The organism is Rossellomorea sp. GAMAL-10_SWC (genome assembly GCF_049568075.1).
Classification (GTDB): Bacteria; Bacillota; Bacilli; order Bacillales; family Bacillaceae_G; genus Gottfriedia.
In genome coordinates, this window is record NZ_CP144911.1 from 4,266,711 (window position 1) to 4,382,053 (window position 115,343).

Genomic DNA, 115,343 nt, shown 5'->3' on the forward strand with positions numbered 1-115,343 from the left:
CCTCCAAATCTCTACGCATTTCACCGCTACACTTGGAATTCCACTTTCCTCTTCTGCACTCAAGTTTCCCAGTTTCCAATGACCCTCCCCGGTTGAGCCGGGGGCTTTCACATCAGACTTAAGAAACCGCCTGCGCGCGCTTTACGCCCAATAATTCCGGACAACGCTTGCCACCTACGTATTACCGCGGCTGCTGGCACGTAGTTAGCCGTGGCTTTCTGGTTAGGTACCGTCAAGGTGCCAGCTTATTCAACTAGCACTTATTCTTCCCTAACAACAGAGCTTTACGACCCGAAGGCCTTCATCGCTCACGCGGCGTTGCTCCGTCAGACTTTCGTCCATTGCGGAAGATTCCCTACTGCTGCCTCCCGTAGGAGTCTGGGCCGTGTCTCAGTCCCAGTGTGGCCGATCACCCTCTCAGGTCGGCTACGCATCGTCGCCTTGGTGAGCCGTTACCTCACCAACTAGCTAATGCGCCGCGGGCCCATCTATAAGTGATAGCCAAAGCCATCTTTCAATAAAGGAACAGGAGTTCCTTTATGTCATCCGGTATTAGCTCCGGTTTCCCGAAGTTATCCCAGTCTTACAGGTAGGTTGCCCACGTGTTACTCACCCGTCCGCCGCTAACTAACGGGAGCAAGCTCCCATTAGTCCGCTCGACTTGCATGTATTAGGCACGCCGCCAGCGTTCGTCCTGAGCCAGGATCAAACTCTCCATAAAAGTTAAGTTTAAATCTTGTATTGCTCAAAAAACTAATAATTGACGTTTACTTCATGTTTTGTTTAGTTTTCAAAGTTCACCTTGTCGCTCTGAGGCGACTTAAACATCTTAACATTTTCTGTTGAATGTTGTCAATGTTTTTTTAAAAGTTTTTTTCGTTGTCATTTCGTATTAATGTGACAACGTTTAATAATATAACACCTATAAAAACAAAATACAATACCTAATTTTAAATTCTTTTTATTCAGATAGTTTCTACCAGATTCCAATAAATAAATGATGTCCTTATTCTATTAAAAAGATACATCCAATCATAAATAAAACTGGCTAAAAGTATTCTTTTAGCCAGTTCGTTAAATCTTATTTATGTCTCATTAATGGGAACAATAGAACGTCACGGATTGAAGGAGAATTAGTTAACAACATAACTAATCGATCAATACCTATTCCAAGACCACCAGTTGGTGGCATACCATGCTCTAATGCTTCGATGTAATCATCATCCATCATATGTGCTTCGTCATTACCAAGCTCACGTTCTTTAAGCTGTGCTTCAAAACGCTCTTTTTGGTCAATTGGATCATTTAACTCTGTAAATGCGTTAGCATGTTCACGTGCCACAATAAATAACTCAAAACGATCAGTAAAACGAGGATCGTCAGCATTCTTTTTCGCAAGCGGTGAAATTTCTACAGGGTGACCATAAATAAATGTAGGTTGAATTAATGTTTCTTCAACTTTTTGTTCAAAGAATTCGTTAATAATATGACCAACAGACATATTCTCATTAACTTCAACATTATGTTCTTTAGCAAATTGTCTTGCTTGCTCAACTGACATCTCTGGCCAGAAATCTACTCCACAAGCTTCTTTAATCGCATCTACCATATGAAGTCTAGTCCATTTTGGCTCTAGGTTGACTGTGTACTCACCGTAAGGAATAGTAGTAGTACCTAAAACTTCTTTAGCGATATGAGCAATTAGGTTCTCAGTAAGTTCCATAATGTCTGCATAATCAGCATAAGCTTCATATAATTCAATCATCGTAAACTCTGGGTTATGACGAGTAGAAATACCTTCATTACGGAATACACGACCAATTTCATAAACTTTTTCAAGTCCACCTACAATTAGTCGTTTTAAGTGTAACTCAATTGCAATACGCATATATAATTCCATATCAAGCGCGTTATGATGAGTGATAAACGGTCTTGCAGAAGCTCCACCTGCAATAGCATGTAGCATAGGAGTTTCAACTTCTAAATAACCTTGGCTATCTAAATAACGTCTCATAGATTGGATAATTTTACTGCGAGCAATAAATGTTTGTCGGCTATCCATATTCATTAGATCTAAATATCTTTGACGGTAACGTTGTTCAACATCTTGTAAACCATGGAATTTATCAGGAAGTGGTAATAACGCTTTTGAAAGGAATGTGTATTCTTTAACTTTAATAGATAATTCCCCTACATTCGTTTTAAATACCACACCAGTAACACCTACAATGTCACCTAAATCAGTAATATCAAAGATTTCATATTGTTCTTCGCCTACAGCATCTTTACGAACATAGATTTGAACTTGTCCATTTAAATCTTGAACATGTGCAAATCCGGCTTTACCTTTACCACGTTTAGTCATTACTCGACCTGCTAATGAAACAATAATCGCTTTTTCTTCTAATTCTTCCTTAGAAAACTGGTCAAATTGTGCTAATAAATCATTTGAAGAATGTGTGCGCACAAACTTTTTACCGAATGGATCGATACCTTTTCCTTCAAGTGTTTTTAATTTCTCCCTACGTATAAGGGCTTGATCATTTAATTCTTCGTGACTCATTTTCTCAACTCCACGTAATTATTCAATAAATATTTAAATACAATATGATTTTAATAGAAAAACTGCCAGTATTTCGATCTGGCAGTTTTGTTTACTATAACTTATTATATTTTGTCAAGCGAAACCTGTCAAACTTACAAAGCTTGAGTAGCTTTCATTTTTTCTTCCACTTCATTAACGTATGTTGTTAATACTTCAACCATTTGGGTACGAGTACTAACCTCGTTAATTTGGTTTCGAACTAATGCAGTGCCTTTCAAACCTTTTAAATACCATGCTGCATGTTTTCTCATTTCCATTACAGCTACATGTTCATTTTTCAAATCAATTAATCGGTCTAAATGCAATAAACAGACATCAATTTTTTCACGTGCTTCTGGTTCAGGCATTAATACACCAGATTCCAAGTATTTAACTGTACGATAAATCATCCATGGATTTCCTAATGCAGCACGACCAATCATTACACCATCACAGCCTGTTTCATCTAACATACGCTTAGCATCTTGAGGAGTCTCCACATCACCATTACCGATTACAGGAATCGAAACCTGATTTTTAACTTCTTTAATCCAGCTCCAATCAGATTTCCCCTCATACATTTGATAACGAGTTCGTCCATGAACCGCAACTGCTTTTCCACCCGCTGCTTGAACTGCTTTTGCATTATCTACAACATAAATATGATCGTCATCCCATCCAAGACGCATTTTAACTGTAACTGGTTTACTTACATTCTGTGCTACAGCATATACCATTTCGTGAATTTTGTTTGGGTCTAAAAGCCATTTAGCTCCTGCGTCTACTTTTGTAATCTTAGGAACAGGACATCCCATATTAATATCAATAATATCTGCATTCGTATTTTCGTCAACGTACTTAGCAGCTTCAACTAATGTTGATTTTTCACCACCAAAAATTTGTAAGCTTAATGGCTTTTCACGTTCATCCATATAAAGCATATCTAATGTTCTTTTATTATTGTGAAGAATTGCTTTATCACTTACCATTTCTGCGCAAACTAAACCTGCACCAAATTCTTTTACGGTTAAACGGAAAGCTGAGTTACAAACTCCGGCCATCGGTGCTAATACGACGGGATTTTTCATCTCGATGTCACCAATTTTCAGCACATCCCATCCTCCTTCTATTACAATAAAACTCTATATTGATAATTCCTCTACACTTACTTTTAATTGTTTTGCACAATCATGCAAAAACTGTTCAGTCGGCATACGATTCCCTCGCTCAACTTCACCTAACACAGAAACAGAAACTCCAAGGTTTTTTGCAAAGCCTTCTTGGGTAAAACCTTTTAATTTTCTAAAAGCCCTAATCCGTCTACCCCACTTTTCAGCTTCCATAATCGAACTCCTTTATCCTCTAAAAATTTAGTTTCAACCTTAATTGATTGGTTAATTTCTTTTAAGGGGATTAATACAAAGCTTCTTTCAAACATTCTCGGGTGAGGTATTCTTAGGTGCTCAACTTCTATATCTTCGTGATTATAGAGTAAAATGTCAAGGTCTATCGTTCTTGGACCCCAACGCAATTCCCTTTTTCTGCCAAGACCTTTTTCGATTCCTTGCGTAACATCAAGTAATTGAAGTGGTGTCAAATTGGTAGAAATTTTAATAACGAGATTTAAAAATGGATCTTGGTCTGTGTATCCAACTGGGTCTGTTTCATAGATAGAAGAGATTTGTTCTACTTGAATGTCGGGATGATTCACTAATTCCCTAATAGCCTTTGTAAGAAAACCTTCTCGGTCGCCTATATTTGTTCCTAAACTTAAATATGATTCATTTTTCATATGCGACCTCTTGTTATTTCAACTGCTACAAAATCATAATGTCCTGGTATTGGTGGATCTGGTTTTATGACTTTTACAGTACATTGTTGAATTAAATCATATGTATTTAATATTTGTTTGGCAATTTCTTCAGCAACTGATTCAACTAAATCATAAGACTGACCTTGAACTACTTCTTCGCAGGTTTTAAATAAGTCTGCGTAACTTACTGAATACGCCAAATCATCTGTTTCTCCTGCTTTTTTTGTATCTAATTCGACAATTAAATCCACATTAAATCGTTGCCCTAATGTTTTCTCCTCTTTAAATACACCATGGTATCCATAAAACCTCATACCTGTTACATAAATTTTATCCATTTTTTACTCCAATCTTTAACATAGCGTCCATCATTTTAGCCATACGGGAAATCGCTAATACATCATGTACTCGTACAATTTCGCAGCCTTTCGTAATACCTAAACAGACAGTAGCCCCTGTACCTTCCATTCGCTCATGTACTTCAGTACCAAGAACCTCCCCTATAAACCTTTTTCTAGAAGTACCAAGTAACACAGGATAATCTAGCGCTTTGATTTGCTCCATTTGGTTTAAAACTTCTAAATTCTGCTCAGCTGATTTCGCAAAACCAACACCTGGATCCAAAATAATCATTTCATCCTTTACGCCTGCGCGTTTTGCTATACTAATACTTTCAACTAAATCACAGACAAGATCACTCATTAAACTATAATAGTTTTCATCTGTTCGATTGTGCATTAAACAAATTGGAACATTGTACGCAGCAGCCACTTCAGCAATTTTAGGGTCTTTCTTAGCCCCCCAAACATCATTAATGATTGTTGCGCCAGCTTCAACGGCTTGTTTTGCCACTTCAGATTTATAAGTATCAATGGAAATTGGGACATCAATTTCTTTAGATAATGCTTTAATAATCGGAACAACTCTTCTTAACTCTTCGTCTTCGTCAACTATGGCAGCTCCAGGTCTTGTCGACTCCCCACCTACATCTATGATTTTTGCTCCATCAGCAATTAACTTCTTTGCATGTTGTATCGCTAATTCAATCTCGTTGTATCGACCACCATCAGAAAACGAGTCCGGGGTTACATTTAAAATCCCCATTACAATAGTTTCATTCTGAATTGGTAATGAGTAATTTCCACAAATCAAGGGTTTTGTTGCTCTTCTCACGCTTGTTCACTTCTTTCCATTTCATTCATGCTTAATAAGGATTTTCGGTGCAGTCTATAGTCCTTTTGCAAATCCTTTATTATGCTACTTTCACTAACATTAAAGAGCCGCTCGCCAATTACTGTAACGGGAATAATTTCTTGGATTGAGTTTGAAATAAATATTTCATCCGCTTTTAACAGCTCTTGCTCCGTGTAGAAGCCCTCTTCAACTGTAATCCCTTTTAATTTAGCCCAATAAATCACGAACTGTCTCGTTATCCCATTCAAAATTCCCGTATCAACGTGTGGTGTATATAATCGATCTTGGTTAATAAAGAAGAGATTTGAAACGATACCTTCTGAAAGAAACCCATCTTTGTTTAAAAAGATTCCTTCTATATTTGGTGAGTTACCAATCTCTTTTTTCCCGATAATGTTATTTAAATAATGATGAGACTTTAATCGCTCTTTTCCTTCAGGAGAGTTTCGAGGGGTATTTAGTATTACCCCTTCTTTCTCTAAGATATTACTTTCATGCATAGGTTTAATAAAAATGATGGTATTTGGATTCGAATATTTACCAGTGTATAAACCTATTTCACCTTCACCTGCTGAAACATTCAAACGTATATACGCATCTTGTAGTCCATTTAATTCAATTAACCTATTTAATATCGTTTGTATTTCCTCATCTAGCAAATTCCACTCGATATTCAGGTTCAATAACGACTTTCTTAAACGCTTTAAATGATCAAATAATAAAAATGGATGCCCATTATAGATCCGAAATGTTTCAAATACTCCTAAGCCATATAAAAAGCCATGATCAAATGGAGATATTTTCACTTCATGATCGTTCAAGTATTCTCCATTAAAATATAGTTTCATACTGTACTCCTAGACGGTTTATATGCTTGTAAAAAGTTTCCAAGCATTTCTTTACCGAATTGTGACATAATCGATTCCGGGTGAAATTGTACTCCTTCAATCGGTAATGTCTTATGTTTTAAAGCCATGATTTCTCCCTCATTCGTCCAAGCTGTTATTTCAAGCTCCTCAGGGAACGTTTCTTTTTTTACAATTAAAGAGTGATATCGTGTGACATCAATTGGTGATGGTAAATCATTAAATAATCCTAAACCTCCATGTGTAATTGCCGATGTTTTTCCGTGCATTAAGCGTTCTGCACGTACTACGTCTCCTCCAAACACTTGAGCGATTGATTGGTGACCTAAGCATACGCCTAAAATTGGGATTTTCCCAGCAAAGTGTTCAATTGCTTTTAAACTGATTCCAGCTTCGTTCGGTGTACAAGGTCCTGGTGAAATCATCAAATAAGACGGGGCTAATGCTTCGATTTCTTCTAAAGTAATTTCATCATTTCGTTTTACAATTAATTCTTCACCTAATTCGCCTAAATATTGAACTAGATTATAGGTAAATGAATCATAATTATCAATCATTAATATCATTTTACATTCCCACCCAACTTTGCTTTTTCTTCGCTTACTTTCTTAGCTGTCCATAAAGCTTGAGCTTTCTTAAGACTTTCTAAATATTCATGTTTTGGATTAGAATCAATAACAATGCCAGCACCAGCTTGTACATATGCTTGCTGACCTTTTGTAATCATTGTTCGAATCGTAATATTTAACTCCATATCTCCTGTGAAGCTAATCCATCCAACAGAACCTGTATAAATGCCACGCTTGGTTGGTTCTAGTTCTTCAATAATTTCCATCGTACGGATTTTTGGAGCTCCTGTTATTGTTCCCCCGGGAAATACTGCTTTTAATAAATCAAATGAATCTTTATCCTTTTGTAGCTCACCTCTAACATTTGAAACAAGGTGCATTACATGCGAATACTTTTCGATTACTAATAGCTCGTCTACTTCAACAGTTCCATATTCACATACTCTTCCTAAATCATTGCGCTCTAGATCAACTAGCATAATATGCTCAGCTTGTTCTTTTTCATTTGAACGTAGTTCTTCCATCAGTTGTTGTTCTTCTTCAACTGTTTTACCACGAGACCTTGTACCTGCTATTGGTCTTGTCCAAACTTCTTGATCACGCTTTGCTACTAATAGCTCTGGTGAGCAACTAACAATTTGAAACTCGTCAAAATCTAAATAGGACATATATGGTGAAGGATTTATTTCTCTAAGCTGCTCATATATATACAGTGGATCTGTTACAAGCGTCTCAGATTGTAGCACGGATAAATTCACCTGGAATACATCCCCCGCACTGATATATTCTTTAACGTTTCCAACAGCATCCGTAAATTTTTGTTCAGACATATAAATTGTTTTTTCAACCTCTTCGGTAGAAATTCTTCTAGATAAATCAATTTGCTCTATTTCACTAATGAAGAATTCTTCTAAAGAGTCAATTCGTTCTTGTGCCTTAACAGCATTATTCATTTCATCTATAACAATAAAATATAATTGATTTTCTTGATGGTCAAAAACAACCACTTCATGGAAGATTAATAAATAAACATCTGGAATATTGTAAACATCCTCTGCCATTGTTGGTAGGTCTTCGATATAATGGTTACAGTCATATGTGAAATAACCGATTGCCCCGCCTTGAAATGGTGGTAGGTCATCTCTTTTTTCCACTGTGTATTTAGATAGGTATTCCTTTGCTAAATCAATTGGATTTCCTTCATACTCCACTTTTTCAGAGCACTCTTCAATCCCTACTTCGACCGTTAATTTATTATCCTTTCCATATAACTTCGCAACGGGATTAGATGCCATAATTGAATATCGTCCGTCACGACCACTCTCAAGAAGTACGGCATTCTTTTTCTCTTTTGCCGTTTCTACAAAGTATTTAAAGAAAGGTGTAGTATAATTGATAACTTTTGAAAAGATTTCATAATTCATGTGAATATCCCCCTCTGATAGCGCTTCTTTTTTCATTTTACACAAAAAGTAGGAAGTATACATCAAAGCATTTTATGGAAAAACAAAAAAACCCTTTGCAGCTAGCAAAGGGTTTTTAAATTTATCATTTAATCCACCAAAAAAATTACTCAAATTGGAATAATGCTGTACTTAAATAACGCTCTCCATTACTTGGAATGATCGCAAGTACTTTTTTACCTTTTCCAAGTTTTTTTGCAACTTGTAATGCAGCACTGATTGCAGCACCAGAAGAGATACCTACAAGTATACCTTCTTCTTTTGCTACTTTTCTAGCTGTCTCCATTGCATCGTCATTTTTGATTTTAACGATTTCATCATAAATATCCGTGTTCAATGTTTCAGGTATAAAACCTGCTCCAATACCTTGAATTTTATGTGGACCTGGTTTACCACCTGATAAAACTGGAGAGTCTTCAGGTTCAACAGCGACAATATTAATCCCAGGGTAAGCTTCTTTTAAAACAGCTCCTACACCAGAGATTGTTCCTCCAGTACCTACTCCTGAAATAAATGCATCAAGTTGGTCTCCCATTTGCTCAACAATTTCAGGACCAGTTGTTAAACGGTGGACTTCAGGATTTGCAATATTATTAAACTGTTGTGGAACGAAATATCCATTTTCTTTTGCTAATTCATCAGCTTTACGAATTGCTCCTCCCATTCCTTCAGGGCCTGGAGTTAGAACTAGTTCTGCGCCATATGCACGTAATAAGTTTCGTCTCTCAATACTCATTGTTTCTGGCATTACTAGAATTGATTTATAGCCTTTAGCAGCTGCTACCATTGCTAATCCGATACCAGTATTTCCACTAGTTGGTTCAATAATTGTATCACCTGGTTTTATTAAACCTTTTTTCTCAGAATCCTCAATCATCGCAAGAGCAATACGATCTTTAACACTGCTACCAGGATTCATAAACTCTAGTTTTAAATATATTTCCGCGCTGTCCTCGTCTACTAATCTGTTAAGTTTTACAATTGGAGTTCTACCGATTAATTCGTAAACTGAATTTGCAACTTTCATTTCATCCACTCCTAATTCCTAGTATATTGACCTGTTTAATATACATTATGTAAAAAACAAAAGAATCTGTCAATTACTTTCTCCTATACATAACTTGTATGAAATTCATAATAAATTATGAAAAGAAAGCTCGACAAATTCCTTTAATTTTCACCTACAATTTGTTAATTAATTCTTTTAATTGTTCACCAGAATAATGATAAGGTTGATTACAGAAATGACATGTTACCTCTGCTTCTCCATCCTCTTCTAAAATTAATTCTAATTCTTGTTTACCAATACTTAAAAGAGCACCCTCAATTCGCTCTCTTGAGCATTGACATTGGAATTTTACATCCATCGTTTCTAAAACTTTAACTTCTTCTTTTCCTAACACTTCATATAAAATTTCTTCTGGAGTCAGGCCTTCTTCAATTAGTTTAGATACTGGTTTAATCGTTTTTAAACGATTTTCAATTTTCGTGATACATTCTTCACTAGCGCCAGGTAAGATTTGAATAATAAATCCTCCACTTGCTAAAATCGAATGATCTGGGTTTACTAATACGCCGACACCTACAGATGAAGGTGTTTGTTCAGATACAGCAAAATAGTAAGTAAAGTCTTCACCAAGTTCACCTGATACAATAGGTACTGAGCCTGTGAAAGGTTCTCTCATACCAATATCTTTAACAACTGAGATTGTACCTACAGTACCCACCGCTTTTGCTACATCAATTTTTCCATGTTTGTTAAGTTCAGTTTGTACATGTGGATTTTGAACATATCCTCGGACTTCACCTTTTGCATTACTATCGACTAAAATATGGCCAATTGGACCATTACCTTCAACCTTTAAAGTTAACTTCTCATCGCCTTTTAACATAGCACCCATCATCGTAGCAGCTGTTAGTGTACGACCTAATGCAGCAGAAGCATTTGACCAAGTGTCATGACGTTCTTGAGCTTCTTTTACAATATTTGTTGATCTAACGCTATATGCACGGACTTCACCGTTAAAAGCTAATGCTTTTACTAAATAATCTTTCATGTTGTACCCCTTTTTATGAATTTCGTTTATAAATTAAATGTAGACCTTTTAATGTTAAATATGGATCCATGACATCAATGATATCCGATTCCTTAGATATTAATGATGCAAGTCCGCCTGTTGCTATAACAGTAGGTTCTACCTTTGCTTGATCTTTCATTCGTTTTACAATGCCTTCAACCTGACCTACATAACCATATAGGATTCCAACCTGCATTGCTTCTACAGTTGTACGACCGACAATATTAGAAGGTCTTGAAAGCTCTATACGAGGCAGTTTTGAAGCCTTTGTATAGAGTGCTTCTGTTGAAATATTGATCCCTGGTGCAATTGCTCCACCGATGTAATTTTTATTTTCATCTATATAACAATATGTAGTAGCTGTTCCGAAATCTACAATAATCAGCGGACTTCCGTATTGTGCAATTCCAGCAACCGCATTAACAATTCGGTCTGCGCCAACTTCTTTCGGATTATCATATTTTATGTTTAAACCTGTTTTTATACCAGGACCAACGATTAGTGGCTTTTGTTTAAAGTATTTTGTTGCCATTCTTTCCAGTGAGAACATAATCGGTGGGACTACTGATGAAATAATAACTGCATGAAACTCATCAAAACCAATACCTGCATATTCAAGTAATGAACCAATGACCATACCGTACTCATCTTCCGTTTTATAACGATTCGTCTCAATTCTCCAATGATGTATTAACTCATCTTCTTGGTAAACACCTAAAACAGTATTTGTATTTCCTACATCGATTACAAATAACATATAATCCACCGTCTCTCCATTTCAAAAATAAAACTTTTATTTTATATTTTTTGTCTCAAGTACAATTTTTAATCACTATAAAAATAATGATAACACAAGTTGATAGTAGTTTAAAAATAGATGCTTTCTGCTGTGGACACGGGTCGTATTGGTTTATTAAAACGCTTCAATGAGCCTAATTTCCCCATGGTCTTGGCTTACTTGACTTTTCTCCAATAAACAAAAGAAAGAGTGTCTAGAAAGACACTCTTAATTTTTTATTCAGTGATTTTAGGCTCAGTTGGTTCATCATTCTTTTTAGAAATGTTAACTTTAATCTCATCATTTGAAGATGGAGATGTAGGAAGTGTACCTTGTTCCCAAAGACTCTTAATTCCTTTTGCATCTAAAGTTTCCACTTCTAATAATGTGTTAGCAAGCAAGTCTAATTTATCGCGATGCGTCTTAATAATATCAGTTGCCTTTGCATAACATTCTTTAATGATTGTTTGAATCTCAACGTCGATTTCATAAGCAATTTTATCACTATAATTTTGTTCATTATTAAAGTCTCTACCAAGGAATACATTTCCTCCTTGAGATTGACCAAACTGTAATGGACCTAGTTTATCGCTCATACCGAATTCAGTAACCATACGACGAGCAATACCTGTTGCACGTTGGAAGTCATTATGAGCTCCTGTACTTACTTCACCAAATACCACTTCTTCAGCAACACGTCCACCAAGTAGACCTGTAATTTTATCAAGCAATTCTGGTTTTGTCATAAAGTAACGATCTTCTTTTGGAAGCATTACAGCATAACCACCAGCTTGACCACGAGGTACAATTGTTACTTTATGAACCATTTCAGCCTCATCTAACACTTGGCCAATAACCGTATGTCCTGCTTCATGGAATGCAACAATTTTACGCTCTTTTTCAGATATAACTTTATTTTTCTTAGCAGGTCCCGCAATTACACGGTCAGTTGCTTCGTCAATATCAAGCATATCGATTTTCTTTTTATCACGACGAGCAGCAACTAATGCCGCTTCGTTTAATAAATTCTCTAAATCTGCACCAGAGAATCCAGGAGTTCTTTGAGCAATAGCTTTTAAGTCTACATCTGGAGCCAATGGTTTATTTCTTGAATGTACTTTTAATACCGCTTCACGTCCTATTACATCTGGACGATCTACCGTAATCTGTCTGTCAAATCGACCTGGACGTAATAACGCTGGGTCTAAAACATCTGCACGGTTTGTTGCAGCGATGATAATAATACCTTCGTTAGCACCGAAACCATCCATTTCAACAAGTAACTGGTTTAATGTTTGTTCACGCTCATCGTGACCTCCACCTAATCCCGCACCACGTTGACGACCTACAGCATCGATCTCATCAATAAATATGATACAAGGAGCGTTTTTCTTCGCATTTTCAAATAAATCACGAACACGAGAAGCACCGACCCCTACAAACATTTCAACGAAATCAGAACCACTGATTGAGAAGAATGGAACTCCAGCTTCTCCTGCAACAGCTCTTGCTAATAATGTTTTACCTGTTCCAGGAGGTCCTACTAATAGTACCCCTTTAGGAATTCTTGCACCTAATTCAGAAAATTTACGAGGATCTTTCAAGAACTCTACTACCTCAACAAGCTCTTGCTTCTCTTCATCTGCACCTGCAACATCTTTAAATCGTACTTTCTTTTTCTCGTCATTATAAAGACGAGCTTTGCTCTTCCCAAAGTTCATAACACGGCTTCCGCCACCTTGTGCATTATTCATTAGGAAGAAGAAAAGAATGAAAATAATTACAAATGGAATGAGTGAAGTGAAGATTTGCACCCATGCACTTGTTGTTTCAGCTGGATTCCAATTAGCCTTTATTTTATAGTCAGCAACTGCTTTGTTAACTATTTTTGTCGTTTCGTCACTAATTGGTACTTGAGTTTGGAAAGATTCGCCTTTTTTTACATCTGTAAAATGACCTCTTACTATGTACACTCCATTTTTAGGTTGGATAGATGTTAAACTGCTAACATCTCCTTTTTGTAACTTAGTATAAAATGTATCGTAACTTACTTTCTTAACTTGAGATTCTGGCCCATTGAAATATGTAACAACACCAATCACAACTAAGAAGATTAATATGTAAAAGACTGTATTACGGAAAATTCGATTCAATTCCAAACCTCCTCTCTTTCAATTTAATTACTTTATATAGTAGCATAGTTATACCATGTAAACAAACGAATAAAACTTGACTTATTTCGTGTAAACTTCAGGCTTTAAAACGCCAACATACGGCAGATTTCGATAACGTTCAATATAATCTAAACCATACCCTACTACGAAAGCATCTGGTACTTCGAAACCAACTAAATCAGCCTCGATATTTGCTTTACGTCCGCTTGGCTTATCTAATAAAGTAACAATTTTAACTGTATTAGCTTTGCGGTGTTTAAATAGTTCAACTAAATAATTTAAAGTTAGACCACTATCAATAATATCTTCTAGAATGATTACATCTCTTCCTTCAACAGAAGTATTTAAATCTTTTACAATTTTTACTTCACCAGAAGAAACTGTACTATGTCCATAACTAGAAACATCCATAAAATCAATTTCGATATATGTATCAATATGCTTGATAAGGTCAGACATGAACGGAAGAGCTCCTTTTAAAACACCCACTACTAGTGGAAAGCGGTCTTTGTACTCTTCTGTTAGTACTGCACCTAATTCTACTACTTTTTGTTGAATTGCCTCTTCACTTACTAATACTTGTTGAATGTCTTGTTTCATTTTTTCCTCCTAGAAACTCTTAGAAACCACCTGTATTGCAACGAGTGACTCATCTGTCGAAAAATTTCTTTCAAATGCAGATTTCTTTACGAAAGGTACCCATAATATATTATTTTGACTATCCGTAATTATTGGCCATTCATCACGTAATGATTGTTTCATTTTTTCATCAATAAATATATCTTTTAACTTTTTTGACCCATTCATACCCTTTAATGACATTCGATCACCATTCTTTCGATTCCGAACAATGAGTGGAAAAGAAACATCCTTGACAGAACAAATAAACATGTCATTTTTTTGTTCAAAACATTGATTGTTTAATTCAACTTTAATTGAAAAACCATTTGGTAGTTCGTACTCACCAGGCTCATTAATAGAAATAGTATAATCCTTCACATTCATTTGTATGAATGTAAAGATGCATTCATTATATGAGCGTGTGACAAAAAGTCCTCCAGGTAAATGCTGCTCCCACGTGGATTTTTCATTTCGTAATAAAGTCAGAATTGAATTAAGATGCCCTTGTGTCAAGCCTTTAGGGATAGATAGGTAGACATAATCTAATATTAGTTGAATACATCTTCTTTGTAAAGATATAGGCACATTTAAAAACTGTTTAACGTCAATAGTGACTGCTTGCTTTTCTTTATTTTTTATAACTGTATTCATTGCGTCTTCAGTTAATTCCATTAAATATAGATCATCTTCCAATTGCTGTCTACTAAACTGCTGGAATCTTTTATGTGCAGTTGGATTTTCTTCAAAAATAAAAGGTAGAATATGATGTCTAAATCGATTTCTTGTGTAAACATCTTTATCATTACTTGGATCTTTTCGAGGGATAATACTTTGTTCGTGACAATATGTAGTTAATGCTTGTTTTCTTAAATCTAAAAAAGGACGAATAATTTCGCCTGTACTAAAAGATCTCTTTTCCCTAATGCCAGCGTAACCGACCTGCGAGCTACCTCTTACTAAGCGCATTAAAATCGTTTCAACTTGGTCTTCCCCATGATGACCTAACGCTAAATAATTCGCTTCATATTTATTCATCACTTCGTCAAAAAAACGATATCGACATTCCCTTGCCGCCAATTGACTACTTAAACCCGTTTCCTCGATATACTGATTCACATTTATGCTCTTACCTTCATATTGTACGTTATTTTGGAGGCACCAGTTCTTAACATATTCTAAATCATCTAAAGATTCTTGTCCTCTAAACATATGATCTACATGTGCGATAATAATCGAGAACTCATATTCTTCCCTAAGTGATAAAAAAGAATGAGCTAACGCCATTGAGTCTGGACCTCCAGAAACACCGATCACAATTACACTATTTCTGATAATATTGTTTTGTTTTATAAATTCCTTTAATTGATTAATTACCATTTACCTATACTCCTAAATGAAAGTAAAATTCATATCTATATGTTACCATTCACACCCTTGGAGTACTATAATTTACATCTGATAATAAAAATATAATGCATAAGCCAAGCCCATTAGCAGGAGAATGGTTGACGTTTCGAACCAGTGAATTCTTTTTTTCTTTTGCTTCACTTGAACATTGTTCCCTGCTCTTGTCTGTGTTGATTGGTTAGGTTTTTGATTCTGATTAGTTGAATTTGTAGGTTGATTTGTAGACTGGCTATTTTTTTTTGATTGTGTTGATTGATTAGCAGTCTGATTTTGCTTTTTAGATTGCCTTGTTTGATTCATCGTTTGTGCTGTAGTAGCTTGATCCTTTTTACTCTTCTTCTTTTTTGTAGCATTTATCTTTTGTTCATACATTAATAGAGCTTGTTTCATAGCACTTGCATTAACATACTCCCCTTTTAATCCCTTCATTAGAAATTCTTTATATGGATTAAGGGTTTGTGTTTGCTTTATTACTTGTTCAATCTGATCTATTCCCAACCCGTTTTTTAAAAACTGCTTTTTACAATGCAAGTGGATAAAAATCATCGTAACAGCAAATAAGTCATAGGAAACTTCTGCTTTTCTAGAACCTAAGCCCCAGTAACCACGATCAAAGAACTCCGTAAACTCTTTAACTGCACGTCCAATTTGAGTAACTCCTCCAAAATCAATCCACTGGATTTTATTTGGTTCTTTCGTAACTAGTAGATTATCTGTTTTTAAATCTCCAAAAATAAAGCCTTTATGGTGCAATTTATCTAACAATGACAAAACTTGTATGATAAAAATACTACTCCATTCCATTCCATTTCTTTCAATAAATTTTGGTAAACTTACACCATTAACGTATTCCATAACATAGTAATAGCAGCATTCGTTTGTTCCTGGATTTATATAGTCATCTACATCGATAAAAGAAGGCCCAAGGATTGAATCCTGGACCTGTGTGATTTTTTTTAAAACATTTACTTCGTTCGTGATATTTGTAGAATCTTTACTCAACTTAATAGCAACATCTCCAGTTTTTCCAGAAGCTAGATAAACTGTTCCATTTGCTCCATTTCCAAGTAAACTCTTAATTTCGTATTTGTTTTTATTCCACTTTCCAGTAATAAGCGTCCCAGGCGCTAAATTAATCTGCCCATTCAATTGATTGTTCATCATCACCATTATTACCTCTATCGTAGTTTTGTTCGTTAAAATAGTTTAAAGCCTCACGTAGAGCAGGTCCGGTTGGCGTCATACCGCCCATCGTCAACTTAGGAAAAATTGTGTTTAGTTTTTCTAACTTAGGTGTCCAATCTAGTAATTTATCTACATCATCATGTTTCCCGGGAAATATAAATAACGAGTAGGCATTTTCTCCTGTTCTTGAGTTTAAACTAATTTGCAAATCAAATAATGATTCCTTAACAGTGTCTAGTTTGTCTTTCATACTAGCACTCGTATCTACTAAAATAATAACTTCTAAACCTACAGTTTCACCGATATCCTCTACAACCTCATATACCTCTTCTCGCTTTGAAGGAGGAAGTGATTCAATCGAATTGCTATCGCCTAAAATTTGCTTTAATTCTTTATTAACAAATCCTTGAATTGTTTGTGTCATCGCTTTTCTAGTAACCATTTGAACAGTTTGAGAAAGTTGCTTTGTGTAAACGACTTGACTAATCCCTCCACCAGCTTTAGCAATTTCCTCGATTTCCTTTAAACCGTCACCACTTTGTACATTTTCATCTAAAATTCCAATTACATTTACTGTAATACCGTATTCTTGTGCCAGGCTTGAAACAGCTAACGGATCTTCACCATGGTTTGAATAACCATCAGTTATTAATAGAATTTGTTTTAACTTTCCCTTATACATACAAAATCCCCTCCGCGTAAAAGTTGTTACCATTTTGTCCAATTACGGGAGGGGATAAACCTTTATTTATTTTATTTTACTAAGCCATCGCACTATATGATGAGATAGATGACCACTCTGGCAAGTTTCGTTTAACAACGGCAACCACAACTGTCATATCATCATTAATATCACCTGTATTCGAACGAATAACTTCCTCTAGTAACAATTCTGCTACTGATTGCGGATCATCCGTTTCAAATTCACTTATTTTACGTTTCATCCACATTTCGTAATTTTCAACATGTTTAGGACCTTCAAAAATACCATCACTCATCATAATTAATAAGTCTCCAGCCTTTAGCTGCTCACTTACGACCTCTACATCAAATTCATCAATGATCCCAATTGGTAAATTACTACCTTCAATTTTGATAACTTGTTTGCCTCGTTTCACAAAGCTTGGCGATGAACCAATTTTTAAAAATTTTGCTGAAGCATCGTGTAAATCGACCATCGCTAAATCTAGTGTAGCAAAGACCTCTTCAGTAGTACGTAATGATAGAATCGAATTAATCGATTTAATAGCGACAGTTTCTTCAATACCAGAATTTAATATTTTTTGAAGTAGTTTTAGTGTTTCATTACTTTCAATATGAGCTCGCTCACCATTTCCCATGCCATCACTAATCGCAATAGCGTGCTTTCCTGCTCCAACATCCATTATTTTAAATGCATCACCCGAAATAAAGCCTCCACCTTTAGCTGCAGTCGCAACCCCGGTTTCAATAACAAATGCCTTATCTGATCCAAATGTGACTAAGTAATTACCTCCATTTGGTATTGTTGCTGACTCTTCTTTTAATACAACAATCGTCTCTTTTAAAATATCTGATAGAATTGGCGCAATTAATTTTTGGCATTCACCGTACTCGTTTTCAAACGGAATTAATATATCTATATCAATATTACCTTGCTCTAAGTTATAAATTTCTACTTGGCTAACGTCAATTCCAAAGTTTAATAAAGCTTGTAGGATTTGGTCTTCCTGTAATTGATGGTTTTCTTTTTCTCGTTGAATCTCTTTTGCAAAATCGACCATTACTTTTGAAACCCCACGCAATTGCTCTGCCACTAATCTTCTACTTTCTTGAACTTGTTTTTTAAGTCTTTGATTTGCACGGAAGTAGAAAACCTCTTGCTTCATTAAATCTGCCATTTTTGAAGAACGTTGGCAATACTTCTCCCACTCTCTCATAAATTGGCCATTCTTAATGAGCTGATCCTTTTCAACTAAATGCATCATATTTTCCATGTATTGATATGTTCGGTCACCATTGTTTGACCAGCAATGGTCCTTTTTCATACAACTATTACAGCACTTATTTGAAATACTACAAATAAACAGTTCTTCATCAGTTAGTTCGTCCTCAATATGTGCAAACTGGCTAGGCTGTGAAAAACTTGCAGATAATGCTTCAAACACGTTTGAAAATTGAGTAATCCGATTGGCCGTCAAATCTCTTATTTTACGCAAGTATTGTTGTTGATCTGTAGAATGTTCTTCTGTTCCTGGTACTAGTTTAGCTAATTGTTTAAGTAGGAAAGATGGTGTTATTAAGAATAAGACAATCGCTATTACTGATTCAATGATTGAAAAAATAATATCTGATTGTTTCTCAGCATAAAAGCTAATGAGGCATGTCCCAATTAATAGACCAGCTGCCGCACCTAATCTTTTCCCCTCTTTAAGGAGTCCACCAAGTAATCCAGAGAAAGCTAATAAGCTCATCTGATATAGACTCGAAACACTCGCTAAACTTAATATAAGGCCCGTTACAACCCCTACTGTACAACCGACCGTTCCTCCAGCTACGAAGGCAAATAGTAAGACAATATATCTAGTTACAATATGCTGAATAGATAAATCTTGAATATACCAATCAGTTGTCCCCGTCACAACTGAAGCTAAAAGAATAACTAAACAGACGATTTCTTCAACACCTAAAAGCTGTTTTCTTTTAGGAATAGCAAGTAGAGGTACACTTTGGAAAAAGATCATCGTTAAAATAAAACTTAATCCCGCTTCAACTGATGCCATCAAAACATCATACATCAAAACTTCTTGTTGAAAAGCATAAGTAATTAATAGATGACTAATAAATACTGATAAAAAAACTTGAAAAGGTACTAAACCTATATAATGTCGTTTAACTCTAGCGAAGAAAATATTAAGGATAAAAAATAGGATAATTGTGGCAAATGCATAACTAACCGTTTCAATTGACACAGTTAATGAACCGATCATAAGAGCAACAAAAGCTATTCCTGTACGCTCACGTTTCATCATATAAACTGAGGCAAAAAACGGTAATACAAACGGGAGAATATGTGATAGTATCAACGCTCGTCCTAATAAAAATCCCGTTAAAAAGATTAGTAACCCAAAGTCAAAGAATGCTCTCTCTAATTTGGATTTAATTGATTTAGAAGATTGCCGAAATACTGATTGAAATCCATTAGTAGGGACCAAGCTTGCTGAAGAATTAGAAGACCCTCTTTGCAGTTTCGTCATATTTCCACCTCATCCGAATTGGTTTATTGAACATATTTTAACTTGTCCAATTGAAGGAATATGTCAAAATGACAAAGGCAAATAAAAGTTTTCTTCGACGGAAAAAGCTTTTACGTACAACTGTTTTACAAAATATGAGGAAAGCTTGCAGCATAATTTCTCTAATAGGGTAAAAGAAACGCAATTATTAAATTTTATGTCAATCGAAATTCAGAATAAAGAGAGAAAGTATGGAATGAAGAATGGGATTAAGAGACGGAGACGCATGTTCCTGAAAAAGAAAAAAACGCCTAGCCTCTCTTATAGAGACCAAACGTTTTTGTTGTTGTATGACCCGTACGGGATTCGAACCCGTGTTACCGCCGTGAAAGGGCGGTGTCTTAACCACTTGACCAACGGGCCGTTAAAGGGAATGGTAGCGGCGGAGGGAGTCGAACCCACGACCTCACGGGTATGAACCGTACGCTCTAGCCAGCTGAGCTACACCGCCATTATCTTTAAACGACAAGATTTATATTATCATGGTACTAATTAACCGTCAACAGTTTTTTTAAATCTTATTTTATTATTTTTTTCATACAAAAACGCACCCATTAAAGAGTGCGTGTTCTATATACCTATTTATGTCCTGACAAGGTAGGAAATTAGCCTCGACGAGCTCCACGGCCACCACGTTTAGATTCTGTGTTGCGTTTTAATGAAGCTAGACGGTCTTCACTGTCTTTTAAAAATTTACTCATTTTTTGATCAAATGTTTCTTTAACCGGACGTTGATCCGAACGGTTTTGATTTTTGCCACGGTTACCACCACCGCCGCCTCCATATGAAGGTCTGCTTTGACGAGGTCTTTGCTCACGCTCTCCCTCTTTAACTGGTGGACGTTCTTTCGCTTTTTTGATTGAAAGACCGATTTTACCGTCTTTTTCAACATTGATTACTTTTACTTCTACTTCATCGCCAACTTTTAAATGTTCGTTAATATCTTTAACATAGTTGTCAGCTACTTCACTAATGTGAACAAGCCCAGTTACTCCTTCTGGTAACTCTACAAAAGCACCAAAATTTGTAATCCCTGTAACTTTCCCACTAACTTTGCTGCCTACCTCAATTGACATAAAAAAAATGCTCCTCCTTAAAAATGTTTAACTGGATTTACTATATTATATAAAATTATAAAAACAAGTGTCAATGAAACGATAATTACTTGATATTAGGAAAAATTATTTCTCCCTTTTTAGAAAAAAATAAGTTTTTTCTAGCTAACTCAATAATATATTGATCATCGTTCAATTGTTCAATCATGCGCTTTGAATCCTCTACCGTACTCTTTGTTTTCTTTAAGTCAACCTTTGCTAGTTTTAATTGCTTTACTTTAGATGAATACACATGTTGTTGAGTTACATAATGAGATTGTAATAAAAAGAATAGGGGGACAGTTAATAAGCAGAATAATGAAATTCGCACTAAAAACTTTTTAAAACTCCTTTTCCTAGGCTTAACACCATGTTCCTCAACTAAAGTAATATTTTGTTTATCTTCAACTTGTCTAGTTAAATCCAATTTTCTCGCATGTTCCACCTATTTCTTCCTCCTATCTAAAAGGTCCTTTACTTTTTTAATAGTAGTAAGGAAGATATTCTTGAATTTTCCGAAAACTCCTTTAAATTGGATTAAATAGTTTTTGACTCGTTTTGGCACAAAAAACCAACATACTCTGCCGAAAAACAAAAGAATTGATAGTACAACGTTGTAAACTAAACGGATTAGTCGAATAAGGAGTCCATAAATAAACAAAAGAATGACGATTATTACCTGAATAATCCACTTTAAAGGTTTTACAATAAATATTACGATTAACTTTACTATAATGCGATAAATGCTAATAACCAGCTGAATAACAAGTTCTAATATTTTTTTATAAATAGTTCGAAAAAGACTTTGATATGCCGCATAACCACATAGTAAGGCTAGCAGTAAATAAAACCTAAGTGCACCTTCATTAACTAAGTATAATACATAAAAAACTAGTAGTGCTTGAAAAATCCAAAATAAAATATCAGTTGCAAATACAATCAATCGATTACGAGTACCTCGATATAAAAAACGATGGTATGTATCTAGTGCCATACCAAGATAAGCACCCATACCGACCATCGCTATCATTGAGTAGAACTGAACGTTTAAGCTCATTTAAATAGCTTGCTAAAGATTCCTTTAGCTTTCCCCGAGTTGTATTCGTCAATATAACAAAGTTCATTAATCTTTCCCTTGATTGCTACATGACCTTTTTCTACATCGAGGTTTTTCATTTGTAAATTATGACCTTTAATATGCAAAAAGCCTAAAGCTGTTTCTAATAGGAACTCTTCACTATCAAAGCTCTCAACCTGTTTTACTCCAGTAATCTCAAGATATCTTCTACTTTTTAACGATAAATCCTGCTCGATTATTTGGCTTGTATTTTTCGCATTTAACTCATACGGATTATTCATACTAATCCCTCCATTTACATAAACTGTACCGCTTGTAAATCGATTCCTAATACAGTGTTATTTGTACAAGTATATGAAGGGACAACTTTTTTAGAACAAGCTATCTGACAGTTTTTCCTCGCTAATGATTGTATACATTGCATCTGCTTCTTCTTTTCGAACGGTCTCTTTAAGTAAATTAATTTTTGCTGTAACAATTTTTTGTCCGAATCGAATTTTTAATTCGTCATTTACTTTGACTTCTGTAGACGCTTTTGCTACTGTTCCATTGATCGTTATTCTTCCTTGATCAGCTACTTCTTTCGCAAGTGTACGACGCTTAATAATTCTCGATACTTTTAAAAATTTATCAAGTCTCATAATTTATTCTCCTCAATTCTCATTCAATTAGACATTATTCATATTTTTTAGCTTCATTCCATATCTCATCCATTTCTTCAAGAGATACATCAGAAAATGTCTTATTTATTTCACGAAGTCTTGATTCAATATATTGAAAACGTTTTGTAAATTTCATATTTGTTTTTAAAATCGCTTCTTCAGGATTTACATCAATAAAACGTGCTAAATTAACAATACTAAATAACAGATCACCAAGTTCCGCTTCAACTTTAGACTGATCATTCAATTTGATGGCATCGAGAACTTCAGCTAACTCTTCGTTAACCTTATCTACCACTGGCGGTAGATCCTTCCAATCAAACCCAACTTTCGCGGCCTTACTTTGAAGTTTCTCTGCTTTTAATATTCCTGAAAGTTCCTTTGGTATGCCTGAAAGAATAGATTCAATGACATGTCCTTTTTCAGCTTGTTTTAATTCTTGCCAATTTTTTAATACGTCTTCCTCATCATTCACATGAACTGTTGAAAATACATGCGGGTGACGATAGATAAGTTTGCTTACTAATCCTTGAATTACATCTTGGATTGAGAAGTAACCTTCATCTTCTCCAATTTGGGCATGTAACATGACTTGAAGTAATACATCTCCAAGTTCTTCAATAATATGATCGTCATCTTCTTCATCGATTGCTTCAAGTAGCTCATAAGCCTCTTCTAATAAGTACTTCTTTAATGACTCATGGGTTTGCTTTTGATCCCACGGACATCCATTAGGGCCTCTTAAAGTAGCAATGACAGAACGAAGTGTTTCAAATTGATGATATAGATCCTCTTCGTTTATAACTGGAGGTACATAAACACTTGTCAAATTATTAATTGATGTATCACGATCCAACTCATACAGTGGTACTCTTCTTATTTGCTCATCTGAACTACCTGCTGCCGTAACGATTACAACTTCATAATCATCAGGAAGCTGCTCCATTAGCTTTAATTTCGCATGTGAGGCAGTCATTTGATCGTAAACCTGGCAGATGATCAAATGCTGTCTAAACGTAATCGACTCCGCCTCTAAATCCGTTGCATCAACAAACTGGAAGCCTTCGATTGGATCAATTTTCAAACTTGTAAACATTGCATCTAAGAAGCTTTGTCCACCTTTGATATCTAGCTGGATATTTCCTTTATCTGCAAGCTCTATTAATAGCTGAACAGTTTTTTCCGCTACAAGAGGATGGCCTGGTACAGCATATGTAATTGCACCTGCTTCAGAAGCTTTCACCAGTAGTTGAACAATTTCTTGATATACCTCTTCAAAACGATCATGTTTTTCATAAATTTCATCGAATGATTGGAACGTTAATCCTTCTGTTTCTAATTCACTTATAACAGGGTGGTCTTTTGTACGTAAATAAAGATTGTCAGTTTTTTGTAACTCTTTATAGATACCAAATGGAAGCTGATTAAGGTCACCTGCTCCTAAACCTAAAACTGTAATCTTGTTCATTTTGATCCTCCTGTTCTTTTAAGAAAGCCATTTCTGTAATTTTTCACTTTTAACGATTGAACTTAGCTCTTCTACTGTAAATAACTTAATTTTTATTAATACAATCGCGAATACGATTGCACCTACAACCGCTGAAGATAGTGCCTCAACTAACATTCTTAAACGAAGTGGGTTAATAAACATCGCATATTTTTCAAAAACATATTCATAACCATATACACAACCATACATAACGGCTACAGATACTAATAATTTCACAATAAACTTAAAGTCAAAAAATGCTACTTTTGACAATTTATATATATAAGCTAAGTTCAAAATCGTAACAATAATTAAAGCAGATACCGTTGAATAAGCTGCTCCTTTAGATCCGATTTGCTCCATTAAAATAACATTTCCAATAAATTTAACACAACCTCCAGCAATAACATTTAAAGCTGGAATTAAACTTTTACCTAATCCTTGTGCAATTGAAGATGTCGTAATCGATACCCCAGCAAAGAAGATCGATATACATAAAACAGTTAGGACATCAGTTCCTAGATCATTTCGATAAAGCATGATATTGGTCGGATGGATAATTGAAATTAAACCAATTGTTGCAGCTGCTCCTACTACAATACTTACTCTAATGGCACCTGAGATTCGATTATTAATAGAATGATGTTCTTTTCGAACTAATTCACTTGATAAGTACGGAATTAGGGCCAGTGAAAACGATGAAGCAATGACAGAACCTAATTGAATTAGCGGAAATCCACGATCATAAATACCCTTTACTAGCTTAGCGCCTTCAACATGATATCCATATTGTACTAATAACGGATAAAAAGAGAGTGAATCGATAAACTGAATGAATACAAGTACTAAACTACTTAAGCTTAGTAGGATACCTTGATATAAAATTGTTTTTAATTCTAAACGATAGGTTTTAAGTAAACCAAATGATGGTATGGTCAAACCAGATCCACGAAAAGAAACCCAATAAAAGAAGTACAGTATCGCTGCTATACTACCAAGTATTGAACCTGAAACAGCCCCTGCACCTACAATATAAAGATTGTCGGTCGTTTGCATTAAATAAAGTGAAAGCACTAAAATCGTAATAACTCGAATTAATTGCTCAATCACCTGACTGACTGAAGTAGGCCCCATATCCCCTAAACCTTGATAATATCCTCGAAATGCTGAAGTGATTGGGACAAATAAAAAGCCAACACTAACAACACGAATTAACATCGCTAGATGATCATCACGCATAAACTTCGCTATACTATTACTTCCTATGTATAAAGTAAAGAAACACAATATACCAATGACTAACAACATCATAAATGTTGCATAAACTAAATCTTTAGCCCCTTTGTCATCTTTTTTCGCCAATCTTTCAGCAACATATGATGATAAAACTAAAGGAAAGCCATATGTAGAAAAAGCTAGAGCAATTGCGTAGACAGGATATACCTGTTGGTAAATATAGTAACCTAAATCGCCGGCAATATTTTGATAAGGAATTTTATAAAACGCACTTAGTACTTTCGATAATAATGATGCTATTGTTATGAACAAAGCCCCTTGTAGGGCTGCTTTTTGCTTAGCTTTTTGCAAAAGGATAACAACTCCTTTGTTAGACGGTTCACCCTTTAATGTATTACATTAATAGGGCTTATGTAAAGAGTTGCCAAAAGAAAAAACCTCTCTTTTCCAATTTTAGCAAGTAATGGGTTTCTTTAAATGTAAATCCGGTAATTTATATTAAAGGGAAAAAACAAAGACCAGTTAAGGTAATATTCCTTTACTGGCCCATGTTTACTTCATATATTATTATTGCTCCATTTGTCTAGCTAAGAAGTTAGTAGCAGTATCGATTGCTTTCTTTTCAACTTCAGATATTGTTTTATCCTTTGAAAAGATAACAACAGCTCCAATTGGATCCCCACTTGCGATGACTGCTCCTACTGCATAGGATTGGTATTTTTCAATTACACTTTCGATAAATGAAGCTTCCCCAGGCTCGCTAACTACTTTTGAGTTACGCTCCGCCATAGTTTTTTCGATAATATCACCAATGTTTTTGTTTAAGTATTCTTTTTTGGAAGCCCCCGCAACTGCTACAACTGAATCTCGGTCACTTATAATGACAGTATGTCCAAGTGTGTCGTAAAGTGCATCAGCGTATTCCTTCGCAAAATCACTTAATTCACTAATTGGTGAATATTTCTTTAAAATGACTTCTCCATCTCGGTCCACAAATATTTCTAATGGATCACCTTCACGAATCCGTAAAGTTCTCCTAATTTCTTTTGGTATTACTACTCGACCTAAATCGTCAATTCGACGAACTATACCTGTTGCTTTCATACTTGTAAAGCGCCTCCTCACTTACTTGCATGTCTACGTTGATGAAAGATATCCGAGTGACAATGAGGTAAGGTCACCCTTAATTAATGATAGTATCCTACACAACGAAAGTTCTATACAAAATAAGTGAGATTTTTTAACACCTTTACTAAAAATATAGTACTGTAAGCACTTTTTGGTAACTTTTAATTACTATATCGTCTAATTAAAGCAACCATTCCCTAAGCATTTACACTCTCTTTTTTTACATTCTTTAATCCATTAATTAAACCTTCTAGCGTAGTAAGCCAGTCAGCTGGATTTTTTCCTTTTACGTCTAGCGTTACTTTTAATTTCGATCCATCCATGCCTAAACCAATGCCTCTACCGAATGAATTACATAATTGGAACAACTTCCCACCATCAATATTAGCACTTGCCTTTTCAGAGAAATAAACACTTACTTCTGATTTAACTTGTTTAATCAGTTCAATCTTCTCGGCAATAGCTAAAAGTTTAATATGAGCAACCTGACATAGGTAACCTACTTCTAACGGGAAATCGCCAAAACGGTCCATTAATTCCTCTTGTAAATCATTTAACTCTTCAAACGTTTCAACACGTCTAAATTGCTTGTACATCTCAATTTTTTGCTTACTATCTTGAATATACGTATCAGGTAAATATGCATCTACTTCAATGTCAATTTCAATTGAAATGATATCTTCTTTCTTAACCCCTCTACGTTGTTCGATTGCATCTTTTAACATTTGAGAATATAAATCGAAACCAACCGAATCAATAAATCCATGTTGTTGAGCTCCAAGTAAATTTCCTGCACCTCGTATTGATAAGTCACGCATAGCGATTTTGAAACCTGAACCTAGTTCTGTAAATTCTTTAATTGCTTGTAGACGCTTCTCGGCAACCTCAGTCAATACTTTATCCTGTTTATATGTGAAGTAAGCATATGCCACTCTATTCGATCGTCCTACGCGCCCTCTTAATTGATAAAGCGTTGATAGACCCATTCGATCTGCATCATATACAATCAATGTATTAACATTTGGAATATCCACACCTGTTTCGATAATCGTCGTACTGACTAATACGTCATATTGGCCATCTAAAAAGGCATACATAACTGACTCTAGTTCCCCTTCATTCATTCGACCATGTGCTACAGCTACTTTTGCATCTGGTACAAGTATCGAAATCTGTTCAGCCATACGTTCAATATCTTCAACTCGATTATATAAGAAATATATTTGTCCATCTCGAGCAAGCTCTCTTTCAATCGCTTCTCTAACTAATGCAGCATTATATTCAACTACATATGTTTGAACTGGAAAACGATTTTCTGGTGGTGTTTCAATTACTGATAAATCTCTTACTCCTAGCATCGACATATGCAAAGTACGAGGAATTGGAGTTGCTGTTAATGTTAAAACATCTATATTTGCTTTTAGTTGTTTTATTTTTTCTTTATGAGATACACCAAATCTTTGCTCTTCATCAATAATTAAAAGTCCTAAATCTTTATATAGAATATCCTTCGATAATAGGCGATGTGTTCCAACTACTATATCGACAGAGCCCTCTTTTAAGCCTTTCATCGTTTCAAGCTGCTGTTTGCGAGAGCGGAAACGATTTAACAACCCGATATTGATTGGATGATCTTGAAACCTTTCTCTTAATGTTTCGAAATGCTGCTGTGCCAAAATTGTAGTAGGAACTAAAATAGCAACTTGCTTACCTTCAACAATTGCTTTAAAAGCCGCTCGAATGGCTACTTCAGTTTTTCCGTATCCTACGTCACCACAAAGCAATCGATCCATTGGACGTTCTCTTTCCATATCCTTTTTAATTTCATGAATTGATCTAAGTTGATCGTCAGTTTCCTGATAAGGAAATGAAGATTCGAATTCTTGTTGTTCGAGGCCATCAGGTGAAAAAGCATAGCCTTTTGATGCTTCGCGTTCTGCATAAAGCTTAATTAAATCATCAGCTATATCCTGAACGGAGCCTTCAACCTTCTTCTTAACCTTTTTCCAATCAGTACCACCAAGTTTATAAATCTTTGGTTCCTTACCTTCAGATCCAACATACTTTTGTACTTGATCAATTTGTTCAATCGGTACGAATAATTTATCGTCGCCATGATATCGAATATGTAAATAATCTTTATGAATACCATTAATCTCTAATGTTTCAATTCCCAAAAACTTACCAATACCATGATTTACATGAACAACATAATCTCCAACTTTTAATTCTGAGTAATTTTTTATTCGTTCTGCATTTGATAATTTTGTATTGATTCTTTTTTTCTTCTTAGCTTTTTTCGTGAATAACTCACGCTCTGTTATTAGAACAAATTTTTCTAAAGGAAGTTCGAATCCAGAACGAAGATCCCCTTTCATGATGTATACTTCACCATTTTTTATTTGCTCTAAAGAAGAGACAATTTTACCTTCAATGTTGTAATCTTCTAATATATTTTCAATTTTATTTGTTCTTTCGTCACTTTCGCCGAGCATAACGATTGTATAGTTATTTTTCTTCCAACGATCTAATTCATTTTTCAACAGATTCATCTGTCCATGAAACTCTTGCATCGATTTACATTGAATCGAAACTACTTGTTCAGGATGCGTATGAGGTACTCTTCTAGGGAAAAGACTCGTATGAATTTGTTGACGCTTTCTCGAATGTAGTAATTCAAAAAAGTCATGTGAAAAACTTACTCCATGTAATGCATTTCCTTCAGCTAGTAAAGACGTATACCACTCTGCTTCATCTTTTTTAAGCTGCTCTACGATTTCATGAACCCTTGAAATTTCATCAACAACAACAACAGTTTCCTTAGGAACGTAATCTAGTAAACTAAATTGTTTTTCATAGATTAGACCAAAGTATTTGTATATTTGATCAATCAATTGCCCTTGCTTTAGTTGTTCAATGTCATAGGTTACCTTTTCAACCAATAACTCTTTTACTTGTTGATCACTTATTTTTGATAGAGTTGTTTTAAATGCTTGTTCAATTCGTTGAACTCCTAATTGCAAATCAGTCTTGGAAATGATCCTTTCCGTCGCTGGACCAATATGGACACTCTCATATTTTGTAATAGATCTTTGAGAATCAGGAGAAAACGAACGGATTGAATCGATTTCTGTATCAAAGAGTTCAATTCGGATAGGATCTTCATACGTAAGCGGATAAATATCAAGAATTCCTCCGCGTACACTAAACTCACCTTTACTTTCAACCATCCCAACACGTTCATAGCCCATTTGAACAAACTTTGAAATCAAATTAGATAAGTCGATTTCTTCACCAATTTCAAAACTGATCTGATAGTTAGACCATAATTCTGGAGATGGCAAATAGCCAATTAATCCCGATACTGGTGTAACTACTACCGACGGTTTTTTTGACATCAAATTGTTTAACGCGATTAGTCTTTGCGATCTAAGCTCTGGACTTGATACTGCAATCTCTGAAGCAATCAATTCATTTGCAGGATATAAAAATACTTTATCTTCCCCAACAACTGATTTTAGGTCTTCCGATACTTTTTGAGCTTGGAGAAGATTATTTGTCACGATTAACTGGGTTTGTCCAGTTTCTTTAAAAACAGCTCCAGCAAGCAACGTTTTCGCAGACCCCGTTAAGTTTGTAACCAATTGTTCTCTTAGTCCATTTTTTAGGCCATTTATTATTTTTTTAATATCTTTATACTGGTTAAATTGTTCAATTAAACCAATCACGAAGTCAATCTCCCCTAACAGTCAATCTAAGTAACAATAATCTTAGTTGAAGTTTATATTTATAGTTTTTTTGAAATTTGCTCCATTTTAAGTGTCATTTGGATAGACACAAACACTTCATCTTAACAGAGTCTAGAAAAAAACAGAAAAACGCCTCAGTTATAAACCAAAGGCAATTTAATTTATGAAATTCTTGTATTCATGGTAATGTGGAAACTCAGATAGAGTCATTTCGCAATCCTCGCACACAATATAAATTACTTGATTAGGAGATTGAATAAAATTTACAAAATCGCTTAATTCTTCATCGAAAGAATGACAATACGAAGATGAAACTTGTAACAACTGTTGTTTTTCAATACTACCCATTTGTTTACTACAATACCGACACTGACAATCTAATAATTCCATTACTTCCTCCATACTACATAAATTCATATATACAGTATGGATTGTACTAACTATACTTATTCAATGTGAAAGCTTAAATTCCTGTTTTTTATTTTTTATTATATTGATTCATTACATCGACGAAAGAATGCTTTAAAAAATATTCACATGCATCTGCGGCTCTTTTTACACCATCAACTACTTCAGCAATTTCTTCTTCAAAAAAGTTTGATAATACATGATTTACAACACTCATTCCATTTGATGGACGATCTACACCAATTCGAATACGTTGGAACTCTTGTGTTCCTAAATGCTGAATTAATGACTTTATACCATTATGACCTCCAGCACTTCCTTTTGTACGAAGACGTAGTTTTCCGGTTGGAATATCCATTTCATCATATAGAACGACAAGATCTTCAATGTCAATATTAAAATAATCCATAAATGGTCTTACACATTCACCTGACAAGTTCATATATGTTAAAGGTTTTAACAAGAAAACTTTTTCCCCGTTCACAATTCCTGAAGTATAAATACCATTAAATTTTTGTTGGGTTAATGAAAAGCCCCATCGGTGAGCTAATTCATCGATCGCAATGAACCCAATATTATGTCGCGTTCTTTCATACTCTCTACCTGGGTTGCCGAGTCCTACAAACAACTTCATTTTAGTATCCTCCATTCTAATTCACTTGGTTATATTACGAAAAGACGTAACCACTTCTGGTTACGTCCTCTTATAAGTTTCAAAGCAAAGATGTAATTTTTATATTAATCAAATAAAGTACTTACTGATTGCTCTTCATATACACGGATAATCGCTTCACCTAATAAGCCAGCAACTGATAATTCAACAAGTTTATCAGTCTTTTTATCTTCAGTAAGACAAATTGAATTTGTTACAACTAATTCTTTAATACAAGAGTTTTCGATACGATCAATTGCCGGTCCAGACAATACAGGGTGTGTACAACATGCATATACTTCTTTTGCACCATGCTCTACTAATGCATTAGCAGCAAGTGTAATTGTACCCGCTGTATCAATAATATCATCAATTAAGATAGCCGTTTTACCATCAATATTACCGATGATGTTCATAACTTCAGCAACATTTGGTTTTGGACGACGTTTATCAATGATAGCAATCGGAGCTTTTAGACGATCTGCCATTTTACGAGCTCTTGTTACTCCACCGTGGTCAGGAGAAACAATTACGATATCTTCAAGCTGTTTTTTTCTAAAGTAATCTGAAAGGATAGGTACACCTAATAAGTGATCAATCGGAATATCAAAGAATCCTTGAATTTGTGGAGCATGTAAATCAAGTGTAATCACTCGAGTTGATCCCGCAGTTTCAAGTAGATTTGCAACTAACTTTGATGTGATTGGCTCACGTGAACGAGCTTTTCGATCTTGACGAGCGTAACCGTAGTAAGGAATTACAATGTTAATTGTTTTTGCTGATGCACGTTTTAAAGCATCAATCATAATTAATAATTCCATAATACTTTCATTTACTGGGAAACTAGTTGATTGAATGATAAATACATCACAACCACGGATACTTTCCTCAATGTTAATTTGCACTTCTCCATCGCTAAAACGAGAAACCGAACATTTACCAAGCTCTACACCAATGTGTTTTGCAATTTCTTCAGCTAATTTAGGATTCGAGTTTAGAGTAAATACTTTTAAATGCTTGTCTGGATAATGATTAGGCATGTTTCGTGTACCCTCCGCTTTTTTTCTTTTCTTTTTATCTATAATTAATTTTTATAGTAACCTTCTTTGTTCACTTGTCTTGCTCTTGCAATTGCTAGTGAATCTTCTGGAACTTCATCAGTAATCGTTGAACCAGCTGCAATGTATGAACCTTTTTTCACAGTTACAGGTGCAATTAAATTTGAATTACAACCAACAAAGACATTGTCTTCGATCGTTGTTTTAAATTTGTTTTTACCGTCATAGTTCACAGTGATTGAGCCACAACCAAGATTAACACCTTGACCAATTTCCGCGTCACCAATATAGCTTAAATGAGATGCTTTACTTCCGTTGCCAAAAGTAACTTTCTTAGTTTCAACAAAATTTCCAATTCGAACTTCATCACCTAATGTTGACGCCGGACGAATGTGAGCAAATGGTCCAACCGTAGTTGAATGACCGATTTTACTTTCATGTACAACTGATTGTTTAATAACTGTATCATTACCAATTTCACTATCGATAATTTCAGTATTTGGGCCAATTGTACTACCCGTCCCAATTATACTATTTCCATAGACCATTGTACCAGGGTAAATAATTGTATCCGAACCAATTTTTGCATCTGCAGAGATATACGTGCTAGCTGAGTCGATAATTGTAACACCGTTCAACATATGCTTTTTGTTTATAGTTTTGCGCATGATTGATTCTGCAATAGATAATGCATATCGATCATTTACGCCTAATGTTTCATCGAAATTTGCTGTTTTATAAGCAGCTACTATTTCGCCTTTTGCTTTTAGTATCTCAATAACATCTGGTAAGTAGTACTCACCTTGAGCGTTATTATTGTTTACTTCATTTAATGCTTCAAATAATGCTTTATTATCAAAGCAATATGTACCTGTATTGATTTCTTGAACTGTTAGCTCTTCTGGACTTGCATCCTTATGCTCAACAATTTTTAATACAGACCCATTTTCGCCCCTAATTATTCTACCATAACCAGTTGAATCCTCAAGGTGAGCTGTTAAAATTGTAGCTTTTGCCTGTAATCTTTCATGCTCATCGAATAAAGATTGAATTGTCTCTGGTGAAATTAATGGTGTGTCACCACAGATTACTAAAGTAGTTCCTTCTTTATCCTTTAACATTGGCGCCGCTTGAATAACAGCATGTGCAGTACCTAATTGCTCAGCTTGTAGAGCATATTCGCTATGATCACCTATTTGTGTTTTAACTAATTCCGCTCCGTGACCTACAACAGTTACAATATTTTGTACACCAACTGACATTACGTGGTCTACAACATGTTGAACCATAGGTTTCCCACAAACAGGGTGAAGTACTTTATATAATTTTGATTTCATTCTAGTACCTTTTCCTGCAGCTAGAACAATCGCATATTTATTTGACATAGTCATCCTCCATCAATCTAAATACCTATACCTGGTAGCTCAAAATGATAATTTTAATATTTTTCCACAAAATAAATCCATTTTATTATACCATAAAAAAAGAACCCATTATACATTAATGGGTTCTTTTTGGTCATATTTTTAAGAAGCACCTGCTTCTTCAAAGTCTTCTTCCAACTCACCTACACGGTGATATTCAGCTAATACAGAATCCTGTATTTTGCTACGAGTTGAAGAGTTAATCGGATGAGCGATATCACGGAACTCTCCATCCGGAGTACGTTTACTTGGCATTGCTACAAATAAACCGTTATTACCATCGATTACTCGAATATCATGAACAACAAATTCATGATCTAATGTAATTGATGCGATAGCTCTCATTCGACCCTCCGTGTTTACGCGGCGTAGTCTTACGTCTGTCACTTCCATCTTGTTCACCACCTTTATCAACTTAAACCATAATTAGTAAGTTTCAACAATTATCAATAATTTCCTTCTTTTTGGAAAATTTTTTATTTAAATTATTTAATTTTTACAAAAGTTTACTAAAGTAATGTCCTTAACTTATTTATCGGAAGGTTTTAATTGAATTTTAATGAAAATAAAAAAAACTGAAGAAATTTCAGGTTTTTTTATGCTGTTAAAAAACAACCTTGTCAATTAAATTTCAAATTTTCGTAAAAGGAGTCGGGTGTGGTTGATTTCCACTACAGGATGCTAGCTTTCCATGAGGCGAGATTCTTTCGCCTCCTCGGCGGGCCTGTGGGGTCTCAGGCTTCCCGCTTATCCCATAGGAGTCGATCAACATCCGCTCCAATCAACTTTTTCATCTTAAAAAGTAGTCTACAATAGAAAACTAATCAAATAGCCTTTACTTAGAGTAATCCAACAGTTGTTTATTAATCAGTTTATGGGTCAATCAATATCGAACATTTTAATAAACTATCATTGAACTTGTTTTTCTAAAAATAAGCTCTTAAATATTTTTAACTTCTCAAGAATAAACAACAACTACAGTTTGATATTATAAAACAGCTCAAATCATAAAAAAATGAAGAAGTTTGGATTAATAAATACTCAACATAATTCCAACGAAATTCACAACTAGTTAATTTCATTTATTTTTCTATTTTTGAATATTGACTAAGTAATAGTTCCACACAATAAAAAAAACCTGAAAAAAATTTCAGGTTTTTGTCTTATACTAATGCGATACATTCGATCTCTACTAGTACGTCTTTAGGTAGTTTTGCAACTTCGACACAGCTTCTTGCAGGTTTGTGTCCATTGAAAAACTCTTCATAAATTGCATTAAAATCAACAAAAGTTGTTAAATCTTTTAAAAATACCGTTGTTTTAATAACTTTTGATAAATCTGTTCCAGCTTCTTCTAGAACAGCCTTAAGGTTGGCAAACACTTGCTTTGTTTGTTCCTCAATTCCACCTTCTACAATATTTCCTTCTACAGTTAAAGGAATTTGTCCAGAAGTATATAATAATCCATTAGCGATTATTGCTTGAGAATATGGTCCAATTGCTTTTGGTGCATGATCAGTATGAATTAATTGCATTATGTATCTTCCCCTTCTTCATTATATACAATTAGCTTATCTATTTAGTGACTATAAGCTCTCAGTTTTAATAAATGATTCTTCTTGGAAATTGCCTCTTTCAACTCGAATAAGCTGTTCTCTTTCATTTACCTCAGATAACTTTACAAGTGATATATAATCTTCAACTAATCTTTCTTCGATATTTACTGCCTCAACTAATACACCAATTCCTGCAACATTTGCCTGGAATTCTTTAAGCAAATTTTTCATACCAGTAACCGTTCCACCAGCTTTCATGAAATCATCGATAATTAAAACATTTGAACCTGCCTCGATGCTTCTTTTTGCCAATGACATTGTTTGTATACGTTTTGAAGAACCAGATACATAATTAATACTTACAGTTGATCCTTCCGTAACCTTGTTATCTTGACGAACAATTACAACTGGTACATTTAAAAAGTTTGCAACTGCATATGCTAAAGGAATTCCTTTTGTTGCGATTGTCATAACGATATCTATTTTTTGATTACTGAATATTGATGCAAACATACGGCCTACACTATTAACATAGTTAGGATTGCTTAATATATCAGTCATGTATAAGTATCCACCGGGCAACACTCGGTCTGGTTTTTGAAGTAGTTCACATAATTCTTCAATTACTGTATTTACTTCTCGATTACTAATACTAGGAATATACTTTACACCACCAGCTGCTCCTGGCACAGTCAAAAGTGTCCCAATTCCTTGCTGTTCGAACGTCTGCTTTATAATACCTAAATCTTCACTTACTGATGATTTAGCAGACGCATATAAATCAGCAAAAAATGTTAAAGATACTAATTGTTGTGGATGATGCAACAAATAGTGTGTCATACCTACAAGACGAGAGCTTCTTCTAATTTTCATGCAGCACCTCAAATCACGAATATTTTATAAAAATTTTATAATAATATTCGTTTTTAATCAAGTTTTTCCCTTTCACCTAACATCCGAACGGCGTATACTTGATCGCAGAAACCTTTTAATCCATTATAAACACGATTCATCCTAGAATCATGGCGAACTAATCCGAATACTGTAGGACCACTTCCGCTCATTAAAACAGCATCTGCACCAAAACGTTTCATTTGATCCTTAATCATTGCAACCTCAGGGTGTAATTGCAGTGTAACTGTTTCTAATACATTTCCTAATGACAGACAAATATCGTCGTAATTTTTATTCGAAATGGCATTAACCATACGATCTACATCAGGATGTTGAATATTATCTAATTTAAGCTTTTGATAAACAGTTGCTGTTGAAACACCCTGTGTTGGTTTTGCTAGAATAACCCAACAAGGCGGTGGTGTATCGATATGTTCAATTTTTTCGCCACGACCTGTAGCTATAGCTGTTCCTCCGTAAACACAAAATGAAACGTCCGACCCGATTTTAGAACCAATTACCGCTAATTCATCTAACGAACAATTTAAATTCCAAAGCTTATTTAGACCTCTTAGTACTGCCGCAGCATCTGAACTACCTCCGGCTAAACCAGCAGCAACTGGTATATTTTTAGTAATAAAAATATGCGCTCCTAATTTAACTCCGAACATTTCTTTGAGTAGCATCGCAGCTTGATAGGCTAAATTGCGTTGATCATCTGGCACGTAACGATTGTGTGATGTAACGACAATCTTGTCTTCTTGAATAAGCTCTAATTCAATTCGATCTGCTAAATCGATCGTTGTCATGATCATTTTTACATCATGATAACCATCGCCTCTTTTCCCTACTACGTCTAATGAAAGATTTATTTTCGCAGGAGCCTTCACCATTAATTTCACTATTCTCACCTTCTTATGAACACTTACTTTTTTGCTATTGTATCATAATTAACTCATAAGAAAAATGTACCCCAATGAAAGTGAGCTAGAACAGTAAATTTTCTTTGTGAAGATTCACAAAAACCGAAGCATTTAGCTTCGGTTTGATGTGTAGACAAAATCACTTGTCGAAGTGAAGATTGTTTATTGTTGCTTATTAGATAATTGTAACTCAGCTAATTCGATTGCTCTTTTAACCATGTTGCCGGCATCCTTCGCTCGAATGCCTCCCCAGCCTTCTTTTTGAACGACGTCATAGAAACCAAGATCTTTTGCAAGTTCCTCTTTAAAGCTCTGTGACATTATACCTCTTTTTCTTCTACCCAAAAAAAGCAACCCCCTTTTTCCACTTCGACATTGTTAGTATGTGTAAATCTGTTTAATTTCATGAATAATAAAAAGAAAAGAGACAGTAGAAAATTCTACTGCCCATTCGCCATCAGTCCACTTGTATGGTCATCACAGAAAAATAATTCAACTGTTTCTGTTAAAATATCTGCATAACTAAAAGATAAGCGTTCAAATGCGTTCTCTTCTTGATCTAATTGTACTACGAATATGGATGGATATGTTTCTGCTAATACACCGGAACGTTCCACAGTCTTTCTACGTCCGCTGTTTGCTTTCAATGTAAGTCGTTGTCCAACATGACTATCTAAAGTATCCTTTATTTCAGATAATTTTTTTGCCATTTCATACCACCTCACTATGACAAGTATACCATCTTATGTAAACTAAGTCAAAAAAGATAAAATTATACCAATGATACTGGTTACCTGTCAATATTTTTTTAAAAACACCCGATTATTATTTGTGAAAATCAGAAAATTTATGTATGAAAATAAAAAAAAGATTTTCTACATACGAGTTTTCTCGTTAATGTAGAAAATCTTTTCCTTACTCCTCTTCCATCGATTGGAAAGGTAGCCCTGTTCTTAAAATTCCTTTTGTTTCTACTCCGCCTAGTCCCTTTTCACCTGTAATTGTATTACGAACCACTTCATAAACATTTACTCGATCCATAAATGATGTGAAGCTTATCTTTCCAACGACATAAACAGGATCTAATGCATGTATGTTTACCCTAGTTGGTGAGCTTGCAAAGTTTGCTCCTGCACGTATAATCGCTTCAAAGTGAGATTGACATGCCCCAGCAAAAATTACAAGATGGTCTAAAGATGGAACCTTTTTTCGCGCTTCTTTTACAGCATCGACAAAATATCTTGAATGTCTGTAAGCTTCTATATCAGTAACGACCCCTTTTGCCTTTGTGTATGCATCATGACCAGTTATAACTAGTATATCGGGACGATAATGATCTAAGTAATAACCAATTTTTGTTGGTAATTCTGTTTCCTTACAATAGATTCCCTCAACGGGAACACCCATCTTATTATACATTTCAAGACATTTTTTTAAATATATTGGATCTCCATCGATGTGAAGAACCCGACCTGGTATTTGAAAAAGATTTACATCTGCTCTATATCCATTTGTTGCTTGAAATCTTCTTTTTTCTTTTTGCTCCAAGGCTTCTCTTTTAAATAGTTTGTAGTTTTCCTCAATTTGAACAGATGATCTTTTACCTTTTTCTCGATACTCTGATTCAATGATTACTCGCAGGTCAGATAAAGGCGCATCAGCAATTAAACGAAAATCGTCACCATATAGAACAGCAATGACTTCATCCCCGATTTGTTTTACCTCCACTACTCGAAAAACTAGGTCATATTTATAAGATGCTCTTTCTACTATATCCCCTACATTAATATTCACATGCCTTCCCCTCCAAAATTGCTTAAGTACACTACGAGTTCGCTCTCTTTTTTTAGATTATGTATGGACAAAAAAAAGGGTGAAAAGAAGGTTTATTGAACTTTTGTAGGGCATCAGGACTAAAATAAAGGAGCAAATAAAAAAGATGATTACAAACTAGTTGGTAAATTAGCTTACAATCATCTTTTTTTTATTTTACTTGTTTATATAGACTATTACTTAATGTTGCAAATTCTTGAATTGATAAAGTTTCTCCTCTTCTTGTACCTTCAATACCTGCCTCTAGAAGACAAGCTTCAAGTATTGCTTTATCCTTTTTTAGATGTGAAAAGTTATTTAATAAATTATTATTTAATGTTTTTCGTCTTTGAGCAAAGCTCGCTCTAACAACTTCAAAAAAGAATGATTCATCAATTACCTCAGCTGCTGGTGCTTCACGTTTTACTAGCTTTATAACAGCAGAATCAACGTTTGGCTGTGGCATGAAGACTGTTCTAGGTACAGTCATAACAGTTGAAGCATGTGTATAAAACTGTATAGCTATTGATAGTGAACCATAATCCTTTGTTCCCGGCTTAGCAGCTATACGGTCAGCTACTTCTTTTTGCAACATACAAACAATCCCTCTGATTGGTAATCCTTCTGTTAATAGCTTCATGATAATTGGTGTCGTTACATAATAAGGCAAGTTTGCGACTACCATTATATCTAACTCATTTGGTAAATACTCATTAATCGCTTTTTCAACATCTGCCTTTAGTACGTCTTCATTAACGATTTGTATATTGTCATATGGTGAAAGTGTATCTTCTAAGATTGGGATTAGTCTATTATCAATTTCAAAAGCTAATACTTTCTTAGCACGCTTAGCAATTTGCTCAGTTAATGCCCCAATTCCCGGGCCAATTTCAATTGCACAACTTTCTTCAGTTAAATCTGCATAACTTACAATGTTTTCTAGTATATTTGTATCAATTAAGAAATTTTGACCATAGCTTTTTTTAAAGAAGAAATCGTACTTGGCTAATATTTCTTTTGTTCGACTAGGTGTCGCGATATCCTTCATTATTTTTCCTCCATTAAAACTTTTTTTACTGCTTGCCCAAATTCATCTTTTGAGATTTGAAACATTTGCAGTCTTTTCTCTAGTTGCTTACCGTTTGTATAACCTATATTAAGAATTTTACCAAGCTTATCTCGTCTTTCACTTGAAGAGGGATGTCCAATTAATCCGGCATCTATTAAATCTTCTTTTGTAATTTCAGATTCAACTTCGATAAATTCCTGCTTAACATGAATTAAAGCATTTCGAATAGATTCTCTAGTAGCATGCTCGATTCCTAATCCTTTTTTACCTGAACGAACAGCTTCTTCCTTTGGTAAAAATGCATGCTTACATCCTGGTACATGCTCCTTAATAATCGAGCGTATACGTTGACCAGGAAAATCAGGATCTGTAAATACGATAACTCCTCGAGTCTCCTGAGCATGCTTTATTAATTTTAAAGTATCCTTATTTATAGCAGAACCACTTGTTTCAATTGTATCTGCATCCACAGCTCTTTTAATTGCCGCCGTATCATCTTTACCTTCAACAACAATGATTTCTTTAATTTTCATTTGTTCCTCCAACCAATACAAGTATATGTAATCATACCATAAGGATAATAAAACTTCATACTCTCTTAAAAGTAGTATAAAAAAAAGCAGAAGGACTTATCCTTCTACTTTCATTCAATCAACGATCTATATTAAAAATATTAGCTAATAATACGAATTTTTACAGTACGACGACCAAAATCAAAACAATCGTCTTTTGTAGGCATTAAAATATCGATTCTTCTACCTTTAATTGCTCCACCAGTATCACCAGCAATAGCAACACCATATCCTTCAACCCAAACCTTAGATCCTAAAGGAATCACTTTTGGATCAACTGCAATCAGTTTTGTGTTAGGATTTTTACGAACATTAATACCTAAAGCTGTTACACCAGACATCCCAGCATCGTAAGGAGAATATGCAGTTGCTTCAACATACATTTCTTTTACCTTACTACTTGATTTTGGCGCACTAGATTTTACTAATGCACTTGATGTTGGTACAGACTTTGTTCCAACTGCAACTACTCGATCAACTGGTTCTTTTAAAATAGTTTCATCAACTAGCGTTTTAGAAACTACCTTACCATTTTCTTTAATCAGTTCAAAGTTACGTTTAACAAGTCCTTTTACACCTTCTGAAATGACCGAAGATTCATCCTTATACATAGAAGAATCTTTTTGCTCTTTTTCTTTAAAATCTACAGGCTCTTCCACCACATCGTTGACTTTTTCGACACGGATAACTCGAACTGTATCATTTTGTTTGATCATTTCGCCGGCACCTGGTTCAACTCGGTCAAATTCATTTAGTGTAATGTTCTGCTTTTCTAAAAAGTCAGCGACAGTAGTCGAAGTTGCAAATACTTTTTTAGAAACTCCTCCGTCATTTAATACCATAGGGAATGCTTTATCGTAAGATACCTTACCATTTTCCTCTAACGGTGTTGACAGTGCAGGCATTATAACATCATCAGGATTGATCTTAATATTTTGTTCCTTTAATAATTCCTTTACCGTTTGAGCAGTTGTCTTAATGACTTTTTCTTGCCCATCGATCGTAAGTTTAACAGGTTTTGCTAAATGAACTGTAATATCCATATCGTCTGATATTTTCGTTTTGGCTGACGGATATATTTCATCTGCATTCGTAATATTAATATTTTGTTCTTTTAATAATTCAGCCACAGTATTTGCATGTGTTTGAATAACCTGTTCCTTCCCGTCTACCTCAAGAGTTACTTGTTCTTTAAGTCCCTCATATGCTCCTGTACCTACTGATCCAGTGAAAACTAAAGCTCCTGCAAGTTGTACTGCTAGTTTTTTACTACTCCCAAGTCTAGAAAGTAACCTATTCGCGTCTATCACGATTTTACTCCTCCTTTTCGCCTGAGAAAAAAGATTGACTAGCTCCAAACCTATTAACTAGTGCTTCTACTCTACTGAATGTATGTTTACTAGATTTAGAAGTAGAAGAGTTTTCTTTCGACAAATTCTTCAACTCTTCATACGTGAACTGTGACGAATATTATGTATTCGTACTAGTTCATGAGATCATTTGTTAATCTGAAAGATATTACACGCATTTTCGAAAGTTCGTTTTTGAACTTCTTCAACTGATATGTTTTTTAAACGTGCAATTTCATCAGCAACAAGTGATACATAGCTAGGTTCGTTTCTTTTTCCTCTATACGGATGTGGTGTTAAGTATGGACAATCCGTTTCGATTAATAGATTTTCTAACGGAATCTCTGTCGCAACTTCTTTTGGTTTTTTTGCATTCTTAAATGTAACTGGTCCTCCTAATGAAATATAGAAGTTCATTTTAATACATTCTTTTGCAGTTTCCACACTTCCGCCGAAGCAGTGCATGATGCCACCTACTTCTGATGCATTTTCTTCTTTTAAAATGGTTACAATGTCTTCTGTTGCGTCTCGATTATGAATGACAATCGGTAGTCCGCATTCTTTTGCTAATTGAATTTGTTTGCGAAATACTTCTTTTTGGATTTCTTTTGGAGATTTATCCCAGTAGTAATCTAATCCAGTTTCACCAATCGCTACTACTTTAGGATGTTTTGATAATTCCTTAATCCATTCAAAATCTTCTTCAGTTGCGTCAATTGCATCAACTGGATGCCAGCCAATAGCTGCATAAAGAAAATCATACTTCTCAATTAATTCCATAGCTTTCGTAATTGTTGGTCGATCAAAGCCAACAACCACTTGATGAACAACTCCTGCTTCCAGTGCTCTACTAATTACTTCTTCAAGGTCTTCTTTGTATTGATCTGCATTTAAATGTACATGTGTATCAAAAAGCATTTTTACTTCCCCTTTGCTCATCTGAGATTTAGTCTAGCATACCGTAAAATTTCTTACCTAACGCACAGTTAACAATTCCGTTACAAAAAGAAACAGTCAAAATTAAGCAATTTCTAATAAATTTTTAAAGATGTTTTAAATTAATTCCATGTTATATCAAGACTTTCTTACTTTTTGAAACAAAATTCTGATAATTTTTTTAGTTTACTATTGTAATCAACCTGTAATATTTTCTTCATATAGTGACATTTTTTAACAATAACTTGTTAACACCTGCCATAAATCAATAAAATATTATCATATTTGTGATTCTTATGATATTTTTACAATTTTCTGCACAATACAACAATTATTTCAGTAAAACAAAACAAAAAAGAAAAGTATTTCATGTTAGTTTTTACACGAAATACTTTTCCTAGTAACATTATTTAATAATAGTACCGTTTGGTAATGATTGATCAATTGTTGCAAGTGATAGCTTACCTTCAATACTTCCTGCAAGGATCATCCCTTCGGATAGTTCCCCTCTTAGCTTTACAGGTTTTAAATTCGTTACGCAGATCACTTTTCTACCAATTAAGTCTTCTGGTTTATAGTATTCCGCTATACCTGATACAACTTGTCTTGATTCATTTCCTAAATCTAATTGAAGTTTTAGAAGTTTTTTTGCTCCTTTTACTGCACCAGCTTCTTTTACTTGAGCAACCTTTAGTTGAACTTTAAAAAACTCATCAATTGTAATTTCAGGAACAGTTTCTTCCACTTTCTCTTCTACCACTGGCTTTACAGTACCTTGCATTTGTTCTTTAATATATGCAACTTCAACCTCTGTCTCTAAACGTGGGAAAATTGGTTCACCCTTTTGTACTCTCGTATCCTCCTGAATTGCTCCAAACTCATTCAGGCTGTCCCATGAAAGAATCTTTTCATCAACTAGTCCTAACTGAGTGAAAATTTTCGATGGAGTCTGAGTTAAGAAAGGTTTTAATAAAATCCCAACTTGACGTAAAGACTCAGCTAAATGTGCCATTACTGAAGCTAGTTCATTTACACGGCTTTCGTCTTTAGCAAGTACCCACGGCTGTGTCTCATCAATATATTTGTTTGTACGACTAACGAACTGCCAAATATTTGTTAATGCAACTGAAAACTCCATATTTTCCATTGCTGCTTCCACAGTTTCCTTCGTGTTCTTTGCCACTTGTTGAAGGTTTTCATCAAAAGCTGTTACTGTTCCATTAACTGCAGGAATATTACCATCAAAATATTTTTGGATCATTGCAATTGTTCGATTTAATAAATTACCTAAATCATTTGCTAAATCAAAATTAATACGGTCAACGAATCCTTCTGGTGTAAAAATACCATCTGATCCAAAAGGAACTTCACGTAATAAATAATATCTTAGAGCATCTAAGCCATATCGGTCGATTAATACTACTGGATCTACAACATTTCCTTTTGATTTACTCATCTTGCCGTCTTTCATTAATAACCATCCGTGAGCAAAGACCTTTTTAGGTAATGGTAAGTCTAATGCCATTAACATAATCGGCCAATAAATCGTATGGAAACGTACAATTTCTTTACCAACTAAATGAACATTCGCTGGCCAATACTTTTTATAGTTTTCTTCATTATCTGAACCATATCCTAAAGCTGTAATATAGTTAGATAAAGCGTCAATCCAAACATAAATTACGTGTTTAGCATTACCAGGTACTTTTACACCCCAGTCGAATGAAGTACGTGAGACAGCTAAATCCTCTAAACCTGGTTTAATGAAATTGTTAATCATTTCATTTTTTCTTGATTCAGGTTGAATAAATTCTGGGTTTTCTTCATAATACTTCAGTAATCGGTCAGCATATTTACTCATTTTAAAGAAATATGACTCTTCTTTAACTAGCTCTACTGGATGACCGCTGTCTGGACTCTTACCACCAATAATTTTTCCTTCTTCATTATATAGTGGATCAACAATTTGTGTTTCAGTATAATATGTTTCATCCGGTACAGAATACCAGCCCTCATACTCGTCCAAATAAATATCACCTTGATCAAGTAATTGCTTGAAAATCTTCTCAACAATTTCTTTATGTCTGCTTTCCGTCGTACGGATAAAGTCATCATAGGAAATATCTAATTTTGTCCATAGGTCCTTAATTCCAACAACGATATCGTCTAAGTATGCTTGCGGTGAGACATTTAATTCCTCAGCTTTTCGTTGAATTTTTTGACCATGTTCATCAGTACCCGTTAAATAAAAAACATCAAAACCTTGAAGTCTTTTATATCTAGCCATTGCATCCCCAGCAACAGTCGTATAAGCATGACCTATATGTAATTTTCCGCTCGGATAATATATTGGGGTTGTAATATAAAAAGTTTTATTACTCATTGACCAAAAATCCTCCTTCAAAAATTTCTAAATATTGACACTAAATTATTCGCATGATTTTGCATTTCATTATAAAATGAAAAATGAGTTATCTGCATATCCCCATCTACTATTACAACTTCATACTTATTTTATAAGTTAAATTTTACACAATAGTAACATCTATTTCTATTATTTCTCATAAATATACATACATTTTCTCTTTAATTAACCCATTTTGGCATAGAAGCATTATGTAGCTCTGTCTTTTGGACTACATAGTACATTTATTTTCATAAAAACTTTATATAGGAGGATTAATTATGAAATCTACAGGAATTGTCCGTAAGGTAGACGAGCTTGGCCGTGTAGTCATTCCAATTGAACTTAGAAGAACACTAAATATCACTGAAAGAGACACACTTGAAATATTTGTTCAGGATGATCGAATTATCCTAAAAAAGTATGAACCAAATATGACTTGTATGATGACGGGAGAAATTTCTCAAAATAATCTTGAGGTTGCTGATGGCAAAATTGTTTTAAGTAAAAAAGGCGCAGAACTTCTAAAATTCGAGATTGAACAATTTATAGCTGATAATAATTAAATTGAAGAGGCTGCCTATTTTAATTGCATTCTCTAAAGGCTAGTAAAAATGAGTAGAGAATTACAAATAAATAAGACAGCCTAACTTCATTTTTAAACCTTATTAAATTTCGTGATATTCTGCGTAGACGTCCCTTTTATTTAATGAACGATCCTTCGCTACAAGTTTTATTGCATCTTTACTTTTTTCATTTTTTTCAATTATGTACCAATCAACATGTTGGTTAATGGTTAGTTCCTGCCACCAACACTCCTCATTGTTTTTCACATCTTCTTCAGATGCCCCTTCTAAAACAACTACAAACTCTCCACGTACTTCTTCATTCGTTGCCCAGTCTATTGCATCACTAACTGTCCCACGTAAAAACTCTTCGAACTTCTTTGTTAATTCTCTACAAAGTACAATTTTTCTGTCACCTAATACTTCAAGAATAACGTGTAACGTTTCTTTTAAACGGTGTGGAGACTCGTATAAAATGACTGTACTACGTTGCCCCTTTAATGGTTCCAATTGCTTCTTCTTATCTTTCTTTTGACGTGACAAGAATCCTATGTATAAAAACGAATCAGTAGGTAGTCCAGATGATATTAAAGATGTTAAAGCAGCATTTGCACCAGGTAAAGGAATGACTGAAATACCTTCTGCTAAACAAAGTTTTACAAGCTCATAACCTGGATCATTTATACATGGCATTCCTGCATCACTTACTAATCCAACTTTTAATCCTCGTTTCAAGTCTTCTACAAGCTTTAACCCTGCTTTTTCTTTATTATGTTCATGATAACTCACTAATGGCGTTGGTATTTCGAAGTGATTACAAAGCTTTTTCGTGTTACGAGTATCCTCCGCTGCAATATAATCCACTTCTTTTAGAATTCGTACCGCTCTAAACGTCATATCTTCTAAGTTACCAATAGGGGTTGGTATTAAATAAAGACAGCCTAATTCTTCATTTAAGAAGCTCTTTTGACTTTTAATCATTACTCGTACCTCCTCTCATATATCGTTCTTTGTTTTCTCTTGATAATTGCTTAAAAGCGTATTCCGCTTGCATCGCTTCTCTTTTAGTTGGGTACTCCTCAAAAAATATACAATTTACAGGTGTCCTACCCCTTGTATACTTTGCACCCTTTCCATCATTGTGCTGTTTTACTCTACGCTCAATATTTGTTGTATACCCTGCATAGAAAGTTGTATCTGAACATTCTAGCACGTATAAATAGTGTTTATGATCTTCCATATAGAATTTCCTTTAACTCATCCGTATACTCGTTATTTTCCTCATATACGTAAATCGGAGGCAAAATTTTAAGGTCAGCCTTACCACCTTTAATACCTTCAATTAGAAGTGTATTAGCTTCCTTTCCCATTTTCGGATAGACAAACTGAATTCTTTTCGGCTCAATACCATGTTTACGCATTGTTGTAACAATATCCAACATACGTCCTGGACGATGAACCATCCCTAATTTTCCACCATGCTTCAAAAGTTGTTTACTTGCATTGATTACTTCTTCTAAATTCGTTTTAATCTCATGTCTCGCTATTGCATAATGCTCATTCATATTCTGTTCAGAAGTCGGAATATCTTGAAAATATGGTGGATTACATGTAACAACATCTACAAATTCTCTACCTATTTTATCTGGTGCATTTTTTAAATCGTCATGAATCATTGATATTTTTTCATCTAACTTGTTATATTCAATGCTTCTTTTAGCCATATCATACAGTCGCTCTTGTATTTCAACACCTATTATATTTGCTTTAGATCTTCGGTGTAACATCAATGGAATAACTCCATTTCCAGAGCATAAATCAACAATTGTACCTTTTTGGATCGGGACATATGTAAAATTCGATAAAAGAACTGCATCTAATGAAAATGAAAAAACAGATGGACTTTGAATAATCCTCATATCATCGGTTAATAAGTAGTCTAAGCGTTCGTCACCTTTAAGCATAATTAGTTCCTTTCAAATTCATACCAATATTAACTTTTAGCATTGCCTAATTGGATAACAATTAACTAGCAATGCATAAAAAGAAGCTATTCCATTTGGAAACAGCGCACTTTCCCTTTTTAAACAGCTTATTTCATAACTGTTTTCTAAAAAGGTAATCGCTCGCTTCTTCCGGAATAGCCTACCATTACTTTTTATCAAAGAAGGATAAACAAAACAGACAGTCCTCACCATGACGTACGCTTCCATAATGTAGATTACAAATATGGAAACCTTCTTGGTACAATCTTGCTAAATTATCATAGCCTTCCCCAAGATCCTTATCCTTTTGTACCTTTTTCTTCTTTGAGTCTTTTATTTGTTCTTTTTCTTCTATACGTTTATTTAGACCTAATCTTTCTCGTAAGTGATCATTCTCAATTTTCGTATAGTGATTTTCTTCTAGTAGCTCAGCAATATATTGTTTTAAATCACTAAGCTGTGTTGATAAATCTTGAATTTGTTCTTCCATATTGGAAAGAGATAAGAATATATTCTTCTTGTCCAATCTTACCACCTCTTAATCTGTGGTTTGTATTGACACGACTCCCTCGTGAATTAAATCATCTAGGGTATACTCCACAACGCGTTCTTTTTTAATCAATTCTACCTGAATAACTCGTTCTAAGATGTTCAATCCTACTACTCTTCCAGGGCCTTCTGCTGTCTTGATGATATCCTCTAAGTCTGGAAGTTGTTCTTTTGCAGCCTCATACTCGTCATTTTCATATTTTAAGCAGCACATTAATCGGCCACAAAGTCCTGAAATCTTCGCCGGGTTAAGAGAAAGGTTTTGATCTTTAGCCATTTTAATGGATACTGGTTCAAAATCACCTAAGAATGTTGAACAACACAACATTCTACCGCAAGGCCCAATCCCACCGAGCATTTTAGCTTCATCACGTACTCCTATTTGTCTTAATTCAATGCGAGTACGGAATACTGCAGCTAAATCCTTTACTAATTCCCTAAAGTCTATTCTACCATCTGCTGTAAAATAAAAGATGACTTTATTTCGGTCAAATGTATATTCGACATCAACTAATTTCATATCTAGTTCATGTTGCATAACTTTACTAGAACAAACTTCATAAGCTTCTTTAGCTGATTGTTTATTCTCTTCAACAATCAAACGATCATGCTCATCAGCTAATCGCATAACTTTTTTTAACGGAAGGACTACGTCATTTTCTCCGACCTTTTTATTTGGCACAACTACTTTTCCAAATTCAATCCCTCTCACCGTCTCAACGATGACAAAAGTATCTTTAGGGATTGCTAATCCATTTGGGTCGAAATAATAGATTTTACCAGCTTTTTTAAAACGTACTCCGACTACTTCGTACACAATCTACAATCCCTCCTGTAGCTCTATAATCATTTGCTCTAAAACCATTAACATATTTGCGTTAGATGTTAATCGCTTTTTAGCAAAAAGGATGATTTCTAAACAAGTGGTTATTTTCTCTAATGAAATACGATTTAATGCTTGTCTCATTAATGGTTCTTCATTTTTAAAAACAACATTTTGATCTTGCTCAGCATATATATATAGCATATCTTTAAAGGCTAATACAAGCATATCAAGCATCATTTGTAACTGTTCCTTCGTATCAAAATGACGAGAAACATTTTGTTGTATGACTAGAAGACTATCTTTTTTTGTCGTTAATAATGCTTCATATAATTCTATCACTAAATCTCTAGCTTGTGCAAACCATTCTTCTTCAGCAATTTGAAGTGCGATTGCCTCACTATTTGTTAATCTTGCTAATAACGGTACTAAGTTTGATTGAAGCTCTATATTAACTAAATGTTCTTCAAAATATTTTGTTGGTAATGGATTGAAATGGATAGATTGACAGCGAGATTGTATCGTTGGCAAAATTTGTTGTACTTGTTCAGTTAATAAGAATGCAGTTGTAATTGAGACCGGCTCTTCCAAAAATTTCAATAAAGAATTAGCCGCATTTGTCGTCATTCGATCAGCATGGTCTATTATATAAATTTTCCGATTTGATTCAACAGCTGTTTTAGAGAATTCTTCTTGTAATTGTTGAATTTGATGTTTCTTTATTGAGGCTTCTTCGGGCTCAATTACATAAACATTTGGGTGATTACCAGAATCGACACGCTTACAATTACGACAAGTTCCACAAGGTGTAGCGCCACTTACATTCTCACATAGTAATACTTTTGTGTAGTATAATGCAAGTTCGCGTTTACCAGTTCCTCTTGGGCCTTCAAATAAGTAAGCATGAGCTACCCTGTTCTTAATTACTGCATTTTTTAACATTTTTGTGGCAACTGGCTGACGCTCGCTTAGTTTCTCCCAAGATGTTTTCATGTTTACACCTACTTATATCTATAAATTAATCAATGATATTTTTAAATTGTAACGTTTTTTAAAATCGTTTTACCAATTACTTAAGCCTAACTTTTGGTCTAAATTCACTATTGATGCAAGTAATTCCCAGTTAAGTTCCGAAAGTATTCTTCTTATTTTATTATACCAGTTCCGTCACGTTATTGTTCATGTAATCAATTTTTGTAAATAATTAAATTTCTTCTATTTTTTCTAAAATGACATTCAAGGTATCAATAAATACTTGATCGACCTGATTTGATGCATCAATTCGTTTAAAGCGCCAAGGCTCTCTCTTCATGATTTCAGCATATCCACTTTGAACTTTTAAATGAAAATCTAGTTCTTCTAAATCCAGTCGATTGATTTCTCTCTCATCTGCTTGGTGAACTCTATTTAGCCCAACTTTAGGGTCTAATTCAAAGTAAATTGTTAAATCCGGCATTAAACCATCGATTGCAAATTGATTGATATTATAAATTTCATCTATTCCGATTCCTCTACCGACACCTTGATATGCAAGCGAGCTATCTACAAATCGATCACACAACACGATTTTTCCTTCTGCCAATGCAGGGATTACCTTCTCTGCTAAATGCTGTCTCCTTGCTGCAGCATAAAGTAGTGCCTCCGTACGCTTGTCCATTTCAATATTCTCTGTGTCTAATATAATATTTCTTATATTTTCAGCGATCCGTATACCACCTGGTTCACGAGTGGATATAAAATTTACACTTCTTTTACGAAGTTCTTCCGATATCATATTTATAATTGTTGTTTTCCCTGCACCCTCTGGTCCTTCAAATGTAATAAATAAAGATTTCAAGTGTGTTTCCTCCTAAACCAATACTTCAATTTGTAAATTTTTATCTTCAATCAAATTTTGAATCGTCATTCCATATTGATATACATCATGAATATAATCAACATGCTTAGTAGTAACTAGTTCACCTTTTAGTAAAATTGGGATTCCTGGTGGATAAGGAACAATATTTTCTGCAGAGATTTCTCCTACCGAATCTGCCAAATCTTTTACCAACTTCCTTTTTTTCTTTAAGTCAGCGTAACTATGTAAAACTGTACTCGTAAAATTAGGTATATTAAGCTTAGGTTGTTTATTTTTAATATAACCCATCGATTCAGTTGCTTTTTTTATTCGATTAATAAGGTCATTAAAATTCATTCTTTCATCTAGCGGAAGGATGAACAGAACATGTCCCCAATCTGATAGTTCAGAATAGATTCCCTCATTTTCAAATATTTCCTGTAGTTGCTTACCGGTCTGTCCTTTTTTACTTTTTACGATTACTTTTAGTAAATCTTGTGTATAGTCTATACGACTTGATGTAACAATTTGGATACTAGATAAATCATTAACTTCTTTAATAAATTCGGCAATTTTCTTTTGAAGTATTTTCACCTTATCATGAGAAAATGTTTCGACAAAACTCCTTGCGTAATCTAAGGAAGCCATGATTGGATAAGAAGGACTGCTACTTTGTAGCATTCTCAGCATTTCTCTTACTTTATCTTTGCAAGCAAGTTTTGATTTTATATGTAAATAGGAACCCATTGTCATTGCAGGCAAAGTTTTATGCGCTGATTGTATGACAATATCGGCACCCATAGAGAGTGCATCATTTGGAAAAGGATCCCCAATTATAAAATGTGTTCCATGTGCCTCATCCACAATCGTTGGGATTTCCATACTATGAGCCAACTCGATTATATTTTTTAAATTTTGAGACATTCCATAGTAATTAGGATTGGTTAAAATGATTGCTTTTGCTTTTGGATAATTTTTTATTACATTCATCGATTGCTCACTGTTTACCCCAAGTGGCTGTCCTAACTCTTCATCAATATCTAATGGCAAGAATATAGGCTTCGCTCCAGCAAGTAAAAGACCATGAAAAATTGACTTATGACAATTGCGTTGTACTAATACTTCGTCATTTTCGCCACATAACGCTAAAATTGCAGCTAGGTTACCCACAGTTGATCCATTTACTAAAAAGAAACTTTCTTCTGCATTGTATGCTTTCGCTAACATTTTTTGAGCCTCACTGATTACTTCTGAAGGGTAATGTAAATCATCTAAGCCATTTAATTCCGTCACATCATAATTTAATATATTTGGTAATCCTAATTCATTTATAAAAGAGTGCTTTCCATTTTTATGACCTGGAACATGTAGAGATATTGTTTCTTTATTTACAAACTGTTTCAGTGCATTTAGTAATGGTATTTTATTCATCAATAACGCTTCCTTTAATTTATGCAATTTATTTATATGTATTGTTATATTAGTATATTTTTTATTGGGTTTTAATTTAAACATTCCAAACTTACTTTTCGACACTTTAATACAACTACCTAATTCGAAAACCAATATTTTATAGACAATATAAAAACCGATTATACTTACAAGTTCTCTCCATTACTTAAAGGCCTAGTCACATAAGGGGTGACCAAACAGTAATAAATTATGGCAGAGGTACCTGTTTATAGAATCGGTCCTTCACTTTATATCTTATTTTAACTTACAAAAACTTATTAGACTACTACTATTAGTCTATTACGCTCGTGCTAATCTCTAATTCGCAATTTCTTCTTTCACTGTACTAATACATCTTAACTTCTCTACAAAGGAATTGTATAGAGGTGCGTCTGTTTCAGTTTTTACGATTTTCTTTTCACACTCTTCACAAACGAATGCTTCAATAATATGAATGCCATGTTCCTTTTTCTCTTCACAAACTATACATTTTGATAAACCATTCACCTTTATTCCTCCTCTAAGTGTTTTTCTGAGTGCAATTTACGATTGATTAAACAATTTTATTTATTATATAGTTTTGCAAATTAAAAATTTTTTATACAATTTAGGGCCTATTTTTTTGTAATATATGAAAATAGTTCTAATTTTGTGCTCTATATTTTAAATATTTTTTTCTAACATGATACTACTTTCCTGTTTTGATCCTATTTTTGTTCCTTTTAACTACTATAAAAGGACTACAATTCGTTTGTAGTCTTAGTCTCGTCACCAAATGCTTGTTTTCTTCGTTACTTCGCCTGCCTTCCTGTGCGGTGCTCATTACCATATAAGGTAAACTCCGTGCCACGAAAGAACTGCTAATTAAGCCAAGGACCTTTAAGTGAAGTATCTGTGAAATTAGCTTTGATTAAATATCTTGGTCAAGTTTTACATAATTTTACTTTGATTTATTAACTATTTTTATATTTATTTTCGTAAATACAAAAAAACATCAGCCTAATAGCTGATGTTTTTTTGTTACCAGGCGACGTTCTACTCTCACAGGGGGAAACCCCCAACTACCATCGACGCTGAAGAGCTTAACTGCCGTGTTCGGTATGGGAACGGGTGTGACCTCTTCGCAATAATCACCTGATTTATAGAGTTGTACTTCGTACCCTCAAAACTAGATAATGTCATTATCAAACTTGTTAGTTAAGTCCTCGACCGATTAGTATCAGTCAGCTCCACGTGTCACCACGCTTCCACCTCTGACCTATCAACCTGATCGTCTCTCAGGGGTCTTACTAGCTTAACGCTATGGGAAATCTCATCTTGAGGGGGGCTTCATGCTTAGATGCTTTCAGCACTTATCCCTTCCACACATAGCTACCCAGCCATGCTCTTGGCAGAACAACTGGTACACCAGCGGTGTGTCCATCCCGGTCCTCTCGTACTAAGGACAGCTCCTCTCAAATTTCCTGCGCCCACGACGGATAGGGACCGAACTGTCTCACGACGTTCTGAACCCAGCTCGCGTACCGCTTTAATGGGCGAACAGCCCAACCCTTGGGACCGACTACAGCCCCAGGATGCGATGAGCCGACATCGAGGTGCCAAACCTCCCCGTCGATGTGGACTCTTGGGGGAGATAAGCCTGTTATCCCCGGGGTAGCTTTTATCCGTTGAGCGATGGCCCTTCCATGCGGAACCACCGGATCACTAAGCCCGACTTTCGTCCCTGCTCGACTTGTAGGTCTCGCAGTCAAGCTCCCTTATGCCTTTACACTCTTCGAATGATTTCCAACCATTCTGAGGGAACCTTTGGGCGCCTCCGTTACTCTTTAGGAGGCGACCGCCCCAGTCAAACTGCCCACCTGACACTGTCTCCGAGCCGGATCACGGCTCTAGGTTAGAATTTCAATACAGCCAGGGTAGTATCCCACCGACGCCTCCACCGAAGCTAGCGCTCCGGCTTCTCAGGCTCCTACCTATCCTGTACAAGCTGTACCAAAATTCAATATCAAGCTGCAGTAAAGCTCCACGGGGTCTTTCCGTCCTGTCGCGGGTAACCTGCATCTTCACAGGTACTATAATTTCACCGAGTCTATGGTTGAGACAGTGCCCAAATCGTTACGCCTTTCGTGCGGGTCGGAACTTACCCGACAAGGAATTTCGCTACCTTAGGACCGTTATAGTTACGGCCGCCGTTTACTGGGGCTTCAATTCAGAGCTTCTCCCGTAAGGGATAACCCCTCCTCTTAACCTTCCAGCACCGGGCAGGCGTCAGCCCCTATACTTCGCCTTGCGGCTTCGCAGAGACCTGTGTTTTTGCTAAACAGTCGCTTGGGCCTTTTCACTGCGGCTCTCCCGGGCATACACCCAAAAGAGCACCCCTTCTCCCGAAGTTACGGGGTCATTTTGCCGAGTTCCTTAACCATAGTTCTCTCGCTCACCTTAGGATTCTCTCCTCGCCTACCTGTGTCGGTTTGCGGTACAGGCACCTATTTCCTCGCTAGAAGCTTTTCTTGGCAGCGTAGAATCAGGAACTTCGGTACTATATTTCCCTCGCCATCACAACTCAGCCTTATGATGTGCGGATTTGCCTACACATCAGCCTAATTGCTTGGACGCGCATATCCAGCAGCGCGCTTACCCTATCTTTCTGCGTCCCTCCATTGCTCAAACGGAAATGAGGTGGTACAGGAATATCAACCTGTTGTCCATCGCCTACGCCTGTCGGCCTCGGCTTAGGTCCTGACTAACCCTGGGAGGACGAGCCTTCCCCAGGAAACCTTAGGCATACGGTGGACGGGATTCTCACCCGTCTTTCGCTACTCATACCGGCATTCTCACTTCTAAGCGCTCCACCAGTCCTTACGATCTAGCTTCAACGCCCTTAGAACGCTCCCCTACCACTGATACCATACGGTATCAATCCGCAGCTTCGGTGATACGTTTAGCCCCGTTACATTTTCGGCGCAGAGTCACTCGACCAGTGAGCTATTACGCACTCTTTAAATGGTGGCTGCTTCTAAGCCAACATCCTGGTTGTCTAAGCAACTCCACATCCTTTTCCACTTAACGTATACTTTGGGACCTTAGCTGGCGGTCTGGGCTGTTTCCCTCTTGACCACGGATCTTATCACTCGTAGTCTGACTCCTATGGATAAGTCATTGGCATTCGGAGTTTGACTGAATTCGGTAACCCGTTGGGGGCCCCTAGTCCAATCAGTGCTCTACCTCCAAGACTCTAACACATAAGGCTAGCCCTAAAGCTATTTCGGGGAGAACCAGCTATCTCCGAGTTCGATTGGAATTTCTCCGCTACCCACACCTCATCCCCGCACTTTTCAACGTGCGTGGGTTCGGACCTCCATTCAGTGTTACCTGAACTTCATCCTGGACATGGGTAGATCACTCGGTTTCGGGTCTACGACCACGTACTATATCGCCCTATTCAGACTCGCTTTCGCTGCGGCTCCGTCTCTTCAACTTAACCTTGCACGGGATCGTAACTCGCCGGTTCATTCTACAAAAGGCACGCCATCACTCGTTAACGAGCTCTGACTATTTGTAAGCACACGGTTTCAGGTTCTCTTTCACTCCCCTTCCGGGGTGCTTTTCACCTTTCCCTCACGGTACTGGTTCACTATCGGTCACTAGGTAGTATTTAGCCTTGGGAGATGGTCCTCCCAGATTCCGACGGAATTTCACGTGTTCCGCCGTACTCAGGATCCACTCAAGAGGGAACGAGGTTTCAACTACAGGGTTTTTACCTTCTTTGACGGACCTTTCCAGGTCGCTTCATTTACCCCGTTCCTTTGTAACTCCGTATAGAGTGTCCTACAACCCCAAGAGGCAAGCCTCTTGGTTTGGGCTATCTTCCGTTTCGCTCGCCGCTACTCAGGAAATCGCTATTGCTTTCTATTCCTCCAGGTACTTAGATGTTTCAGTTCCCTGGGTCTGTCCTCAGTACCCTATGTATTCAGGTAAAGATACTACTCCATTACGAGTAGTGGGTTTCCCCATTCGGAAATCTCCGGATCAAAGCTTACTTACAGCTCCCCGAAGCATATCGGTGTTAGTCCCGTCCTTCATCGACTCCTAGTGCCAAGGCATCCACCGTGCGCCCTTTCTAACTTAACTAATTTTAAAACTAATTGAATTAAACTTACGCAGTTTAATGAATGACATTATCTAGTTTTCAAGGTACAAAATAAAAATGGTGGAGCCTAGCGGGATCGAACCGCTGACCTCCTGCGTGCAAGGCAGGCGCTCTCCCAGCTGAGCTAAGGCCCCAAACATAAAAAAAGAAAGATATGGTGGGCCTAAATGGACTCGAACCATCGACCTCACGCTTATCAGGCGTGCGCTCTAACCAGCTGAGCTATAGGCCCATATCTAAAAATGAAGGATAATCCTTCAAAACTAAACAAAACGATGAAGAAACATTTCATACATGAACCATCGGTTCATGATGTCTCCATAGAAAGGAGGTGATCCAGCCGCACCTTCCGATACGGCTACCTTGTTACGACTTCACCCCAATCATCTGTCCCACCTTAGGCGGCTGGCCCCTAAAAGGTTACCCCACCGACTTCGGGTGTTACAAACTCTCGTGGTGTGACGGGCGGTGTGTACAAGGCCCGGGAACGTATTCACCGCGGCATGCTGATCCGCGATTACTAGTGATTCCGGCTTCATGTAGGCGAGTTGCAGCCTACAATCCGAACTGAGAATAGTTTTATGGGATTAGCTCCACCTCGCGGTCTTGCAACCCTTTGTACTATCCATTGTAGCACGTGTGTAGCCCAGGTCATAAGGGGCATGATGATTTGACGTCATCCCCACCTTCCTCCGGTTTGTCACCGGCAGTCACCTTAGAGTGCCCAACTAAATGCTGGCAACTAAGATCAAGGGTTGCGCTCGTTGCGGGACTTAACCCAACATCTCACGACACGAGCTGACGACAACCATGCACCACCTGTCACTCTGTCCCCGAAGGGAAAGCCCTATCTCTAGGGTTGTCAGAGGATGTCAAGACCTGGTAAGGTTCTTCGCGTTGCTTCGAATTAAACCACATGCTCCACCACTTGTGCGGGCCCCCGTCAATTCCTTTGAGTTTCAGTCTTGCGACCGTACTCCCCAGGCGGAGTGCTTAATGCGTTAACTTCAGCACTAAAGGGCGGAAACCCTCTAACACTTAGCACTCATCGTTTACAGCGTGGACTACCAGGGTATCTAATCCTGTTTGCTCCCCACGCTTTCGCGCCTCAGCGTCAGTTACAGACCAGAAAGTCGCCTTCGCCACTGGTGTTCCTCCAAATCTCTACGCATTTCACCGCTACACTTGGAATTCCACTTTCCTCTTCTGCACTCAAGTTTCCCAGTTTCCAATGACCCTCCCCGGTTGAGCCGGGGGCTTTCACATCAGACTTAAGAAACCGCCTGCGCGCGCTTTACGCCCAATAATTCCGGACAACGCTTGCCACCTACGTATTACCGCGGCTGCTGGCACGTAGTTAGCCGTGGCTTTCTGGTTAGGTACCGTCAAGGTGCCAGCTTATTCAACTAGCACTTATTCTTCCCTAACAACAGAGCTTTACGACCCGAAGGCCTTCATCGCTCACGCGGCGTTGCTCCGTCAGACTTTCGTCCATTGCGGAAGATTCCCTACTGCTGCCTCCCGTAGGAGTCTGGGCCGTGTCTCAGTCCCAGTGTGGCCGATCACCCTCTCAGGTCGGCTACGCATCGTCGCCTTGGTGAGCCGTTACCTCACCAACTAGCTAATGCGCCGCGGGCCCATCTGTAAGTGATAGCCGAAGCCATCTTTCAATAAAGGAACAGGAGTTCCTTTATGTCATCCGGTATTAGCTCCGGTTTCCCGAAGTTATCCCAGTCTTACAGGTAGGTTGCCCACGTGTTACTCACCCGTCCGCCGCTAACTAACGGGAGCAAGCTCCCATTAGTCCGCTCGACTTGCATGTATTAGGCACGCCGCCAGCGTTCGTCCTGAGCCAGGATCAAACTCTCCATAAAAGTTAAGTTTAAATCTTGTATTGCTCAAAAAACTAATAATTGACGTTTACTTCATGTTTTGTTTAGTTTTCAAAGATCATCTTTTTTTCAACAACTTAATCAGTTTATCACCTTCGACAAAATCTGTCAACAGTTGTTTTTTTCTTTTTTTTGTTATCGCCATCAGCGACGTATATAAATATAACATCCCCTCAATAAATGGTCAACAGTTTTTTTAAAACTTTTTTTATATATTTTTTTAAACGATATAAATACCAATTACACTTAACGCTACAATACCTGGAACACCTAATACACTTAAGAATGCACAAGTAACAGTATTAATTGGAATATGAAAATTATTTGAAGCTAAAGCATAGTTTAATATAAATACAATCATGACACATACAATGCCTCTTAGTACGTATTTGCTAATTAGTTTCAAAGCTTTAACTGGCAGACCTACTAATAATAGAAATAAGATTACAAACAATACAACTGAAATCATAATAATACTATTCACCACAAAAAAACTCCCCTCATATAACTTGTACACCTTTTACTAAGATTGTATGAGAAAAGGAACTAATCAATGACAAAAAAACAATAATAAAAAAGAGCCTATTGCCTAAACAATAAACTCTTTTATCTATTTCATTTTTGTTATTAAAACATTTCTAGCCTTTGCTTCTTTTAATAAGAAGAAATATTTAGCCTGATAAAGCTTAACATGGATTAATAGATCATCTGGTGGATCTACACTTCTTTCCATTAATTCGACCTGACTTAAGTAAATATCTTTGTAGTCATGTAGTCTATCAACTAGCTTTTCATCAAATTCTTTACGAATCTTTCCTTTTTTTCGAAAAAAACCCATGGTCTCTCTCCATTAATCAGTTTCTAAAGTTCTCTTCTACCTTCCAGTGCTTTCGAGAGTGTAACCTCATCTGCATATTCTAAGTCTCCGCCTACTGGTAGACCATGTGCGATTCGAGTAATTTTTATACCCGTAGATTTTAATAGCCTAGAAATATACATAGCAGTTGCTTCACCCTCGATATTCGGGTTGGTAGCTAAAATAATTTCTTGAACTACATCATCTTTTAGTCTGCTCAATAATTCCATAATTTTAATGTCTTCAGGTCCAACTCCCTCCATAGGAGAAATTGCACCATGAAGTACATGATATAAACCTTGATATTCTCTCATTTTTTCCATAGCAATAACATCTTTCGTATCTTGCACTACGCATATCGTAGATCTGTCTCTATGTTGATCACTACAAATATAACAAGGGTCTTGGTCAGTTATATGGCCACATTCTGAACAGTAAAGTAGTTTTCTTTTTGCATCTATCATTGATTTTGCAAAGTCTAACACGTCGTCTTGCTTCATATCTAACATGAAAAACGCCAGTCGGACGGCCGTCTTGGGACCAACCCCTGGCAATTTCATAAAACTATCTATTAATTTGGATATCGGCTCAGGGTAATGCATTGTCTTACCCTTAAAATAATCCTGGAATATTCATTCCTTTAGTAAACTGCCCCATTGTTTTAGCTGTTTCTTCTTCAATTTGTTTAATAGCATCATTAGTTGCAGTTAAAACTAGATCTTGTAGCATTTCAATATCTTCTGGATCTACTACATCCTCCTTAATTGTAACTTCAACAATTTGTTTTAAACCATTAGCTTTAACAGTTACCATTCCACCGCCAGCTGTACCAACAAATGTACGCTCGTTTAATTCATTTTGTGCTTGTTCCATTTGCTTTTGCATTTTTTGCATTTGTTTCATCATATTATTCATATTGCCCATTCCGCCACGCATCATTTTCATTTCCTCCAATATAGTTATTCTTTAATAATGACTAAATCTTCACCAACAAGATTGATTGCCTCTTGTACAATTGGTGAAACTTCTGTTGAAGTCTCTTTTTGTTTCGTTGTATTTAAAAATGAATCCCTAGTCGATCTCCAATCTTCTTCGGGAATTGCTAACATACTCATTTCTGCACCTAATAAATTCGATAATGTTTGATTAATCGTTGTTAAGTGCTCTTGTTCACCATTATTATTGATTAAATCACATATTGTCTCTGATTTAAAAGCAACAATACATTGTTCAGAAGAAGCTGCCACAACTTCACCATATGATACTAATGTAGCAGTAGAAACCTTATTTAGTTGCCTTAATTGATCTTGAAGTGATGTCCAAACTGCTAAAACTTTATTCTTTTCTGGTTTAGAAGCAGCTCTTAATACACCTTGGATTAAACTACTTGGTATTTTCGAACGAGATGTAGTCGATTTCGGTTTTGGACTAGTAGAGGAATCATTCGTTCCACTTACTGTAATACCATTTTCCTTTAAAAATTTCACTTCTTTTTCAAGAGCGTTAATTTTATTAATTAACGGTGTCAGCTCGTCCTGTTTTTTACCTATATCGCTCACGGAAGCTTTTTGACAAAGTTGTACAATTGCTACCTCAAGTAATACTCTTGGATGATTAGTCCATTTCATTTCTTGCTGACTTTTACTTAATGAAGCGATAATCTGATAAACTAACTCATCATTGTATGCATCGCAAAGCTCTTTAAATCGATCACTAATTGTTGCTCTCTCAAGTAATTCAATCGTACTTGGTGAGTGCCTATATAATAGAAGATCTCGATAATAAACTGTTAAATCTTCTATAAAACGAACTGGATCTTTACCTTGATTTAATAGTTCTTCAATATTAGTCAAACAAACTGACACATTACCATCTATTATTGCTGAAACAACAGATATTAAACGTTCTTGAGCCACTGTGCCTGTTACCGCTAAAACATCATCTAATGAAATAGATTCATCGCTATATGAGATAGCTTGATCCAGAATGCTTAGTGCATCCCTCATTCCACCTTCAGCTGCACGAGATAACATCATCAAAGCTTCTGGTTCAATTGCTGTTTGCTGATGATTCAGAACAACTGTCAATCGATCTGAAATCGTTTGGGCACTTATCTTATGAAAGTCAAAACGTTGACATCTTGATAGAATCGTCAATGGTATTTTATGTGGTTCAGTAGTAGCTAATATAAAGATAACGTGACTTGGAGGCTCTTCTAATGTTTTTAATAATGCATTAAAAGCCCCTATTGATAACATATGGACCTCATCTATTATGTACACTTTAAATTTGCCTACAGAAGGAGCATATTTAACTTTTTCTCGAATATCACGTATTTCATCTACACCATTGTTTGATGCAGCATCAATCTCAATTACATCTGAAATTGATCCATCAGTAATTCCTTTACAAATGGCACACTCATTACAAGGTTCATTAGTAGGTGCATGTTCACAATTTAAAGCTTTTGCAAAGATTTTTGCTGTACTCGTTTTACCTGTTCCACGCGGACCTGTAAACAAATAGGCATGTGATACTTTTTGCTGAAGAAGGGAGTTTTGTAACGTTCGTATAATGTGATCTTGACCCACGACATCTTTAAATTGCTGCGGTCTCCACAAACGATATAATGCTTGATAAGTCAATTGGTTTCCTCCTTCTTACAAAGTCATCATTATTATACCCTATGTAATGATTTCATGGAAAATATTTTAAAGAAAACAAAAAAACTCACTCAAAATTGAGTGAGTTTTTATAAAGTTACTGCCGTGCACCACTCGTCGATGCACTACCCCAGGCGTTACTTAAACAGTTAGCTCGGCCCAGGCACCCCTACGGCACACGAGATGGCTCACTTATTGCTGCTTCCTTCCGGACCTGACAAGGTTCATGAGTTCTCGTTGCGTAGGACCCAGACGTCAACACCACTTATTTAAGGCAGACCCTGAAATAGATACACCTCGGAGTGGAATTCAGTCTCGCTAGAGCGGATTGCGAGTACAGGGCACCGCTACCTCCCCACCTAGCACGGCAAAGTTATAACCTAATTTTAAACCGCTGATTGAAGCGGTAGTTAAAGTATATACGAACCGAAATAAAAAATCAATCCTTGTCCTTATGAAGGTAAATTTTTCTTTCTGGATCGCAACTCTCTAAAGAAATTCGTTAATAATTTACCACATTCTTCTTCTAATATACCCGAACTAACTTCACAGCGATGGTTAAATCGATCTTCTTGCAAAAGATTATATATTGATCCTCCACAACCTGCTTTCGGGTCTTTTGCACCGTAAACGACTTTTGGAATTCTTGATTGAATGATGGCACCCGCACACATCGGACAAGGTTCCAACGTTACATATAGTGTTGTTTCCTCTAATCGCCAAGAATCAATGACTTTACACGCATCTTCTATTGTACTCATTTCTGCGTGACCTAAGGCAGTTTGTTTTGTTTCACGTAAATTATAACCTCGTGCAATGACTTGGTCGTTGTAAACTAATACAGCTCCAATAGGTACTTCCCCTATTTGCTGTGCTTTTAGTGCTTCCTCTATTGCCAACTTCATATAAAACTCATCTTTATTCAAACTTTACACCTCTTTATTTCTTTAACAAACAAATATTCTTTTTACGAGAAGATAAACTAAACATAGATTGGAGTGAAGCCGATTGAATTCTTCAAATCAAAAAGACAAGCAGTTGCCTGCATTATTAATTATCGATTTAATCAACTCATTTACATTTAAGCATGGAAGTGTTCTTGCGGAAAAATCAATCCATATGGTTCCGAAAATAAATTACATAAGAGACATTTTTAAAAACAAAAAACTTCCTACTATATATGTTAACGATTATTATAAAATCGAAAAACCGACTCAAGAAAAACTTATTAAGCATTGTTTAAACCCTCTAAGCTACGACTTAATAAAACAGATACAACCAAACGAGGAAGATTATTTTATCTTTAAGCCTAACTACTCAGGTTTTTACTTAACAAACTTAGATCAATTACTTAAAAAATTAAACATTACCCATTTGGTTATTGTAGGTGTTGCAGGAAATCGTTGTGTACTTTTTACAGCAAATGATGCATTTATGCGGGATTATAACTTAATTATACCTCAAGATGCAATTTCCTCGGTTACTGATTATGATGAGAAGGTTGCAATTTATATGATGAAAGACATATTAAATGCAACGGTGATTCAAACTCAGGAAATCGAAGAAATAATTAATCATTTAGTGAGCATCAATTATCAGTAATTGGAAAAATTTTAAAATGGTATTCCGTCTGACTACAGTATGTTAAAATAGTTTCTGTATGTTTTTTGAGTATGATACGGAATTTGACTAGTAAGGAGGACAAGAGATGATACGTGTACCTTTTATAACAGTAGAAGGACCTATTGGTGTCGGAAAAACATCTCTATCCAAAGCGATCTCTGAACACTTTCATTATGAACTATTAAAAGAAATTGTAGATGAAAATCCTTTTTTGGGTAAGTTTTATACGGACATTGAAGAGTGGAGTTTCCAAACAGAAATGTTTTTCCTTTGTAATCGATTTAAACAATTAGAAGATATAGACAGAATGTTTCTTAATAAATCGATTCCAGTGGTTGCAGACTACCACATCCTTAAGAATTTAATTTTTGCTAGCAGAACATTAAAAGACAAGCAGCATGATAAATATTTAAAAATATATCAAATATTAACTGAGGATATGCCAAGGCCAAATGTGGTTATTTACTTAACCGCTAGCCTTGAGACGCTACAAAAGCGCATTCAGCTTCGTGGTAGAGAATTCGAACAATTGATCGAGGACCAGTACCTACTTCAGTTAATTGAAGATTACGAGACACACATGAAAGAATTTCAAGCTAAATACCCTGAAATTCCAGTACTAAAATTTGACGGTGATCAAATTGACTTCGTTAATAACCCGAGAGATTTAACGATGATACTTGAATCGTTAGAAAACACCTTACAAAAGGAGCTAAGAAGTATATGAATTTACGTGAAAAATACGGAATACGAAATGATGCAGTTATTACAATTGCTGGGACAGTAGGTGTAGGAAAATCTACTATGACCAATGCACTTGCAGATGCGTTAAACTTTCGTACATCATTTGAAAAAGTAGATACAAACCCATACCTAGATAAATTTTATCAAGATTTTGCTCGTTGGAGCTTCCATTTACAAATATACTTCTTAGCAGAGCGATTCAAAGAACAAAAAAGAATGTTTGAATACGGTGGTGGATTTATCCAAGACCGTTCAATTTATGAGGATACTGGCATCTTCGCGAAAATGCATTACGAAAAAGGAACAATGAGTGAAGTAGACTACGAAACATATACTAGCCTTTTTGATGCTATGGTTATGTCACCGTATTTCCCTGCTCCTGATTTATTAATTTACTTAGAAGGAACATTCGATGAAGTCGTTGAGCGAATTAAAGAGCGTGGACGTCCAATGGAGCAACAAACTCCTATTGAATATTGGAAAGAAATGAATACACGTTACGAAAACTGGATTAATAACTTTAATGCATGTCCCGTACTTCGTTTAAGTATTAGCGAGTATGATTTAATTAAAAATGAATCTTCTGTAGAAGAAATCGTTAAGAAGATTGGAAACGTACTAAATCATTCACAAAAATATATGAAATCTAGATAATAATGAAATGTGGAATGTGTTTTTAAAGCAAGACATTCACTTAATTAGTAAATATATATAAAAAGGCTGCAAACTGTATCATGTAAAGTTTGCAGCCTTTTTCTCTGTCATTTAACGATATAAGAAAAAAAACAAAAAACTCGTTACAATAATGTAACGAGTCTTAAATATATATGCACTCTTTTAATTTGAAAAAATGGAGGAGTAAGAGGGATTCGAACCCCCGCGGGCTGTTACACCCCTGTCGGTTTTCAAGACCGATCCCTTCAGCCAGACTTGGGTATTACTCCGTATTGACAAGATTTATAATACCATACGAAAAAAATAAGGTCAAGCATTCTTCTAAAAAAATATAATTTTTTTCTGGAAATAAAAACAACCTTTTTACAACAAGTATTATCGTCATCTAACTATTAAAATATACACCTTTTTCATAAGCAGAAAAAATATACAGAAAATTCATTTGTATTTATAATGGTACTACCATTTAAAAAAATTAGTAATTTTTAAGGAGAAAGAAATGTTTGAATTAATACCGCTGATGCTGGAACGAGTAGGTATTCTCATTATACTCGCCTTTTTACTTTCAAGGATGAAGTCATTTAGACAAATCATTCAAAATGAACACTCCTTTGGTGCAAAAATGATCCTAATTATTATATTTGGCGCCTTTGGTGTAATTAGTAATTATACTGGTGTTCATATTTATCATGAGTCAATTATGTCTCAGTCTTGGCACTTTAATGTAGCAAGTAATAATGCAATTGCAAACACAAGAATTATGGGAGTAGCCATTGGAGGTCTAATTGGCGGGCCGATTGTTGGCTTAGGAGTCGGATTAATAGCAGGCTTACACCGTCTAACATTAGGCGGATTTACTGCATATGCATGTGCCATTTCTACAATCGTTGCGGGAATTGTTACAGGACTACTTAGAAAAAGATTCGGTTTACAGAAAAATAAATCCCTTTGGAGTGTAGTATCAATTGGAATTATTATGGAATGTGTTCAAATGGGGATTATTCTTTTAATTGCAAAACCATTTTGGGCCGCTCTTCATCTTGTTGAAGTAATTTCTCTACCAATGATTCTAATCAATGGTTTTGGTACGCTTATATTTATATTAATCATCCAAAATATCTTACAAGAAGAAGAAAAAACGCGAGCACTTCAAACAAACAAAGCCCTGTATATCGCAGAACAAACTTTACCATTTTTTAGACAAGGTCTAACCCCTCATTCTTGTAATGAAGCGGCAAGAATTATTTTTAAATTAACCAAAGCGGATGCAATTTCGATTACTGATCACAACAGCGTACTTGCTCACGTGGGTGCAGGTTCAGATCACCATGAACCAATGAATAGCTTAGCAACAAAACTAACCAAGAAGGCATTAAAAGAAGGAAAAATTATTATTGCTACTTCAAAAGATGAAATCCAATGTTTCCTTATGGATTGTCCTTTAAGTGCGGCTATTGTATTACCGTTAAAGGCTTTAAATAAAACAGTTGGATCTTTAAAGCTATATTATACGGATTCCAACAAGTTAGACAAAGTTGAGAAAGAACTAGCAGACGGATTATCTAAACTTTTTTCAACCCAACTGGAATTAGCAGAGGCTGAACTACAGCGAAAATTAGTGAAAGATGCTGAAATAAAAGCATTACAAGCACAAATGCATCCCCACTTCCTGTTCAATTCTTTAAATACAATTTCAAGTTTAATTAGAACAGATGCAGATCAAGCTAGAAAATTACTAATCCATTTAAGTACTTTTTTTCGAAATAACTTACAAGGGGCAAGGCAGACCTTAGTCACCTTAGAAAAGGAATTAGAACATGTAGAAGCATATTTAACGATTGAACAAACTAGGTTTCCTTCTAAATTCCATGTTGAGTTCCAAATAGAACCTCATTTAAAAACGGTTCAAATCCCCCCTTTTACACTTCAACCACTTATAGAGAATTCGATTCGACATGCGTTTTCAAAAGAAAAGAAATTAATGGTAACTGTGCAAGCATATGAATTCAATAATGATATGATTCTTATTACTGAAGATAACGGCAAGGGGATTTCGCCAGAGCTACTAAATACAATTGGGAACGAAACTATTCAGTCTAAAGAGGGAACAGGAACAGCGTTATGGAATATAAAAAAACGAATTGAAGAAATTTACGGGGAAAGAGAATATTTTCAAATAAAATCCGATCTAAACACTGGAACGAAAGTATCGATAAGAATCCCATTAACGCAAGAAGTAATGGAGGGATAAATAATGTTAAAGGCACTAATTGTAGATGATGAACCATTAGCAAGAGACGAACTAGCTTATTTACTAAAAAGAAGCAAGGAAGTCGAAATAGTTGGAGAAGCGGACTCAATTAGAAGTACATTGAAATTCATTCAAACAGAAGAAGTCGATGTTGTATTTTTAGATATCCAGTTAGCTGATGAAAGTGGATTGGAATTAGCTCAAAAACTACAGGATCTCACCCATCAACCAGCAATCGTCTTTGCAACAGCTTTTGACGGGTACGCTTTGAATGCATTCGATTTACACGCGATTGATTATATTTTAAAACCATTTGATGAAATAAGAATTCAAAAAACTATTGAAAAATTAGCTAAGCTAAGTATAAACTCTATTAAAACTGAGGTAAAAAAGTATCCCCCTCTTCTAAAACAAGATAAATTGGCTATATCGGTTGATGAAAGAATTCTTTTAATAACATTCGAAGAGATCATTTATATTTTTACACAAGAAGGTAAAACAAGTGTCGTTACTGATAAGATGACTTATCAAATAAATGAACCTTTAATCAATTTAGAACGAAAGCTACAAAATACATCATTTACCCGTGTCCATCGGAGCTATATTGTTAATTTGGATAAAATCATTGAAATTCAGCCTTGGTTTAATTCCACCTACAATTTAATTATGAATGATGGTGAAAAAGTACCCGTTAGCCGGACATACACAAAAGAGCTAAAACAACTTTTTAATTTATAAAGCTTGTATTTCAATAATCCATTCATGCTTCTCAACCTGTTTTTATTGCATCTTACATTGAAAATTCAAAATTTTAATTTTCATAAAGTAAAATGAATGTAAATAAAAAGAAACAGGGGAGGCTTATTAATTAAAATGAATGCGGTTACAATTGTTATTGCTTCTATGTGTATTTTGATGATTGCATATCGTCTATACGGAACATTTATGGCTGTGAAGGTACTTAAGTTAAATGATTCTATACCTACTCCAGCTCACGAGTTAAATGATGGTAAGGATTATGTTCCTACTAACAAATGGGTAACATTCGGTCATCACTTTGCTGCAATCGCAGCAGCTGGCCCTCTAGTTGGTCCAATTTTAGCCGCTCAATTTGGGTACCTTCCAGGTCTGTTATGGCTTTTAATAGGTGCTGTAATCGGCGGAGCAGTGCATGATGCTGTTGTGTTATATGCTTCGATGAGAAAGAAAGGAAAGACGCTATCAGAAGTAGCAAAAGAAGAGCTTGGACCTGTTGCAGGCTTCTGTACGGGACTAGCTATGCTTTTCATTATTACAATTACAATGGCCGGTCTTTCAATGGTTGTTCTACATGCGCTTGAAAATAATCCATGGGGGACATTTGCAGTTGGAATCACAATACCAATTGCGATGGGGGTTGGTCTACTTTATAAAAAAACTGGCAATTTAAAATTAGCTTCAACAATTGGATTTATTTTATTAATGGTTGGAGTCTTTATGGGACCGACTATACAAGAAACTGCTATTGGTGATTTTTTAACATTTGATACGAGAACTTTGGCAATTATACTACCTATCTATGCGTTTTTTGCTGCTGCTTTGCCAGTATGGCTCTTACTGGCACCTCGTGACTATTTAAGTAGCTTTATGAAAATCGGTGTCTTTATTGCACTCATTATTGGGGTATTTATTATTAATCCATCCATCCAATTTCCGACTGTAACTAAATTTGTTAACGGCGGGGGACCCATTTTAGCTGGTCCAGTTTGGCCCTTTATTTCAATTACAATTGCATGTGGAGCAATCTCAGGTTTTCATGCATTTGTGGGCTCTGGAACAACTCCAAAAATGCTTGATCGATGGACCGATATAAAGGTCGTAGGATTTGGTGCAATGCTAGTTGAATGTTTAGTAGGTATTATGGCTTTAATCGCTGCTACCGCACTTCAGCCTGCAGACTACTTTGCAATTAACTCTACTCCAGAAGTATTTAAAACGTTAGGAATGAATGTTGTCCACTTACCGGAACTTAGTAAAGAAATTGGATTAAGTTTAGAAGGACGTACTGGTGGAGCTGTTACCTTGGCGGTTGGTATGACCTACATATTTACATCTATCCCATGGTTTAGTCACTTAGCATCATATTTCTTCCAGTTTGTTGTTATGTTCGAAGCCGTATTTATTTTAACAGCAATTGACGCTGGAACTCGAGTAGCACGATATTTAATTCAAGATTTCTTTGGTGAATATTATAAACCATTGAAGAAAACAGATTGGATACCAGGATCAATTTTTGCTAGTGCACTAGCATGCTTTATGTGGGGGTATCTCTTATTTTCAGGGGATATTGGATCAATCTGGGCACTATTTGGAGTATCTAATCAATTAATGGCTTCTATTGGATTAATCATAGGGGCAACAGTGCTATTAAAGATAGCTGATAAACGTTGGTATATGCTTACTTGTTTGATTCCTCTTGCCTACCTATTTATCACTGTAAATTATGCAGGATACTGGATGATCAAAAATGTGTATCTAAACCATAATGCAGCCGGTTATAGTATGTTAAATGGTGTCTTATCTATCATTATGTTAGTTTTAGGTGTCGTTATTTTAATTTCAGCCATTAAAAAATGGATGGAATTGTGGAACACACATAATTATAAAATTAATGTTAAAACGATCTAAACAAAAAGCAGATGGACCTGAGAATCACTTCTCAAATACCATCTGCTTTTTTTATTTAATTACTTCTTTTCCACCCATATACGGACGAAGAACTTCAGGAATAATAACTGAGCCATCTGCTTGTTGGTAGTTTTCTAAAATTGCAGAAACCGTACGTCCAATTGCAAGACCAGAGCCGTTTAATGTATGAACAAATTCTGGTTTTCCTTTTGGATCACGTCTAAAGCGTATATTCGCTCTTCTTGCTTGGAATGCCTCAAAGTTACTACAAGAAGAAATTTCTTTGTATGCATCATAGCTTGGTAACCAAACTTCAATGTCATACGTTTTTGCAGAAGAAAATCCAATATCTCCAGCACATAATGTAATGACACGGTATGGTAGTCCTAATAATTGAAGAACTTTTTCTGCTTGACCTGTTAATTTTTCTAACTCAATATATGAATCTTCAGGTTTTACAAAGCGCACTAGTTCAACTTTATTAAATTGATGCTGGCGAATTAGTCCACGTGTATCACGACCGGCAGAACCTGCCTCAGAACGGAAACACGCGCTATATGCCGTATATGCAATCGGTAATTGTGCAGCATCAAGAATTTCGTCACGGTGATAGTTTGTTACAGGTACTTCTGCAGTAGGTACTAAGAAAAAGTCTTCTTTCTCAATACGGAATGCGTCTTCTTCAAATTTTGGTAATTGACCTGTACCGATCATGCTAGCACGATTTACAAGGTTCGGAGGTAATACTTCAGTGTACCCATGCTCCTCTGTATGAAGATCTAACATAAAGCTGATTAAAGCACGTTCAAGTCTAGCCCCTAAGCCTTTATAGAAAGTAAAACGACTACCAGTAACTTTTGCTCCACGTTCGAAGTCTAAAATGTCTAAATCAACACCTAAGTCCCAATGTGCCTTTGGTTCAAAATCAAATGTACGAACTTCACCTATTCTACGAATTTCAACATTATCGTCTTCTGTTAATCCCACTGGTACTGAATCACTAACTAAGTTTGGAATTGTAAATAAAATAGCATCTAGTTGTTCTTCTAAAGTTCTAATCTCTTCATCTAGAGCTTTAATTTTATCCCCAACTTCTCTCATCTCAACAATTAGTGCTTCTGCATCTTTTTTCTCACGCTTTAATACACTGATTTCTTGGCTAACTTCATTACGTCGGCTTTTTAAGCCTTCCACCTGAACAAGTAATTCTCTACGGTTTAAATCTAAGTCTTCAAATTTTTCGATATAGCTTATATCGCCACCACGTAACTGAAGCTTTGCTTTAACATCTTCAAAATTACTACGTAATAATTTAATGTCTAACATTTTAAATTCCTCCTATTCTTTTATTGTCTAAAGGATAAAAATAAATACAAAAAAGCCCTCATCCCATAAAAGGGACGAGAGCTACCCGCGTTGCCACCCTAATTGAAGAATTAATAAATAATCCTTCCACCTTAGTATAGTTAACGGACTATAGTACCGGGGTTACTTACTAGCTGTACAGCATTCCGTAACCCACTCAAGAATGGATTCACAAGTCTTCATTATCGGTTTGCACCAACCACCGACTCTCTATAAATTTAGAACCTGCTACTATTTTCTTTCATCGCTTTAAACAATTTAAATTATATAATAATTTACTATAAGCTTTTACTTTTTTCAATAGTTACATACTTAAATTTGCACTTTTTTCCTTAACCATCTCTACAAAGTAACTCATAAAACGGTAATCATTCGTTAATTCCGGATGGAAAGATGCTGCTAACATGTGATTTTGTCTAACTGCTACAATATTACCATCATGTTCCGCAATAACCTCTGCATCACCTGATACTGAACGAATAAATGGTGCTCTGATAAATACAGCTGGGTAGTCTTCACATACACCTTTAATTGGAATGTTTACTTCAAAACTATCCACTTGTCTACCATAAGCATTACGTTCAGCTACCATATCCATAACTCCTAGATGCACCGTGTCATCATTTGCAATCACTTTCGAAAGTAAGATCATGCCTGCACATGTACCAAATGCTGGTAAACCATTTTCGATTTTCTCTTTTAACGGTTCTAATAACCCAACGTGGTCAAGCAACTTACGCATTGCAGTGCTCTCACCACCAGGTAATACAATACCATCAAGTCCATCTAAATGTTCTACACGTTTCACGATAACAGCTTCAGCACCACATGCTTTAATTGCATTTATATGTTCTTGAACTGCACCTTGTAATGCTAATACACCTATTTTCATAAAATCACCAACTTAAATGCTACGATCTTGCATACGATCTGCTGCAGCAAGTTGTCTCATATCGATACCTTTCATAGCAGGACCTAAGTTTTTAGAAAGGTTAGCGATTAATTCATAATCTTGATAGTGAGTAGTAGCTTGTACAATCGCACGAGCAAATTTCTCAGGGTTTTCTGATTTGAAGATACCAGATCCTACGAATACACCGTCAGCCCCTAATTCCATCATTAAAGCTGCGTCTGCAGGTGTTGCTACGCCGCCAGCAGCGAAGTTAACAACTGGTAAACGACCAAGCTCTTTAATTTGAAGTAATAATTCGAATGGAGCGCCAAGGTTTTTAGCTTCAACCATTAATTCATCACGAGATAAACCAACTACTTTGCGGATTTCTCCGTTAATTTGGCGTAAGTGACGTACTGCTTCTACAATGTTTCCAGTACCTGGCTCACCTTTTGTACGTAGCATAGATGCGCCTTCACCAATACGACGAAGTGCTTCACCTAAGTTACGGCAACCACAAACGAATGGAACAGTGTAATCTGATTTATTAATATGGAAGATATCATCTGCTGGAGATAATACTTCACTCTCATCGATGTAATCTACTCCCATTGCTTCTAAAACACGCGCTTCAACGATATGTCCAATACGAGCTTTAGCCATTACAGGAATACTAACAGCGTTAAGAATTTCCTCAGTAATACTTGTATCAGCCATACGAGCTACTCCACCAGCTGCACGAATGTCAGATGGTACCTTTTCTAATGCCATTACTGCTACTGCACCAGCAGCTTCTGCAATTTTAGCTTGCTCAGCATTTACTACGTCCATAATAACGCCGCCTTTTTGCATTTCTGCCATGCCGCGTTTTACACGTTCTGTTCCTGTTAAATTCATTGTTATGCCCCTCCATTATTAAAGCTTACTTGGTAACATTTTAGTATTTCTCTTCCCCTAGTTAAAGTTACCTTACTTTTATTTTACTGAAAAAATGACAACTTAACAATTACTGATATGTTTATATAGAAATTTATTTAAATAAACCACCAATTCCGCTTATGATACTATCCCATAAATTTCCAAAAAATGATCCAATTCCTCTAAATGATAATACTAACCAATTTGCTTTATCAACACTTTTATCAACTACTAAATCGTACGATTGATTATTAGTATTGATAAATCCTAAATCTTCATTCTTTGAAGATTTAACCACAATTTGTCCAACCTTTGTTCCTTTTTTAATCGGAGCTATAATATTTCCATCTTTATCAATTGATTTACCTGATAATTGGACTGTTGCTTTATAATTTTTAGCTTCGCCGCGTTTTATAGCTAAAGTAACATCGTCTTTTGCTACTACTTTTACGTCATTATCTTTACCTTTAACTACTTTTACTGTTTTATTACCTTTTACTGTTTGACCTTTTGATACCAATGTAACTTTTTCGAAGTTACTGAAACCATAATCCATTAATTTGGCCGTTTCACTAAATCTTGAGTTATAAGAATTTGCCCCCATTACAACTGTAATATAACGTTGACCATCTCTTTTAGCAGTTCCAGTAAAACAGAAGCCAGCTGAATCTGTTGAACCCGTTTTTAATCCATCCATACCTGGGTATTGAAATACTAACCCTGGTAACATCCAGTTCCAGTTATCCATTTTTACTGGATACTTGCCACCTTCTTGGAATGTTTTCTTTGGAATTGAAGAAGTTTGAAGTACTTCAGGATATGTTTTGATTAGATTATAAGCTAATTTTGCAACACCGTTTGCTGACATAATATTTTCATCAGTAAGGGAAGTTCCCTCTGGTTGCATACCTTGTAAGTCTTTATTTACTAAACCAGTAGCATTAACAAATTTAACGTCTCCTAGATCTAGTTTCTTTGCTTTATCGTTCATTAATTGGACGAAGTTTTTCTCAGATCCACCAATTTTTTCTGCTAGTGCAATTGTCGCACCATTTGCTGAATAAATAGCAGCTGCTTCATATAGTTCTCTTACTGTATATTGACCACCTAATTCAAGTGGTACATTAGATAATCCTGTGTTTTGAGAGATTTTATGAGCATAATCAGAAACAGTTACTTTATCGTCCCAAGAGATTTTTCCATTTTTTACAGCTTCATTAACTAGATATTCTGTCATCATTTTTGACATACTTGCAATCGGTAATGGAGCTTTTGAATTTTTTTCATATAATATTTTCCCTGAATTTGCATCAACTAAAATTGCAGCTTTAGCTTTAATGTCTAATACGTCCTCTGCAGCAGCCGGTCGTAAATTCATTGGGATGATTATAGTTATCGCTAATGCTATTACGATTAATTTCGTTAGTATTTTCTTTCCAATCACTGTTTTACCTCCAACCTTTAATCTCACTTGTACATTTTAACACAATTATTTCCCAAAAAATAGGCAACTACAATTTCTTGTAATTGCCCTAGGTACATTGCTTAAATTATTATAGTGAGTAATTTGGTGCTTCTTTTGTAATATGAACATCGTGTGGATGACTTTCACGTAATCCAGCACCAGACATACGAATAAACTGTGCGTTATCTCTTAATTCATTTAATGTAGCAGTACCACAGTAACCCATACCAGCTCTAATTCCACCAATTAGTTGGTGAACTGTATCAGCTAATGGGCCTTTATATGGAACACGTCCTTCTATACCTTCAGGAACTAGTTTTTTATTACCTTCTTGGAAATAACGATCTTTACTTCCTCTTTCCATTGCTCCAACAGAACCCATACCACGGTATACTTTAAATTGTCTACCTTGGAAGATTTCTGTTTCACCTGGGCTTTCTTGTACACCAGCAAACATACTTCCTAACATAACTACATGTCCACCAGCTGCAAGGGCTTTAACGATATCACCAGAGTACTTAATACCGCCATCAGCAATAATAGGAACTCCGTACTCTCTAGCAACAGAAGCACAGTCATAAACCGCTGTTAGTTGAGGAACACCTACTCCAGCAACAACTCGAGTTGTACAGATAGAACCTGGTCCAATACCAACTTTAACGATATCTGCTCCAGCTTCAATAAGTTCTTTTGTTGCTTCACCTGTTGCAACATTACCTGCGATGATTGCTAATTCTGGGAATCTACTTCTAATTTCTTTTACTTTTTCAATAACGCCTTTAGAGTGACCATGTGCTGTATCAATTACAATTACATCTACATTAGCTTTCACTAATAACTCTACTCTTTGCAGTGCATCTTTTGTTACTCCTACAGCTGCACCTACAAGTAATCGTCCTTGTTGATCTTTCGCTGAGTTTGGAAACTCGATTACTTTTTCGATATCCTTAATTGTAATTAGGCCCTTTAAAGTACCGTCTTCATTAACTAGGGGTAGCTTTTCGATTTTATGTTTTTGAAGAATTTTTTCTGCTTCTGCAAGTGTAGTTCCAACAGGAGCAGTTACAAGATTTTCTTTTGTCATAACATCTGAAATAACAATTGAATAATCTTGAATAAAACGCAAATCACGATTTGTTAAAATACCTACTAATTTTCGATTCTCCGTATCATTTACGATTGGTACACCTGAAATACGATATTTACCCATTAAATATTCAGCGTCTGCAACTTTATGAGATGGTGTTAAGAAGAATGGATCATCAATTACACCACTTTCAGAACGCTTTACTTTGTCTACCTGTTCAGCTTGCTCTTCAATTGACATATTTTTGTGGATAATACCTAGTCCACCTTGTCTAGCCATTGCAATGGCCATATCTGCTTCTGTAACTGTATCCATCCCTGCGCTGATTAATGGAATATTTAATTGAATTTTTTCAGTTAATCTCACACTCACATCAACTTGATTTGGAAGTACTTCAGATTTCGCTGGAACTAGTAATACATCATCAAAAGTAAGTCCTTCTTTTACGAATTTTGATTCCCACATAAAAAAGCCCCCCTATACACGTATAAATATTATTAGTAGATTAACAATAGGATAAAACACTGTCAAGGAAGTCAAATTATGTTTAAATATTCAGTTAATAAGGAGTTCCTCTCTTATGTTATATTCGTATAGTAATGTATGGGATGAGCTATGTTATTTTAGCTCTGCGCAATATTCAAAAAGCTATCTTCAAACAAAATATGAACGAACTAATTTCAAGGAACAAAAATCAAAGGCTTTCCGTAATGCTTATCCATTTTTATATTACATTGAGCATGGGAAAAGTTATTTTCATGCAGCTCAAAATTCGCAAATTAATGTAAAACCTACATTACTGTTTTATGGGCTTGTACAATTATTAAAGGCTTGCATCCTCACCGTGGATCCTGATTATCCGAGTACCACCGCAATCCTGGCTCATGGTGTTACCTCAAGAAAAATAAAAAAAGTAGGATACTCTTTTGTTGATGACGAAGTTAAAATCCAAAAAAATGGATTATTTACTCATGCTTCTAAAGTATTATTTAATCTAAATAATTTAGAAAACGAAAAATTTACAATGCTTCAGCTTTTACAATCAATACCGGAATTAAATAAGGTCCTTAAAATTACCAAAAAAGGAAACTTATTTCTTCCAACTACAGTTGATCATGATGTAATCACTCTACCTGAACAAATTTTGTCATCTTATCATTTTACTTCAGAACGTTTTATTTCATTTCTTCAATCAAAGCAAGCTTCAATAGATATTGTAATTGTTGAACAGAATCAAAAGCAAATTAAAATTAAGTCAAATTTTCCTGATAAAATTTTAAGTAAAGCACCATTTTATTTTAATATATTAAATCAAAATTATTTTATAAAATCACAAAAGGAAGCGCTTTTATTATTACCTGAAATTCTATACCACTATCTACTTTTATATAACTTGAGTATGATTTGTCGATATGAAACTGACTGGTGGTGTGAACTTTTACAGACTTATTCTACTGATGATTATCCTTTAATAAACCAATTTTTAACAACAACAGAACAAAAAATTCCTTATTTAATTCATCGTTTTTTAACTACATAATAAACCAAAAAACATCAGCCGAATAGCTGATGTTTTTCGTTACCAGGCGACGTTCTACTCTCACAGGGGGAAACCCCCAACTACCATCGACGCAAAAGAGCTTAACTGCCGTGTTCGGTATGGGAACGGGTGTGACCTCTTTGCCATAATCACCTGATTTATAGAGTTGTACTTCGTACCCTCAAAACTAGATAATGTCATTATCAAACTTGTTAGTTAAGTCCTCGACCGATTAGTATCAGTCAGCTCCACGTGTCACCACGCTTCCACCTCTGACCTATCAACCTGATCGTCTCTCAGGGGTCTTACTAGCTTAACGCTATGGGAAATCTCATCTTGAGGGGGGCTTCATGCTTAGATGCTTTCAGCACTTATCCCTTCCACACATAGCTACCCAGCCATGCTCTTGGCAGAACAACTGGTACACCAGCGGTGTGTCCATCCCGGTCCTCTCGTACTAAGGACAGCTCCTCTCAAATTTCCTGCGCCCACGACGGATAGGGACCGAACTGTCTCACGACGTTCTGAACCCAGCTCGCGTACCGCTTTAATGGGCGAACAGCCCAACCCTTGGGACCGACTACAGCCCCAGGATGCGATGAGCCGACATCGAGGTGCCAAACCTCCCCGTCGATGTGGACTCTTGGGGGAGATAAGCCTGTTATCCCCGGGGTAGCTTTTATCCGTTGAGCGATGGCCCTTCCATGCGGAACCACCGGATCACTAAGCCCGACTTTCGTCCCTGCTCGACTTGTAGGTCTCGCAGTCAAGCTCCCTTATGCCTTTACACTCTTCGAATGATTTCCAACCATTCTGAGGGAACCTTTGGGCGCCTCCGTTACTCTTTAGGAGGCGACCGCCCCAGTCAAACTGCCCACCTGACACTGTCTCCGAGCCGGATCACGGCTCTAGGTTAGAATTTCAATACAGCCAGGGTAGTATCCCACCGACGCCTCCACCGAAGCTAGCGCTCCGGCTTCTCAGGCTCCTACCTATCCTGTACAAGCTGTACCAAAATTCAATATCAAGCTGCAGTAAAGCTCCACGGGGTCTTTCCGTCCTGTCGCGGGTAACCTGCATCTTCACAGGTACTATAATTTCACCGAGTCTATGGTTGAGACAGTGCCCAAATCGTTACGCCTTTCGTGCGGGTCGGAACTTACCCGACAAGGAATTTCGCTACCTTAGGACCGTTATAGTTACGGCCGCCGTTTACTGGGGCTTCAATTCAGAGCTTCTCCCGTAAGGGATAACCCCTCCTCTTAACCTTCCAGCACCGGGCAGGCGTCAGCCCCTATACTTCGCCTTGCGGCTTCGCAGAGACCTGTGTTTTTGCTAAACAGTCGCTTGGGCCTTTTCACTGCGGCTCTCCCGGGCATACACCCAAAAGAGCACCCCTTCTCCCGAAGTTACGGGGTCATTTTGCCGAGTTCCTTAACCATAGTTCTCTCGCTCACCTTAGGATTCTCTCCTCGCCTACCTGTGTCGGTTTGCGGTACAGGCACCTATTTCCTCGCTAGAAGCTTTTCTTGGCAGCGTAGAATCAGGAACTTCGGTACTATATTTCCCTCGCCATCACAACTCAGCCTTATGATGTGCGGATTTGCCTACACATCAGCCTAATTGCTTGGACGCGCATATCCAGCAGCGCGCTTACCCTATCTTTCTGCGTCCCTCCATTGCTCAAACGGAAATGAGGTGGTACAGGAATATCAACCTGTTGTCCATCGCCTACGCCTGTCGGCCTCGGCTTAGGTCCTGACTAACCCTGGGAGGACGAGCCTTCCCCAGGAAACCTTAGGCATACGGTGGACGGGATTCTCACCCGTCTTTCGCTACTCATACCGGCATTCTCACTTCTAAGCGCTCCACCAGTCCTTACGATCTAGCTTCAACGCCCTTAGAACGCTCCCCTACCACTGATACCATACGGTATCAATCCGCAGCTTCGGTGATACGTTTAGCCCCGTTACATTTTCGGCGCAGAGTCACTCGACCAGTGAGCTATTACGCACTCTTTAAATGGTGGCTGCTTCTAAGCCAACATCCTGGTTGTCTAAGCAACTCCACATCCTTTTCCACTTAACGTATACTTTGGGACCTTAGCTGGCGGTCTGGGCTGTTTCCCTCTTGACCACGGATCTTATCACTCGTAGTCTGACTCCTATGGATAAGTCATTGGCATTCGGAGTTTGACTGAATTCGGTAACCCGTTGGGGGCCCCTAGTCCAATCAGTGCTCTACCTCCAAGACTCTAACACATAAGGCTAGCCCTAAAGCTATTTCGGGGAGAACCAGCTATCTCCGAGTTCGATTGGAATTTCTCCGCTACCCACACCTCATCCCCGCACTTTTCAACGTGCGTGGGTTCGGACCTCCATTCAGTGTTACCTGAACTTCATCCTGGACATGGGTAGATCACTCGGTTTCGGGTCTACGACCACGTACTATATCGCCCTATTCAGACTCGCTTTCGCTGCGGCTCCGTCTCTTCAACTTAACCTTGCACGGGATCGTAACTCGCCGGTTCATTCTACAAAAGGCACGCCATCACTCGTTAACGAGCTCTGACTATTTGTAAGCACACGGTTTCAGGTTCTCTTTCACTCCCCTTCCGGGGTGCTTTTCACCTTTCCCTCACGGTACTGGTTCACTATCGGTCACTAGGTAGTATTTAGCCTTGGGAGATGGTCCTCCCAGATTCCGACGGAATTTCACGTGTTCCGCCGTACTCAGGATCCACTCAAGAGGGAACGAGGTTTCAACTACAGGGTTTTTACCTTCTTTGACGGACCTTTCCAGGTCGCTTCATTTACCCCGTTCCTTTGTAACTCCGTATAGAGTGTCCTACAACCCCAAGAGGCAAGCCTCTTGGTTTGGGCTATCTTCCGTTTCGCTCGCCGCTACTCAGGAAATCGCTATTGCTTTCTATTCCTCCAGGTACTTAGATGTTTCAGTTCCCTGGGTCTGTCCTCAGTACCCTATGTCTTCAGGTAAAGATACTACTCCATTACGAGTAGTGGGTTTCCCCATTCGGAAATCTCCGGATCAAAGCTTACTTACAGCTCCCCGAAGCATATCGGTGTTAGTCCCGTCCTTCATCGACTCCTAGTGCCAAGGCATCCACCGTGCGCCCTTTCTAACTTAACTAATTTTAAAACTAATTGAATTAAACTTACGCAGTTTAATGAATGACATTATCTAGTTTTCAAGGTACAAAGTTGAGAGTGAACTCTCAAAACTAAACAAAACAATGAAGAAACATTTTCATACATGAACCATCGGTTCATGATGTCTCCATAGAAAGGAGGTGATCCAGCCGCACCTTCCGATACGGCTACCTTGTTACGACTTCACCCCAATCATCTGTCCCACCTTAGGCGGCTGGCCCCTAAAAGGTTACCCCACCGACTTCGGGTGTTACAAACTCTCGTGGTGTGACGGGCGGTGTGTACAAGGCCCGGGAACGTATTCACCGCGGCATGCTGATCCGCGATTACTAGTGATTCCGGCTTCATGTAGGCGAGTTGCAGCCTACAATCCGAACTGAGAATAGTTTTATGGGATTAGCTCCACCTCGCGGTCTTGCAACCCTTTGTACTATCCATTGTAGCACGTGTGTAGCCCAGGTCATAAGGGGCATGATGATTTGACGTCATCCCCACCTTCCTCCGGTTTGTCACCGGCAGTCACCTTAGAGTGCCCAACTAAATGCTGGCAACTAAGATCAAGGGTTGCGCTCGTTGCGGGACTTAACCCAACATCTCACGACACGAGCTGACGACAACCATGCACCACCTGTCACTCTGTCCCCGAAGGGAAAGCCCTATCTCTAGGGTTGTCAGAGGATGTCAAGACCTGGTAAGGTTCTTCGCGTTGCTTCGAATTAAACCACATGCTCCACCACTTGTGCGGGCCCCCGTCAATTCCTTTGAGTTTCAGTCTTGCGACCGTACTCCCCAGGCGGAGTGCTTAATGCGTTAACTTCAGCACTAAAGGGCGGAAACCCTCTAACACTTAGCACTCATCGTTTACAGCGTGGACTACCAGGGTATCTAATCCTGTTTGCTCCCCACGCTTTCGCGCCTCAGCGTCAGTTACAGACCAGAAAGTCGCCTTCGCCACTGGTGTTCCTCCAAATCTCTACGCATTTCACCGCTACACTTGGAATTCCACTTTCCTCTTCTGCACTCAAGTTTCCCAGTTTCCAATGACCCTCCCCGGTTGAGCCGGGGGCTTTCACATCAGACTTAAGAAACCGCCTGCGCGCGCTTTACGCCCAATAATTCCGGACAACGCTTGCCACCTACGTATTACCGCGGCTGCTGGCACGTAGTTAGCCGTGGCTTTCTGGTTAGGTACCGTCAAGATGCCAGCTTATTCAACTAGCACTTATTCTTCCCTAACAACAGAGCTTTACGACCCGAAGGCCTTCATCGCTCACGCGGCGTTGCTCCGTCAGACTTTCGTCCATTGCGGAAGATTCCCTACTGCTGCCTCCCGTAGGAGTCTGGGCCGTGTCTCAGTCCCAGTGTGGCCGATCACCCTCTCAGGTCGGCTACGCATCGTCGCCTTGGTGAGCCGTTACCTCACCAACTAGCTAATGCGCCGCGGGCCCATCTTAAAGTGATAGCCGAAGCCATCTTTCAATAAAGGAACAGGAGTTCCTTTATATCATCCGGTATTAGCTCCGGTTTCCCGAAGTTATCCCAGTCTTACAGGTAGGTTGCCCACGTGTTACTCACCCGTCCGCCGCTAACTAACGGGAGCAAGCTCCCATTAGTCCGCTCGACTTGCATGTATTAGGCACGCCGCCAGCGTTCGTCCTGAGCCAGGATCAAACTCTCCATAAAAGTTAAGTTTAAATCTTGTATTGCTCAAAAAACTAATAATTGACGTTTACTTCATGTTTTGTTTAGTTTTCAAAGTTCATTTTGTCGCTTATCTCTTAGCGACTTATATAATAATAACATATTTAAGTTTGTTTGGTCAACAACTTTTTTATATTATTTTCTTGCCTCATTTATTGGTTTAATGTGACAACGTTTAATAATATACCATTAATCTTTTTTGATTGCAATAACTTTATAATAAAAAGATCATATTTCTCATTATAGCAAAAGAATAGTTAACTTTACTAAACGCTATTTTCTATAATGAAAAACAATTACTCCGCCTTTATAGGTAATTCTACTACAAATAGTGAGCCTTTACCGATCTCACTTTTTACATATACTATCCCTTTGTGCATATCAACAATTTTCTTTACGATTGATAAACCCAATCCATTTCCGCCGGTTGTTCTGTCTCTTGATTTATCTGCTTTATAAAATCTTTCAAATATATGCACTTGATCTTCTTCAGAAATACCAATTCCAGTATCTTGAATTTGTATAACTACCTTGTCATTATCTTGTATAGCAGATATAAATATATCACCATCGTTAGAAGTAAACTTTATACTGTTTGTAATTAAATTCATCCAAACCTGATTCAAAAGAGCTTCGTCTCCAATAAAGTCAATTTTACCAAGGTCAACATGCATATTGATATTTTTTTCCAATATCTGAGGTTCGCAGCTTAACAATGAGTACATAAGTTGGCTATTTAATGAAAAACTGTTCTTTTCTATTGGCTGGTTTTGTGATTCTAGAGAAGTTAGCTTTAGTAGATTATCACTTAGCTTCGATAATCTTGTACTTTCATACTCAATTATATTTAAATATTGCTTTCGCTCTTCTAATGGTAAACTTTCATTTTGCAAGACTCTAGCAAAACCTTTAATAGATGTTAAAGGCGATTGAATTTCATGTGAAACGTTAGAAATAAACTCTTGTCGCATGTTTTCCATTTGATCTAAATTTTTGGCCATATTGTTAAAGCTATCTATTATCTGTCCTATTTCACCACCAAATGCATTCCTGAATTTTTCAAGATCCACCGATACGTTAAACTCACCTCTTGAAATACTTCTAATTGCCTGCATAATTTCTTTTACCATTTTCATTTGCTTTGGATGATGAAACATTCTACCAAACACAGCTCCTCCGAGCATTAATAATAGAAAGGTTAAAAAAGTATTTATGATTCGTTTCGTTAAATCTGATAAATTAGTGAGATGATGTTCATATAAGTAAATAGTAGAATAGTGAACAATTACGCTTCCGATCGTTATTGCAGTCGTTAATAATAATGTAGCCCCAATAACATCTCTAATTTTTTTTAATACTTTCATTTCAATAACTCCATTCGATACCCTAATCCCCATACAGTCGAAATTTTAAAACCAAATTCTTTCTCGGGAAATCTTTCCCTCAATCGCTTTATATGAACATCTACAGTTCTTTCATCCCCTGCATAATCGAATCCCCAAATGTTTTCAATTAATTGTTCTCTGGAATAAGTCCTACCTAAAGAGCTTGCTAAAGTAAATAAAAGTTCTAACTCTTTCAATGGCATATTGATTACTTCATTTTCATTTAGAACTTTGTAATTACCGTGGTCTATTACTAAACTTCCTATTTGAACAATTTTAGATGAAGATATTTTTGATCTTCTTAATAAAGCTTTTACCCGAACAACCAATTCGACTGGTTCAAACGGTTTTACAATATAGTCGTCGGTCCCTAATTTAAACCCCCTAACTTTCTGTTCGGTTTCACCTTTTGCAGTTAGCATAATTATAGGAAGATCACATTCGTTACGTATTTCTCTACAAAGTTCGAATCCATCCATTTTAGGCATCATTAAGTCAATAATTAACATATCTATTTTGTTATCTTCAAAAACACTAATTGCTTCAATACCATTTGTAGCCTCAAAAACAGTAAAGCCCTCATCTCGAAGTAAAACATTTAATAGTTTTCGAATATGTGGATCGTCGTCTACGATTAAGATACTAGCCATAAAAACACCTTCCCTAAAATTTAATCACACTGCATTATTTACTCTTAATTGTTGTTCTGCAAATTCTCTATACATTAAATGGTTACTATATAATTCTTCATGTGTCCCAATACCAGTTATTTTTCCTTTATCTAAAAATACAATTTGATCCGCATCTATAACTGTGGAAAGACGATGAGCAATAATTAACGTAGTTCTCCCTTTCATTAAATTGGAAAGTGCATTTTGTACAACTAATTCCGACCTACTATCGAGATTCGAAGTTGCCTCATCCAACATTAATAATTTAGGGTTTCTTAGTAAAGCTCTGGCAATACCTATTCGTTGTCTTTGCCCCCCAGAGAGTTTTATACCTCTTTCTCCAACCTCTGTATTAAAACCTTCAGGTAAGTCATTAACAAATTGATCTACATATGCCATACTGGATACATAAGCCAATTCTTCATTAGATATCTCTCTTTTAATCCCATAACAAATGTTATCTCTAATTGTCCCTACAATTAGTGGACTTTCTTGTGCAACATAACCTATTTGTTTTCTCCAACTCTCTAAATTGAAACTAATAATTGGATTATCTCCAATTGTTATTTCCCCATTTTTAGGAGGATAGAACCGTTCAACGAGTGAAAATAAAGTTGTCTTTCCACTTCCACTTGGCCCTACAATAGCTGTTACCTTACCCGGAGGAATCACAAAATTAAGATTTATTAACAGCTCTTCTTCCTTATACGCAAAATGTAACTTATTAATCTTAATTGGTAAGTTCATATCAACTTCATCTTTTCCAGTTTGATAATCTTCTTCTTCTAGTTCTAATATACTGATCATTCTTTCAGTAGCACCTTTTGTTTTTTGAAGCTCAGTAAAGAAATGTGTAATTTGCGTTATTGGGAAGATAATTTGGAATAAATACAGTATATAGGCTACTAAAGCCCCTGCAGTTATTGCACCTGATGAGACCCTAACCCCGCCATATCCAATAATAACTACTAAAATAAGCATCAATACAAATGAAACAATTGGACCAATGAAAGAGTGTAACTTTCCTTCCTTAATACCGAAAGATAATAAATTATTAATTCCCTTGTTTCCATTAGTAATTTCAGTAGTTTCTGCATTCGAAACTTTTACTAATCTAATTTCTGAAAAAACTTGGCTTATTAATGATGTGAATTTTGCTGTCTCATCTTGGGTTGCTTTTGATAATTTTGACATTTGTTTTCCAATAGGGATAAATATAAGAGCAATGACAGGTATAATACTAAATGTTACTAATGTCATTCTCCAATCTAATACTAGTAGTAATATAAAAGATCCAATAATTGATATGATTCCTGTTAAAAAGTTTGTAATATGTTCTGTTATTAGCATTTTTAAAATTGCTGTATCATTCGTAACTCGACTAACATTATCACCAGTCTGAGTCTCATCGAAATAAGATATTGGAAGTACAATCATTTTCTTCCACAATCGGTGTCTTACATTGGCAACAACTGTATTTCCTACGCGGCTAAGCAGATAGATCGAAGCTGCTGATGAAATAGCCTGTATGATTAGTACAGTAACAAAAACCGCTATTTGTCCGGCACTTAAGGATGCTAATGAAAAACCATCTACAAATTTCTTAGTAAGCAAAGGTAATAGTAACCCGACTAAAGTAGTGGCTACACTTAATAGTACGCCTATTGCAAACAACCATTTGGGAGGATTTGCATTTTTTATTAAAGAGATAAAATTTCTCCAGTCACTTTTTTTATTTGAATTAGTTTCTTCTTTCATATCTTTACTCCTTACTCTTACTATTTTTTATCTACATTACCTTTAAAATTTACAACTAAAATATGAATAAAGAATGAACTAAATTATTTTTTTCTTGATATAAATCGACATCTTAAATATTTTTTTATAACGCAAAAAAACATCAGCTATTAGGCTGATGTTTTTGGTTACCAGGCGACGTTCTACTCTCACAGGGGGAAACCCCCAACTACCATCGACGCAAAAGAGCTTAACTGCCGTGTTCGGTATGGGAACGGGTGTGACCTCTTTGCCATAATCACCTGATTTATAGAGTTGTACTTCGTACCCTCAAAACTAGATAATGTCATTATCAAACTTGTTAGTTAAGTCCTCGACCGATTAGTATCAGTCAGCTCCACGTGTCACCACGCTTCCACCTCTGACCTATCAACCTGATCGTCTCTCAGGGGTCTTACTAGCTTAACGCTATGGGAAATCTCATCTTGAGGGGGGCTTCATGCTTAGATGCTTTCAGCACTTATCCCTTCCACACATAGCTACCCAGCCATGCTCTTGGCAGAACAACTGGTACACCAGCGGTGTGTCCATCCCGGTCCTCTCGTACTAAGGACAGCTCCTCTCAAATTTCCTGCGCCCACGACGGATAGGGACCGAACTGTCTCACGACGTTCTGAACCCAGCTCGCGTACCGCTTTAATGGGCGAACAGCCCAACCCTTGGGACCGACTACAGCCCCAGGATGCGATGAGCCGACATCGAGGTGCCAAACCTCCCCGTCGATGTGGACTCTTGGGGGAGATAAGCCTGTTATCCCCGGGGTAGCTTTTATCCGTTGAGCGATGGCCCTTCCATACGGAACCACCGGATCACTAAGCCCGACTTTCGTCCCTGCTCGACTTGTAGGTCTCGCAGTCAAGCTCCCTTATGCCTTTACACTCTTCGAATGATTTCCAACCATTCTGAGGGAACCTTTGGGCGCCTCCGTTACTCTTTAGGAGGCGACCGCCCCAGTCAAACTGCCCACCTGACACTGTCTCCGAGCCGGATCACGGCTCTAGGTTAGAATTTCAATACAGCCAGGGTAGTATCCCACCGACGCCTCCACCGAAGCTAGCGCTCCGGCTTCTCAGGCTCCTACCTATCCTGTACAAGCTGTACCAAAATTCAATATCAAGCTGCAGTAAAGCTCCACGGGGTCTTTCCGTCCTGTCGCGGGTAACCTGCATCTTCACAGGTACTATAATTTCACCGAGTCTATGGTTGAGACAGTGCCCAAATCGTTACGCCTTTCGTGCGGGTCGGAACTTACCCGACAAGGAATTTCGCTACCTTAGGACCGTTATAGTTACGGCCGCCGTTTACTGGGGCTTCAATTCAGAGCTTCTCCCGTAAGGGATAACCCCTCCTCTTAACCTTCCAGCACCGGGCAGGCGTCAGCCCCTATACTTCGCCTTGCGGCTTCGCAGAGACCTGTGTTTTTGCTAAACAGTCGCTTGGGCCTTTTCACTGCGGCTCTCCCGGGCATACACCCAAAAGAGCACCCCTTCTCCCGAAGTTACGGGGTCATTTTGCCGAGTTCCTTAACCATAGTTCTCTCGCTCACCTTAGGATTCTCTCCTCGCCTACCTGTGTCGGTTTGCGGTACAGGCACCTATTTCCTCGCTAGAAGCTTTTCTTGGCAGCGTAGAATCAGGAACTTCGGTACTATATTTCCCTCGCCATCACAACTCAGCCTTATGATGTGCGGATTTGCCTACACATCAGCCTAATTGCTTGGACGCGCATATCCAGCAGCGCGCTTACCCTATCTTTCTGCGTCCCTCCATTGCTCAAACGGAAATGAGGTGGTACAGGAATATCAACCTGTTGTCCATCGCCTACGCCTGTCGGCCTCGGCTTAGGTCCTGACTAACCCTGGGAGGACGAGCCTTCCCCAGGAAACCTTAGGCATACGGTGGACGGGATTCTCACCCGTCTTTCGCTACTCATACCGGCATTCTCACTTCTAAGCGCTCCACCAGTCCTTACGATCTAGCTTCAACGCCCTTAGAACGCTCCCCTACCACTGATACCATACGGTATCAATCCGCAGCTTCGGTGATACGTTTAGCCCCGTTACATTTTCGGCGCAGAGTCACTCGACCAGTGAGCTATTACGCACTCTTTAAATGGTGGCTGCTTCTAAGCCAACATCCTGGTTGTCTAAGCAACTCCACATCCTTTTCCACTTAACGTATACTTTGGGACCTTAGCTGGCGGTCTGGGCTGTTTCCCTCTTGACCACGGATCTTATCACTCGTAGTCTGACTCCTATGGATAAGTCATTGGCATTCGGAGTTTGACTGAATTCGGTAACCCGTTGGGGGCCCCTAGTCCAATCAGTGCTCTACCTCCAAGACTCTAACACATAAGGCTAGCCCTAAAGCTATTTCGGGGAGAACCAGCTATCTCCGAGTTCGATTGGAATTTCTCCGCTACCCACACCTCATCCCCGCACTTTTCAACGTGCGTGGGTTCGGACCTCCATTCAGTGTTACCTGAACTTCATCCTGGACATGGGTAGATCACTCGGTTTCGGGTCTACGACCACGTACTATATCGCCCTATTCAGACTCGCTTTCGCTGCGGCTCCGTCTCTTCAACTTAACCTTGCACGGGATCGTAACTCGCCGGTTCATTCTACAAAAGGCACGCCATCACTCGTTAACGAGCTCTGACTATTTGTAAGCACACGGTTTCAGGTTCTCTTTCACTCCCCTTCCGGGGTGCTTTTCACCTTTCCCTCACGGTACTGGTTCACTATCGGTCACTAGGTAGTATTTAGCCTTGGGAGATGGTCCTCCCAGATTCCGACGGAATTTCACGTGTTCCGCCGTACTCAGGATCCACTCAAGAGGGAACGAGGTTTCAACTACAGGGTTTTTACCTTCTTTGACGGACCTTTCCAGGTCGCTTCATTTACCCCGTTCCTTTGTAACTCCGTATAGAGTGTCCTACAACCCCAAGAGGCAAGCCTCTTGGTTTGGGCTATCTTCCGTTTCGCTCGCCGCTACTCAGGAAATCGCTATTGCTTTCTATTCCTCCAGGTACTTAGATGTTTCAGTTCCCTGGGTCTGTCCTCAGTACCCTATGTCTTCAGGTAAAGATACTACTCCATTACGAGTAGTGGGTTTCCCCATTCGGAAATCTCCGGATCAAAGCTTACTTACAGCTCCCCGAAGCATATCGGTGTTAGTCCCGTCCTTCATCGACTCCTAGTGCCAAGGCATCCACCGTGCGCCCTTTCTAACTTAACTAATTTTAAAACTAATTGAATTAAACTTACGCAGTTTAATGAATGACATTATCTAGTTTTCAAGGTACAAAGTTGAGAGTGAACTCTCAAAACTAAACAAAACAATGAAGAAACATTTTCATACATGAACCATCGGTTCATGATGTCTCCATAGAAAGGAGGTGATCCAGCCGCACCTTCCGATACGGCTACCTTGTTACGACTTCACCCCAATCATCTGTCCCACCTTAGGCGGCTGGCCCCTAAAAGGTTACCCCACCGACTTCGGGTGTTACAAACTCTCGTGGTGTGACGGGCGGTGTGTACAAGGCCCGGGAACGTATTCACCGCGGCATGCTGATCCGCGATTACTAGTGATTCCGGCTTCATGTAGGCGAGTTGCAGCCTACAATCCGAACTGAGAATAGTTTTATGGGATTAGCTCCACCTCGCGGTCTTGCAACCCTTTGTACTATCCATTGTAGCACGTGTGTAGCCCAGGTCATAAGGGGCATGATGATTTGACGTCATCCCCACCTTCCTCCGGTTTGTCACCGGCAGTCACCTTAGAGTGCCCAACTAAATGCTGGCAACTAAGATCAAGGGTTGCGCTCGTTGCGGGACTTAACCCAACATCTCACGACACGAGCTGACGACAACCATGCACCACCTGTCACTCTGTCCCCGAAGGGAAAGCCCTATCTCTAGGGTTGTCAGAGGATGTCAAGACCTGGTAAGGTTCTTCGCGTTGCTTCGAATTAAACCACATGCTCCACCACTTGTGCGGGCCCCCGTCAATTCCTTTGAGTTTCAGTCTTGCGACCGTACTCCCCAGGCGGAGTGCTTAATGCGTTAACTTCAGCACTAAAGGGCGGAAACCCTCTAACACTTAGCACTCATCGTTTACAGCGTGGACTACCAGGGTATCTAATCCTGTTTGCTCCCCACGCTTTCGCGCCTCAGCGTCAGTTACAGACCAGAAAGTCGCCTTCGCCACTGGTGTTCCTCCAAATCTCTACGCATTTCACCGCTACACTTGGAATTCCACTTTCCTCTTCTGCACTCAAGCTTCCCAGTTTCCAATGACCCTCCCCGGTTGAGCCGGGGGCTTTCACATCAGACTTAAGAAACCGCCTGCGCGCGCTTTACGCCCAATAATTCCGGACAACGCTTGCCACCTACGTATTACCGCGGCTGCTGGCACGTAGTTAGCCGTGGCTTTCTGGTTAGGTACCGTCAAGGTGCCAGCTTATTCAACTAGCACTTATTCTTCCCTAACAACAGAGCTTTACGACCCGAAGGCCTTCATCGCTCACGCGGCGTTGCTCCGTCAGACTTTCGTCCATTGCGGAAGATTCCCTACTGCTGCCTCCCGTAGGAGTCTGGGCCGTGTCTCAGTCCCAGTGTGGCCGATCACCCTCTCAGGTCGGCTACGCATCGTCGCCTTGGTGAGCCGTTACCTCACCAACTAGCTAATGCGCCGCGGGCCCATCTGTAAGTGATAGCCGAAGCCATCTTTCAATAAAGGAACAGGAGTTCCTTTATGTCATCCGGTATTAGCTCCGGTTTCCCGAAGTTATCCCAGTCTTACAGGTAGGTTGCCCACGTGTTACTCACCCGTCCGCCGCTAACTAACGGGAGCAAGCTCCCATTAGTCCGCTCGACTTGCATGTATTAGGCACGCCGCCAGCGTTCGTCCTGAGCCAGGATCAAACTCTCCATAAAAGTTAAGTTTAAATCTTGTATTGCTCAAAAAACTAATAATTGACGTTTACTTCATGTTTTGTTTAGTTTTCAAAGTTCATTTTGTCGTCCATATCTCTTGGCGACTTCTATATAATAACAAATCCAACAACCTTGGTCAATAGTTTTTATAATATAATTTCAAAAAAAATAAACAAAACATTGTGCTTCATTAAACTCCCCTTCACGACAGCATTTTCCCCCTTGTCTAAAGTAGTACAAATAATGTAGGTATACTAATCAAAATAAAATAAGTAAGCGCCGGAAACAAATTGTGGAAAGTGTTTCCGGCGCTTACTCTTTCTGGCTTTAATGATTCATCAGTATACAGTCAAAAAAAAGAGAGAACCTAATTATGTCCTCTCTTTTTTAGTAACCGCTCAATTATTCTTCTGTTGTTTCAATTTCATCTTCGTTTTCAAGAGTCGTTAATTCATCTTCATTTTCAGCTTCTTCATCAATTACCTCTTCTTCTTTTGCAGCAATTGCTACAGTCGCAACATGACCTTCTTGATCAAGTTTTATTAATTTAACACCTTGGGTAACTCGACCTAAACGTGAAATTTGTTCAATTGGCATACGGATCATTACACCAGACTCAGTAATTAACATTAAATCCTGTTCATCACTTACACATTTTAATGAAATCATTTTACCATTTTTATCTGTAACATTTAGCGTTTTTAAACCTTTACCACCACGGCTTTGAATACGGTATTCTTCCTGTGCAGTTCGCTTACCATAACCAAGTTCCGTAACAACAAGAATATCTAAGTGTTCTTCAACAACTTCCATTCCAACAACATAATCATCATCAGAAAGTGTAATTGCTTTAACACCCGTTGCCGTTCTTCCCATTGATCTAACATCGTCTTCATTAAAGCGAATCATCATACCTTTTGAAGTACCGACAACAATATCTTTTGTTCCGTCAGTTAGACGTACTGATATTACGTCATCATCTTCTTTTAAATTAATTGCAATTAACCCGTTAGTACGAATGTTTGCAAAGGCAGATAAAGGTACACGTTTTGCTATTCCTTGTTTTGTTGTAAAGAATAGGTACCAATCCTCTAAAAATTCACTTACTGGAATAATAGCGTTAATATTTTCATCTCGGTCAATTTCTAGTAAGTTTACGATCGGTAATCCTTTAGCAGTACGACTAAACTCTGGAATCTCATAACCTTTTGAACGGTATACTTTTCCCTTATTCGTAAAGAATAAAATTGTATCATGTGTTGAAGGTGTTAGTAAGTGTTCTAAGAAGTCATCATTATTAGTACCCATTCCTTGAATACCACGTCCACCTCTACGTTGAGATCGGTAAGTAGAAACTGGAAGACGTTTAATATATCCATTATGAGTTAAACTTACAATGATATTCTCCACTGGTATTAAGTCTTCATCTTCAATGATTTCAAGTCCACCAGGAACAATTGCTGTTCTTCGTTTATCATTATACTGCTCTTTTAGCTGAGTTAATTCTTCTCGAATTATTTCAAGAACTCTTTCCTCATCCGCAAGAATTGCTCTTAATTCTGCAATTAACTTGATTAGCTCTTGATATTCTTCTTCAATTTTTTCGCGCTCTAAACCTGTTAAACGTTGTAACCTCATATCTAAAATTGCTTGTGCTTGCTTTTCAGATAAATTAAAAGTTTCCATTAAACCATTTTTAGCAATTTCTCCTGTTTGAGAAGCTCTAATTAAACTAATTACCTCATCTAAATGGTCTAAAGCAACCTTCAAACCTTCTAAAATATGTGCACGCGCTTCTGCTTTTTCTAACTCAAACTGTGTTCTACGTTTAATAACAACAATTTGATGGTCTAAATAGTGTTTTAAACAGCTCTTTAGGGATAGAACTTTTGGTTCACCATTTACAAGTGCTAATAAATTAATACCAAAACTTGTTTGAAGAGCAGTTTGCTTATATAGATTATTTAAAAGTACATTTGCGTTCGCGTCTCTTCTAACTTCAATGACAATACGCATACCATTTCGATCAGATTCATCGCGTAAATCAGTAATACCTTCTATTTTCTTATCTCGAACTAGTTCAGCAATTCGTTCAACAAGCTTAGCTTTATTTACTTGATATGGTAACTCTGTAACAATTATTGTTTGTCTACCATTTGCTTTTTCTTCAATTTCAACTTTTGCCCTAATAATGATAGAGCCTTTACCAGTTTCATAGGCCTTGCGGATACCGCTTTTACCTAGAATCATACCTGATGTAGGAAAATCTGGCCCCTGAATATATTCCATTAATTCTTGTGTAGTGATTTCTGGCTCTTTACTTAATGCAAGAACACCATCAATTATTTCACCTAATTGGTGCGGAGGAATATTTGTGGCCATACCAACCGCTATACCCGTTGCTCCGTTTACTAACAAGTTAGGGAATCGTGCAGGAAGAACGATTGGCTCTCTTTCTGAACCATCGTAGTTATCTTGAAAATCAATCGTGTTTTTATTAATATCACGAATCAATTCCATCGAAATTTTAGACATTCTAGCCTCTGTATAACGCATCGCCGCTGCCGCGTCTCCATCGACTGATCCAAAATTCCCATGGCCATCTACTAACATATATCTGAAGTTAAAGTCCTGAGCCATACGTACCATTGTTTCGTATACAGCAGAGTCACCATGTGGGTGATACTTACCAATTACTTCACCAACGATACGCGCTGACTTTTTATAGGCTTTATCAGCTGTCATACCTAAATCATTCATTGCATATAAAATTCTTCTATGTACAGGCTTAAGACCGTCTCGTACATCTGGTAACGCTCGAGAAACAATTACACTCATTGCATAATCTAGGAAGGAATTACGCATTTCATGACTAATATTTATTTCTTTAATTTGTTGATTTTCACTCAACATCGGCACCTCCCTTTAGTTTCCGTATCTACCTGAGAAAAGGAGCATAATGCTCCTTACAACTACTTATTAAATATCTAAATTCTTTACATACTTAGCGTTATCTTGAATAAAGTTACGTCTTGGCTCTACTTTTTCACCCATTAATGTTTCAAATGTTTCATCCGCTTCGATCGCATCTTGTAGGTTAACTTGTAGTAACGTTCTAGTTTCTGGATTCATTGTAGTTTCCCATAACTGTTCAGGGTTCATTTCACCTAAACCTTTATATCGTTGGATAACAGGTTTTGGTACTGCATTTAAAGTCGACATAATTTCATCCATTTGTCGATCATTATAAGCATATTGTATTTTTTTCCCTTGCTGGATCTTATATAAAGGTGGTTGAGCAATATAAATATAACCACTTTCAATGATTTGACGCATATAACGATATAAGAACGTTAACAATAAAGTACGAATGTGGGCACCATCTACATCAGCATCCGTCATCAATATAATTTTATGATATCGTGCTTTCTCGATATCGAAATCATCACCGATTCCAGTACCAAAAGCAGTAATCATTGAACGAACCTCGTTATTTGATAAAATTTTATCAAGTCGAGCCTTTTCTACATTAATAATTTTTCCACGTAAAGGAAGAATTGCTTGGAAGTGGCGATCTCGTCCTTGTTTAGCACTTCCACCCGCTGAGTCACCCTCAACGATATAAATTTCACTAATAGAAGAATCTTTTGAAGAACAATCAGCTAATTTCCCAGGTAAACTTGATACTTCTAAAGCACTTTTTCTTCTTGTTAATTCACGAGCCTTTTTAGCAGCAACTCGAGCCCTAGCCGCCATTAAACCTTTTTCAACTATTTTTTTAGCCTCTGTCGGATTCTCTAATAAAAACTTTTCAAGGTTTTCTCCAAAAACTTGCTCTGTAATCGTACGAACTTCACTATTACCCAACTTAGTTTTTGTTTGTCCCTCAAACTGTGGATCTGGATGTTTAACAGAAACGATCGCCGTTAATCCCTCACGTACATCCTCACCCGATAAGTTGCTATCTTGTTCCTTAATTAAACCATTCTTACGACCATAATCATTAATAACACGAGTTAAAGCTGTTTTAAATCCAACCTCGTGCGTACCACCTTCATGTGTATTAATATTATTCGTGAAAGAGTAAATATTACTTGTATAGCTTTCGTTATATTGAAGTGCAATTTCTACACTAATTCCATCTTTTTCACCAATCACAAAAATTGGTTCGTCATGTATTACTTCTTTAGAACGATTTAAATGTTCAACGTAAGATTTAATTCCACCTTCGTAATGGAATTCTTTCTTTTGTTTGTTTTCTCTACGGTCTTCGATTGTTAAGCGAATACCTCTATTAAGGAACGCTAATTCTCTTAAACGGTTTGCTAATGTATCAAAGTCATAAACTGTTGTTTCAGTGAAAATTTCTGCATCAGGTTTGAAATGAGTAATTGTACCCGTAACATCAGTTTCACCAACGATACTCATATCTGCAACAGGTATACCTTTAGAAAATTGTTGATAATAAATAGTACCTTCACGATGTACATGAACTTCTAGCAAAGTAGACAAAGCATTTACTACTGATGCACCTACCCCGTGTAATCCACCAGATACCTTGTATCCACCACCGCCAAATTTTCCACCCGCATGAAGTACCGTCATAATTACTTCTAGTGCAGGTCTACCCATTTTTTCATGGATACCTACTGGAATCCCACGGCCATTATCTTTAACTGTAATACTATTATCTTCTTCAATTATTAAATTAATCTCATCACAGTATCCAGCCAATGCCTCATCAATACTGTTATCAACGATTTCCCATACTAAGTGATGTAATCCTTTTCCGCTCGTAGAACCGATATACATACCCGGTCTTTTACGTACGGCTTCTAAACCTTCAAGAACTTGAATCTGATTTTCATCATAATTATGTTCTTGCATTTTTTGATCCATTGTCATGAACACTCACCTACTTTTTTTATTTTACATAAAAGAATTAGTAAATTTCAGCTATGCTTACTAGGCGGCGTAGTAGAAATTTCATAAATTATTTATCGAGAAGTACTTATAATTGTTCCATGTGAAACATTTATAATATTAGCTTGTTTTATCGTTTCGTGCTGAATTCCGTCGACACTTGTTGTTGTAACAAAAGTCTGTACTTTATTTTGAATTGCATTTAATAAGTGTGTTTGACGATAGTCATCTAGCTCTGAAAGAACATCATCTAATAAAAGAATAGGATATTCTCCAACTTCCTCTTTAATCAGTTCAATTTCTGCTAGTTTTAATGAAAGAGCTGTTGTCCGCTGCTGTCCTTGCGATCCAAAAGTTTGAACGTTTTTATCGTTTACCATAAAAACTAGGTCATCTCTATGCGGACCAAGCAATGTAGTACCTCTTGATACTTCACGCTCTTTTTCAGCTTCGAATTGTTTTATGTACTCATCTTCCATTTTCGTCAAATGTGTTAAATCTGATACATTAATGCTTGGTTTATATATAATTTCTAGCTTTTCGGTCTCTCTAGAAATTTGACTATGAATAGGCGATGCCCAATCCTGTAGTAATTTGATGAACGAAATTCGTTTTTCAATTATTTTTACGGCATGTTTTACAAGCTGAGATGTTAGGACTTCAAGCATTAAATAGTTCCTATCTCGGCTGGTTTGTAATGTTTTTAGTAGTGAATTTCGCTGTTGGAGGATTCTTTGGTACTGACTCAGTTCATGTAGGTAAACAGGCGAAACTTGTCCTAGTTCCATATCTAGGAATTTACGACGCACTTGCGGACTACCTTTTACTAAGTGTAAATCTTCCGGTGCAAACATAACGACATTCATCACGCCTATATATTGACTTAACTTCATCTGTTCAAGATGGTTCAGCTTTGCTTTCTTACCTTTCTTTGAGAGGATTAGCTGTAGTGTTACTTGCTGATTTTTTTTCTGTAACGTACCCTTTATTGTACCATATTCTTCATCCCAACGTATCATTTCTTTGTCATTACTTGTTCGATGAGACTTTGTTAAAGCTAGCACATAAATGGATTCCATTAAATTTGTTTTACCTTGAGCATTCTCACCAATAATGACATTAACATTATTTTGAAAATTTAATTCAAGTTTTTCATAATTACGATATTGTTTTAGTTGTAAATCTTTAATATACAATGGGATTCCCCCAAAACTTATGAAGTTATAATATACAAACCTTTTCCAGTTATAGAAATTGTATCATTTAGGACTAATTTTTTTCCTCTTCTGTTCTCAGGTTCATTGTTCACAAAAATTTCATGCTCCGATAGAAACCATTTGGCCATTCCGCCTGTATCAATTACACCCGCAAGCTTTAAAAATTGACCTAATGTAATATACTCTGTATTTATTTTAACTTTTTCTGTTTTCATTTTTTATCACCCTCATTTATCCATTCCTTAATTGTACTAAACTTCTGTAAGAAAAAAAACACTTAACCCTTATTTTGTCTATTAAGTACAAAAAGACTGACCTAAATGTACTATGCACTCCCCAAACAAATTTGTAGAATAAATTCCTTATTCATTCTACTGGTTGGAGATTGCTAGTACATTCTATTAGGTCAGCCCCTTTCGATAGTATTTACTAACTAGTATGTGCGAACTGGTAAAATTAATTGCAATGTTCTTGAATCATTTACAGTACGAATTAAAAATGGTCTCATAGCCCCCGTAAATTGAATATAAATTTCTGGGCTTTCAATTGCTTTTAATGCATCCATAACATATTTGGCACTAAAAGAAATTTTTAACTCTTCGCCTTTAATATCCTCGCAAACAATCTCGTCTACTACTTTACCGATTTCAGGAGAATACGAAGAAACATTGACAACTGAGTTACCAACCGTTTCTAGGTGAACAACATTATTTCTACCTTCCCTTGCTAATAAAGAAGCACGATCAATAGCTTGTAAGAATTCTTTCGTCATTACAGTTAGTTCCGTTTTACTTTCACTTGGAATTAACTTTGATGTATCCGGATAATTTCCTTCTAATAATCGGGTAAAGAATAATAGATGTTTTGTCTTAAATAAAGCTTGATGTTCTGTTAAGACGATTTCAACTTTTTCATCATTGTCATCTAGAATTTTACTTAATTCATTTAGACTTTTCCCAGGAATTACTACGCTAGCTTTAAATTCACTTGTTGTAGAGCTTCCGTCAATTTTAGCCTGTCTTAAAGCTAGTCGGTGGCTATCTGTCGCTATACATGTTAGATCACCATTTTCGATTTTCCAGTTTACACCGGTTAAAATTGGTCTAGTTTCTGAAGTTGATACTGCAAAAACTGTTTGACGAATCATAAATTTTAATAAATCTGCAGAAATAGAAATTGTTTCATGTTCTTCAATTTGAGGAAGTAGTGGATATTCCTCAGAATCAAAGCCATTTAAGCTAAATTCAGTTTTTCCGGCTTTTATTGTTGTTACATAATTATTATCAGACTCTAGTTCGACAAAATCTGAAGGTAATTTTTTTACAATATCACTAAAATATCGAGCATTTAATACAATACTTCCAGTTTGTTTTACATCAACTAGTTGTTGGTCATCTAATACTGTTGGTAAATAAGATTCTATCGATATATCTGAATCACTACCTGTGAAAGTTAGTCCTTCATTTGTAACGACTAGTTTAATACCCGTTAAGATTGGAATAGTTGTTCTTGATGAAACAGCTCTCATAACCTCTTGTACAGCTTTAACAAGATGATCTTTTTGTACAGTAAATTTCATTGTTTGTACTCCTTATATAATTTATAAAATAATATAGTAATAGTAGTAGGACCTGTGAATTTGTGGATAACTCTATTTTATTAAAGAAAAATAAGTCTATCAACATGTGGATAGACTGTGTAAAAAAGATAGAAAGTTATGCACAGGTAAATAACTCTACTGATTTAATTTTTCATTGATTTCTTTAATTTGAGATTGCAGCTGTGAGTCATTTTCAATTAATTTTGAAATTTTTTCATGCGCATGAATAACAGTTGTATGATCGCGGCCTCCAAACTCTTCTCCTATTTTAGGTAAAGAATGGTCTGTAAGCTCTCTTGAAAGATACATTGCAATCTGTCTTGGGAAGGCTACGGATTTTGTACGTTTCTTTGCTTTAAAATCCTCTAATTTAATACTAAAAAATTCTCCAACTGTTCGTTGAATATCGTGTATTGATACTGTTTTAGGTTTTGTTGCTGTAATTAAATTCTTTAAGGCTTCAGCGGCCACACTAGCATTAATATCCTTATTAATTAACGATGAATAAGCAACTACGCGAATAAGTGCTCCCTCTAATTCACGGATATTTGTATCAATTTGATTTGCTATATATAACATTACCTCATTTGGAATATCTAACCCCTCGGCCTTAGCCTTTTTACGTAAGATCGCTATCCTAGTTTCTAAATCCGGTGGTGTAATGTCTGTAATAAGGCCCCATTCAAATCGTGAACGAAGTCGATCTTCTAATGTAGGAATTTCTTTAGGTGGTCGGTCACTTGAGATAATGATTTGTTTACTTTCTTCATGAAGAGTATTAAACGTATGGAAAAATTCTTCCTGTGTTTGTTCTTTTCCAGCTAAGAACTGAATATCATCTATAAGTAGTACGTCTACATTACGATATTTATTTCTAAATTCAATTGCTTTATTATCACGAATTGAATTAATGAACTCATTTGTAAACTTTTCTGATGATAAATAAACGACTTTGGCATTTGGATTATGCTCAAGTACATAGTGTCCAATTGCGTGCATTAAGTGGGTTTTTCCTAACCCAACGCCCCCATATATAAATAATGGGTTATAGGCTTTTGCAGGTGCCTCAGCAACCGCTAATGATGCTGCATGGGCGAAACGGTTACCTGAACCAATTACGAAAGTATCAAAAGTATATTTAGGGTTTAACATACTTTGATTGAACTCTACTGGTTCCTCAAATTTTACTTTTGCTTTAACTGCCGGTATATTCATCTCTATTTCTTCTACATGATTTTGAGGAAGGATAAACTTAATTTCTAATTCGGCTCCAGTTATTTCTAAAACTGTATCCATTATCAATGATGAGTACTTTGACTCAAGCCAATCACGGGCGAATTCATTTGGGGCAATAATTGTTAAAGTATCATTCTTTAAAGAAAATGCCTTTGTTGATTTTAGCCATGTTTCAAAGCTTGGTTTACTTATTTTTTTTTCTATTTCTGCTAGAACCCTGGACCACAGATCCCCTATATTCTCCAAACAGTAATCCCTCCTTACAAAGCTTGTTCAACTTTTGTACAAGCACACAAATTAAGTATTTATTTTTATTCATGTCTTTGAATATGCGTTATTTTATAAAACTGCAAAAAACCACTTTATTTGACAGTATTCACCCATGTGGATAACTTTAAAATGGTACAAGTGTAAAACCTGTCCACAAGTTATTAACATCTGTGGACAAATAAAAATAATAAACAACTTGTCCAAAGTGGAAAACAAATTAATAATATCAAAAATCTTTAGCTATTTCAATGAATAGTTAATGTTATCCACATGCTAATCCACTTGTTTAAAAAAATTGTCCACAGAAAAAGAACTTGTGTAAAAGTTGTCAGTAACTGCTGTGGGTAAAAAATATGTTGAAAAATATTATCCACAGAGCACTTAACAATTTTAAGAAAAGGGAAAGTAGTAGTTTTTTGTAGATTTTTTTATTCACTTAAAAGCACGTTTCAAAAAATCTTTCGACACCATTTTTTTGCTTAGATTAATCGTTTATAAATTTATTGGAGGGAAATGATAGGAGTAAATCGCATTTCTTATATTAAATTAGGTGACTTTATTTTATTTTTTTCCTATTAAAACTCACTGGATCAACCATTCTTCATAAATTGGAAATAATTATTCATCATGATTTAACATCTTACATTGACATTAATAGTAGTTATTCTTTATAATTTATAGGACTGTCTATAACAGTAATTCCTCAGGGAGGTGTCATATAATGAAAAGAACATTTCAACCAAACAAACGTAAACGCAGTAAAGTACATGGTTTCCGTAGCCGTATGAGCACTGCAAATGGACGTAAAGTTCTAGCTGCTCGTCGTCGTAAAGGAAGAAAAGTATTATCTGCGTAGGCCACTGTCAACAGTGGTCTTTTTCACTAATAAGAAGGCCTTTTTTGCTTTTATGTCACAATTTGTAAGTAAAAAAGGCCTCATTTTTTATAAAAAAATTGTTATGATAATTGAAGGAATCATTTGAGGTGTCAGTAGAACATGAACAAGAAAAACAGAATAAAAAAGAATGCAGATTTTAGTCGCGTTTTTCAAGAGGGATCGTCAACTGCAAATCGACAATTTGTAATCTATACATTAAAAAAGGAAGATCAAAAGCAATTTCGTATAGGATTATCTGTTAGTAAGAAGTTAGGTAATGCTGTAGAACGAAATCATATTAAGCGGTATATAAGACAAGCTCTTACTGAATTAAGTGATGATCTTCGTGTGAATATGGATTATGTTGTAATCGCAAGAAAGCCCTGTACTGAACTACCTTTTAATGAATTTAAAAAAAGTTTAATTCATGTATTGAAAAGGGCGGAAGCGCTTAAAATACGTGATTCAAAACATAAATTAGATAAAAATCAAATTAAGTAATTACATATTTAAATGTAACTTCTTAAAGGAGGAACTAGTTTGAAGACTAAGAAGTACCAATTGCTAGTTACAGTTCTTTTATTAGTAGTCGTGTTAGCTGGATGTTCGCAAACCAACCAACCGATTACATCTGAAAGTACGGGGATTTGGAATGAGTATTTCGTTTATCCACTATCATGGTTAATCACAGCTGTATCTAAAATTTTTGGTGGAAGTTATGGAATGTCGATTATCGTCGTAACACTTTTAATCCGTTTAGCATTACTACCGTTAATGATTAAACAAATTAAAAGCACGAAAGCGATGCAGTCAATCCAGCCTGAAATGGCCAAACTTAAAGAAAAATATTCTTCTAAGGACCAAAAAACTGTCCAAAAATTAAATGAAGAAACAATGAAGTTGTACCAACAACATGGTGTAAACCCACTATCTGGTTGTTTACCAATTTTTATTCAAATGCCAATCTTAATTGCTTTCTATCATGCAATTATGAGAACAATGGAAATTAAAGCCCATGACTTCTTATGGTTCCAATTAGGACATCCGGATCCAATTTATGCTTTACCAATCATCGCTGGTATTACAACTTTCATTCAACAAAAGGTATCAATGAGTACTGGTTCAATGACGGGACCTGCTGCTCAACAAATGAAAATCATGCTTTATGTTATGCCAATCATGATTTTAATATTTGCTGTTAGACTTCCATCTGCTTTAGCTTTATATTGGGTAGTTGGTAATACATTTATGATTCTTCAAACATTATTTGTTAATAGAGGTAATACTACCGTTAAAAATAACAATGTAGGAGGGGCTAGTAAGTGAGAGAAGTAACTGCTACTGGTCAAACAATCGAACAAGCAGTTCAAATAGCACTTCAGCAACTTAGTTCAACAGAAGAAGACGTAGAAATTACAGTAATCGAAGACGGCAAAAAAGGATTTTTAGGATTTGGTGCTAAACCTGCTAAAGTATTAGTTGTTAAAAAGAAGACTTTAATCGAAAAAGCATACGACTACCTTTTAAATATTGTTAAAAGTCTTGATGAAACTGCAGATGTAAATTTCGAATTGCAAGGTACGAAGGAACAAACCTTCTTATTTACAGTAAAGGGTGATAAAGTTGCCCTTATTATTGGAAAAAGAGGTAATACTTTAAATGCTCTTCAATTCTTAGTTCAAACATTTGTAAATCGTCATTCAAAACAATTGATTCATGTTGTCGTTGACGCAGAGAATTATCGATTAAAACGTAAGGAGTCACTAGAAATTCTTGCAAAAAAGACTGCTCAAACAGTTTTAAAAACAAGAAAAGCGATCTCTTTAGAGCCAATGCCTTCTTTCGAAAGAAAAATAATACATCATATACTGACAGATATGCCAAATATCTCTACAAAGTCTGTAGGGCAAGATCCACATCGTCAATTAGTTATAGATTTAAAGAAACCAATTAAGGGCTGAGCCTTAATTGGTTTTTTAATGTTCTTCATTCAAGTCATTTAAGTTTACTTGTACTTTCGTACGGTTATAATATAAAAACATTCAATTATAAAATTCTTTATGCTATGCTATAGATTTAGAAGTAACATGTTAACTTTAGTTTAACATGCTCCGAGGTGATTTTTTGATGGAATTCGATACAATTACAGCCATATCGACCCCAAAAGGTGAAGGTGCAATTGCCATCGTTCGATTAAGTGGCGATGAAGCTGTTCAAATAGCGAATAAATTATTTAAAGAAAAAGATTTAAATATAGTAGATTCACACACAATTCATTACGGACATTTAGTCGATCCAAGTTCCGGTAATACTGTTGAGGAAGTTATGGTCTCGATCTTAAGAGCCCCAAAAACGTTTACACGTGAAGATGTTGTCGAAATAAATTGTCATGGTGGAATTTTTTCGGTTAACAAAGTACTTGAATTAGTACTATCACAAGGGGCTAGATTAGCGGAGCCTGGTGAATTTACAAAAAGAGCATTTCTTAATGGACGAATCGACCTATCTCAGGCAGAAGCAGTAATGGACCTAATTCGTTCAAAGACTGACAGGGCAATGGCGATCGCAATGAATCAAGTAGAAGGTCGATTATCGAAGTTAGTTAATAGCTTAAGGCAAACATTACTTGAGATTTTAGCTCATATTGAAGTAAATATTGATTACCCTGAATATGATGATGTTGAAGAAATGACCAATACTGTTTTAATTGAAAAAGCAAAAACAGTTCGAGTTGAAATACAAAAACTGCTAGAAACATCAAAACAAGGTAAGATTTTACGTGAAGGACTATCTACTGTCATTATAGGTAGACCGAATGTTGGGAAATCATCACTTTTAAACACACTAGTTCAGGAAAGCAAGGCAATTGTTACTGATATTCCAGGTACAACGCGTGATGTTATTGAAGAATACGTAAATGTAAAAGGTGTACCATTACGCCTAATAGATACAGCCGGTATTCGTGAAACTAAGGATGTTGTCGAAGCAATCGGTGTTGAAAGATCTAAAAAAGTATTGAATTTGGCTGATTTAGTTTTATTTGTTTTAAATAATAATGAGCAACTAAGTGAAGAAGACCGTAAATTATTTGCCGAAATGAGCGGTAAAGATGTAATTGTGATCATTAACAAAACAGATTTGTCACAAAAACTTGATCTGAATGAAGTAAAAGCTTTAGTTGGTAATGCTACAATTGTTACGACTTCCTTAAAAGAAGAAAAAGGAATTGATGATTTAGAAAAAGCAATAGCCAACTTATATTTTGAAGGGCAAATTGAGGCACAAGATTTAACTTATTTATCTAATGCTAGACATATTGCGCTATTAAAACAATCAGAACATACAATTAATGATGCAATAGAGGCAATGAAAAATGGTATGCCGATTGACTTAGTACAGATTGACTTAACAAGAGCATGGGAATTGTTAGGTGAAATCGTTGGCGATACAGTTCAGGAAAGTTTAATCAACCAGTTATTTTCTCAATTCTGTTTAGGAAAATAAAATGGTTAGGAGGAGAAAAAATGAGTTTTGAAGCAGGCAATTATGATGTAATCGTTATTGGAGCTGGTCATGCTGGATGTGAAGCCGGTTTGTCATCTGCTCGAATGGGTGCAAAAACATTAATGCTGACAATAAATCTCGATATGGTCGCATTTATGCCCTGTAACCCATCAGTAGGTGGTCCTGCCAAGGGGATTGTTGTACGTGAAATTGATGCACTTGGCGGTGAAATGGGTCGAAATATCGATAAAACACATATTCAAATGAGAATGTTAAATACAGGTAAAGGTCCGGCAGTACGCGCATTGCGTGCTCAAGCGGATAAATTTGCTTATCAGCACGAATTAAAGAAAACCATTGAAAATACGGAGAATCTTACACTAAAGCAAGGTTTAGTAGAAAGATTAATTGTAGAAGATGGACAATGCACAGGTGTAATTACACAAACTGGTGCAATTTATCGTTCAAAGACAGTTGTCATTACAACTGGTACTTTCTTACGCGGAGAAATTATTGTAGGAGAATTAAAATACTCAAGTGGTCCTAATAATCAACAACCAGCAATTAAGCTTTCCGAGCACTTAGAGGAATTAGGAATTGAACTTGTTCGTTTTAAAACAGGTACACCTCCTCGTGTAAATAGTCATAGTATTGATTATTCAAAAACAGAAATACAACCTGGTGATGATGTACCTCGTGCATTTTCATTCGAAACAGAACCAGTTGAAACAGAACAAATTCCTTGTTGGTTAACTTATACAAGTGAGATTACACATCAAATCATCGACGATAACTTACACCGTTCGCCGATGTACTCTGGTATGATTAAAGGTACTGGGCCACGCTATTGTCCTTCTATTGAGGATAAAGTTGTTCGATTTAATGATAAACCGAGACATCAAATTTTCTTAGAGCCAGAAGGAAGAAATACTCAAGAAGTTTATGTACAAGGATTATCAACTAGTTTACCTGAAGATGTACAGGAAAAGATGCTTCGTTCGATTGCAGGTCTTGAAAATGTTCAAATGATGAGAACTGGATATGCAATTGAATATGACGCGATTGTACCCACTCAATTACGTCCAACATTGGAACTTAAGCAAATTAAGAACCTGTATACTGCTGGTCAAATTAACGGAACTTCGGGTTATGAAGAAGCAGCGGGTCAAGGTTTAATCGCAGGAATCAACGCTGCATGTCGTTCGCTAGATAAAGAAGAGTTAATTTTAGATCGCTCTGAAGCTTATATTGGTGTTTTAATAGATGACCTAGTAACGAAAGGGACAAATGAACCATACCGTCTTCTTACTTCTAGAGCAGAATATCGATTATTATTACGTCACGATAATGCTGATTTACGTTTAACTAAAATCGGTCAAAGACTTGGTTTAATAAATGATGAAAGATATGCAGAGTTTGAACAAAAGAAAATGTTAATTGAAGAAGAAATAGAGCGTTTAAAAGCAACGCAATTAAGACCGACAAAAGAAGTACAGGATTTAATTACAAAAAATGGTGGTAGCGAACTGAAAGATGGCATTCGTGCAGCAGATCTTTTACGTCGTCCTGAAATGCTTTATGAACATATTCATCTTATTGCTCCATCTGAAAAAGACTTACATTCAGATGTTAAAGAGCAAGTTGAAATACAAATTAAGTACGAAGGTTATATTGAAAAATCATTAAATCAAGTAGAACGTATGAAAAGAATGGATTTAAAGAAAATTCCTGAAAATATCGATTATCAAGCTATTCACGGCCTTGCTACTGAGGCAAGACAAAAGCTTGAGCAAGTGCGTCCTCTATCAGTAGGTCAAGCTTCTCGTATATCTGGTGTTAATCCAGCAGATATTTCAATTCTACTTGTTTATTTAGAACAAGGAAAAATTGCAAGAATATCGAACTAATAATAGATAGGGGTATTACTAGTGAATAAAGAACAATTTATCGCTGCTCTTAAAGATAAAGGAATCCATTTGTCTGATTTTCAATTAAAACAATTTGATATATATTTCCACACATTAGTTGAGTGGAATAATAAAATGAATTTAACTGCTATTACAGAAGAAGATGAAGTATATTTAAAGCATTTTTATGATTCAATTAGCGCTGCTTTTTATTTCGACTTCGCTGATGAAATTACTTTATGTGACATTGGTGCAGGAGCGGGCTTCCCCTCTATCCCAATTAAAATATGCTTTCCATCTATCAAATTAACAATCGTAGACTCCCTTCAAAAAAGGATTACATTTCTAGACCATTTAGCGAAGGAATTACAATTAGAGAATGTATCATTTATTCATGATCGAGCAGAAACTTTTGCTAAAAGAACTGGTATGAGAGAATTTTTCGATGTTGTAACTGCTAGAGCAGTTGCTAGAATGTCTGTGTTAACTGAATTGTGCTTACCACTTGTTAGACAAAATGGCCATTTTGTTGCACTTAAAGGTGCTGCTGGTCAAGAAGAGTTGGAAAAAGCAAATTATGCTATAAAAACACTTGGTGGAGAAGTTAAATCAATTAATCACTTCACTCTCCCAAGCGAAGATAGTGATCGAAATATTGTTATAGTAGAAAAGAAACGTAAAACGCCAACTAAGTACCCTCGCAAACCGGGTACCCCTGGTAAAGAACCATTAGAGGGTTAATATGATAAACTAACAAATGTTTCACGTGAAACATTTGTTATGTTTATTCTATTGTGAACGAAATTCTAAAAGGGTGGGAATCACATTGAAAAGCACATTATCTAGGTTATTTGGCTTATCAGAAAAAGAAATTAATGAAGATTCGGTTTCGAGTAATGAAGTTATTCGCCAAATTCCAGTATCGGACATTGTACCGAATCAGTATCAGCCTAGAACATTCTTTGATGATGAAAAAATTAAAGAACTAGCGCTAACGATTCGAACTCATGGTATTATTCAACCAATTGTTGTTAGGGAAATTAGACCAAACTTTTATGAAATAATTGCCGGGGAAAGAAGATTCAGGGCTGTTTCATCTTTAGGTTGGGATACAATTCCTGCAATTGTGAAAACGTTTAACGATACAGAGACTGCCTCCGTCGCTCTGATTGAAAATTTACAACGTGAAGAACTATCTCCTTTTGAAGAAGCCGTAGCTTACCAAAAACTAATTGATCTACATAATTTAACTCAAGAGGCTCTAGCTCAGCGACTAGGTAAAGGTCAATCGACTGTTGCAAATAAGCTGAGATTGTTGAAACTTCCTGAGGAAATACAACAAGCATTATTGGATAAGTCGATTACGGAACGTCATGCACGAGCACTTATTCCATTAAAGTTGCCTCAATTACAAATTACTCTTCTTCACGAAATAATTGAAAAACAGTTGAATGTTAAACAAACAGAAGAACGAGTAGTTACACTACTTACTGAGAAGAAACCGAAGGCTAAACGTAAATTTAAGGCCATAAGTAAAGACATTAGAATTGCGATGAATACGATTCGAGAATCTTTACAAATGGTTACTAAAACAGGTATGAATATTGATAGTCAAGAAGAAGAGCATGATGACTATTACCAGATAACAATTAAAATACCAAAAAAATAAACATTAAATTCACCTCTTTTCAGTGGTGAATTTTTTTTCATTTTTAAATCTAAGCACAACGATGAATCTATTCATGGTAAAATAGAAAATAAGAATTGTTTGTTGTGGAAGGAGTAGATTACATAGTGGTTAAAGTAATCTCTATAGCTAACCAAAAAGGTGGTGTTGGTAAGACTACAACATCTGTAAATTTAAGTGCTTGTTTAGCTCATTTAGGAAAAAAAGTATTACTAGTCGATATAGATCCTCAAGGTAATGCAACTAGTGGTATTGGAATTGAGAAAGCTGATGTGAATCAGTGTGTTTACAATGTATTAGTTGATGATGTTGAGGCGAAAAATGTCATTTTAAACACTGCTATTCCAAATTTTGATATTATTCCAGCAACAATTCAACTTGCTGGAGCAGAAATTGAATTAGTACCTACTATATCTAGAGAAGTACGATTAAAGCGTGCTTTAGATACAGTAAAAGGTAACTATGATTATATTTTAATAGATTGTCCTCCATCACTAGGGTTATTAACTTTAAACTCACTAACTGCATCTGATTCAATTATTATTCCAGTTCAATGTGAGTATTACGCACTTGAAGGTTTAAGTCAGCTATTAAGTACTGTACGTTTAGTACAAAAACATTTAAATAAAAATTTAGCAATTGAAGGCGTATTGTTAACAATGCTAGATGCTCGTACAAATTTAGGGCTCCAAGTTATAGAAGAAGTAAAAAAATATTTTCAAGATCGCGTCTATAAATCAATTATTCCAAGAAATGTACGCTTAAGTGAAGCACCAAGTCATGGTAAACCGATCATTACATATGATCCAAAGTCAAGAGGTGCAGAAGTATATCTCGATCTAGCAAAGGAAGTGATTGATAATGGCTAAAGGTTTAGGTAAAGGTATTGGAGCATTTTTTCAAGATATAAATCAGCAAGAAGAGTTAGTTCAGGAAATTGATCTAAAAGAACTTAGACCTAACCCATACCAACCTCGCAAAGTATTTGATGAGACTGCAATGTTAGAATTAACTCAGTCAGTGATTGAACATGGAATTCTTCAACCAATCATTGCTAGAAAAAGCATAAAAGGTTTCCAAATCGTTGCTGGAGAAAGACGATATCGCGCTGCAAAAAATGCGGGTTTAAATACAGTTCCAGTTATTGTAAGAGACCTTACTGAAGAGCAAATGATGGAGTTAGCTGTATTAGAAAATTTACAGCGAGATGATTTAAATCCTCTTGAAGAAGCTGAAGCATATCAAACTTTAATTGAACAATTACACTTAACACAAGAACAACTGGCAAAGAAACTTGGAAAAAGTCGTCCACATATTGCTAACTATTTAAGAATTTTAACTTTACCTAACTCTGTTCAAAAAATGGTTGAAGAAGGCACTCTCTCTATGGGACACGGAAGAGCACTTTTAGGACTAAAACGAAAAGGGTTAATTGAAGGTACCGCACTAAAAGTAATTGAAAAAAACCTAAGCGTTCGTGAGGTTGAAACGTTAGTCAATGATCTAAATGAAAATGTTTCACGTGAAACATCAAAGAAAACCCCAACTAAAAATATATTTTTTAGTGAGTATGAGGATCTTTTACAAGAAAAGTTCGGAACATCAGTTAAAATTAAATCGGCTAAAGATAAAGGGAAAATAGAAATCCAATTCTTTAACAAAGAGGATTTGGAGAGAATCCTTTCAATTATAAAATGAGTGACTCATAGGGAATATTAAATGTGTTGGCTTCCAATGCAGTTAATACTCCCTTTTTGTTTTTATCTAACCTTTTTTATAATTGAAAGTTAGGAAACTAGTATGTTAAAAATCTAATTGGCACGTAAATTTTCTTTCAGTTTCTTTAATTGAATTCGCAATAAACTTAGCCATTTTCATTACAAGGCTTAATCTAGTATTTTGTAGCACATAAAATTCCATAAATCCACTAACATTTACAACTCCAGTTAAATTAATCTCGCCAACTAAAGGTAATTCTTTTTTCATTGCTGCACCAGGTTTTAACGGACCATTGGATAAACGAACGCTACCAATACTTTTTACTCTGCCTAAACAGGCATCTACAGCAATGATAAATGGATTGTTATACTTGCCTTTAATTCTTTCAAGTTGTTCTGAAAGATTTAACGCATGAATTGGCTCATCAAGAGTACCATAATAATGAAACCTACTTAAGTTTAATTCTCCTAACATGGTTCCAACTAAAGGACCTAAAGAGTCTCCCGTAGAACGGTCAGTTCCGATACATACAAAAACAATTTCTTTAGTGTGTACACTTGGAAGCGACTTACATAAACGATCTGCAAATCTGTTAATAGCGTTTTCGTCATCTAGAAATACAGAATAATCATCCTTGAATAGGTTACGCAAAGGATTTGCTGAAAATTGCATAATATCGCCTACTTTTCATTTAAGAGAGTAGTATTAGTTTATGCAAAATTTAAACAATTTATACTTTCGTCTGCGATCTTCGTTATTAAATTAAACTATTATTACATTTGTTCATATTTGTAGTTTTAAAATGATAATTCGTTTAGTATTACGTTTGAAGTCACTTGAAAATAGATAGGGGGAAAAAGACAGTATGAATAATGCAACAGATAAAATAGAACATGCTGAAAAAGTAATAAAGAAAAGCATGCTGACGCCAGAACAATGGGACACAATATTAAATTCATCAATAAAAATAGCGCTAATTATTATTGTTTCAGTATTGGCTGTAAAACTCGGAAGAAAGTTAATCCGTAATCTCTTAAAGGTTAATGCTAGAGGACCGTTACAAGTATCAGAAAGAAGATCAGTAACGCTAATTAAATTGATGGAAAATGTACTTGCATATGTAATATTCTTTATTGCTGCTTTGACGATTCTCCCGATATTTGGTGTGGAAATAAAAGGGCTTTTAGTAGGAGCAGGAATAGGTGGCGTAGCAATTGGTTTTGGTGCACAAAGCTTAGTAAAAGATATCATTTCTGGATTTTTTATTTTGTTTGAAGATCAGTTTTCAGTTGGTGACTACATTAGAGTTCAAACTTTCGAAGGAACAGTACTATCAATTGGTTTAAAAACAACTAAAATTAGAAGCGGAACAGGTGAGCTTCATATCATCCAAAATGGAATGATTACTGAAGTAACCAATTTTTCATTACATAATGCCGTGGCAATGGTCGATGTTAGTATTTCATATGAGGGCGATATTGAACATGCGCAAAATGTAATTGAAGAGCATTTAGAAACTATGCCAGCTAGATACGAAGAAATGGTAAAACCTCCAGAGTTTCTTGGGATACAAAACTTAGGACCATCTGAAGTAACATTACGAATCTCTTCAGAAGTTAGAGCGATGACACAGTTTAAAATCTCTAGAGCAATTCGAAAAGAAATTAAGGAAGTACTTGAAAGAAATAACATAGAAATTTCTTATCCAAAGATGGTATTATATAAACAACCAGAAACTAAAAATGAAAATGCGAATGTATAGTTTGTATGCTACTATTTTAAGGAAGTGAAGTTTTTACATGGAAGAAAAAGAATTTAGCCTAAATGATATAGTAGAAATGAAAAAACCTCATCCTTGTGGAGTGAACAGATGGAAAATTATTCGAATGGGTATGGACATTCGATTAAAATGTGAGGGATGTGAGCATAGCGTTTTAATACCTCGCAGAGAGTTCACACGAAAATTAAAAAAGGTTTTAGTTCGATCTGAAGAGTAGGACGATTTTTAAATCAATGGGTATCTAGTAGAGCAATTTGAAGGATCGCTCATATTAGATACCTTTCGTATGTTTAGAATTAATATTCAGATTTTCTTGTTATTTTTTTTTGAAATCAATATAATTGTGAAAGATTAACTAAGTTCGTATAGGAGTGGAAAATATGCCATTAACAGCAGGGATCGTTGGATTACCAAACGTAGGAAAGTCGACATTATTTAATGCAATTACACAAGCGGGTGCTGAATCAGCAAACTATCCGTTTTGTACAATTGATCCAAACGTAGGTGTGGTAGAAGTACCAGATTACCGTTTAGTAAAATTAACTGAATTAGTTCAACCTAAAAAAACTGTTCCAACAACTTTTGAATTTACTGATATCGCAGGGATCGTGAAGGGTGCAAGTAAAGGTGAAGGGTTAGGAAATAAGTTTTTATCTCATATTCGTGAAGTGGACGCAATTTGCCAAGTAGTACGTTGCTTTGTAGATGATAATATTACTCACGTATCTGGAAAAGTAGATCCAATTGCAGATATTGAAACAATTAACTTAGAACTAATTCTTGCAGACTTAGAATCAGTTGAAAAACGTATTGATCGTGTAGCTAAATTAGCAAAACAAAAAGATAAAGATGCATCTTATGAACATGAAATTTTAGTAAAATTAAGAGATGCATTTGAAAATGACAAGCCAGCTCGTTCAGTAGAGTTTACAGAAGAACAAATGAAAGTAGTAAAAGGGTTACACTTATTAACGACTAAGCCAATGCTTTACATCACTAATGTTGGCGAAGATGAAATCGCAGATGCTTCATCAAACGAATACGTTGAAAAAGTAAGAGAATTTGCAGCTAAAGAAGGTTCTCAAGTTATTGTAATTAGTGCAAAAATTGAAGAAGAAATTGCTGAGCTAGATGATGAAGAGAAACGTACATTCCTTCAAGAACTTGGAATTGAAGAATCAGGTTTAGATCAATTAATTCGTGCAGCTTATTCTTTATTAGGATTGGCAACTTATTTTACTGCAGGTGTACAAGAAGTAAGAGCTTGGACATTTAAAAAAGGTATGAAAGCTCCACAATGTGCTGGCGTAATTCATAGCGACTTCGAACGTGGCTTTATCCGCGCAGAAACAGTTTCTTTTGAAGATTTAGCGACTTATGGTAACATGACAGCATCAAAAGAAGCAGGTAAAGTACGTCTTGAAGGTAAAGAGTATATCGTACAAGATGGGGATGTAATGCATTTCCGATTTAATGTTTAATGAAAATAGCAACTGAATTATTGATTTGCTATCTTAAAAAAACTATGCTATAATTTTAACTCGTGAGTGATTACTTAAATTGCTCCTTGCCCTTAATTGGGCCGTTAGACCAAAAGGAGGTGACATTGTGATGAATAAATACGAAATCATGTACATCGTTCGACCAAACATGGAAGACGAAGCACAAAAAGCATTAGTTGAGCGTTTCAACGGCGTTTTAACTGAACAAGGTGCTGAAATCACAAACGTTAAAGAGTGGGGTAAACGTCGTTTAGCTTATGAAATTAACGATTTCCGTGATGGACACTACATGCTTGTAAACGTTTCTGCTAAGCCAGAAGCTGTACAAGAATTCGATCGTTTAGCGAAGATCAGCGAAGATATCATCCGCCACATCGTTATCCGTGAAGAAGAAAAATAATATTTTTTAAATGCTTTAGGGAGGTAGGAATCAGATGATTAATCGAGTTGTACTTGTAGGTCGCTTAACAAAGGATCCGGACTTACGTTATACGCCAAGTGGGGTTGCTGTTGCAACATTTACTCTAGCGGTGAATCGTACCTACTCAAATCAGCAAGGCGAAAGAGAAGCAGATTTTATTAACTGCGTTATCTGGAGAAAGCCTGCTGAAAACGTAGCAAACTTTTTGAAAAAAGGAAGCTTAGCTGGCGTTGAGGGGCGTATTCAAACTAGAAGTTTTGATGGTCAAGATGGTAAGAGAGTATATGTAACTGAAGTTGTAGCTGACTCTGTTCAATTCTTAGAACCAAGAAATGCATCAGGTAACCAAGGTGGTTCATTCGGTATGAATCAACAAAATCAAGGTTTTAACGCTGGAAATCCTTTCGAAGCACCATCTCAAAAGCCTAGCTTTAATGATGATCCATTTGGTGGGACAAGCAAAACGATTGATATTACTGATGACGATCTTCCTTTCTAATAATAAAAACAGTGTAATGCTGAACGGTTAGCATTACTAAAAAAACTAATTTTTAAGTAGAGGAGGGAAATAACAATGGCAATGGGTGGACGTAAAGGTGGACGCGCTAAACGTCGTAAAGTTTGTTACTTTACTTCAAATGGCATCACTACAATCGACTTCAAAGATACTGAGTTATTAAAACGTTTCGTTTCTGAGCGTGGTAAAATTTTACCTCGTCGTGTAACTGGTACTTCTGCGAAATACCAACGTAAATTAACGATCGCAATCAAACGCGCTCGTCAAATGGCATTATTACCATACGTAGCTGAATAAGCTAAGTAATAAAAAGTACAGCATTCTCGTGCTGTACTTTTTTTGTATTTATGAAAAAATAAGTTTTATGGTAAAATAAGAAATAGTATGCTTATCGCGAAATAAGTAGAGGTAGTTGAAAGGAGCTTTATTTTGAAATCGACTCGATTTATTACCGAGGGTGCAGTACTATTAGCTATTTACTCAGTACTACTGTTAATATTTAGATTTGTACCGTTTCTCTCAATTTTTATGGCATTCCTTATGCCGCTGCCGTTTATTATTCTAAGTATTAAATACTCAATTAAAGAATCACTTTTACTTTGCTGTGTGGCGCTGGGATTAACGATTGTGATTACCTCATTTAATTTACTTCCAGTTACTTTAATGTACTCAACAGTTGGTATAGCATTTGGTTATCTATTGAAAAATGAGCGAAGTAAAGGCGAGATATTACTTACTAGTACTTTCTTATATTTAATACATACAGTACTATCGTACATACTATTCAAAGCTGTTTTTCATATTGATTTCGTTAAAGAGAATATAGACTTGGCAACGGAGGCTATAGAAAAAAGTAAGGAACTAAGTGCCAGTCTTGGTACAAACGCCAATGAAAAGGCATTAGATAGTCTTACAAATGCTATTAAATTAATCCCTACATTAATTCCTTCATTATTGTTAATGATTAGTTTTATACTTGCTTTTTTAACACAACTAGTAACTTTTCCATTAATAAGG

98 protein-coding genes, 5 tRNA genes, 10 rRNA genes, 1 other RNA gene and 1 other annotated feature (2 of these 115 cut by a window edge) are annotated in these 115,343 nt (G+C 36.4%); of the genes, 25 read left to right on the forward strand and 89 right to left on the reverse strand.

From position 1 onward, the window contains the following. The 46 genes from V5E38_RS20755 to metG form a co-directional block, all read right to left on the reverse strand. Positions 1-721, reverse strand: a 16S ribosomal RNA gene (locus V5E38_RS20755); it reaches 829 nt to the left of the window's first position. A 360-nt stretch (positions 722-1,081) separates the two neighbouring features. Further along, positions 1,082-2,563: a lysine--tRNA ligase gene (lysS, locus tag V5E38_RS20760; protein WP_499211318.1), complete on the reverse strand. Its 1,482-nt coding sequence runs from the start codon at positions 2,561-2,563 to the stop codon at positions 1,082-1,084. A 134-nt stretch (positions 2,564-2,697) separates the two neighbouring features. Continuing rightward, positions 2,698-3,696: a tRNA-dihydrouridine synthase gene (dusB, locus tag V5E38_RS20765; protein WP_499211319.1), complete on the reverse strand. Its 999-nt coding sequence runs from the start codon at positions 3,694-3,696 to the stop codon at positions 2,698-2,700. A 30-nt stretch (positions 3,697-3,726) separates the two neighbouring features. Beyond that, entirely contained in the window at positions 3,727-3,927 is a 201-nt protein-coding gene (locus V5E38_RS20770) for a helix-turn-helix domain-containing protein (protein WP_056474403.1), read from the reverse strand. After that, positions 3,879-4,376: a 2-amino-4-hydroxy-6-hydroxymethyldihydropteridine diphosphokinase gene (gene folK, locus V5E38_RS20775; protein WP_387332723.1), complete on the reverse strand. Its 498-nt coding sequence runs from the start codon at positions 4,374-4,376 to the stop codon at positions 3,879-3,881. The genes V5E38_RS20770 and folK overlap by 49 nt, the downstream gene beginning before the upstream one ends. After that, entirely contained in the window at positions 4,373-4,735 is a 363-nt protein-coding gene (gene folB / locus V5E38_RS20780; protein ID WP_056474411.1) for a dihydroneopterin aldolase, read from the reverse strand. The genes folK and folB overlap by 4 nt, the downstream gene beginning before the upstream one ends. Continuing rightward, a complete protein-coding gene (gene folP / locus V5E38_RS20785) occupies positions 4,728-5,501 on the reverse strand; it encodes a dihydropteroate synthase (protein WP_097979283.1) in 774 nt (257 codons plus the stop codon). The genes folB and folP overlap by 8 nt, the downstream gene beginning before the upstream one ends. Positions 5,502-5,566: 65 nt before the next feature. Further along, positions 5,567-6,439 (reverse strand): aminotransferase class IV, encoded by an 873-nt coding sequence (pabC, locus tag V5E38_RS20790; RefSeq protein WP_499211320.1) that lies wholly within the window; start codon positions 6,437-6,439, stop codon positions 5,567-5,569. Beyond that, positions 6,436-7,023, reverse strand: coding sequence for an anthranilate synthase component II (gene pabA, locus V5E38_RS20795; RefSeq protein ID WP_499211321.1), 588 nt, complete (start codon positions 7,021-7,023; stop codon positions 6,436-6,438). Before pabA ends, pabC begins: the two co-directional genes overlap by 4 nt. Further along, a complete protein-coding gene (locus tag V5E38_RS20800) occupies positions 7,020-8,450 on the reverse strand; it encodes an anthranilate synthase component I family protein (RefSeq protein ID WP_499211322.1) in 1,431 nt (476 codons plus the stop codon). The genes pabA and V5E38_RS20800 overlap by 4 nt, the downstream gene beginning before the upstream one ends. Before the next feature lie 145 nt (positions 8,451-8,595). Beyond that, entirely contained in the window at positions 8,596-9,516 is a 921-nt protein-coding gene (gene cysK / locus V5E38_RS20805) for a cysteine synthase A (RefSeq protein ID WP_097979253.1), read from the reverse strand. 154 nt (positions 9,517-9,670) lie between these two features. Further along, a complete protein-coding gene (hslO, locus tag V5E38_RS20810; RefSeq protein WP_097979254.1) occupies positions 9,671-10,546 on the reverse strand; it encodes an Hsp33 family molecular chaperone HslO in 876 nt (291 codons plus the stop codon). 13 nt (positions 10,547-10,559) lie between these two features. After that, positions 10,560-11,324: a type III pantothenate kinase gene (locus V5E38_RS20815; protein WP_097979255.1), complete on the reverse strand. Its 765-nt coding sequence runs from the start codon at positions 11,322-11,324 to the stop codon at positions 10,560-10,562. Positions 11,325-11,581: 257 nt separating this feature from the next. Next, complete coding sequence (gene ftsH, locus V5E38_RS20820; protein ID WP_499211323.1) at positions 11,582-13,498, reverse strand: ATP-dependent metallopeptidase FtsH/Yme1/Tma family protein; 1,917 nt, start codon at positions 13,496-13,498, stop codon at positions 11,582-11,584. A gap of 81 nt (positions 13,499-13,579) precedes the next feature. Further along, complete coding sequence (gene hpt, locus V5E38_RS20825; RefSeq protein WP_088014785.1) at positions 13,580-14,119, reverse strand: hypoxanthine phosphoribosyltransferase; 540 nt, start codon at positions 14,117-14,119, stop codon at positions 13,580-13,582. A gap of 9 nt (positions 14,120-14,128) precedes the next feature. After that, positions 14,129-15,517 (reverse strand): tRNA lysidine(34) synthetase, encoded by a 1,389-nt coding sequence (gene tilS / locus V5E38_RS20830; protein ID WP_499211324.1) that lies wholly within the window; start codon positions 15,515-15,517, stop codon positions 14,129-14,131. Between the two features lie 72 nt (positions 15,518-15,589). Further along, a complete protein-coding gene (gene prkT / locus V5E38_RS20835; RefSeq protein WP_499211325.1) occupies positions 15,590-16,711 on the reverse strand; it encodes a serine/threonine-protein kinase in 1,122 nt (373 codons plus the stop codon). Beyond that, the gene (locus tag V5E38_RS20840) at positions 16,680-17,414 is read right to left on the reverse strand and encodes a vWA domain-containing protein (RefSeq protein WP_499211326.1); all 735 of its coding nucleotides are present in this window, start codon (positions 17,412-17,414) and stop codon (positions 16,680-16,682) included. Before V5E38_RS20840 ends, prkT begins: the two co-directional genes overlap by 32 nt. 79 nt (positions 17,415-17,493) lie before the next feature. Continuing rightward, a complete protein-coding gene (gene spoIIE / locus V5E38_RS20845; RefSeq protein WP_387332745.1) occupies positions 17,494-19,968 on the reverse strand; it encodes a stage II sporulation protein E in 2,475 nt (824 codons plus the stop codon). A gap of 330 nt (positions 19,969-20,298) precedes the next feature. Beyond that, positions 20,299-20,370 (reverse strand) — tRNA-Glu (locus V5E38_RS20850). 11 nt (positions 20,371-20,381) lie between these two features. Then, positions 20,382-20,458 (reverse strand) — tRNA-Met (locus V5E38_RS20855). A gap of 154 nt (positions 20,459-20,612) precedes the next feature. Continuing rightward, a complete protein-coding gene (locus tag V5E38_RS20860; RefSeq protein WP_056474447.1) occupies positions 20,613-21,083 on the reverse strand; it encodes a S1 domain-containing RNA-binding protein in 471 nt (156 codons plus the stop codon). Positions 21,084-21,168: 85 nt separating this feature from the next. Next, complete coding sequence (locus tag V5E38_RS20865) at positions 21,169-21,546, reverse strand: FtsB family cell division protein (protein WP_499211327.1); 378 nt, start codon at positions 21,544-21,546, stop codon at positions 21,169-21,171. Then, positions 21,547-22,158 (reverse strand): spore cortex biosynthesis protein YabQ, encoded by a 612-nt coding sequence (gene yabQ / locus V5E38_RS20870; protein WP_499211328.1) that lies wholly within the window; start codon positions 22,156-22,158, stop codon positions 21,547-21,549. Beyond that, positions 22,155-22,460 (reverse strand): sporulation protein YabP, encoded by a 306-nt coding sequence (gene yabP / locus V5E38_RS20875; RefSeq protein WP_056474457.1) that lies wholly within the window; start codon positions 22,458-22,460, stop codon positions 22,155-22,157. The genes yabQ and yabP overlap by 4 nt, the downstream gene beginning before the upstream one ends. 90 nt (positions 22,461-22,550) lie before the next feature. Further along, positions 22,551-22,820, reverse strand: a complete 270-nt coding sequence (locus V5E38_RS20880) for an RNA-binding S4 domain-containing protein (protein WP_056474461.1) — start codon at positions 22,818-22,820, stop codon at positions 22,551-22,553. 34 nt (positions 22,821-22,854) lie between these two features. After that, positions 22,855-24,309 (reverse strand): bifunctional methyltransferase/pyrophosphohydrolase YabN, encoded by a 1,455-nt coding sequence (gene yabN / locus V5E38_RS20885; RefSeq protein ID WP_499211329.1) that lies wholly within the window; start codon positions 24,307-24,309, stop codon positions 22,855-22,857. An 18-nt stretch (positions 24,310-24,327) separates the two neighbouring features. Further along, a complete protein-coding gene (locus V5E38_RS20890; protein ID WP_097979264.1) occupies positions 24,328-25,917 on the reverse strand; it encodes a putative polysaccharide biosynthesis protein in 1,590 nt (529 codons plus the stop codon). A gap of 216 nt (positions 25,918-26,133) precedes the next feature. Beyond that, positions 26,134-26,670 (reverse strand): stage V sporulation protein T, encoded by a 537-nt coding sequence (gene spoVT, locus V5E38_RS20895; RefSeq protein ID WP_114347079.1) that lies wholly within the window; start codon positions 26,668-26,670, stop codon positions 26,134-26,136. A 221-nt stretch (positions 26,671-26,891) separates the two neighbouring features. Then, positions 26,892-30,422, reverse strand: a complete 3,531-nt coding sequence (gene mfd, locus V5E38_RS20900; RefSeq protein WP_499211330.1) for a transcription-repair coupling factor — start codon at positions 30,420-30,422, stop codon at positions 26,892-26,894. Between the two features lie 177 nt (positions 30,423-30,599). Continuing rightward, positions 30,600-30,833 (reverse strand): anti-sigma-F factor Fin, encoded by a 234-nt coding sequence (locus V5E38_RS20905; protein WP_056474476.1) that lies wholly within the window; start codon positions 30,831-30,833, stop codon positions 30,600-30,602. A gap of 88 nt (positions 30,834-30,921) precedes the next feature. Further along, the gene (pth, locus tag V5E38_RS20910; RefSeq protein WP_499211331.1) at positions 30,922-31,485 is read right to left on the reverse strand and encodes an aminoacyl-tRNA hydrolase; all 564 of its coding nucleotides are present in this window, start codon (positions 31,483-31,485) and stop codon (positions 30,922-30,924) included. A 104-nt stretch (positions 31,486-31,589) separates the two neighbouring features. Next, the gene (locus V5E38_RS20915; protein WP_069033957.1) at positions 31,590-32,543 is read right to left on the reverse strand and encodes a ribose-phosphate diphosphokinase; all 954 of its coding nucleotides are present in this window, start codon (positions 32,541-32,543) and stop codon (positions 31,590-31,592) included. 44 nt (positions 32,544-32,587) lie between these two features. Then, positions 32,588-33,946, reverse strand: a complete 1,359-nt coding sequence (glmU, locus tag V5E38_RS20920; protein WP_097979267.1) for a bifunctional UDP-N-acetylglucosamine diphosphorylase/glucosamine-1-phosphate N-acetyltransferase GlmU — start codon at positions 33,944-33,946, stop codon at positions 32,588-32,590. Between the two features lie 141 nt (positions 33,947-34,087). Continuing rightward, positions 34,088-34,378 carry a septation regulator SpoVG gene (spoVG, locus tag V5E38_RS20925; protein WP_056474486.1) on the reverse strand — a complete coding sequence of 97 codons (291 nt, stop codon included), beginning with the start codon at positions 34,376-34,378 and terminating at the stop codon, positions 34,088-34,090. Between the two features lie 770 nt (positions 34,379-35,148). Continuing rightward, positions 35,149-35,520: a RidA family protein gene (locus tag V5E38_RS20930; RefSeq protein ID WP_499211332.1), complete on the reverse strand. Its 372-nt coding sequence runs from the start codon at positions 35,518-35,520 to the stop codon at positions 35,149-35,151. Positions 35,521-35,571: 51 nt separating this feature from the next. After that, positions 35,572-36,414 (reverse strand): pur operon repressor, encoded by an 843-nt coding sequence (gene purR / locus V5E38_RS20935; RefSeq protein ID WP_499211333.1) that lies wholly within the window; start codon positions 36,412-36,414, stop codon positions 35,572-35,574. 53 nt (positions 36,415-36,467) lie between these two features. Beyond that, positions 36,468-37,337: a 4-(cytidine 5'-diphospho)-2-C-methyl-D-erythritol kinase gene (gene ispE, locus V5E38_RS20940; RefSeq protein ID WP_097979270.1), complete on the reverse strand. Its 870-nt coding sequence runs from the start codon at positions 37,335-37,337 to the stop codon at positions 36,468-36,470. A 183-nt stretch (positions 37,338-37,520) separates the two neighbouring features. Next, complete coding sequence (locus tag V5E38_RS20945) at positions 37,521-37,679, reverse strand: small, acid-soluble spore protein, alpha/beta type (protein WP_069033981.1); 159 nt, start codon at positions 37,677-37,679, stop codon at positions 37,521-37,523. A gap of 119 nt (positions 37,680-37,798) precedes the next feature. After that, positions 37,799-38,068 (reverse strand): biofilm formation stimulator Veg, encoded by a 270-nt coding sequence (veg, locus tag V5E38_RS20950; RefSeq protein ID WP_069033953.1) that lies wholly within the window; start codon positions 38,066-38,068, stop codon positions 37,799-37,801. 205 nt (positions 38,069-38,273) lie between these two features. After that, positions 38,274-39,152 carry a sporulation peptidase YabG gene (gene yabG, locus V5E38_RS20955; protein ID WP_499211334.1) on the reverse strand — a complete coding sequence of 293 codons (879 nt, stop codon included), beginning with the start codon at positions 39,150-39,152 and terminating at the stop codon, positions 38,274-38,276. A 190-nt stretch (positions 39,153-39,342) separates the two neighbouring features. Beyond that, positions 39,343-40,218 (reverse strand): ribosomal RNA small subunit methyltransferase A, encoded by an 876-nt coding sequence (gene rsmA, locus V5E38_RS20960; protein ID WP_499211335.1) that lies wholly within the window; start codon positions 40,216-40,218, stop codon positions 39,343-39,345. Beyond that, complete coding sequence (gene rnmV / locus V5E38_RS20965; RefSeq protein ID WP_499211336.1) at positions 40,218-40,772, reverse strand: ribonuclease M5; 555 nt, start codon at positions 40,770-40,772, stop codon at positions 40,218-40,220. Before rnmV ends, rsmA begins: the two co-directional genes overlap by 1 nt. Before the next feature lie 140 nt (positions 40,773-40,912). Further along, positions 40,913-42,121, reverse strand: coding sequence for a ubiquitin-like domain-containing protein (locus V5E38_RS20970; RefSeq protein WP_499211337.1), 1,209 nt, complete (start codon positions 42,119-42,121; stop codon positions 40,913-40,915). 186 nt (positions 42,122-42,307) lie between these two features. After that, positions 42,308-43,078 (reverse strand): TatD family hydrolase, encoded by a 771-nt coding sequence (locus V5E38_RS20975; RefSeq protein ID WP_097979274.1) that lies wholly within the window; start codon positions 43,076-43,078, stop codon positions 42,308-42,310. Positions 43,079-43,502: 424 nt separating this feature from the next. Further along, positions 43,503-45,479 carry a methionine--tRNA ligase gene (metG, locus tag V5E38_RS20980; RefSeq protein WP_499211338.1) on the reverse strand — a complete coding sequence of 659 codons (1,977 nt, stop codon included), beginning with the start codon at positions 45,477-45,479 and terminating at the stop codon, positions 43,503-43,505. Positions 45,480-45,781: 302 nt separating this feature from the next. Here metG and abrB point away from each other — a divergent pair, with 302 nt between their 5' ends. Further along, on the forward strand, positions 45,782-46,066 hold the full coding sequence (abrB, locus tag V5E38_RS20985) for a transition state genes transcriptional regulator AbrB (RefSeq protein WP_069033946.1): 285 nt from the start codon (positions 45,782-45,784) through the stop codon (positions 46,064-46,066). A 102-nt stretch (positions 46,067-46,168) separates the two neighbouring features. Here abrB and rsmI read toward each other — a convergent pair whose 3' ends face one another. The 21 genes from rsmI to tadA form a co-directional block, all read right to left on the reverse strand. Beyond that, positions 46,169-47,044, reverse strand: a complete 876-nt coding sequence (rsmI, locus tag V5E38_RS20990; RefSeq protein ID WP_499213615.1) for a 16S rRNA (cytidine(1402)-2'-O)-methyltransferase — start codon at positions 47,042-47,044, stop codon at positions 46,169-46,171. Next, entirely contained in the window at positions 47,040-47,306 is a 267-nt protein-coding gene (locus tag V5E38_RS20995; protein WP_098862334.1) for a GIY-YIG nuclease family protein, read from the reverse strand. Before V5E38_RS20995 ends, rsmI begins: the two co-directional genes overlap by 5 nt. Further along, positions 47,293-48,033 (reverse strand): tRNA1(Val) (adenine(37)-N6)-methyltransferase, encoded by a 741-nt coding sequence (locus V5E38_RS21000; RefSeq protein ID WP_499213616.1) that lies wholly within the window; start codon positions 48,031-48,033, stop codon positions 47,293-47,295. The genes V5E38_RS20995 and V5E38_RS21000 overlap by 14 nt, the downstream gene beginning before the upstream one ends. Positions 48,034-48,217: 184 nt before the next feature. Beyond that, entirely contained in the window at positions 48,218-48,577 is a 360-nt protein-coding gene (yabA, locus tag V5E38_RS21005) for a DNA replication initiation control protein YabA (RefSeq protein ID WP_069033942.1), read from the reverse strand. Positions 48,578-48,589: 12 nt separating this feature from the next. After that, the gene (locus tag V5E38_RS21010; protein WP_499211339.1) at positions 48,590-49,417 is read right to left on the reverse strand and encodes a PSP1 domain-containing protein; all 828 of its coding nucleotides are present in this window, start codon (positions 49,415-49,417) and stop codon (positions 48,590-48,592) included. A 3-nt stretch (positions 49,418-49,420) separates the two neighbouring features. Further along, on the reverse strand, positions 49,421-50,416 hold the full coding sequence (gene holB, locus V5E38_RS21015; RefSeq protein ID WP_499211340.1) for a DNA polymerase III subunit delta': 996 nt from the start codon (positions 50,414-50,416) through the stop codon (positions 49,421-49,423). 211 nt (positions 50,417-50,627) lie between these two features. Continuing rightward, entirely contained in the window at positions 50,628-51,260 is a 633-nt protein-coding gene (gene tmk, locus V5E38_RS21020) for a dTMP kinase (RefSeq protein ID WP_499211341.1), read from the reverse strand. Between the two features lie 12 nt (positions 51,261-51,272). After that, entirely contained in the window at positions 51,273-52,691 is a 1,419-nt protein-coding gene (locus V5E38_RS21025; protein WP_499211342.1) for an aminotransferase class I/II-fold pyridoxal phosphate-dependent enzyme, read from the reverse strand. A 339-nt stretch (positions 52,692-53,030) separates the two neighbouring features. After that, complete coding sequence (locus tag V5E38_RS21030) at positions 53,031-53,219, reverse strand: sigma factor G inhibitor Gin (protein WP_286133695.1); 189 nt, start codon at positions 53,217-53,219, stop codon at positions 53,031-53,033. Between the two features lie 515 nt (positions 53,220-53,734). Then, positions 53,735-53,850: ribosomal RNA gene (rrf, locus tag V5E38_RS21035) — 5S ribosomal RNA — on the reverse strand. A 55-nt stretch (positions 53,851-53,905) separates the two neighbouring features. Next, positions 53,906-56,843: ribosomal RNA gene (locus V5E38_RS21040) — 23S ribosomal RNA — on the reverse strand. A gap of 77 nt (positions 56,844-56,920) precedes the next feature. After that, a tRNA-Ala gene (locus tag V5E38_RS21045) sits at positions 56,921-56,996 on the reverse strand. 21 nt (positions 56,997-57,017) lie between these two features. Continuing rightward, positions 57,018-57,094, reverse strand: a tRNA-Ile gene (locus V5E38_RS21050). A 92-nt stretch (positions 57,095-57,186) separates the two neighbouring features. After that, a 16S ribosomal RNA gene (locus V5E38_RS21055) occupies positions 57,187-58,736 on the reverse strand. Together the 16S, 23S and 5S rRNA genes with 2 tRNA genes alongside form the textbook arrangement of a ribosomal RNA operon. A 238-nt stretch (positions 58,737-58,974) precedes the next feature. Then, positions 58,975-59,238 carry a pro-sigmaK processing inhibitor BofA family protein gene (locus V5E38_RS21060; protein ID WP_175495675.1) on the reverse strand — a complete coding sequence of 88 codons (264 nt, stop codon included), beginning with the start codon at positions 59,236-59,238 and terminating at the stop codon, positions 58,975-58,977. 126 nt (positions 59,239-59,364) lie between these two features. Next, a complete protein-coding gene (locus tag V5E38_RS21065) occupies positions 59,365-59,592 on the reverse strand; it encodes a YaaL family protein (protein WP_056471200.1) in 228 nt (75 codons plus the stop codon). A gap of 23 nt (positions 59,593-59,615) precedes the next feature. Further along, entirely contained in the window at positions 59,616-60,212 is a 597-nt protein-coding gene (gene recR / locus V5E38_RS21070) for a recombination mediator RecR (protein ID WP_088073029.1), read from the reverse strand. Positions 60,213-60,222: 10 nt separating this feature from the next. Next, positions 60,223-60,549 carry a YbaB/EbfC family nucleoid-associated protein gene (locus V5E38_RS21075; protein WP_335486849.1) on the reverse strand — a complete coding sequence of 109 codons (327 nt, stop codon included), beginning with the start codon at positions 60,547-60,549 and terminating at the stop codon, positions 60,223-60,225. Positions 60,550-60,569: 20 nt separating this feature from the next. Beyond that, positions 60,570-62,255, reverse strand: a complete 1,686-nt coding sequence (gene dnaX, locus V5E38_RS21080) for a DNA polymerase III subunit gamma/tau (RefSeq protein ID WP_499211343.1) — start codon at positions 62,253-62,255, stop codon at positions 60,570-60,572. A 121-nt stretch (positions 62,256-62,376) separates the two neighbouring features. Beyond that, positions 62,377-62,641: signal recognition particle sRNA large type (gene ffs, locus V5E38_RS21085), an RNA gene on the reverse strand. Positions 62,642-62,725: 84 nt separating this feature from the next. Next, a complete protein-coding gene (tadA, locus tag V5E38_RS21090; RefSeq protein ID WP_097978831.1) occupies positions 62,726-63,199 on the reverse strand; it encodes a tRNA adenosine(34) deaminase TadA in 474 nt (157 codons plus the stop codon). Between the two features lie 82 nt (positions 63,200-63,281). Between tadA and V5E38_RS21095 the strand changes: the two genes are divergently transcribed. The 3 genes from V5E38_RS21095 to V5E38_RS21105 all read left to right on the forward strand — a co-directional run bounded on the left by V5E38_RS21095 (position 63,282) and on the right by V5E38_RS21105 (position 65,294). After that, positions 63,282-63,875 (forward strand): cysteine hydrolase family protein, encoded by a 594-nt coding sequence (locus tag V5E38_RS21095; RefSeq protein ID WP_499211344.1) that lies wholly within the window; start codon positions 63,282-63,284, stop codon positions 63,873-63,875. Between the two features lie 106 nt (positions 63,876-63,981). After that, positions 63,982-64,623 (forward strand): deoxynucleoside kinase, encoded by a 642-nt coding sequence (locus tag V5E38_RS21100; protein ID WP_097978829.1) that lies wholly within the window; start codon positions 63,982-63,984, stop codon positions 64,621-64,623. Continuing rightward, positions 64,620-65,294 carry a deoxynucleoside kinase gene (locus V5E38_RS21105; protein WP_056471221.1) on the forward strand — a complete coding sequence of 225 codons (675 nt, stop codon included), beginning with the start codon at positions 64,620-64,622 and terminating at the stop codon, positions 65,292-65,294. The genes V5E38_RS21100 and V5E38_RS21105 overlap by 4 nt, the downstream gene beginning before the upstream one ends. Before the next feature lie 197 nt (positions 65,295-65,491). Here the strand turns inward: V5E38_RS21105 and V5E38_RS21110 are convergent. Continuing rightward, positions 65,492-65,584 (reverse strand) — tRNA-Ser (locus V5E38_RS21110). Between the two features lie 230 nt (positions 65,585-65,814). On the opposite strand from V5E38_RS21110, the gene V5E38_RS21115 reads away from it, so the two are divergent. The 3 genes from V5E38_RS21115 to cstA all read left to right on the forward strand — a co-directional run bounded on the left by V5E38_RS21115 (position 65,815) and on the right by cstA (position 70,233). Further along, complete coding sequence (locus V5E38_RS21115) at positions 65,815-67,566, forward strand: LytS/YhcK type 5TM receptor domain-containing protein (protein WP_499211345.1); 1,752 nt, start codon at positions 65,815-65,817, stop codon at positions 67,564-67,566. A gap of 3 nt (positions 67,567-67,569) precedes the next feature. Then, positions 67,570-68,304 carry a LytR/AlgR family response regulator transcription factor gene (locus V5E38_RS21120; protein WP_499211346.1) on the forward strand — a complete coding sequence of 245 codons (735 nt, stop codon included), beginning with the start codon at positions 67,570-67,572 and terminating at the stop codon, positions 68,302-68,304. 135 nt (positions 68,305-68,439) lie between these two features. Then, complete coding sequence (gene cstA, locus V5E38_RS21125; protein WP_499211347.1) at positions 68,440-70,233, forward strand: carbon starvation CstA family protein; 1,794 nt, start codon at positions 68,440-68,442, stop codon at positions 70,231-70,233. A gap of 51 nt (positions 70,234-70,284) precedes the next feature. On the opposite strand, the gene serS is transcribed toward cstA, so the two are convergent. The 5 genes from serS to guaB all read right to left on the reverse strand — a co-directional run bounded on the left by serS (position 70,285) and on the right by guaB (position 76,425). Next, the gene (gene serS / locus V5E38_RS21130; protein WP_098231020.1) at positions 70,285-71,559 is read right to left on the reverse strand and encodes a serine--tRNA ligase; all 1,275 of its coding nucleotides are present in this window, start codon (positions 71,557-71,559) and stop codon (positions 70,285-70,287) included. A 67-nt stretch (positions 71,560-71,626) separates the two neighbouring features. Further along, positions 71,627-71,852: a binding site (T-box leader), on the reverse strand. 50 nt (positions 71,853-71,902) lie between these two features. After that, positions 71,903-72,490: a pyridoxal 5'-phosphate synthase glutaminase subunit PdxT gene (gene pdxT, locus V5E38_RS21135; RefSeq protein WP_499211348.1), complete on the reverse strand. Its 588-nt coding sequence runs from the start codon at positions 72,488-72,490 to the stop codon at positions 71,903-71,905. A 12-nt stretch (positions 72,491-72,502) separates the two neighbouring features. Then, the gene (gene pdxS, locus V5E38_RS21140) at positions 72,503-73,387 is read right to left on the reverse strand and encodes a pyridoxal 5'-phosphate synthase lyase subunit PdxS (RefSeq protein ID WP_056471238.1); all 885 of its coding nucleotides are present in this window, start codon (positions 73,385-73,387) and stop codon (positions 72,503-72,505) included. 133 nt (positions 73,388-73,520) lie between these two features. After that, entirely contained in the window at positions 73,521-74,786 is a 1,266-nt protein-coding gene (locus tag V5E38_RS21145) for a serine hydrolase (RefSeq protein WP_499213617.1), read from the reverse strand. A 175-nt stretch (positions 74,787-74,961) separates the two neighbouring features. Then, positions 74,962-76,425, reverse strand: coding sequence for an IMP dehydrogenase (gene guaB, locus V5E38_RS21150; protein WP_097978823.1), 1,464 nt, complete (start codon positions 76,423-76,425; stop codon positions 74,962-74,964). A gap of 115 nt (positions 76,426-76,540) precedes the next feature. Here guaB and V5E38_RS21155 point away from each other — a divergent pair, with 115 nt between their 5' ends. Then, positions 76,541-77,500 (forward strand): YaaC family protein, encoded by a 960-nt coding sequence (locus V5E38_RS21155; protein ID WP_387333239.1) that lies wholly within the window; start codon positions 76,541-76,543, stop codon positions 77,498-77,500. Positions 77,501-77,541: 41 nt separating this feature from the next. On the opposite strand, the gene rrf (V5E38_RS21160) is transcribed toward V5E38_RS21155, so the two are convergent. From rrf (V5E38_RS21160) to dnaA, 15 genes are all read right to left on the reverse strand, one after another. Next, positions 77,542-77,657 (reverse strand): 5S ribosomal RNA (gene rrf / locus V5E38_RS21160). Between the two features lie 55 nt (positions 77,658-77,712). After that, a 23S ribosomal RNA gene (locus V5E38_RS21165) occupies positions 77,713-80,650 on the reverse strand. A 153-nt stretch (positions 80,651-80,803) separates the two neighbouring features. Then, positions 80,804-82,353, reverse strand: a 16S ribosomal RNA gene (locus V5E38_RS21170). Between the two features lie 314 nt (positions 82,354-82,667). Beyond that, entirely contained in the window at positions 82,668-83,735 is a 1,068-nt protein-coding gene (locus tag V5E38_RS21175; protein ID WP_499211349.1) for a HAMP domain-containing sensor histidine kinase, read from the reverse strand. Continuing rightward, a complete protein-coding gene (locus V5E38_RS21180) occupies positions 83,732-84,406 on the reverse strand; it encodes an MtrA family response regulator transcription factor (RefSeq protein WP_499211350.1) in 675 nt (224 codons plus the stop codon). The genes V5E38_RS21175 and V5E38_RS21180 overlap by 4 nt, the downstream gene beginning before the upstream one ends. Positions 84,407-84,430: 24 nt before the next feature. Further along, a complete protein-coding gene (locus tag V5E38_RS21185; protein ID WP_499211351.1) occupies positions 84,431-86,185 on the reverse strand; it encodes an ABC transporter ATP-binding protein in 1,755 nt (584 codons plus the stop codon). A 169-nt stretch (positions 86,186-86,354) separates the two neighbouring features. Then, positions 86,355-86,470: ribosomal RNA gene (rrf, locus tag V5E38_RS21190) — 5S ribosomal RNA — on the reverse strand. A 55-nt stretch (positions 86,471-86,525) separates the two neighbouring features. Further along, positions 86,526-89,463: ribosomal RNA gene (locus tag V5E38_RS21195) — 23S ribosomal RNA — on the reverse strand. 153 nt (positions 89,464-89,616) lie between these two features. Next, positions 89,617-91,166, reverse strand: a 16S ribosomal RNA gene (locus V5E38_RS21200). A 402-nt stretch (positions 91,167-91,568) separates the two neighbouring features. Beyond that, positions 91,569-94,076, reverse strand: coding sequence for a DNA gyrase subunit A (gene gyrA / locus V5E38_RS21205; RefSeq protein ID WP_499211352.1), 2,508 nt, complete (start codon positions 94,074-94,076; stop codon positions 91,569-91,571). 69 nt (positions 94,077-94,145) lie between these two features. After that, positions 94,146-96,065, reverse strand: coding sequence for a DNA topoisomerase (ATP-hydrolyzing) subunit B (gyrB, locus tag V5E38_RS21210; protein WP_097976508.1), 1,920 nt, complete (start codon positions 96,063-96,065; stop codon positions 94,146-94,148). A 98-nt stretch (positions 96,066-96,163) separates the two neighbouring features. Beyond that, positions 96,164-97,285: a DNA replication/repair protein RecF gene (gene recF / locus V5E38_RS21215; protein WP_097976408.1), complete on the reverse strand. Its 1,122-nt coding sequence runs from the start codon at positions 97,283-97,285 to the stop codon at positions 96,164-96,166. 17 nt (positions 97,286-97,302) lie between these two features. After that, positions 97,303-97,521, reverse strand: a complete 219-nt coding sequence (gene yaaA / locus V5E38_RS21220; protein ID WP_499211353.1) for an RNA-binding S4 domain-containing protein — start codon at positions 97,519-97,521, stop codon at positions 97,303-97,305. A 218-nt stretch (positions 97,522-97,739) separates the two neighbouring features. After that, complete coding sequence (dnaN, locus tag V5E38_RS21225) at positions 97,740-98,885, reverse strand: DNA polymerase III subunit beta (RefSeq protein WP_097976410.1); 1,146 nt, start codon at positions 98,883-98,885, stop codon at positions 97,740-97,742. A 156-nt stretch (positions 98,886-99,041) separates the two neighbouring features. Beyond that, positions 99,042-100,388, reverse strand: a complete 1,347-nt coding sequence (gene dnaA, locus V5E38_RS21230; RefSeq protein WP_499211354.1) for a chromosomal replication initiator protein DnaA — start codon at positions 100,386-100,388, stop codon at positions 99,042-99,044. Between the two features lie 745 nt (positions 100,389-101,133). Here dnaA and rpmH point away from each other — a divergent pair. From rpmH to V5E38_RS21280, 10 genes are all read left to right on the forward strand, one after another. Then, positions 101,134-101,268: a 50S ribosomal protein L34 gene (gene rpmH, locus V5E38_RS21235; RefSeq protein WP_056467137.1), complete on the forward strand. Its 135-nt coding sequence runs from the start codon at positions 101,134-101,136 to the stop codon at positions 101,266-101,268. A gap of 141 nt (positions 101,269-101,409) precedes the next feature. Beyond that, positions 101,410-101,790 (forward strand): ribonuclease P protein component, encoded by a 381-nt coding sequence (gene rnpA / locus V5E38_RS21240; protein ID WP_088012678.1) that lies wholly within the window; start codon positions 101,410-101,412, stop codon positions 101,788-101,790. A gap of 39 nt (positions 101,791-101,829) precedes the next feature. Then, positions 101,830-102,615, forward strand: coding sequence for a YidC family membrane integrase SpoIIIJ (gene spoIIIJ, locus V5E38_RS21245; RefSeq protein WP_069033639.1), 786 nt, complete (start codon positions 101,830-101,832; stop codon positions 102,613-102,615). Continuing rightward, entirely contained in the window at positions 102,612-103,250 is a 639-nt protein-coding gene (jag, locus tag V5E38_RS21250) for an RNA-binding cell elongation regulator Jag/EloR (protein ID WP_098859932.1), read from the forward strand. Before spoIIIJ ends, jag begins: the two co-directional genes overlap by 4 nt. A gap of 166 nt (positions 103,251-103,416) precedes the next feature. Beyond that, positions 103,417-104,793: a tRNA uridine-5-carboxymethylaminomethyl(34) synthesis GTPase MnmE gene (gene mnmE, locus V5E38_RS21255; protein WP_097976417.1), complete on the forward strand. Its 1,377-nt coding sequence runs from the start codon at positions 103,417-103,419 to the stop codon at positions 104,791-104,793. A gap of 20 nt (positions 104,794-104,813) precedes the next feature. After that, entirely contained in the window at positions 104,814-106,700 is a 1,887-nt protein-coding gene (gene mnmG, locus V5E38_RS21260) for a tRNA uridine-5-carboxymethylaminomethyl modification enzyme MnmG/GidA (RefSeq protein ID WP_499211355.1), read from the forward strand. A gap of 21 nt (positions 106,701-106,721) precedes the next feature. Beyond that, on the forward strand, positions 106,722-107,441 hold the full coding sequence (rsmG, locus tag V5E38_RS21265) for a 16S rRNA (guanine(527)-N(7))-methyltransferase RsmG (RefSeq protein WP_499211356.1): 720 nt from the start codon (positions 106,722-106,724) through the stop codon (positions 107,439-107,441). 85 nt (positions 107,442-107,526) lie between these two features. Continuing rightward, positions 107,527-108,369: a nucleoid occlusion protein gene (gene noc, locus V5E38_RS21270; protein WP_499211357.1), complete on the forward strand. Its 843-nt coding sequence runs from the start codon at positions 107,527-107,529 to the stop codon at positions 108,367-108,369. 125 nt (positions 108,370-108,494) lie between these two features. Continuing rightward, the gene (locus V5E38_RS21275) at positions 108,495-109,256 is read left to right on the forward strand and encodes a ParA family protein (RefSeq protein ID WP_025568951.1); all 762 of its coding nucleotides are present in this window, start codon (positions 108,495-108,497) and stop codon (positions 109,254-109,256) included. Next, positions 109,249-110,085: a ParB/RepB/Spo0J family partition protein gene (locus tag V5E38_RS21280; protein WP_097976423.1), complete on the forward strand. Its 837-nt coding sequence runs from the start codon at positions 109,249-109,251 to the stop codon at positions 110,083-110,085. Before V5E38_RS21275 ends, V5E38_RS21280 begins: the two co-directional genes overlap by 8 nt. A 105-nt stretch (positions 110,086-110,190) precedes the next feature. Here the strand turns inward: V5E38_RS21280 and yyaC are convergent, their stop codons facing one another. After that, positions 110,191-110,778, reverse strand: a complete 588-nt coding sequence (yyaC, locus tag V5E38_RS21285) for a spore protease YyaC (RefSeq protein WP_049813552.1) — start codon at positions 110,776-110,778, stop codon at positions 110,191-110,193. Between the two features lie 193 nt (positions 110,779-110,971). Between yyaC and V5E38_RS21290 the strand changes: the two genes are divergently transcribed. The 7 genes from V5E38_RS21290 to V5E38_RS21320 form a co-directional block, all read left to right on the forward strand. Continuing rightward, positions 110,972-111,868, forward strand: coding sequence for a mechanosensitive ion channel family protein (locus tag V5E38_RS21290; protein WP_499211358.1), 897 nt, complete (start codon positions 110,972-110,974; stop codon positions 111,866-111,868). Positions 111,869-111,905: 37 nt separating this feature from the next. Next, a complete protein-coding gene (locus V5E38_RS21295) occupies positions 111,906-112,103 on the forward strand; it encodes a DUF951 domain-containing protein (RefSeq protein WP_056467168.1) in 198 nt (65 codons plus the stop codon). A gap of 163 nt (positions 112,104-112,266) precedes the next feature. Next, entirely contained in the window at positions 112,267-113,367 is a 1,101-nt protein-coding gene (gene ychF / locus V5E38_RS21300) for a redox-regulated ATPase YchF (protein ID WP_025568957.1), read from the forward strand. Positions 113,368-113,497: 130 nt separating this feature from the next. Further along, positions 113,498-113,788 (forward strand): 30S ribosomal protein S6, encoded by a 291-nt coding sequence (rpsF, locus tag V5E38_RS21305; protein WP_025568958.1) that lies wholly within the window; start codon positions 113,498-113,500, stop codon positions 113,786-113,788. 34 nt (positions 113,789-113,822) lie between these two features. Continuing rightward, on the forward strand, positions 113,823-114,308 hold the full coding sequence (gene ssb, locus V5E38_RS21310; protein WP_025568959.1) for a single-stranded DNA-binding protein: 486 nt from the start codon (positions 113,823-113,825) through the stop codon (positions 114,306-114,308). 81 nt (positions 114,309-114,389) lie between these two features. Then, positions 114,390-114,623, forward strand: a complete 234-nt coding sequence (gene rpsR / locus V5E38_RS21315; protein WP_025568960.1) for a 30S ribosomal protein S18 — start codon at positions 114,390-114,392, stop codon at positions 114,621-114,623. A 132-nt stretch (positions 114,624-114,755) separates the two neighbouring features. Further along, on the forward strand, positions 114,756-115,343 hold the 5' portion of the coding sequence (locus V5E38_RS21320; RefSeq protein WP_499211359.1) for a YybS family protein. It continues 339 nt past the right edge of the window; 588 of the gene's 927 nt are visible here — the first part of the coding sequence; the start codon lies at positions 114,756-114,758; the stop codon falls past the right edge of the window.

Excerpts from the sequence above, each read along its gene's own strand:
- rpsR (WP_025568960.1), top strand. The coding sequence starts at position 114,390 with ATGGGTGGACGTAAAGGTGGACGCGCTAAACGTCGTAAAGTTTGTTAC.
- V5E38_RS21065 (WP_056471200.1), bottom strand. The coding sequence starts at position 59,592 with ATGGGTTTTTTTCGAAAAAAAGGAAAGATTCGTAAAGAATTTGATGAA.
- V5E38_RS20840 (WP_499211326.1), bottom strand. The coding sequence starts at position 17,414 with ATGTATAAGGGAAAGTTAAAACAAATTCTATTAATAACTGATGGTTAT.
- cysK (WP_097979253.1), bottom strand. The coding sequence starts at position 9,516 with ATGAAAGTTGCAAATTCAGTTTACGAATTAATCGGTAGAACTCCAATT.
- V5E38_RS21295 (WP_056467168.1), top strand. The coding sequence starts at position 111,906 with ATGGAAGAAAAAGAATTTAGCCTAAATGATATAGTAGAAATGAAAAAA.
- V5E38_RS21180 (WP_499211350.1), bottom strand. The coding sequence starts at position 84,406 with ATGGCTAGTATCTTAATCGTAGACGACGATCCACATATTCGAAAACTA.
- V5E38_RS21105 (WP_056471221.1), top strand. The coding sequence starts at position 64,620 with ATGAATTTACGTGAAAAATACGGAATACGAAATGATGCAGTTATTACA.
- V5E38_RS21290 (WP_499211358.1), top strand. The coding sequence starts at position 110,972 with ATGAATAATGCAACAGATAAAATAGAACATGCTGAAAAAGTAATAAAG.
- rsmA (WP_499211335.1), bottom strand. The coding sequence starts at position 40,218 with ATGAAGGATATCGCGACACCTAGTCGAACAAAAGAAATATTAGCCAAG.
- V5E38_RS21120 (WP_499211346.1), top strand. The coding sequence starts at position 67,570 with ATGTTAAAGGCACTAATTGTAGATGATGAACCATTAGCAAGAGACGAA.
- mnmG (WP_499211355.1), top strand. The coding sequence starts at position 104,814 with ATGAGTTTTGAAGCAGGCAATTATGATGTAATCGTTATTGGAGCTGGT.
- spoVT (WP_114347079.1), bottom strand. The coding sequence starts at position 26,670 with ATGAAAGCAACAGGTATAGTTCGTCGAATTGACGATTTAGGTCGAGTA.
- V5E38_RS20930 (WP_499211332.1), bottom strand. The coding sequence starts at position 35,520 with ATGCAATTAATTCATACTGATCATGCACCAAAAGCAATTGGACCATAT.
- pabA (WP_499211321.1), bottom strand. The coding sequence starts at position 7,023 with ATGATATTAATGATTGATAATTATGATTCATTTACCTATAATCTAGTT.
- guaB (WP_097978823.1), bottom strand. The coding sequence starts at position 76,425 with ATGTGGGAATCAAAATTCGTAAAAGAAGGACTTACTTTTGATGATGTA.
- V5E38_RS20905 (WP_056474476.1), bottom strand. The coding sequence starts at position 30,833 with ATGGAATTATTAGATTGTCAGTGTCGGTATTGTAGTAAACAAATGGGT.
- tilS (WP_499211324.1), bottom strand. The coding sequence starts at position 15,517 with ATGGTAATTAATCAATTAAAGGAATTTATAAAACAAAACAATATTATC.
- spoIIE (WP_387332745.1), bottom strand. The coding sequence starts at position 19,968 with ATGACGAAACTGCAAAGAGGGTCTTCTAATTCTTCAGCAAGCTTGGTC.
- V5E38_RS21025 (WP_499211342.1), bottom strand. The coding sequence starts at position 52,691 with ATGAATAAAATACCATTACTAAATGCACTGAAACAGTTTGTAAATAAA.
- pdxS (WP_056471238.1), bottom strand. The coding sequence starts at position 73,387 with ATGAATTTAACAGGAACAGAACGTGTAAAACGCGGCATGGCAGAAATG.
- holB (WP_499211340.1), bottom strand. The coding sequence starts at position 50,416 with ATGAAAACATCTTGGGAGAAACTAAGCGAGCGTCAGCCAGTTGCCACA.
- V5E38_RS20915 (WP_069033957.1), bottom strand. The coding sequence starts at position 32,543 with ATGCCTAATCATTATCCAGACAAGCATTTAAAAGTATTTACTCTAAAC.
- yyaC (WP_049813552.1), bottom strand. The coding sequence starts at position 110,778 with ATGCAATTTTCAGCAAATCCTTTGCGTAACCTATTCAAGGATGATTAT.
- V5E38_RS21185 (WP_499211351.1), bottom strand. The coding sequence starts at position 86,185 with ATGAAAGAAGAAACTAATTCAAATAAAAAAAGTGACTGGAGAAATTTT.
- yabP (WP_056474457.1), bottom strand. The coding sequence starts at position 22,460 with ATGAATAATCCGTATGAGTTAAATGCGAAAAATACAAGCCAAATAATC.
- pth (WP_499211331.1), bottom strand. The coding sequence starts at position 31,485 with ATGAAGTTGTTTGTAGGACTCGGCAACCCAGGTAGAGAGTATGAAAGA.
- folP (WP_097979283.1), bottom strand. The coding sequence starts at position 5,501 with ATGGGGATTTTAAATGTAACCCCGGACTCGTTTTCTGATGGTGGTCGA.
- purR (WP_499211333.1), bottom strand. The coding sequence starts at position 36,414 with ATGAAAATTAGAAGAAGCTCTCGTCTTGTAGGTATGACACACTATTTG.
- recR (WP_088073029.1), bottom strand. The coding sequence starts at position 60,212 with ATGCATTACCCTGAGCCGATATCCAAATTAATAGATAGTTTTATGAAA.
- serS (WP_098231020.1), bottom strand. The coding sequence starts at position 71,559 with ATGTTAGACATTAAATTATTACGTAGTAATTTTGAAGATGTTAAAGCA.
- V5E38_RS21145 (WP_499213617.1), bottom strand. The coding sequence starts at position 74,786 with ATGAATTTACGACCGGCTGCTGCAGAGGACGTATTAGACATTAAAGCT.
- V5E38_RS21175 (WP_499211349.1), bottom strand. The coding sequence starts at position 83,735 with ATGAAAGTATTAAAAAAAATTAGAGATGTTATTGGGGCTACATTATTA.
- V5E38_RS21100 (WP_097978829.1), top strand. The coding sequence starts at position 63,982 with ATGATACGTGTACCTTTTATAACAGTAGAAGGACCTATTGGTGTCGGA.
- V5E38_RS20770 (WP_056474403.1), bottom strand. The coding sequence starts at position 3,927 with ATGGAAGCTGAAAAGTGGGGTAGACGGATTAGGGCTTTTAGAAAATTA.
- V5E38_RS21075 (WP_335486849.1), bottom strand. The coding sequence starts at position 60,549 with ATGATGCGTGGCGGAATGGGCAATATGAATAATATGATGAAACAAATG.
- pabC (WP_499211320.1), bottom strand. The coding sequence starts at position 6,439 with ATGAAACTATATTTTAATGGAGAATACTTGAACGATCATGAAGTGAAA.
- V5E38_RS20800 (WP_499211322.1), bottom strand. The coding sequence starts at position 8,450 with ATGAATTATGAAATCTTTTCAAAAGTTATCAATTATACTACACCTTTC.
- V5E38_RS21115 (WP_499211345.1), top strand. The coding sequence starts at position 65,815 with ATGTTTGAATTAATACCGCTGATGCTGGAACGAGTAGGTATTCTCATT.
- V5E38_RS20975 (WP_097979274.1), bottom strand. The coding sequence starts at position 43,078 with ATGCTTTTTGATACACATGTACATTTAAATGCAGATCAATACAAAGAA.
- pdxT (WP_499211348.1), bottom strand. The coding sequence starts at position 72,490 with ATGAAAATAGGTGTATTAGCATTACAAGGTGCAGTTCAAGAACATATA.
- spoVG (WP_056474486.1), bottom strand. The coding sequence starts at position 34,378 with ATGGAAGTGACAGACGTAAGACTACGCCGCGTAAACACGGAGGGTCGA.
- yaaA (WP_499211353.1), bottom strand. The coding sequence starts at position 97,521 with ATGAAAACAGAAAAAGTTAAAATAAATACAGAGTATATTACATTAGGT.
- yabQ (WP_499211328.1), bottom strand. The coding sequence starts at position 22,158 with ATGAGCTTAAACGTTCAGTTCTACTCAATGATAGCGATGGTCGGTATG.
- V5E38_RS20860 (WP_056474447.1), bottom strand. The coding sequence starts at position 21,083 with ATGTCAATTGAGGTAGGCAGCAAAGTTAGTGGGAAAGTTACAGGGATT.
- veg (WP_069033953.1), bottom strand. The coding sequence starts at position 38,068 with ATGGCAAAAAAATTATCTGAAATAAAGGATACTTTAGATAGTCATGTT.
- V5E38_RS20995 (WP_098862334.1), bottom strand. The coding sequence starts at position 47,306 with ATGGAAGATCATAAACACTATTTATACGTGCTAGAATGTTCAGATACA.
- glmU (WP_097979267.1), bottom strand. The coding sequence starts at position 33,946 with ATGTCAAATAAATATGCGATTGTTCTAGCTGCAGGAAAAGGTACTAGA.
- V5E38_RS21155 (WP_387333239.1), top strand. The coding sequence starts at position 76,541 with ATGTTATATTCGTATAGTAATGTATGGGATGAGCTATGTTATTTTAGC.
- rpmH (WP_056467137.1), top strand. The coding sequence starts at position 101,134 with ATGAAAAGAACATTTCAACCAAACAAACGTAAACGCAGTAAAGTACAT.
- ssb (WP_025568959.1), top strand. The coding sequence starts at position 113,823 with ATGATTAATCGAGTTGTACTTGTAGGTCGCTTAACAAAGGATCCGGAC.
- rnmV (WP_499211336.1), bottom strand. The coding sequence starts at position 40,772 with ATGAAAATTAAAGAAATCATTGTTGTTGAAGGTAAAGATGATACGGCG.
- rnpA (WP_088012678.1), top strand. The coding sequence starts at position 101,410 with ATGAACAAGAAAAACAGAATAAAAAAGAATGCAGATTTTAGTCGCGTT.
- dnaN (WP_097976410.1), bottom strand. The coding sequence starts at position 98,885 with ATGAAATTTACTGTACAAAAAGATCATCTTGTTAAAGCTGTACAAGAG.
- abrB (WP_069033946.1), top strand. The coding sequence starts at position 45,782 with ATGAAATCTACAGGAATTGTCCGTAAGGTAGACGAGCTTGGCCGTGTA.
- mnmE (WP_097976417.1), top strand. The coding sequence starts at position 103,417 with ATGGAATTCGATACAATTACAGCCATATCGACCCCAAAAGGTGAAGGT.
- prkT (WP_499211325.1), bottom strand. The coding sequence starts at position 16,711 with ATGATGAACAATCAATTGAATGGGCAGATTAATTTAGCGCCTGGGACG.
- metG (WP_499211338.1), bottom strand. The coding sequence starts at position 45,479 with ATGAGTAATAAAACTTTTTATATTACAACCCCAATATATTATCCGAGC.
- folK (WP_387332723.1), bottom strand. The coding sequence starts at position 4,376 with ATGAAAAATGAATCATATTTAAGTTTAGGAACAAATATAGGCGACCGA.
- yabN (WP_499211329.1), bottom strand. The coding sequence starts at position 24,309 with ATGAACAAGATTACAGTTTTAGGTTTAGGAGCAGGTGACCTTAATCAG.
- ychF (WP_025568957.1), top strand. The coding sequence starts at position 112,267 with ATGCCATTAACAGCAGGGATCGTTGGATTACCAAACGTAGGAAAGTCG.
- V5E38_RS20945 (WP_069033981.1), bottom strand. The coding sequence starts at position 37,679 with ATGTCACAGAGCTTTAAAGAGGAACTTGCAAAAGATCTTGGTTTCTAT.
- V5E38_RS20880 (WP_056474461.1), bottom strand. The coding sequence starts at position 22,820 with ATGAGACTTGATAAATTTTTAAAAGTATCGAGAATTATTAAGCGTCGT.
- folB (WP_056474411.1), bottom strand. The coding sequence starts at position 4,735 with ATGGATAAAATTTATGTAACAGGTATGAGGTTTTATGGATACCATGGT.
- V5E38_RS21280 (WP_097976423.1), top strand. The coding sequence starts at position 109,249 with ATGGCTAAAGGTTTAGGTAAAGGTATTGGAGCATTTTTTCAAGATATA.
- cstA (WP_499211347.1), top strand. The coding sequence starts at position 68,440 with ATGAATGCGGTTACAATTGTTATTGCTTCTATGTGTATTTTGATGATT.
- hslO (WP_097979254.1), bottom strand. The coding sequence starts at position 10,546 with ATGAAAGATTATTTAGTAAAAGCATTAGCTTTTAACGGTGAAGTCCGT.
- lysS (WP_499211318.1), bottom strand. The coding sequence starts at position 2,563 with ATGAGTCACGAAGAATTAAATGATCAAGCCCTTATACGTAGGGAGAAA.
- gyrB (WP_097976508.1), bottom strand. The coding sequence starts at position 96,065 with ATGGATCAAAAAATGCAAGAACATAATTATGATGAAAATCAGATTCAA.
- V5E38_RS20815 (WP_097979255.1), bottom strand. The coding sequence starts at position 11,324 with ATGTTATTTGTAATCGATGTAGGAAATACAAATACTGTTTTAGGTGTT.
- hpt (WP_088014785.1), bottom strand. The coding sequence starts at position 14,119 with ATGAAACAAGACATTCAACAAGTATTAGTAAGTGAAGAGGCAATTCAA.
- rpsF (WP_025568958.1), top strand. The coding sequence starts at position 113,498 with ATGAATAAATACGAAATCATGTACATCGTTCGACCAAACATGGAAGAC.